Origin of the sequence: Bradyrhizobium sp. 2TAF24, from assembly GCF_052115025.1 — a bacterium.
Lineage (GTDB): Bacteria > Pseudomonadota > Alphaproteobacteria > Rhizobiales > Xanthobacteraceae > Bradyrhizobium_A.
Genome location: NZ_JBFRFW010000023.1, coordinates 1 through 86,259, shown reverse-complemented (window position 1 = coordinate 86,259; position 86,259 = coordinate 1). Strand labels below are relative to the sequence as shown.

Below are 86,259 nucleotides of genomic sequence, written 5' to 3'. Positions count from 1 at the left end.
CAGATGTCCGGCGTGAAGCTGACGTTGAGCTGCGCGGTGTGCAGCGTGTAGCGGGTCTGCGGCGTCACTTCCGGGTCGACCGTGCCGTTGGCGGACTGCTGCAGGTCGGACGGGGTGTAGTTGGCGCCGATCTGCGGGAAGAACAGGCCACGCTGCGCCAGCGCATTGAACTGGGCGACGCGGATCGCCGCTTCCGACGCCTGCAGCGACGGATTGTGCTCGATCGACAGGCGGATCAGGTCGTTGAGCGGTTTTGAGCGGAACGCCGCCCACCAGCGGGTCGGGATGTCGGCGCCATTGGTGAAGCGCTGGCCGGCGACGCGCGGCGCGCCGGGTGCGGCGCGCGGCGAGGCCAGCGGCTCCGGGGTGTACCCGGCGACGTCGGGCGTCGGCGGCGAGGAGAAGTTGGGCCCGACCGCGCAGCCCGCCAGCATCAGGCCGGCGGCGCAGGCGGCAAGGCCGGACACCACGCCGGGCATCCGGCGCAGCCGGCGGCGGATCGTTCGTGCGGAGGGAAGAGCGCTGGCTCCGAGGTTACGCATCGATCAATCCCCCCGTCAGTGAGCCGCTTCCGGCGGCGAGGCGACCGCATCGCTGTGCGGTGCCGCTTCGCGCGACAGGAAGATCTTACGCAGCGCCGGCGCCACCACCAAGAGCAGCAGCGGGCCGATGAACATGCCGCCGACCACCACGGTCGCCAGCGGCCGCTGCACCTGGCTGCCGATGCCGTGGGACAGCGCCGCCGGGAACAGGCCGACGCCGGCCGACAGCGCCGTCATCAGCATCGGCCGCATGCGCTGCTCGGAGCCGTTGAATACCGCCTCTGCGATGCTCATGCCGGAGGCGCGCAGCTCGCGGAAGTAGGTGATGTTGAGAATGCCGTCCATCACCGCGACGCCGAACAGCGAGATGAAGCCGATCGCCGCCGAGATGCTGAAGTCGAGGCCGGCAAAGTACAGCGCGATCAGGCCGCCGCCGATCGCGAAGGGGATGCCGGCGAGCGCCAGCAGGCTGTCGCGCAGCGAATTGAACAGGCCGTACAGCAGGACGAAGATCAAGAGCAGCGTGATCGGCACCACAATCACGAGGCGCGCCTTGGCCGCCTGCAGGTTGTCGAACTCGCCCGACCACACCAGGCGATAGCCCGCCGGCAGCTGCACCGCCTGGGTGACGCGCTGCTGCGCCTCCGCCACCGTGCTGCCGAGGTCGCGGCCGCGCACGCTGAATTTGATCGGGATGTAGCGCTGGCTGCGTTCGCGGTAGATGAACGAGGCGCCGGTGTCCAGCGAGATGGTGGCGAGCTCGCTCAATGGAATGTAGGCGTTGGTCCCCGCCGGCGTCTGGTAGGCGACCTTGATGTCGCGCACCGTGTCGATGCTCTGGCGGAATTTCGGATCGAGCCGCACCACCACGCCGAACGAGCGGTCGGCTTCCAGCACGGTGGTGGCGTTGGTGCCGGCGAGCGCCGCCTGCACCACGGTGTTGACGTCGCCGGTGTTGAGGCCGTAGCGCGCCGTCTTGTCGCGGTCGATCCTGATGTTGAGGTTGGGCTGGCCGAGCAGGCGGAAGATGCCGAGGTCGGCGACGCCGTTGACCTTGGCCATCTCGGCCTTGACCTGGGTGGCGAGCTGCTCCAGCACCTCGAGGTTGGGGCCGATGATCTTGACCGAGTTGGCGCCCTTCACGCCGGACAGCGCTTCCTCGACGTTGTCCTGGATGTACTGCGAGAAGTTGAAGTCGATCCCGGGCAGCTCGGCGGCGAATTCCTGCTGCAGCTCCTCGGTGAGCTTCTCCTTGGTGAGGCCGGGCGGCCATTCGTCGAACGGCTTGATCGGGGCGAACAGCTCGACATTGGAGAATGCGGAGGCGTCGCTGCCGTTGTCGGGGCGGCCGTGCTGCGACACCACGGTGATGACCTCGGGGTGGCGCAGCAGGATCTCGCGCATCTTGGCGACGTAGGGCTTGCCGGCCTCCAGCGACAGGGTCGGCGGCATCGCCGCGCGGATCCAGAAATTGCCTTCCTCCAGCGCGGGGAGGAATTCGCTGCCGAGGCGGCTGGCGGCAAGGCCGCTGAGCGCGAGGAAGATCGCGCCCGCCGCCACCGCGACCTTGACGTGGTCGAGCGACCAGCGCAGCACCGGGGTGTAGAACGCGCGCAGCTTGCGCACGATGAAGGTCTCGACCTCCTCGATATCGTGCTTCATCAGCAGCGACGCCAGCACCGGCGTCACCGCGAAGGTGGCGAGCAGCGCGCCGGCCAGCGCATAACCGTAGGTGCGGGCCATCGGGCCGAAGATCTGGCCTTCGACGCCCTGCATGGTGAACAGCGGCACGAACGCGGTGACGGTGATGGCGGCGGTGAAGAACACCGCCTTGTCGACCTGCAGCGCGCTGACATAGATCATCCGCAGCCGGTCGGTCCAGGTCGGTGCCGAGCCGTCGCCGCCGGTCTTGGTGGTCGGGTCGGGGCCCCAGTAGCCGTCGACGAGATGCTTGAGGATGCGCAGCCGGTTCTCCGGCGGCGACTGGAAGTTGCGGAAGATGTTTTCCATCATGATCACGGCGGAATCGACGATGATGCCGAAGTCCACCGCGCCGAGCGACAAGAGGTTGGCGTCCTCGCCCTGAAGCACCAGGATGATGATGGCGAAGAACAGCGCGAACGGGATGTTGGCGCTGACGATCAGCGCGCTGCGCAGGTCGCCGAGGAACACCCACTGGATCAGGAACACCAGGATGCAGCCGAAGATCAGGTTGTGCAGCACGGTGTGGGTTGTGACGCCGACCAGCGAGGAGCGGTCGTAGTAGGAGACGATCTTGACGCCGGGCGGCAGGCTGCCGTCGCTGTTGAGCTTGGCTACCTCGTCCTCGACCTTGGGAATGATCTCGTTGGTGTGCTGGGTGCGGCCCATCACCACGATCGCGGCCGCGACGTCGTCGTCCTTGTCGCGGCCGGCGATGCCGAGCCGCGGGACGTAGCCGATCGAAACCTTGGCGACGTCCTTGATCTGGATCGGCAGCCCGGCGGACTGGGTCAGCACCACGTTCTCGATGTCGCGGATGCGGTAGCCCTTGGTGACGTCGTCGGCGCCGCCGGAATCGATCAGGCCGATGCCGCGAATGTTGACCGACTGCTGGCCGATCGAGATCTCGCGGCCGCCGACATTGATGTTGGCGTTGCCGAGCGCCTGCACCAGCTGCGGCACGGTGATGTTGTAGGCCTCGAGCTTCTGCAGGTCGGCCTCGACGCTGAACTGCTTGGTGGTGCCGCCCCAGGCATTGATCTGCACCACGCCGGGAATGGTCATCAGCCGCCGCGCCACGACATAGTCCTGCAGCGTGCGCAGGTTGGTCAGGCCGAAGTTCGGCGGGCCGACCAGCTCATAGCGGTAGATCTCGCCGACGAGGCTCGACTGCTGGATGGTCGGGACGAGGTTGTTGGGCAGCGTGATGTTCTGCTGGATCGAGTTCGCCGCCTGGGTCAGCGCGAAGTAGTAGTCGACGCCGTACTTGAAGGTGACGCGCACGAACGACAGGCCGTAGAACGAGGTCGAGCGGATGTTGACGACGCCCGGCGTCGGGTAGAGGCCGACCTCCATCGGGATGGTGTAATACTTCTCCATCTCCTCGGCGGACAGGCCCGGCGCCTGGGCCGTGATCTCCAGGATCACCGGCGCCGGGTTCGGGTAGGCCTCGATGTTGAGCTTGGTGAACGCCACGAGGCCCGCGGCGCAGAACACGGCGAGGCCCAGCACGATGATGGCGCTGCGGGTCAGACCGAACTCGATAAGGCTCTTGATCAAGGCACGTACTCTCAAAAGGCGGCGGCTGAACGGCGGCACAGGCGGTCTTTGCAAACCGTGCGCCGCCGACGGAACCGGGAGGGCCTCTCAAGAGGTGACCCGGGCTGCGGGCATGCTCGCCGGGCGGTGCGCCGGGACCCCGGCGATCCGCCCTGCGTCGTTAGCCGGTGACGGCCGTGGCGAACTTGTTGCTGAGAAAGACCGCCCCCGTGGTGGCCACCAGGTCTCCCGGCTTCAGTCCGTCGAGAATCTGGCGCCAGCCGTCCTGCTCCAGGCCGATCTTCACCTGGCGCCGCTCGAAGCGACGGCGGTCGGAGGTGACCCACACCGTCATGGTGCCGTCGCCCTCGCGCACGATCGCGCTGAGTGGCAGCGCCACCGACTGCTTGGGCGCCTCGACCTCGATGGTGAAGGTCGCGAGCATGCCGGCGCGCAACAGGCGCTGCGGATCGTCGATCACCGAGCGCACCAGCTGGCGGTGCGAAGTCGGGTCGATGTTGAGGCCGAGCGTCGAGACGCGGCCGCGGAACACGGCGTCGGGATAGGCCGGGACGCGGACCTCGACCGGCTGGCCCAGCTTGTAGGCCGGCGCATCGGTCTCGATGACGTTGGCGATCATCCACATGGTGGAGATGTCGGCGAGGGTGAACGGCGCCGGCGCGTTGCCGGGCTGGACATAGAGCCCCGGCGCGGCGTTGCGGCTGATGATGCGGCCCGAAATCGGGCTCGGCACGATCAGGATGGAATCGACCTTGCGGTCGTTGAGGATGCGGTCGATCTCCGCTTCCGACTTGCCGAAGATGCGCACCGCGTCGCGCGCGGCCTTGAAGTTGCCCTCGGCGGTCTGCTGGTCCGAGGTCGCCTGGTCGACGTCCTTCTGGGCGCCGCCGCCGGCTTTCAACAGCTGCTTGACGCGATTGAGGGTGCGGATCTGCAGCTCGAGCACGCCGGCGGTGGCCAGCAGGTTGGATTCGGCGTTGAGCAGGTCCGGGCTGTCGATGGTGAACAGCGGCTCGCCCTTCTTCACCTCGTCGCCGACATTGTAATAGGTGTCGACGATGCGGCCGGGGTTCGGGGTGAACGCCTGCACCAGCATGTTCTGATTGAAGTCGATGTTGCCGACGGCGTTCTTCAGCACCCTGAATTCACGGGTGCCGGCCGGTCCCACGGCGAAGCTGGCGGCCTGCTGCTCGGTGACGTCGACGGTCTGCTTGGCGATGTCGACGGTGCCGGCCGTGCTGCTGTCCTGCTGCGCCTTGGCGACAGGCGCATCGCCGCCGCGGAAGATGAACCAGGCCCCGGTCAGCATAAGGGCCGCGACCACTGCCGCGCCGACGCCGATCGTGGGCTTTAGACGAAACGGCATGAAAGCGATCTCCCGAAGTGACCCTCGCCGGATAAAAATCCGTGCAAAACCATTGAGATAAGCAGGCCGCCCCGCGAGCGGCCGTCCGTCGGGAACTCGTTAGCAAGGTGACCTTACACCCACCTTACAGTCGCTGTCCCCAGCCGGATTCGACCTGCGCCAAATCCGCTCATGCCCGCTCGCGCCGCGAACCGCAAGGCCCGTGGCGCGAACCTCCTGGGGGGATGGCTAGGCTGTCCGGTGGTGTGACCTTGCGGTCACGCCCGGGCCGGATCCTAGGGGGTGACCGGCCAGCGCGGCTCCTTGGGGCCGCCATAGTAGCGCAGCTGGTCGTTGCCGATGGATTGCGGGCCGGTGTCGCTGATGCAGCCGGACAGCAGGCCAGCGAGGGTGGCCGCGGCCAGGAGCAGGCCGATGCGGTGATATGACGATTTCATGACAGTTGCTCCTCCGCTCAGTAGCGCGCGATCACCGGGCCGCCGAACTTGTAGGCGAGGCCGACAGTGACCGTGGAAGCGGTGCTGGTGACGCGGTAGGGCAGCTGACCATTGGGTGTCAGCGCGGCGCCGCCGCGGCTGAAGCTGCCGAAGTCGTAGTAGCGATAGTCGAACGTGCCGATCAGCTCCGGCGTGAAGGCGTAGTCGAGGCCGCCGCCGGCGGTCCAGCCGCTGCGGCCGGTGGTGAATCTGTCGCGGCCGAGCACCGGATCGGTGTCGGTGTGACGCAGGCTGCCATAGGCCCAGCCGCCGGTGAAGAACACCAGGAAGCGGTCGATGGCGTAGCCGGCACGGGCGCGCACGGAGGTGGTCCAGCGCAGCGCGGTGGCGTCGTTGGGGCCGAGCGCGAAGGCGTCGTCGCTTTTGATGCCGGCCCAGCTGCCATCGGCCTCAATGCCGAGCACGGTGGTGCCGAACTGCCAGTTGGCGCCGATCGCGCCACCGGCGACGCCGCCGCTGCCGCCATAGTTGGCAGTGCCGCCGATGTTGCTGATGTCATGGTTGGAGACGCCGCCGCCGCCGAACACGCCGACATAGTAGCCGGACCAGTCATAGGCGGGGGAGAGCGGCGGCGCCTTGGTGAAGGGCGCGACCGCGAGGTCCGCGGCGGAGGCTGCCGAACTCGCCAGGAGGGCGAGCATGGTGGAGCTCACAAGAGCAGTCTTCAGGGTGTTCATGATGTCCTCTCGTCACGCACGGGAGGCGCGCCGTTCGGCGCGCGCTCCCGGCGCGCTCGTCAGAAGTGAATGATGGCGTCCATCGAGCCGATCAGCGCGAAGCTCTTGGTCGGGGCGATGCCGGCGTTGCTGTTGCCGTTGAACGCGGGTGCGTCGAGCGAGCGGTAGTAGCTGACCTCGGGGCGCAGTTCGATCTGCGGCGAGAACCAGTGCTGCAGGCCGATGCCGAACTCCAGATAGCGGGTCTTGACGCCGGTACGCTGGCCTTCCTCGTCGTCGTAGAACTCGCCGCGGAACGACAGGTTGTCGAGCGGCGCGAACTTGTAGTTGAGGTAGGCGAGCGCGGCGAAGGCCCGCGCCGTGCAGGTCACCACGGCGGGGTTGCTGCACACCGCAAGGCTCGGCGCGTTGAACGGCATCTGCTGTGGCGAGAACGGGAAGCCGTTGTTGGCGACAATGCCGAGCGGATCGGTGATGTTGAGCACGTTGCGCTGGAACAGCTCGTAGGCTTCGAACGAGAGGTGCCACTGGTCGTTGAACTTGTGATAGTAGGTGAAGCCGTACCACTGAAGGTTGTTGTAGCCCCACGTGCCGGAGTTGATGCCGTCGGCGACGATGTTGATGTTGTCGTTGCCGCTGTCGCTGGTCAGACGGATGCCGCCGGTGAAGGATGGAATGGCGCCCGGATCCTTCTTCATCGTCGTGCCCGGGAACACCGGGTTCGGGAACGGGTTCGGAATGTTGGCGCCGACATGCCAGGGCATCGCCTCGGTGCCGACCGTGACGCCGAACTGCAGGATGACGTTCTTGTTGACCGCCAGCGTCGCCTGCACGCCGGTGTTGGTGTAGTTGTCGAACGTGTACGTCATCGAGTGCGAGTACATGTAGTTGTTCGGCGCCAGCTGCGCCTCGATGTCCGGAATCGAGATGAAGCGGCCGACGCGGACGTTGAGGCCCTGCATCACCTGCGGGATGAACACCTCGCCATAGATCATCGGCATGTCGAAGCCGTTCACCGCGTTGCTCTTCAGCAACTGGTTGCTGAACAGGCCGTAGGCGGTGGTGTAGCGGTAGTTCTCGCCATAGATCGCCGAGACGCGAAAACCCCAGTCGATGTGGTCGCTCTGCACGGTGTCGGGCAGGCGCTCGAGATAGAGCACCGCCTGGTCGAGCTGCACCGTGTTCGGCGTGTAGCTGTAGGCCGCCGGGGCGTTGCCGCCGGGCTTGACCGAGTTGCTGGAGAGATTGCCGCCGACGTCGACCCAGCCATAGAGCTGGATGTGCGCGTCGCTCATCGCCTGGCCCAGCGGCGTGTTGGCGATCGCCGTCATCAACGGGCTGTCGACCGAGTTCGGCCGCGTCACGCCGAGATTGGTCGAGCCGCCATAGGGCCATTCGGTGAACGGCATCGGCGGCGTGCTCTGCGGCGTCGCCGGCCAGTCGGCGCGGCGGCCGGCCGGTGCCTTCGGATCCTGCGGCGCGCCGTCGTGTCCCCACTCCAGCCGGTAGTAGTTCAGAAAGCGGCTGGCGACGTCGTCGCCGAGATAGGCATCGAGGCAGGAATAGTTTTTGTACGGATCGCAACCTGCCGGCGCTTTCGTGACAAGACTGTAGTCTGCCGCCCGGGCGCCATCGATCAATCCGATCGCGGCCAGCGACACACCCGCAAGAAGAATTCGTTTCATGACACGACCAACCCCGTTTGTGCAGCGTCCCCAATTTTGCGCTGCTCCGATTCCTAAAAAATCGGTAACGGGAGTTTTCCGGAGCGCGTCGCAAAAAATCGATACGCGTCGCTTCGGCGAAACATTAAGATAAAATAGCGCGGCGTCTTCACGCACGCGCGATTGCACATCAATCGATCGATTGCCTGGTGACTTTGCCTGTTTTTCGTGCGAATGATGATGCGTCGTCGTTACGACATTCTTCGCATTTGCACACCGAACGCGGCGCGCGCCCGTGCATGAAGCCGGCGCGGGTTAAAAAGATATTTTTTTTCTACTGTTTCAGTCGATAATCTTCATCGAAACCCACTCCCGACACTCACTATCCTGTTTCTCGCCGGGCTATCGAGACGATCGTGTGCCGCGAGACAGATCCATGCCTATGAAAGCGAACGCCGACTCCTGCGCGCTGAACGAACCGCGCGGCATTGTCGGTGCTGTGTCCTTCGACTTCATTCCTGACGCGTTGCGCGCGCAATGCCGCAACCTCGTGACCACCTATCACGCCATGCACGGCTATGCGTGCCTGCCCGATATGCTCTGGAAGTCGGGCCTGCGCGACTTCATCGATGGCCATCGCAACCTGCGCGAGGCGCTGCGCAAGGCCTCGACCGCGCGCAGCGCGCGCGCCGCCAACCTGCTGTTCGCGTCGATCGCGACAGAGATCCTCTCGCTCGAGGTTTTGGCGCGTGAGTATGCCAACTGGAGCGCGATCCTCCCCGCAGCGAAGCTGCTGGCAACCGAGTTGCTGGAGCGCGGCGCGCCGGCGTCGCGTACCTGGCTGATGGCCCACTATCTCTATCCACCGCGCTTCGACAGCCCGGCCGCGACGATCACGCTGTCCCGTCCGCCGGCGCCGCCGGACGAGACCGCCTCGTGCGCCGTGCGTGATGTCGTTGTGGATCTGCCGGTGGAGACGATGTCGTTCCGCGACATCGTCATGGCGTGCCGGGCCGAGGATCTGGCGCGGCAGTCCCGGCCGTCGCTGGTTCTCGCCGGGCGCGACGTCGCCGAGCATTGAGACCTGTCCGCCGTCCGGCGGACGTTGCGGGCCGTCCACAGCGGGCGGCGATCGCGTGGGCAGGGCATCCTTATGCGTTCTTTATTTTTCTACGGTGGATTCCGTATGGATTTCCTCCGCCATTCGGGGCGAGCGTTGCCGCCGCCGGGGCAGTTCGAGGCATCGTCAGGACTGGATTCGGGCTCACGCCGCATGGTCGCGGTCGCAATGATCGCGGCGCTCGGGCGGCTGGGGCTCCGGGTCTTGTCGACCGCATCGCCTGCACATTCTCTGATCACCGATGCCGACGTGGTCCCTCGCCGGGACCCGCCGGGTGTGCGTCGGCGGGCCCTGTGCGAGATCCGATTGCTGAGCTTTGAAGTCATTGTCCGAAGCCGCGCGGGCGGGAATGCTCCCGCCGCCGCTTCCCCGTCCGCCGCGCCGCGCCGGCTGCGCGTGCGCGTTCCGGCCGCGCTCGTCGCTGTGCTGCTCACCGTCGTCGCCACCGTCGGGCTGCTGCTGCTCGACGCCGCGCTGTCGCTGGAGCTGAGCCCGATCGTCTACATGATTCCGGTGTTGATCGCGGCGACGCGCTGGGGCTTCTGGCCGGCGATGGCGGCGGCGATCACCGGCACGCTGGCGGCCGACTTCTTCTTCCTGACGCCGTATTACAGCCTGCGCGTCGACGATCCGCAGGAAGCGATCAACCTCGCGCTGTTCCTGCTGGTCGCGATGGTCTGCAGCAATCTCGCGGCGCGGCTGCGGCAGGAGGCCGAGGCGTTGCGCCAGAGCGAGCAGTCGCTGCAGGGCCTTTACGAGTTCTCGCGCCAGCTCGCGCTGTGCTTCACGGTGCGCGACCTCGTGCTGGCGATCCAGGCCTATGTCTCCGCGACGCTCGGCCGCCGCGCGGCCTTTGTGGCGTCGTCGGACGACGACGACATCGCCGCACCCGACGGCTCGGCCGTGCCGGCCGATATCCGCCGCGAGGCGCTGGCGATGATCGTGCGCGGCGACGTCGTGCCCCGCACCGCGTTCGACGGCGTATCGCAGACCTTCTGGATTCTCAAGGCGGTGTCGTCCGAGGCGGCCCATCACGGCGTGATCGTGGTCGATATCGGCGGCCGCAGCGAGGCCGTGATCGACCGGGACCTGCGCCGGCTCGAGGCGGTGATCGACGAGGCTGCCGTGACGCTGGCGCGCATCGATGTCGGCACGGCGATGGGCGAGGCGCGGCTGCGCCTGCGCGACGAACTGCTGAAGGATGCGCTGCACGGCGTGATCTCGCACGAGCTGCGCACGCCGCTGACCTCGATCCTCGGCGCCGCCAGCGTGCTGGAGGCGACGCCCGCGATCCGAACGGATGCCACCGTCCGCGGGCTGGTCGACGGCATCCATGACGAGGCGGTCCAGCTCGACGGCTTCCTGCGCAACCTCGTGGACGCTTCGCGCGTCACCAGCCGCGGGGTGCGGCCGCGGGTCGAATGGGCCGATCCCTGCGACATCATGAATGCCGCGATCGAGCGCAAGACGCGCCGGCTGGCGCGGCACCGCGTGCGGGTCGAGTTCGACGAACAGCTGCCGCTGGTCAAGGTTGACGCCGTGCTGATCGCCGAGGCCTGCGGCCAGCTGCTCGACAATGCCGCGAAATATTCCCCGGCGGGCAGCCTCGTCGTCATCCGCGTCCGTGCTGACGCCGGGCACATCGCCTTTATGGTGCTGGATGAAGGGGTGGGGCTGACATCCGACGAGCAGCGCCAGCTCGGCCGCAAGACCTTTCGCGGCGCGCGCCATCTCGCCGCCGTGCCGGGCTTCGGCCTCGGGCTGTGGATCGCCTCGGCGTTCGTCAAGGCCAATGGCGGCGTGCTCGCGCTGGCGAGCCGCGGCGCGAGCGGCGGCACGGTCGCCACGATCACGCTGCCGGTGGCGTGCGACGCCGCGCCGGAGCTGACGGTAGCAGCGCCATGAGCGAGCCGGTGAATACGGTCCTGGTGATCGACGACGAGCCGAAGATCCGCCGCTTCCTGCGCGCCGGCTTCGAGCTGCACGGCTATGCGGTGGTGGAGGCGGAGACCGGCGAGGCCGGCCTCAGGGCGGCGATGTTCGATACGCCGGACCTGATCATTCTCGATCTCGGGCTGCCTGACATCACCGGCGACGAGGTGCTGGAGCGGCTGCGCGGCTGGTCCAACACGCCGGTGATCATGCTGTCGATCGAGTCCGACGAGGCCGAAAAGGTTCGCCTGCTCAAGCGCGGCGCCGACGACTATGTCGTCAAGCCGTTCGGCATCGCCGAGCTGCTGGCGCGCGGCGAGGCGGCGTTGCGGCGCTACTTCAAGTCCAGGACCGAGAATCCGGTGGTGATGGCGGGGGCCTTGAGCGTCGATCTCGTCGCCCGCAGCGTCACCGTCGGGACGGCGCGCATCAAGCTGACGCGCAAGGAGTATCGCCTGCTGCATGTGCTCGCGACCCATGTCGGCCTCGTGGTCACCCACGACCAGCTGCTGCGCGAGGTGTGGAGCGGGCGCCAGCGCGACAACGTGCAGTACCTGCGCATCCTCGTGCGCAAGCTGCGCCAGAAGATCGAGGCCGATCCCGACCGGCCGCGGCTGCTGGTCACCGAATCCGGCGTCGGCTACCGCCTGCAGGCCGACCCGGCGCCGCCGCCGCTGGTGGCCGAGGTGCCGAGCACGATGGAATCGTGAGGCGCAAACGAAACGGGCGGCCCGAAGGCCGCCCGTGATCGCGTCGAGGTCGCCGGCGCTACTTCGACGGTTCGAACGACAGCGGCGCCTGCTCGATGACCGGAATCTCGATCTTCACCTTGGAGGTGTCGATCACCGTCTTGTCGAGCCAGTAGGTCACGGATTCGGGCCAGCCGATCACGATCACCACCAGGATGATCTGCATGAACACCCAGGGGATCGCGCCCCAGTAGATGTCCGAGCTCTTCACTTCCGGCGGCGCGATGCCGCGCAGGTAGAACAGCGCGAAGCCGAACGGCGGGTGCATGAACGAGGTCTGCATGTTGACGCACAGCAGCACGCCGAACCACACGAGGTCGATGCCGAGCTTGCTGGCGACGGGCGCCAGCAGCGGGATGATGATGAAGGCGATCTCGAAGAAGTCGAGGAAGAACGCCAGGAAGAACACGAAGATGTTGACGAAGATCAGGAAGCCGATCGCGCCGCCGGGCAGGCCGGTCAGCATGTGCTCGATCCAGCGCGCGCCGTCCATGCCCTGGAACACGAGGCTGAAGCAGGTCGAGCCGATCAGGATGTAGACCACCATCGAGGTCAGGCGCATGGTCGAGGTCATGCCCTGCTCGAGCAGCGTCCAGCTCAAGCGGCCGTGCAGCGCGGCGAGCAGCATGGCGCCGACCGCGCCCATCGCGCCGGCTTCCGTCGGCGTGGCGAGGCCGAGGCCGATGGTGCCGAGCACCAGGAAGATCAGCACGATCGAGGGGATCATGCCCCACAGCACGCGGCGCACCAGTTTCCAGCTCATCGGCTCGCGCGCATCCTCGGGGATCGGCGGCATCGCCTTGGGGCGCACGATTGACAGGATGACGATGTAGGCGATGAAAATCGCGACCTGCAGGATCGAGGGGCCGATGGCGCCGAGATACATGTCGCCGACGGAACGTCCGAGCTGGTCGGCGAGCACGATCAGCACCAGCGATGGCGGGATCAGCTGGGTGATGGTGCCGGACGCCGCGATGACGCCGGTCGCGAGCTTCATGTCGTAGCCGTAGCGCATCATCACCGGCAGCGAGATCACGCCCATGGCGATCACGGACGCCGCGACCGTGCCGGTGATGGCGCCGAGCACGGCGCCGACGATGATCACCGCATAGGCGATGCCGCCGGGAACCTTGCCGAACAGCTGCCCGGTGCCTTCCAGCAGGTCCTCGGCGAGGCCGCAGCGCTCCAGGATCGCGCCCATGAAGGTGAAGAACGGGATCGACAGCAACAGGTCGTTGGAGATGATGCCGTAGAAACGGAACGGCAGCGCCTGCAGGAAGGCCGGATCGAAATGTCCGGTGGCGATGCCGATGGCCCCGAAGAACAGACCGACGGCGGCGAGCGAGAAGGCCACCGGAAACCCGTACAGCATGAACAAGACCATGGTCCCGAACATGAGCGGGGGCATGATGCCGTGTGAAAACATGGAGCGTTATCCCGTCCCGAAAGGAATGTGGCGCCTTACTGCAGCGGCGCTTCGTAATGGGTGTCGATCTTGACCGCGCCGGTGAGGCCGGCGATGCGCTTGACGAGCTCGGCGGCGCCCTGCAGCCACAGCAGCACGAAGCCGGCGGGCAGCAGCAGCTTGGCGGGCCACAGGATCAGGCCGCCGGCGTTCGAGGAGTATTCCTGCGAAACGTACGACTTGAGGAAGAACGGCCAGGTCAGGCTGATCAGGTAGGCGGTGACCGGCAGCAGGAAAAAGATGAAGCCGACGACGTCGATCCACAGCCGCGTGCGCTCGGAGACCGAGGAGTACAGCAGGTCGACGCGGACATGCTCGTTGAGGCGCAGCGTCTGCGCCGCGCCGAGCAGCACGATGCCGCCGAACATGTACCACTGGATCTCGAGCCAGCTGTTCGACGAGTAGCTGAACAGGTAGCGGATCCCGGCGTTGCCGGCGCTGACGAGACACGCCAGCAGCACGAGCCACTTGGCGATGAAACCGGCGACGTCGCCGATGGCGTCGATGACGCGGGTCAGTTTGAGCAGCTGTTGCACGAGGCTGTCCTTGGGTCTGGCGATCGAAGGCACCGGTTGGGCGGTTCTTGTTGCTTGGCGCTTCACGCCGCCGCCGCGGACATTGCGAACGCTGGCCGAGCGGTGCAACCCACCTCGTCGACAGCCGTCCGGAACGCGCGAAACTGTGGCCTGAAGTCGCGAAAACGTCCGTAAACGGGTCGGACATGGCACAATTTTGACGCAAAAACAACACTGCGGGCCGCCGCGCGGGACCCTGGAGACGCTACGAAAGTCTCATGCCGTCAGCTGGTTGCGCGGGTGCGGTGCAACGAATGGATGGCCGTGGCCCTGCAGGGTTTGCATTTGTTGCGAAGCGAGGCGGCTTTTTGGCTGATCGTTACCCGGGCGCTTGCGGGCCGCCGCTGGAACCAGCGACGCCGCCGCGAAAGAATCCGGCCGGGCCGGCCGCATATCTTGATCCAGATCATGGCCCGCCGTGACAGTTGGTTAAAAGTGGCGGATGGATCCCGCCCGCCGGTCGCGTGTCGCGGATCATGCAGGTCCATCGATCAACCCATTTGCCATCATGTGCGGCGCTCATGTGGAACGAAACCCTATTGCACTCGGTGCTCGACAGCCTCGACGTGGCCGTCGTGGTCACCAGCGACGGTGATGATCACATTCATTTCGCCAACCGTGCGTTCCTGCGCCTCGTCGGCTGTCCGGCGAGCAAGCTCGGGCACGACGGCGTGTCGATCCGCGATCTGCTCGATCCGACTGATCGCGCTCGCGAGGCGCCGCAGCGCGCGCTGCTGACGCAGGGCAAGATCGACAGCTACAGCATCCGCGAGCGCTTTCTGCGTCCTGACGGGACGCGGATCTGGGCCGATGTCACGCTGCGGGCGCTGCCGCACGCGGCCGGACAGCCGGAGCAGGTGGTTCGCACCATCGAGACGGTGACGCACGATGACATGGTCCGGCCGAACTGCCTGTCGCCGATCTCCACCATCACGGTCGCGGCCGTGCCGGAAGGCGATCTCGCGCCGCTGGCCGCGATGCGCGACGACACCGACGTGCCGATGCCGATTCGCGCGGCGGTTCGCCTCATCCTCGACAATTCCGGCGGCCGGCTCGGCCTGACGGAAGTAGCGCGCCGCTCCGGCACCAGCGTGCGCTCGCTGCAGCGGCATTTCGCGCGGCACGGCCTCAGCGCCGCGCGCGTGCTCAAGCTGATCCGGCTGCGGCGGGCCAACAACCTGCTGCACGAGGCCGACACCGCGACCTCGGTGACGGCGGTGGCGTTCGCCTGCGGCTTCACCAACCTCGGTCATTTCGCCCGCGACTATCGCGGCGCGTTCGGCGAGCTGCCGTCGGCGACGCTCGGCCGGTCACGGACGATGAGCGGCGCTGTCGCCTGATGGGCGGCAGTGACGTGAAACGGGCAAATCGCAAATTAAGTGCGGGGTCTTAAGCTGACGGAATCGTTGCAGGCTGGGGGCAGCGCCATGGCGGAAGCGGGAATCGCGCAAAGGCTCGAGTTCAGCATCATCGACGCGGCGATGCTCGTAGCGCTGCGCGAGGCAAAACCGTTCATTCTCGCCGAGATGCCGGCGATCCTCGATGCGTTCTACGATCATGTCGAGAAGTTCCGCGAGACTGCGGCGTTCTTCCGCAACCGCGAGCACATGATGCACGCCAAGGCGATGCAGCTGCGGCACTGGGCCATCATCCTCGACGGCCGCTTCGACGACGCCTATCAGGCTTCCGTGACCAAGATCGGCGAGGTGCACAACAAGCTCGGCCTCGGGCCGCGCTGGTACATCGGCGGCTACAGCATCCTGGTGTCGGGCCTGCTGCGGGCGATCGCGGCGCGCAAGGGCCTGGACCGCAGCGCTTCGGCCCGCAAGACTTCGGGCCTGTTCAGCCGCGGCGACGGCGAGCATCACACGGCGGTGCTGCAGCAGGCCATCGTCAAGGCGGCGCTGCTCGACATGGATATCGCCATCGACGTCTACATCGAGGCGGGCCGGCGCGATCGGCGCCGGACGCTGGAGAACATCGCGGTCGATTTCGAGAAGACCATCGGCGGCGTCGTCAACATCGTCGCGTCCGCCGCGACGCAGCTGCAGTCGTCGGCGCAATCGATGAGCCGCCTCGCGCAGCAGGCCAATTCCCAGGCGTCCGTCGCCGACGGCGCGGCGAGGACCGCCAGCGCCAATGTCGAGAGCGTCGCGGTCGCCGCCGAGGAGCTGTCGAGCTCGATCCGCGAGATCTCGCGGCAGGTCAACGAATCCGCCCGGGTGTCGACCGAAGCGGCGCGGGAGGCCGACCAGGCCGCCGACAAGATGCAGCGGCTGTCGGGGGGCGCCGACCGCATCGGCGCCATCATCGAGCTGATCAACAACATCGCCTCGCAGACCCATCTGCTGGCGCTCAACGCCACCATCGAGGCGGCGCGCGCCGGCGAGGCCGGGCGTGGCTTTGCGGTGGTGGCGCAGGAGGTCAAGTCGCTCGCCGACCAGACCGCGAAGGCGACCTCCGACATCCGCGCGCAGATCGGCGGCATGCAGGGCGCCACCACGGATTCGGTCAGCGCGATCGCCTCGATCACCGCGGTCATCAAGTCGATGAGCGACGTTTCCGCGGCGATCGCCGCCGCGGTCGAGGAGCAGGGCGCGGCGACGGGCGAAATCTCGCGCAGCGTGCAGCTCGCGGCCAGCGGCGCCGACGAGGTGTCGCACAACATCTCCGGCATCTCGGTGTCGGCGGGCGAGAGCGGCGCGGCCGCAAATCAGGTGCTGGCGGCGGCGTCGGAGCTGTCGGCCCAGTCCGAACAGCTGCGGCTGGAGGTCGACAAGTTTCTCGCCACCGTGCGCGCGGCCTGAGACGTCTTCAGGCGATCGCGACGCGTCGCGTGCGCGCGGCGCGCGCGGGACGCTGCCATTCGCAGTCCCTGTCTGGAAAAGCGGGCGGCGACGGTGCATAGGCGTTGGCCTCAAGGCCAGGGAGTGCGCCATGACCGACACCGTCACCCGCCATTACGACTCGCTGCTCGCCGAGCATTACACATGGATGTTCGGGCTTCCGTTCGCCGCCAAGGTGGCGGAGCAGCGCGACACGCTCGCGGCCCTCGGGGTGGGAGCGGGCGCACACGGGACGGCGATCGATCTCGGCTGCGGCCCCGGGTTTCAGTCCCTGGCGCTTGCGGACCTCGGCTTTCAGCGCGTCATCGCCGTCGATACCAGCCAGGCATTGCTGCATGAGCTCGACGCCCACAAGGGCGATCGGCCGGTCGAGACGGTGCTGGCGGACCTGCGTGATGTCGACCGGCTCGCCGCGCCGGGCAGCGTGGAGACGATCGTCTGCATGGGCGACACGCTCACCCATCTCGCAAGCCGGGCGGAGGTCTCCGGCGTCCTCGGCAAGGTGCGCGATCTGCTGCAGCCCGGCGGCCTGCTGGTGCTGACCTTCCGCGACCTGTCGGCCGAGCTGACCGGTCTCGATCGCTTCCTGCCCGTCCGGGCCGATGCCGACCGCATCATGGTGTGCGTGCTGGACTATGAGCCGGAGACGGTCGTCGTCAGCGACCTCGTGCATGTGCGCACGGACGAAGGCTGGACGCTGCGCAAGAGCAGCTACCGCAAGCTGCGCCTCGGCCCGGCCGCGCTCGCCGACGAACTGACCGGCCTCGGTCTTGCCGTCAGGCGCAACGAACCTGCGGGCCGCATGCACGCGATCGTCGCGGCACGATGACGCCGATGCGCCGATGACGCGTCGGCCGCCGGCGCGCGCTCAGACCGCGCGGATCGCCGTGGCATCCTGCGGTGCGACGATGCGGCGGTAGAGGTGCCAGGTGGCGTGGCCGAGCACCGGCAGCGTCACCAGCAGGCCGAGGAAGGTCGGCAGCACCGAGACGACCAGCACCACCACCACCAGCACCGCCCAGCCGAGCAGCGGCAGCGGGCTCGTGGTCACCGCGCGCACGCTGGTGATCATGGCGGTGACGCAGTCGACGTCACGGTCGAGCAGCAGTGGAAACGACACCACGCTCAGCGAGAACAGCATCAGCGACAGCACGAGGCCGTCGAGATGGCCGATCAGCAGGAACAGCAGTCCCTCGCGCGTGCCCAGCACCACGGCGACGAACTCGTTGAAGCTGGTGAAGGAGGCGTTGAGGCCGAGGAACAGCGCGATCAGGAGGCGGACCTGGTACATCCAGATCACGAACACGAACAGCGTGACGAACGCCATCCAGCCGATCTCGCCGCGGCTTTTCACGGTCTGCCAGACCGCGCCGAACGACAGCGGCCGGCCCTGCTCGAGGCGGCGGCTGACCTCGTAGAGCCCGGCGGCGACGAACGGGCCGATCAGCGCAAAGCCCGCCGCCAGCGGATAGGCGAGGTAGCTGAGGCCGAGCGCGGTGACGCAGGCGATGATGGCGATGCCGCCGCAGGCATAGATCGCGCCGAAGGCGAGGCCGTAGCGCGGCGCCGCCCTGAAGTCGCGAAAGCCCGCGGCGAGCGCGTCGGCGATGTCGGCGGCGCCGATCCTGCGCACCACCGGGTCGGTCCTGCCGGATATCGAGGTCATGGGGTCGCCTCCTGCCGTTGCCGCCATTCCGGCGCACAACCGCGAGCCGCGCTTTGATCGAGGTCAAACAGCGGCAGTTTGCGCCCCCGTGGCGTCTTGTCCGCAACACCGGCCCGCGATAGAGCGGAACCGCTCCGACTCGGAGCTGGGGGAAGAGGAGAAGACCATGCATCGTCGTTCCATACTGAAAGCGTTCGCGGGACTGGCGCTGTGCCCGCTGTGCGCCACCGCCGGCGTCGCCGCCGAGGGCGCGCACTGGAGCTATGAGGGCGCCGAAGGCCCTGCCCACTGGGGCGATGTCGACGCCGCCAGCAAGGTGTGCTCGGTCGGCAGCCAGCAGTCGCCGATCGACATCACCTCGTCGGTGCGTGCCGAGCTGCCGCCGCTCGCCATCGACTGGAAGGGGGGCGTCGACACCATCGTCAACAACGGCCACACCATCCAGGTCAACGCCGCCGACGGCAGCACGCTCAAGGTCGCCGGCGCCAGCTACAAGCTGGTGCAGTTTCATTTCCACCGGCCGAGCGAGCATCTGATCGACGGCAAGAGCTTCCCCATGGAGGTGCATTTCGTGCATCGCAACGACGCCGGCGCGCTCGCGGTGGTCGGCGTGCTGATGACCACGGGGCAGGCCAATGCGGCGTTCAAGGCGGTGACCGCGGCGATGCCGCAGGCGGCGGGCCCGGCGGTGAAGGCGCCGGCGGCGATCGATCCGGCGGGCTTCCTGCCGGCCGGCCGCAACTACTACCGCTATGCCGGCTCGCTCACCACGCCGCCCTGCGCCGAGACCGTGGAGTGGCTGCTGCTGACGACGCCGGTCGAGGTGGCGGAGGCGGACGTGGCGAGCTTTGCCAAGCTCTACGCCATGAACGCGCGCCCGGTGCAAAAGGTGAACCGCCGCGACGTGCTGCGCTCGGGTTGAGTTGAAGCACGCGGATTGTCGGCTTTTCTCCGTCATGGCCGGGCTTGTCCCGGCCATCCACGTCTTCCTTGTTGAAACGCTGCAAAAACGTGGATGCGTAGCAACTCGGCTCTGCCGAGTTGCGTTCTTCTAAAGACCGCAAGTCGGATAAATCCGACTTGCGGGACAAGCCCGGGCTTGACGAGTTCAACAACAAACGCCGTGCTTCATTGGCTTCTTTTTTGCCCCCACAAGACGCCGCTCCCTTTTCAATCCCTGCGGCCATCGCTCTCGTAAAACGCCTTGGCGTCGGCGGTGAACGCGGCGCGTGAGGCGGGGATGGTGTAGAGCATGTGGCCGCCGCGATAGAGCCGGAGGGCGGTGCGGCCGTTCGCGAGCTCGCGCGGCAGGTGGTCGAGCACGTAGCGGCTGACGCCATAGGGCGTGATCAGGTCGCTGTAGCCATGGGCGACCAGCAGGCGGAACGAGGGATCGAGCGACAACAGCTCGCGAATGTCGTCGGCGGCGTTGGCCTGGCGGCGCGACCCCTCGCTTTCGCCCCACTTCCACTTGTTGTTCACCTCGGTGCTGAGCAGCTGGTAGGTCATGTCGGTCTTGAAGCCGAGGGTGTCGCGGGCGTAGGCCGCGAACGCGCCGCCATAGGCGCGGGTGAAGCCTTCGAGCACCGGGTCGGGGCCGCGGCCGTCGCTGTCGGGATAGGGATCGGGCGCGGCCAGCGCGGCGTCATAGATGCTCACCACCGCCTGGTCGCGCTCGCGCAGGTGCTTGAGGAAGGCGTCGCGCACGAAGCCGCGGGTGCGCGTCACGAGGTCGGGCGACAGCCCGGTCAGCGCCGCGACACGATCATAGAACGCGCGCGCGGCGTCGCCCGCGGGCGCGGCGCCGGCGAGGGTGGTGAGATAGTCGGTCATGGCGAAACGCTCGGCCTCGGTGAGCGCCTGCGGCGTGAACGCGCCGCGGCGCTCCAGCTCGGTCGCCGCCAGCGACGGCAGCTGCAGCGCCGCGCCGAGCGCGTAGCGGTTGGAGCCGAAGATCAGCGAGCCGTCGATCAGCGGCGACAGCATGATCACGCCGGCGACGATCAGGCCCTGCGACTGGCGCAGCGCCTGCGCGGTCTTGGCGGCGCGGAAGCCGCCATAGCTCTCGCCGAGCAGATATTTCGGCGCGCCGCTGCGGCCGTTGCGGGCCAGATACAGCGCGATCACCTTGGCCATCACCTGGGCGTCGGCCTGCACCCCGAAGAAGCCGGCGTCGTCGGCCTTCACGGTGCGGCTCCAGCCGGTGCCGACGGGATCGATGATGACAAGGTCGGTGAAGGCGAGCCAGCTCTGCGGGTTGTCGATCAGCGCGGCATGGGCGCCGTCGCGGCCGCTCGGACCGAAGTCGAGGATCTTCGGCCCGACGAGGCCGAGATGCAGGTACGCCGACGCCGCGCCGGGCCCGCCGTTGAACACGAAGGTGATCGGGCGGTTGGCGGGCGCGTCCTTCGCGACATAGGCGGTGTAGAACACCGCCGCGGTGCGCTCGCCGTTTTGGCCATAGAGCGGCACGGTGCCGGCGGTCGCGGTGTAGGCGAGGGGGCGGTCGCCGAGCGGCAGCGTGTGGTGGGTGACGGCGTCGGCCGGCAGCAGCGCCAGCACGCCCGGTGCGCCGGCACGGCTGTCACCGGCCCTGGCTTCGCCGGCCTTGCTGTCGGCGGCTTTCGCCTCGGCCGCCGTCGCCTCCTGTGCGTGCGCGGCGCGCGGCATGGCGAGCAGCGATGCGGCGCCGAGGACGAGCGCCAGCGCGCCGGCCAGCCGCCACTCCCGCTTCGTCCGACGAGGTCCGTTCCGGCGCGTCCTGGTCATGTCAGTCCCCGGCATTGCCCCAGCGGCGCTGGGCGTGGCGCGTATGCGCCGGCACGGCCACCGTGGCCGGCGATTGCGGCGGATATGGTGGCGCGGGCGGGCATTCGGCAAGGTGCGGAGACGACACCGCCGCATGACGGTTTCGCGACAGCATGGCAGCCCGTGCACGCGCCCGACATTCAGGGATTGTTAAGTGATTTCAACCGGTGTGCGGGTTCCATCGCGGCGTTCGAAACTGCGACGCTGTGGCGCAGCGGGCACAGCGCGCCGGCCCTGTTTGGCGTACTCTTTCGGCACAGTCGCTCGAGCGACCTGCCTGCCATTGGGGGACCGTCCATGAAATTCGTTTCGTCCACCCGGATCCTCGGATCCGTGCTCGCACTGGCAGGCACTGCGCTCGCCGCGGGATCGGCCTCCGCCGCCGACCTGCCCGCGAAGGTCTACCGCAAGGCGCCGCCGATGGTGGTGCAGGCGTATAACTGGACCGGTTTCTATGTGGGTGTGAACGCCGGCGTCGGCTTCGGCCGCTCCAAGACCACGGCTGCGGTCGGCGCGCCGGCGGTCGGCTTCCCGGCCTCGCGCCTCGGCGGTCTCGGTGGCCTCGGCGGCGGCCAGATCGGCTACAACTGGCAGTACGGCAACCTGCTCGGGCTCGGCAACATTGTGCTCGGCGTCGAGGCCGACATCCAGGGCGCGGGCCTCAAGGACAGCCGCACCTGCGAAATCACCTGCATCGCCGGCACCGGCCTTGCGTTCAACCAGAAGCTCGACTGGTTCGGCACCGCGCGCGGCCGCATCGGCCTCGCGACCGGCCCGGTGCTCAGCTACGTTACCGGCGGTTTCGCCTACGGCAACGTCAAGACCACCGTCACCGACCTGTCCAACCCGGCGCTCGCCACCACCTTCGGCAGCACCCGCACCGGCTGGACCATCGGCTCGGGCGTCGAGGCGGCGCTCGGCGGCAACTGGACCGGCAAGATCGAATATCTCTATGTCGATCTCGGCACCCAGAACGGCGCAGCGCTGCTGCCGAACCCCTACACCTACACCTCGCAGGTGCGTGAGCACATCTTCCGCGCCGGCCTGAACTACCGCATCGGCGGTGCCGGCCTGTACGCGCCGGAGCCGCTCGCCAACTGGTCGGGTGTCTATCTCGGCGGCAATGTCGGCGGCGCCACCGCGCTCAACCGCAGCACGCTGGCGGCGGCGGGCCTTGCCAACGAGAAGTTCAACATCGCGCCCGACGGCTACATCGGCGGCGCGCAGATCGGCTACAACTGGCAGGCCGCCAACTGGGTGTACGGCCTGGAGACCGACTTCCAGGGCTCGAGCCAGAAGGACAACAAGGCCTGCGAGCTCGGCTGCTTCCCCGGCACCCCGCAGTTCGCCGCCTTCAATCAGAAGATGCAGTGGTTCGGCACGGTGCGCGGCCGCGTCGGCTATGCCATCGGCTCCTCGCTGTTCTACGCCACCGGCGGTTTCGCCTACGGCAACGTCAAGACCGATGTCGCCGGCGTGTTCCTCGGCACCGCCTTCAACCAGTCGATCTCCCGCACCCGCACCGGCTATGCGGTGGGCGGCGGCATCGAATCGCCGTTCGACCTGTTCGGCCTGTTCGGCAAGAACTGGACCTCCAAGACCGAATACCTCTACGTCGATCTCGGCCGCTCCACCGATGCCATCACCGGCACCGGCCTGACGTTCTCGACCAAGGCGCAGGAGCACATCTTCCGCACCGGCCTGAACTACCACTTCAACAGCCCGGTCGTGGCGCGCTACTGAGCCGCCGGATCCCTGACATTCCCTGCGAAAACCCCGGCCACCGGCCGGGGTTTTTCGTTGTCCAGGGGCGGGGATACGGCGCCGCGGCGACTTTAATTGTCGGCTGTGTCTCCCTGACCACAGACAGCATGGCCTGCGCACGATAGGACTGCAGTCAGATTCTCATGTCTGTCGTCCATTCGGGGGCTGTTTTGAAATCCTATGCCTTTGCCGCGGCGCTCGCCGCTGCCGCCGTTACCTCCGCCGCTTCGTCCTCCCTCGCCGCCGATCTTCCGGCCCGCACTTCCACCAAGGCGCCCCCGCTGGTCGTCCAGGCCTACAACTGGACCGGCCTCTATGTCGGCGTGAACGCCGGCGTCGGTTTCGGCCGCAGCAAGACCGATCTCAATGGCGGCATCGTCGATCCGCGCTCGCGCATCGGCGGACTCGGCGGCGTCGGCGGTGGCCAGATCGGCTACAACTGGCAGTACGGCAACCTGTTCGGCCTTGGTCTCGGCAATGTCGTGCTCGGCCTCGAGGCCGACATCCAGGGCGCCGGCCTCAATGACAACCGCACCTGCACGCTGCTGTGCGCGGCCGGGTTCGGCGTCAACGTCAACCAGAAGCTCGACTGGTTCGGCACCGCGCGCGGCCGCGTCGGTATCGCCACCGGCCCGGTCCTCAGCTATTTCACCGGCGGTTTCGCCTACGGCAACGTCAAGTCGCGCGTGTCTGATTTCACCGGCGTGATCAACGACAGCTTCAGCAGCACCCGCACCGGCTGGACCATCGGCTCCGGCGTCGAGGCGGCGCTCGCGGGCAACTGGACCGGCAAGATCGAGTATCTCTACGTCGACCTCGGCACCCAGAGAGGCCTCAGCAGCCTCGGCACCTTTACTTTCAACTCGCAGGTGCGCGAGCACATCTTCCGCGCCGGCCTGAACTACCGCATCGGCGGCGCGTCCTACGCGCCGGCGCCGGTCGCGAACTGGTCGGGCTGGTATGTCGGCGGCAACGGCGGCAGCGGCACCGCGCTCAACAAGAGCAGCATCCGGAGCGCCAACCTCGGCGAGCGCTTCAACCTCAGCCCCGATGGCTACTTCGGCGGCGTCCAGGCCGGTTACAACTGGCAGGCCGGCGCGATCGTGTACGGCCTCGAGGCCGACATCCAGGGCGGCTTGCTCAAGGACAACTATGCCTGCGGCATGACCTGCAGCGCGAATGCCTTTGTGAGCTATAACCAGAAGATGCAGTGGTTCGGCACGGTGCGTGGCCGCGTCGGCTATTCGGTCGGCTCGACCCTGTTCTACGCCACCGGCGGTTTCGCCTATGGCGGCGTCAAGACCGACCTGAACTTCGCCAACGTCGCCGTCGCCTCGGTCTCCAGGACCCGCACCGGCTACGCGGTGGGCGGCGGCATCGAATCGCCGTTCGACCTGTTCGGCCTGTTCGGCAAGAACTGGACCTCGAAGACCGAGTACCTGTTCATCGACCTCGGCAAGTCGACCGACACCGTCGCGGTGGGCACCACCTTCACCACCCGCGCCCAGGAGCACACGCTCCGCACCGGCCTGAACTATCACTTCAACACCCCGGTGGTGGCGAAGTACTGAGACCATCCGGCCGCTGCCGCGGCTGTTCAAGACCCCGGCCTCGCGGCCGGGGTTTTTTGTTGCCCTGCACCGGGCGACCGGTCGTGGACAACGGGCGCATGTGTCATCTTTATTGCGGCTGTGGCTTTGCTGGCACAGACAAAGCGCCGGGGCGCGGCTAGGACTCTCGTCATATTTCCGCCGTCGCCCCTGGAGGCCGTTTTGAACAAGCTCGTTATTGCCGCGGCGTTCGCCGCTGTCGCATCCACCACCGCCCAGGCTGCCGATCTTCCGGCCCGCACCTACACCAAGGCGCCGCCGCTGGTCGCGCAGGCCTACGACTGGACCGGCTTCTATCTCGGCGTCAACGCCGGCCTCGGCTTTGGCCGTGACAAGACCACCACCACCAGCGCCGTCGGGATCGGCGAGACCACCCGCCTCAGCCCGTTCGGGGCGCTCGGCGGCGGCCAGGTCGGCTACAACTGGCAGGGCGGCAATTTCGGGCTCGGCAACATCGTGCTCGGCGTCGAGGCCGACATCCAGGGCACCGGCTTCAAGGACGATCGCACCTGCGGCCTCGCGATCGCGGCCTGCACCCAGGCCGGCGGCCTGCAGTACAGCCAGAAGCTCGACTGGTTTGGCACCGCGCGCGGCCGCGTCGGCTTCGCCACCGGCCCGGTGCTGAGCTATTTCACCGGCGGTTTTGCCTACGGCAACGTCAAGACCGGCTACAGCAACGCGCTGCTCGGCAGCTCCAGCTTCAGTCAGACCCGCTCCGGCTGGACGGTGGGCTCCGGCGTCGAGGCGGCGCTCGGCGGCAACTGGACCGGCAAGATCGAGTACCTCTATGTCGATCTCGGCAGCGTCAACAATCCCGGCATCCTGCCCGGGGCGGCCGGCTTTGCATCGTCGTCGAACATCCGCGAGCATATCTTCCGCGTCGGCCTGAACTACCGTCTCGGCGGCAGTGGCCTCGTCGCGCCGCAGCCCGTGGCCAACTGGGGCGGCTGGTATGTCGGCGGCAACGCCGGCGGCGCGACCGCGCGCAACCCGACCTCCATCGGCGGCATCCAGAACGGTGCCGCGTTGCCCGGGCCGGGCAAGCTCTTCCTCAGCCCCGATGGCTATCTCGGCGGCGCGCAGATCGGCTACAACTGGCAGGCGGCCAACTGGGTCTATGGCCTGGAGGCCGACATCCAGGGCTCGTCGCAGCGTGACGACAAGCCGTGCATCCTGTGCAGCGCGCTCGTCCAGACCGTGACGCAGAACCAGAAGATGCAGTGGGTCGGCACCGTGCGCGGCAGGGTCGGCTACGGCATCGGCTCGTCGCTGTTCTATGTCACCGGCGGTCTCGCCTATGGCGGCGTCAAGACCGCCGTGTCGCTGGTCAATGTCGGCACCGCCACGCTGTCGGAGACCCGCACCGGCTGGACGGTGGGCGGCGGCGTCGAAACGCCGTTCGAATTCTTCGGCCTGTTCGGCAAGAACTGGACCTCCAAGACCGAGTACCTCTACGTCGATCTCGGCAAGTCCAGCGTCAACCTGCCGATCAATGCCACCAGCTCGCTGTTCGTCAACAGCCACGCCCAGGAGCACATCTTCCGCACCGGCCTGAACTATCACTTCAACACCCCGGTGGTGGCGAAGTACTGAGCCGCGTGACACCCTTGCTCAAGACCCCGGCCGCGAGGCCGGGGTTTTTTATTGATGGATGCGGCGCGGCCGGGACGGATTTGGCCCTGCCGGCACGGCTGTTGTCGCTGCCGTCGTCTGAAGCAGGCGCACTCGCAGGCCCTGTCCAGCGCGCGTCATTTCGCTTTGACGCGTTGTCTCGACGCGCGCCGCTCCGCATCAGGTTCATGGCCGGCTTCGCTGGACAACGAGAGATATGATGAGTATCACGCCACCTCTCACTGTAGAGGGCTAGGGGAAACCATGTTCGCACGTAATGCTCTGATGTCCGGCGTCGCCGTCGGCTTTCTTGTCGCTTCGCTTCCCGCGGTCGCGGCCGACCGCAACGTCGATGTGATCAACAACACCAAGAAGACGATCAAGGAATTCTACGCTTCGCGCACCAAGCTCAGCAGCTGGCAGGAAAACATCATCAAGGGCGATCCGATCGAGCCCGGTGAGACCCAGCCGGTCGACATCGACGACGGCAGCGGCGGCTGCAAGTTCGACTTCAAGGCCGTGTTCTCGGACGGCGATGAAGCCATCAACGAAAACGTCGACGTCTGCAGCGTCAGCTCGGTCACCTACCGCTAAGTCCGAGCAAGCCGGGCCGGCGCCGTCTCAACCTCGGGTGGGCGCCGTTCCGAGCATCGCGACGCAGCGCTGCGCACCACACCCCGGCCGCGAGGCCGGGTTTTTTATTGCCGCGACAGCCGCCACGGCGGCAGCGGCGCGAAGCTTTCGGCGATCCAGTCGACAAAAGCCCGCGTCTTGGCGGGCAGGAGCTGGTTGGATGGCACGACAGCATAGACCGCCCCGGCGTCCTGCGTGGTCCAGGCGTCCAGGACCGGCAGCAGCTCGCCGCGTGCCAGCTCCCGGCCCACCAGCCAGTCGGTGCACATCATGATGCCGGCGTCGCGCACCGCGGCCTGCACCAGCGCCTCGCTGTCGTCGCAAACCAGCGCGCTGGTGGTGCGCACCGTCACGCTGCGCCCTTCGGACGGATGGACGAGGTGCCAATGGGGATGGCTGGCGAATCCGGTGAAGCCAAGGCAGGCGTGGTGCGCGAGATCGGCCGGCTCCTGCGGCATGCCATGGCGCTCGAGATAGGCGGGTGATGCGCAGAGAACCCGACGATGACCGGCGATCCGCCGCGCGACGAGGCGCGAGTCCGGTAGCGCGCCGATGCGCACGGCCGCATCGAAGCCCCCGGCGATGAGATCGACATAGGTGTTGGCAAGGCTCGCCTCGATCCGGACGTCCGGATAGCGGGCGAGGAATGCCGGCAGGATCGGGGCAATCCACATCCGCGCGAAACTCGCCGGCAGGGCGAGACGCAGGGTGCCGCGGGGACCGCCGCGGGCGTCCGACGACGCCATGGCCTCGGCTTCGGACAGGGCGCCGAGACCGGCCCGGACGCGGGCAAGGAATGACGTCCCAGCTTCGGTCAGCGCGAGCCTGCGCGTCGTCCGCTCCAGGAGGCGCACGCCAAGCCGCTGTTCCAGAGCGGTGACGCGACGCGACAGGATGGAGGCATCGCGCTCGAGGATCAGCGCGGCCTTGGCGAACGAGCCTTGCTCCGCGACCACCGCGAAGGCGATGGCTTCCTCCACCTGGCTGCCATTCAACCATTGCTGTGCCATTTGCACGAATATCCTGCGTTAGCGCCAGATTATCCAAAAAAATTGCACGACTAGGATGGATGTCAAGGCCGACTGAGCGGCCTGTTCCCTAGGAGACTGCCATGCGCGCCATCGAATTGACCGCCGCCTCGCTCGACGCCCTGACGTGCGTTACCCTGGCCGATCCCGTCCCGGGACCGGGTGAAGTGCTGGTGCGGCTGCGCGCCGCCAGCCTGAACTTCGTCGATCTCGCGGTGGCGGGCGGGCATTTTCCGGTCCCGAAATTTCCGCTCGTCCCGGTTGCCGACGGGGCCGGGGAGGTCGCGGCCATCGGCAGGGATGTGACGGGCGTGAAGGTCGGCGATCGCGTCGTCCCTCATTTCATGCCGGGATGGCGTGGCGGGCGGATCGCGCCGGCCAATGTCTCCGGGATGCGCGGTGTATCCCTTCCGGGATCGCTGGCGGACTATGCCGTCGTCGATGAGCGCGGCCTGGTGCGCCTGCCCGATCACCTCAGCTTTGCCGAAGCGGCGACCCTGCCCATCGCCGGTACGACCGCGTGGCGCGCACTGCGCGCGGCGAATATCGGGCCAGGATCGGTCGTTGCGCTGCTTGGCACTGGTGGCGTCAGCCTATTCGCCCTGCAGCTCGCGAAGGCCTTTGGCGCCACGGCGATCGTGACCTCGTCATCCGATGAAAAGCTGGAGCGTGTCCGCAAGCTGGGCGCCGACCACACCGTCAACTACCGGGCAACCCCGGAGTGGGAGAGCGAGATCCTCAAGCTCACCGAGGGGCGCGGTGTCGATCTTGTGATCGAGACTGTGGGAGGCGACAGCTTCGCACGATCGCTGACAGCGGCGGCCCAAGGTGGCGTGGTCTTCACCATTGGCTTCGTCGCCGGCACCAGCGCTGCGATCGACCTCATGCCGATCATCGCCAAGGGCGTCACTGTCCAGGGCAACAACACCGGGCCGGTGGAGGACCTCGCCGCCGCCGTCCGCGCGGTCGCAGCCCACCGCATTACCCCGGTCGTCGACAAGGCGTTTGGCATCGACGATGCCGCGGCAGCCTATGCCCGGCTGGGCGGCGGGCGGAGCTTCGGCAAGGTCGCGATCATCCATTGAGTCCGGCGTCGGGCCGGTATCGCCTGCACCCCGGCCGCGAGGCCGGGGTTTTTTTGTTGGTGCGCGGCCCAGGCGGCGCGCTGGCGCGTTTTCTGCTGCCGGTGCATGGATTCACGTGTATTTTAAAAGTGGCGCAATCTGGCGTCGTATCGCTGTCATCGCCGCGGCGTTGAGTGAACGCGGCAGCCGGTGGCACGATGGTGAGGGGGTGGGACATGCGAACTCCGGTGATCCTGGTCGTGGCGCTGGTGGCGGCGCTGATGATGCCGTCGGCGCGTGCGCAGCAGGTCAAGGCGCAGGACGAGGCGGCGCGCAAGGCCGAGATGGTCGCCGCCTGGCAGGCCGCCGAGAAGGCCGGCACCGTCGGTCCCGCCGACGTGCCGCTGATCGACCAGGCCAGCCTGAAGCTGCCGAAAGGCGATTTCTTCGTGCCGAGGACCGAGGCCGCGCGCATGCTGCGCGCGCTCGGCAACCTCGTCAACGACACGAGCCTCGTCGGCATCGTGGTCGGCACGCGGGCGAGCGACCGCTGGATCGTGGTGATCCGCTACGTCAAGGAAGGCTATATCAAGGACGATGACGCCAGGACCTGGAATGCCGACGACCTGCTGAAGAGCCTCAAGGATGGCACCGAGGAGGCCAACAAGGATCGCGTCGCCCGCGGCTTTCCCGAGATGCAGATCATCGGCTGGCAGCAGCCGCCGGCCTACGACGCCACCAGCCATCGCCTGGTGTGGTCGCTGCTCGCCAAGGACAAGGGGGAGGCCGACGATGCGCCGAAGAACATCAACTACAATACCTACGCGCTCGGGCGGGACGGCTATTTCAGCCTCAACCTCCTGACCAGCTCGGACAGCATCGCCACCGACAAGGCGGCGGCGCACGAACTGCTGGCCGACCTCTCCTACAACACCGGCAAACGCTACGAGGACTTCAGCGCCTCCACCGACCGCGTCGCCGAGTACGGCCTGATCGCGCTGGTCGGCGGCGTCGCGGCGAAGAAGCTCGGCTTGTTCGCGCTGCTCGCGGCGTCGCTGCTCAAGTTCGGCAAGATCATCCTGGTCGGTGCGGCCGTCGCCGGCGGCACCATCCTGAAACTGTTCCACCGCAAGCCGCGGCAGGACACGCCCGATGGCGCCGCATGAAGGCGCTGCTGCTGCTGGCGCTGTCCGGCCTGAAGTGGGGCAAGCTCGCCGCCACCGCCGGCAGCATGGTGCTGTCGCTCGCGCTCTATGCCACGGTCTGGGGCTGGCGCTATGCCGCCGGGTTCATCGCGCTGCTGTTCGCCCACGAGATGGGGCACTATATCGCCGCGCGCCAGCGCGGCCTGAACGTCGGCGCGCCGACCTTCATCCCGTTTCTGGGCGCCTGGATCGAGCTCAGGGACCAGCCGATGGATGTCGAGACCGAGGCCTATGTCGCGATCGCGGGGCCGGTGGTCGGCAGCATTGCCGCGCTCGCGGTGTACCAGTGGGCGCGCGCCGACGACAGCGCGCTGCTGCTCGCGATCTCCTATGCCGGGCTGTTCCTTAACCTGTTCAACCTGCTGCCGCTGTCGCCGCTCGACGGCGGACGCATCACCGCGGTGCTGGGCCCGCGCATCTGGTTCGCCGGCGTGCCGGTGCTGGTGGCGCTGCTGCTGTACCGGCCGAGCCCGGTGCTGCTTCTGGTCGCCATCATGGCGGTGCCGCAGCTGATCAAGGCGTGGCACTACGATCCGCAGGCGCCGGAGAACATCGCCTATTATGGCGTGCCGCTGCAGACCAAGCTGGAATACGGGGGGATGTATCTGGCGCTCGCGGCGCTGCTCGCGGTGATGACCTACGACGTTCATGAAATGATCGGTCAGGTCGCGCGATCGACGGGGTGAGGGCGCCGGTTACTCTCTGACGGGGGCGCGGCGCAAGCTCCACGCGATGGGCCTGCGCGGAGTCGCGGCCTTGCAGCCCATGATCAGCAGCGTCATCATCAGGATGTCCGCCGACTTCGTCGACAGCGCATTGTTGCTGAGCGACAGAGTGAAGAAGATCACGGTGCCGGCGATCACGTTCCAGGGCGCGCCCGTGAGCAGTGCCCGGAAAAGGTTGGCCAGCAGCACGGCGAAGAGAATGGCGCCGACGAGGCCGAACTGCACGGTGAAGATCACCACCGAACTTTCGATGAAAGGCAGTCCGAACACGTCGAGCGCGATGCGCTGGATGCGTGTGATGTCGCCGCCGAACAGGAATTCGTTCCAGGTCAGGTAGTCGAATACGCCGTAGATGTTGACACGGGCGAGGGCGCTCTGGTCGACGACGCCGCTGTCGAAACGACTGAGCGCGCCGGCGGCGAACATCACGGCAATCAGCGCCATCACCGCCAGCAGGCCGGCGAGCGCCAGCATGATCTTGCGCTGGAGTCCGTCGAGGGGCGTCGGCGCCGCCATCCGGACCGTGATCAGGAACACCAGGCATGACAGGCCAGCGAACAGCGTGGCGAAGCGCGCGCCGGACGCCAGTACGCCGATCAGCAGGACGGCGACGGCGGCGATCTTGAACGGCATGCGCCAGCGTGTCGCGCTCGCGAGGCAGATGCCGACCGCGCACCACTGGCCGAGCTCCAGCGGATGGTCGGACAGTCCGGTGGGGCGAAACACCTCTTCGCCGCCGGGGTAGGGCAGCAGGCGCGTCTTCAGCGCGAACTCGGCGGTGCCGACCAGCGCACTCAGCATCAGGAACGCGAGCAGCAACTCGGCGATCAGCGGTCGCCACGGGCGCGGCAGCGTGGTCATGATGAAGATGGCCATGCAGGCCACGATGTAGCTGTCGAGGATGTAGCCGAACGCAGCGTTGCGGCCGCCGACGACCAGCATGGTGGTCAACAGCACGATGCCGACGAGGAATGTCGCGATTGCCCGCAGCAACGATAGATCGACGGCATTGAGCTCGATGCGATAGCTGGCGAGCACCGTCGCCATGATCAGCACGATGCCGTAGAACGCGGGATGGATCTTCTGGATCGTCGATCCCTCGAGCGTGGTGTAGTCCATGAACTGGTTGAGGATCAGCGAGTTCAGGCCGACGCGCAGCAGCACGAAAAACGCGAAGGCCGCGTACAGCAGCCGCAGCATCAGCAGGCCGTCGTCCGATGCAGTGGCGTACGCGGGGCGGGTCATGGGCGGCTGGTGCTATTGCTCGGGGGCTTCAGCCTTAGCAGGGCAGTCTTAAGGTTTTGCTAACCTTGTTGCCACCGGCGGAACCGGCGATAGGCATGGAGCGTGCGGTATGAGTTTCATGCTTCACTAACCCCCGCCATGTCAGGGTCGGTGACAGGCGGCGCTGCCGCCGTCAGGTCACCACCCAGCAACATGCCGGCATCGGCCGCGTTGCCATGCGCCAGCAGAGATCGAGCCGTGACGGTCGCGAAATCCCGAGGAGGTGCCGAGAGCCTGTCGCGGGCGAGCTTCACCTATCTGCCGGCGCTCGACGGCATGCGCGCGGTTGCGATCCTCCTGGTCGTGCTGTCGCATTTCGGCCTGAACGTCGTGCTGCCCGGCGGCTTTGGCGTCACGCTGTTCTTCTTCATCAGCGGCTTCCTGATCACCCGTCTGCTGATCGCCGAGGTCAATGGCAATGGTGAGGTGGCGATCGGCGCTTTCTACGTGCGGCGCTTCATCCGTCTCGGTCCGGCGCTGCTGGTCAACATCGGCCTCGTGACGGTGCTCTACCTGCTGCTTGGCGAGCCGACCAGCAAATGGGAAGTGCTGGCCGGCCTGTTCTATGTCATGAACTACTATTACGTGCTCGGCGGCGCGATGCCGCTGCCGCTCGGCACGCTGTGGTCGCTCGCCGTCGAGGAGCACTATTACGCGGTCTATCCCTGGCTGTTCGCCCTCGGCTGGCGTCGGCCACTGCGCTTCCTCGCCGGGCTTGCGATCGCTTCGGTGGTGGTGCTCGGGTTGCGTCTCGTTCTCGCCGCGCTGTGGCCCGACACGATCTGGCAGCACTATTATCGCACCGATACGCGGATCGACTCGATCCTGTACGGCGCGATGTTCGCCTGCCTGCTCGAACTCGTGCGGTTCGATCGCTTCATTCGTGCGATCGGCGGCACCACAGGTTTCGTCGCCGGCATCGTGCTGCTGCTGTTCACCTTCGTCTATCGCGATCCGGTGTTCCGCGAGACCGTGCGCTACTCCGTGCAGGGCGTGGCGCTGATTCCCGTGCTCTACGCCGTGCTGTTCAACCCGCGCTTTGCGCCGTTGCGGCGGCTGCTCGAGCTGCCGCCGATGGTGCTGCTCGGACGACTCAGCTATTCGCTCTATCTGTGGCACGAGGTGGTGCTGTCGGTGATGCCGAAAGTCCTGCCGGATACGCTCTGGAGCCTCTATCTCGTCCAGTTGCCGCTGTGCTTTGTCATCGCCGCTGCGTCATACTATGGCGTCGAGCGTCCCTTCCTGTCGCTGCGCAAGGCGTTTCGCCGTGAACGTCCGGCGCCGCCACCGCAGGCCGTGACCACCGCGGCGTAGTCCGCCGATGCGCCCGTGGCAACATGCCGCGCGCGCTGTGGGCATCGGGGGCTTGCCGGCTTCAGCTCCGTATTGACCGCTATCGTCTCAACCCTTCTCACCATCAGGAAGAGGCGAAACATGGTCGATGTCAGTGCTTCGAGCTGGACGCAGCTCACGACGACAGGCAGCGGCGGCACCGCGGCCCCCCCGCCCACCAGGACACTCAATCTCAATGACAAGCTGGCGCTGGCGGAGCTGAATTTCGGCGACTTCCAGGGCCCGGATTTTCGCGGCGAGTGCAGCGCCATGCTGCAGGCCTTTCTCGACTACGCCGGCAGCTACGCGCTCGCGCTCAAGGAGCGGGGCCTCGACGATCAGAACCCGCGCAGCTACGTCCGCGCCAAGCTTCCACGCAGCTACGCGTCGGTGGCCAACCAGATCGTCGTGCCTGAATGGGTCGATCTCGACATGGAGGGCACGCTCATTCCCGCGCCTGGAGGTTCGCTTGCCGCGAACCCGTTCCTGCCCATGATCGTCTATTCGGCGAACGCCAGTGCAAGCCGCGTTAATCTCTATTGTGTGTTTGACGACGTCGTTCCGCGCACGGGGGCGGGCGTCTGCTTCGGCAAGAGCTGGAGCATCGCCAGTGTCGCGCTGGTGACGGCCGGCAGCGGCTATCAAGTCGGCGACGTCGTCTTTCTGCCGCAGCCTTCTTATGCGCCTTACCAGCCTGCAACCGTCAAGGTGACTGCGGTCAATGCCAGTGGTGCGATCACCGGGTTTGTCTTGACGTCCGGCGGCTACTACAGCTGCAGGCCGCCAACCGGGCCGACTGTGTCGGCCGCAGCGATTGCGAGCGTGGCGCCCAACGTGGTGCCGCTTGTGCAGCCGTCGGTCTTTCCGCAGGACTCGACGTTCCACGCGAACGGCAGTCCCGGGGCGGGCACCGGCGCGAGCTTCTCCCCGACCTGGGGTGCGGACTTTGGTGGATCAGACGCGGATTTTGGCGTCTGGAACTATAATCCCGGCGACAATCTGCTCACTGATATGGTGATCGGGCAGGTGCGGGTGATGGGAGTTGGCACTGAATTCGATCCGGTCTACGGCGGCAAGTTCGGCGTGATGCTGAACACTTTCAATGCGGTTGCGGACAGCCTTGTCGTGGGTGGTGGCTACTACGGCATTCTCTGCCGCGCCGGCGACACGCGCATCAACTCTCTGAACGCCGTCCAATCGATGGTGGGTTTGATGTTCGCGGGCGGCAGTTCTGTCGAGTGTTCCAACGTTGTCATCGACACCAGCTTTGTTGCGGCGATTCAGATCGACACGGGATGCACCGATATCGAATTGCGCGGCATCTGCTTCTTTCCGGAAGGCAACAGCTGGATGAATGGCTCGTTGGGGCCGTCGAACTCCGGGTATGCCATCATCGTCGGACAAAAGGGCGCTGGGGCGATCGCCGATCACATCAATCTCGATCTCACGATCCACAACTGCGGAGCCCAGGCGCAAAACGGTGGCTCTGGTGCGCTGTTTCTCGGCAATGTGAAGAACTCAAGCTTCAATATCCGGACCTCAAATCAGCAAGGCAGCGAGGGTGAGACGCACGTCATTGCTCTGCACACCGCGTACTCCGGTAATGTCGATGCCGCCTCCGTGCTCGTTTCAGGAACGGTGAACGGCATTTCGACTGCACCGGTTACCGCTGGTGCTGGAATCGCGGATGTCACCATTGTGTCGGGTGGCAGTGGTTACACGGTGGGGAGCATCGTTATGGTGAACGTGCCCGGTCGCATTCTCAATGCGTCCCTGCTGGTCACCGGGGTGTCTGGGGGAGCGGTCACCGCCATCAAGGCGCTGGGGCCGGGCCTCTATCCCACAGCGCCATCGACCACGGCCACCTTGTCGACGACCACGACCCATGGCAGTGGCAGCGGCTTAACCGTACGAGCAAAAGATATCCTTCCGGTCGGCTCTGTGGCAGGCGGTCTCTCGCTCCGCGATGGTAGTCTTCCGGGCTGGATACGCGACTATGGCATTTGCGAAGTCTATGGATCGGGAGCGCCGACCGGCGTGACGGGCGCAAACAAGGCCCGTCCGGGCAGTCGGTACACCGATACGAGCTCCGGAAACGTTTACGTCAACAAGGGTACCATGGCGGCGCCATCGTGGCGCGCGATCACCACCAACTGACGGGGCGTCGCAGCGGTCGAGGGAGAGAGCAGGGTGAGTACCGAGACCGGAGTGCTGGACAGGAGCGCGGGCGTGCAGCCCGCGCGAGCGACGTCTGCTCGCGAGATGCGCATCGAGGTCACGTCCGACCTCGATGTCGCGGCCCGGCTTTACCAGGAACTGGAAGCGGGCGGCGTTGTATCTGCATTTCAGACGCGGCTGTGGATCGAATGCTGGGCGGAGCAACTGGCTCGGCCGCGTGGCGCGGAGATGCTGTTCTGTTCCGTGCGCAGTGGTGATGGCCAGCCTGTCATGCTCCTGCCGCTCTGCCGGCGTGTCGATGGACGGCTGCAGGTCATCGAGGGGGCGGATCTCGGCGTCTCCGATTACGTCGCTCCGGTCATGGCGCGAGGTTTCAAACCGACGCCGACGGAATGGGGCGTCCTCTGGCCGCGGATCGTCGCCGCTCTGCCCCCGCATGATCTTCTCCGGTTGACCAAGATTCCGCTCGCGATCGGAGGCGATGCCAACCCGTTGGCGTGGATTCCTGGCTGCCTCACGCTTGAGCTGCAGGCGCACGGCGTCGCCGTCTCGGCGCCATGGGACGCGTGCACCAAACGGATATTCAGCGGCAACCGGCGCGAGAAGCTCAAGAAGGGCTGGCGCGGATTGGCAGGGCTCGGAAGTGTCCGCTTCCGCGTCGTGGAAGAGGCCGCCGAGATGACGGAGCTGTTCGAGCAGCTCGCCGCCCAGCGGCTGCGGCGGTTCGCGGCCCTGCAGCGCAACGATCCGCTGCGCGATCCCGATTTCGCCAACTTCTACCGTGCCGTCATCGCGCGCGGAGCGGCATCGGGCTTTGCGCGCCTGGCGCTGCTCGAGGTCGACGGCCGCCTGGTCGCGATGCTGTTCGGCGTCTGCCATGCCGGCGCTTTCCATCTGCTGATCCCGACCTTCTTCGACGGTCCGTGGGCGCAGCTGGCGCCGGGCATGCTGTTGTCGGCCCGGATGATGCAGTGGGCCGCGGAGAGCGGCCTGACCTACTATGACTTCACGATCGGGAACGAGGACTACAAGGGCCGCCTCGGCGCCACCGCGCACGATCTCGTCGAGGTCGTGTCCGCCGGCTCATGGCGCGGGCTGCCGACGGTGGCCGCGGTCCGTCTCAAGGCCTGGATCAAGCGCCAGCCATGGCTGCTCGCCGCCGTCCGGAAGGCCCGGGGCATCACCGGCAGGTAGGCTCACAAGGCAGGCGCACAGAGCAGCCACGGCCGCCGTCATCGCGCCTCAGGTCCGGTGCGGCAGTGGTCATGGACCATCCGGCGACGGGCGGGTGACGATCCAGATCCCGACATCGTGGGTGATGCCGCCGTCCGTGCTGCTGCTGCCGACCATTCCGATCGCGGCGCCGGTCAGGTCCAGCAGCTTCTGTTTGACCAGGCGGCTGATCTCGGCATTCGGCAGGCGCTTGACGCCGTTCAATTCCATCGCGGTGGTGAAGGCGCGCCGCTGCTGCCGGCTGAGCTGGCCGACCTCCGCGGTGCGCCAGGCGGTACCGGCCTCCTTCAACGCGGTGTTGGTCGCGGCGACCTCCTTGATGGCGCCGCCCGCGCCCACCAGCCCGACCCCGTCGAGGATGTAGATCGCGGTCTTGTACGAGACGCTGGCGTCCAGCGCCTGGTTGATGTCGTCACGGCCGCGCACCACATTGCCGAAGCGGTAGAACGACACCCCGCATTGCGCCGCCGAGGCGGTGGCGCCGCCCCACAGCAGCGCGGCCGCGGGCAGCGACAGCCCACCGGTCTCCGGCGCGGCGCCGACCGCACCGGCGACACCGACGCCGGCCACCACCGCGCCGGTGCAACTGACCCCCATGCCCCACAGCTCGGTCCAGAAATGGCCGTTGGTGTCGGCGAAGGCGCTGGTGGTCGCGGTGGGATTGCGGTGATCCGGAATTTGGAACACGACATCGGCGGTTGCGCCGCGCAGCGGCGCGCGAAGGCGCTGGCCCTGGCCGTCGGCGACCAGGACGACGCCCATGCCTGCCGTCTGCGGCACCGCATCCACGATCCGCAGCAGCCCCGTCGTGTCGTCCATCGTCGCCTCGCTCAGCCTGTTGCGGACAAGGACAAAGATCAGTTGCCGAACACGTTGCCGCTCTGCACCCGGCAGTTCTCGCCGCCGGCCTTGGCCGAATAGATCTCGACCGGCATGCGGGTGATGAGGCTGCGCGCGACCATGCGATCGGCGCCCGGGGTCTTGCCGACAATGACGCGGGCCGTGCAGCTCTGGAAACCACTGTCGAAATTGACCACGACCTGGGTGGCGCCGCCTTGTCCGCGCGGCATGCCGACGTTGAGCGTGGTGCCGCTGAAATTGAAGTGCCGGGCCTTGTTCTCGCCGGACACCTGATCCCTGCTACCGGACTTGAGCCGGCCGCGCGCATTGGGCACGGTGAAGCGCATGCGGCTGAAGTTGCGGCCCTGCTCGCTGACATAGAGATCGAGCTCGCCGGCCGCACCCACCGCCCGGATTTCGCTTTCGCCGAGCGGCTTCTGCTGCCGCTCCTCCGTCCAGGTGATGATCACGGACTTGCCATAGAGCTGCTGCGGCGCCGCATGTACGGTACCGGACAGACACAGTGTGAAGGCTGAAAAGGTCAGGGAAATCGAAAGCTTGGCGCGGTCCCTCATGAGGATACGACTCCGCCTTGAAAAAGAAGGATGAAAATTGAAATGGCATCGACAATGCCGCGATGATGGCACGAACGGTGCGCGCGATCCAGCGACCGCCGTATGACAGCGCGTCGCTGCAGACCGGCCGTGGCGGCCCGCGGCGGAGCAAATGCCGTTTGCGAGCGGACGGACGCGACGTTATGGTTCGCGACACGGATCGGCGTCGCGTGGCGATCGATCGCTGTCAGGCTTGCAGATACTGGTTTGCAGATACTGACTTTTAGATACTGACTTGCAGATTTTCAGTTTTCGGGTTTCGGATTTTCAGTAGGTGATGTCGGCCCGGAATTTGTTCCGGCAGGCTCGATCGTCGCAGGGTGGTCCGTCAGGGAATTGTCGCCGGACCGTCGTATTGTTTGCAGCGCGCCATATCGCAGCCTGAGTCTGCTTGTGAGGGGCGGGGATGTCCGGACGCTGGTTCTGGAACGTGGGCCTTGCGCTTGTGCTGTGGCTGGCGATGGCGGCGGCCGCGCAGGCCGACAAGCGCGTCGCGCTGGTGATCGGCATGTCGAAGTACAGCCATGTCGAGCAGCTCGCCAATCCCGAGAACGATGCCAATGCGGTCGCCGGCCTGTTGCGCAAGGCGGGCTTCGACACGGTCGACGCACGGCGCGACCTCACCATCGCCGAGATGCGCCGCGCCGTGCGCGAGTTCGCCGAGACGGCGCGCGATGCCGACATCGCCGTGATCTATTATGCCGGACACGGCATCGAGGTCGACGGCGCCAACTATCTCATTCCCATCGACGCCAGGCTGGTCAGTGATTTCGACGTCGAGGACGAGACAGTGTCGCTCGACCGCCTTCTGAAGGCGCTCGAGCCGGCGCGCCGCCTGCGGCTCGTGATCCTCGATGCCTGCCGCGTCAATCCGTTCGCCAGCACCATGCGGCGCAAGGCCGGCGCCACCCGCGCGATCGGCCGCGGCCTTGCGCGGGTCGAGCCCACCACCTCCGACACGCTGGTGGCGTTCGCCGCCAAGGCCGGCGCGATCACCAGCGACGGTGCCGGCGGCACCGCCACCAACAGCCCGTTCACCACGGCGCTGGTGAAATATCTCGCCGCGCCGGGGCTCGACCTGCGTCTCGCCTTCGGCCGCGTGCGCGACGAGGTGCTCAAGGTCACCGGCAACCAGCAGGAGCCTTTCGTCTATGGCTCGCTCGGCGGCGAGACCGTGGCGCTGGTGCCCGCGCCGGTCGATCCCAACGCCGGGGCGCGCCGGGACTATGAGCTGGCGGCGCAGATCGGCACGCGCGAGGCGTGGGCGACCTTCCTCGCCAGGTATCCCGACGGCTTCTATGCCGGGCTCGCCCGCGCCCAGGACGGCAAGCTGGCGGCCGCCGAGCAGGCGAGGGCCAGTGCCGACGAGGCGCGGCGCAAGGCCGAGGATCAGGCGCGGCAGAAGGCCGACGACTTCCGGCGCCAGCTCGAGGAGCAGAGCGCGCGGCAGACCGAGGATGCGCGCAAGAAGATGTCGGAGCAGGCCAAGCGCGATCTCGAGGCCGCGCGGCAGCAGGCGGCCGAGCAGGCGCTGCGCGAGCGCGACAGCGCGCTGCAGCAGCTCGATGAGGCCAAACGCCAGGCCGATGCGGCTCGCCGCCAGGTCGAGCAGGCCAGGCAGCAGGCCGTCGCGGACGCGCAGCGCGAGGTCGAGCGAGCGCGCGCCGAGGCCGCGCGCGCCAATGCCGGCCTCGAGAAGAGCCGCATGGCGATGGCCCCGGCCAACGACACCCCGACACCCGCGCCGCCGCCCGCGGGGCCGACGATGGATCCGGCGGACATCGCGCGGCTGCTGCAGGCCCATCTCAAGCGCGTCGGCTGCGATCCCGGCGCGCTCGACGGCAGCTGGAACGACGGCTCGATCAAGGCGCTGGAGCGCTTCAACAAGCGCGCCGGCACCAGCTTCAACTTCAAGGTGGCGAGCCTGGAGACGCTGGATGCGGTGCGGGCGAAGAGCGAACGGGTCTGTCCGCTCGAATGCGCACGGGGCCAGCGGGCGGAGGGCGACCGCTGTGTCGTGATCGGCTGCGACAGCGGCTTCGTGCTCGGCGCCGACGGCACCTGCAAGCGGCGTCCGGAGCCGCCGCCGCGCAAGCAGGTCGTCCGGCATGAGCCCCGGCACATCGCGCCGTCGGCGCCCGCGGGCGGCGGCGGCGGTGGTGGCGCCAAGTGCTTCTCGTTCAACGGCAAGCGCTATTGCGAGTGAAGGAGGCGCTTGCTGAACGTGCGTGACGCTACTGCGCGCTGCAGCGCGTGCTCAGGATGCGCGGCTTGGAGCAGAAGTAGAACTGGCCGCCGTCGAACAGGGTGTACTGCCGGCTGCCGCGGTTGAGGGCGGTGTCGATGCGGATTGCGCAGGAGCTGCCCTGTGCGGTCAGGTCGACATTGAAGCTGTTGTTCGGCAGTTGCCAGATCGCACGCAGGCGGCTCGCGCTGATGACGCGCAATTGCATCGTCCCGCCTGGCGCCGTGGTGGGGGCGCCGCCGAGATTGGTATCGAAGTGCAGGCGGTTGGTCGACGTCGCGCGGATGCTCATGTCCAGCGACGTGCGGCGGTTCTGCTGCAGTGACGCAGTGCCTTCGCCATGGATGGGGAAGTCCCGCACATGTCGCGGCTGATCGCAGTCGACGCGGCCCTCGAAGGCGAAGCGGACCGACAACGTGCCCGCCGGCTGCGCCTGCGCTGTGCTGGCGATAACGGCAAGGCTGCAGACGACAAGGCTAAAGACGTCAAGGTGGTGCAGGCTGGTCTTGAGGCGGTGCAAGCGCCGCGGTCGCGGGACACTGTTGATCACGAAACACCTGTATTTCTCGGGAAACACTTGTCGTTCGAAAATGATCTTGAAAAAAGAACGATGCTGCGCCGCAATGGCGATCGGCGCGCCTGCCATCATATCAGCGCTCGCTGCGATGTTCCATCACGTTGCCCGCGACGGAATGATCCTGAAGCGCCTCAGGCGACGGCAGCTTCCCGCGCGCCGTCGCTGGACGCGATGCCGCGGTTGGCGGCGAGCAGGGCGCGGATTTCGCTGGAGGGGCGCGCGGCGCTGAACAGGAAGCCCTGCATCTCGGTGCAGCCGAGGGTGCGCAAGAGCTCGCGCTGGCGTTCGGTCTCGACGCCCTCGGCGACGGTGGTCATGTTGCGGGCCGCGGCGATGTCGACCACCGCGCGCACGATCGAGGACGAGGAGTCGACGTCCGTCATCTCGCGCACGAAGGCGCGGTCGATCTTGATCTTGTCGAACGGGAAGCGCTGCAGGTAGCTCAGCGACGAGTAGCCGGTGCCGAAATCGTCAAGCGCGATGCGCACGCCGATGGCGCGCAGATGATGCAGGATCGACAGCGCGACGTCGTCGTCGCGGATCAGCACGGCTTCGGTGATCTCGAGCTCGAGCCGGCTCGCCGACAGCCCGGAGGTGGCGAGCGCGGTCGCGACATTGAGCGCCAGCGTGTGGCTGCGGAATTGAATGGGCGAGACGTTGACGGCGAGGCGGATGCCGGCGGGCCAGTGCGCCGCCTCGCGGCAGGCGGTCGCCAGCACCCATTCGCCGAGCGCGACGATCAGGCCGGTTTCTTCCGCCACCGGGATGAACTCGGCTGGCGAGATCGGGCCGCGCTGCGGATGGTTCCAGCGCAGCAGCGCCTCGCAGCCGGTCACGGTGTCGCTGCGCAGGTCAAGCAGCGGCTGATAATGGATTTCGAAGCCGCCTTCGGCGAAGGCGCGGGCGCCGACGATCTGGCGCAGGTCCTGCTCCATGAACAGTCGCGCCTTGGCGCGGTCGTCCATCTTCGGCTCGAAGAAGCGCCAGGTGCGGCGGCCGTCGGCCTTGGCGGCGTACATCGCCAGATCAGCGTGCTTGAGCAACTGGTCGAGATCGCTGCCGTCCTGCGGCGCGAGCGCGATGCCGATCGAGGCGTCGGTGTCGACGCGATGGCCGTGGCAGTCGCAGGGATGGCGGATGGCGTCCTGGATGCGCATGGCGAGCTCGATGGCGTCGCGCTGGGTGCGCACCGCGCTCTGCACCACCGCGAACTCGTCGCCGCCGAGGCGGGCGATGAAGTCACGTTCGCCGATGCAGCCGCGCAGCCGCGTCGCGATCTCCTTGAGCAGCTCGTCGCCGACCGGATGGCCCAGCGAGTCGTTGATGCTCTTGAACTCGTCGATGTCGAGATAGAACACCGCGAACTGGTGGCCGTCGGCGGTGCGCGCCAGCTCCTGCTCCAGCCGCTCGCGGAACAGGACGCGGTTCGGCAGGTCGGTCAGCGCGTCGTAGTGGGCGAGGTGGGCGATCTTCTGCTCGGCGCAGCGGCGCTCGGTGATGTCTTCCATGGTGGCGACCCAGCCGCCTTCCACCAGCGGCTGGAACTGGAACAGGATGACGCGGCCGTCCTCGGTGTCGAGCTGCGACTGCACCATGCTGCCATGGGAAATCGACTCGAGGAATTCGCGGCAATAACTGTCGACCTCGCCGGTGAACGATCCCAGGTCTTTGCGGTGCGTGATCAGCTCATGCAGGGTGCAGCCGGGCTTCACGACGTCGCGCGACAGCCCGAACATGTCGATATAGCGCTGGTTGCAGACGATCAGCCGCTGGCTGCGGTCGAACAGCACGAGGCCGTGCTGCATGTTGTTGACGGCGGTGTCGAGCCGGCGCTTCTGCAGCGTCAGGCGGCGCTGCACCGCCTGATGCTGCCTGTGCATCTGGCGCACGATCATGGTCACCATGACGGCGATGATCAGGGCGGCGAGCCCGGCGGCGATGATCAGGAAGCGGGTCTGCTCGCGCCAGTCGGCGAGCGCGACGTCGACCGTGGTGGTGGCGATCACCACCAGCGGCACGTTGCTCAGCGTGCGCACCGCGCCGATCCGCTCCTGGTGATCGACCGGGCTTTCGAACCGCAGCGTGCCGGAGCCGCCATTGCGCTCGGCGAGCGTCAGCAGCGGGCCGCCCTTGAAGTTCTGGCCGATGATCGATTCCATGTGCGGATAGCGCGCCATCAGGGCGCCGTCGCGGTGGAACAGCGAGATCGCGGATTTTTCGGCGAGCGACACCGAGCTGAAGAACTGCTCAATGGTCGCGGGCGCGAGGCCGCGCGACAGCATGCCGAGGAATTCGCCGTTCGGGCCTTCCACCCGGCGCGCCAGCACGATCGCCCAGCTGCCCGACAGGCGGCTCTGGACCAGGCCGATCAGGGTCGGGCTGGTGGCGGCGCCGCTCTTGAAGGCCTGGAAGTAGTGGCGGTCGACGATGTTGACTGGACGCACCGGCCACACCACCGAGGAGTTGATCAGCGTGCCGTCGGCGTCGAACAGGTTGATCCCCGCGACATCGAGATTGCCGCTGACCTTGGCCCTGAGCATGTCATGCATCGCGGCGCCGGACATCACGGTGCGGAAGGCGTCGGGGGACATCAGCGCGGCGGGCGGCACATGCGCCACCACGTCGGCCTGCACGTTCTGCATGTCCTCGAATTGCTGGTCGAAATGCCGCGCCAGCAGCAGGATGGTGTTGTCGAGCTCGCGGGCGCTGTTGACGAGGGCGCGGTCACGGAAGTGGCCGACCACCATGGTGGTGCCGATGGCGATGCCCGCGATCAGCAGGATGCCGCAGCCGACCAGCCAGTGGATCGGGCTGCGCCAGGCGGCGACAGGTGCGTCCGCCGCCTCGCCAGCACTGGCGGCGTTCTGCCTGCGTCCGATGTTCTCCTTGCCGCGTCCTGCGCGCCGTTCCCACATAGCCCCACCTTCTTGGTACGTAGATACGCGGCAGGAATGGAGGTCCCGTTAGCAAGGTGGGTTACTCAAAGGTTTAGGCAGCCGCGCGAACTGGTTCAAAATGCGACAGCGGGCCGCGCGGTCTCCGTGAATTCCGTAAAGCGAAAAAATGCCGCGGCTGGCCGTCAGTCGGCGGCCTTGAGGTGGTCGATCAGCGCGCGCAGGCCCGCCGGCATGTGCCGCCGGCTGGGATAGTACAGGTAGAGGCTGTCGTCCGCGGGACACCAGTCATCGAGGCAGCGTACCAGGCGGCCGGCGGCGAGGGCGGCCGCGGCCTGATGCTCGGCGACCATGGCAAGGCCGCAGCCGTCGAGCGCGGCCTCGACCATCAGCGGCTGGTCGTCGAGGGTCAGCGGGCCGTCGACCTCGACCTGCAGCGTCTCGTCGCCGCGCGCGAATTCCCAGCTGAAGATCGCGCCGCTCGGGAAGCGATAGCGGATGCACGCATGGTGGCGCAGGTCGGCGGGCGTCGTCGGCGGCGTGTGCGTGCTGAAATAGGCCGGCGAGCCGACGATCGCAAAGCGCACCCGCGCCTTGAGGCGCACCGCGACCATGCCCTCGCTGAGCCGTTCGCCGAAGCGGATGCCGGCATCGAAGCCGTCCTCGACGATGTCGAGCAGGCGGTCGGTGGCGACGATGTCGAGACGCAGCCCCGGATTCTGCCGCAGCAGCGGCCCCATGACGTCGCGCATCACCACGGCGGCGAGCGAGCGCGGCAGCGTCAGGCGCACCGTGCCGAAGGGCGTGTCGCGGAAGGCGTTGAGGTCCTCCATCGCCTGGCCGATCTGGCCGAACGCCGGGGTGAGGCCGGCGAGCAGGCGCTCGCCCGCCTCGGTCAGCGATACGCTGCGGGTGGTGCGGTGGAGCAGTCGCACGCCGACGCGCGTCTCCAGGCTGCGGATGGCGTGGCTGATCGCCGACGGCGCGACGTTGCGGTCGATCGCCGCCTTGCGGAAGCTGCGGTGACGCGCCACGGCGAGGAAGGTGGCGAGTTCGGCGAGCTCGGTTCCCTGCATGCAGGCGTCCATGATTGGTATTTTATATTCACTACTATTGTCAGAATTGATTGTCTAATCTTATCTATCTCCCGCCCCACATGCCGTTTGCGGGCCTGCGCGCCGCAGGCGCGGTCCGCGCCGGCGTCACGGCCCTGACGGCAATGGGAGAACCGATGATGACGGCAACACAGGTAAGGCATCTTGGGCGCGGCGGGCTTGCGGTCTCGGCGCTCGGGCTCGGCTGCATGGGCATGAGCTGGGCCTATGGCCCGGCCGGCGACCGCAGCGAGATGATCGCGCTGATCCGCGAGGCGGTGGCGCGCGGCGTCACCCTGTTCGACACCGCCGAGGTCTATGGCCCGAAGATCAACGAGGAACTGGTGGGCGAGGCGCTGGCGCCGCTGCGCGACGAGGTGGTGATCGCCACCAAGTTCGGATTCAAGCTCGATCCCGCCGGCGGTCCGTGGCCGATCGGCATCGACAGCCGTCCCGCGCACATCAAGGAGGTCGCGGACGCGTCGCTGAAGCGGCTGCGCACCGATCGCATCGACCTGTTCTACCAGCACCGTGTCGATCCGGCGGTGCCGATCGAGGATGTCGCCGGCGCGGTGGCCGATCTCGTCCAGGCCGGCAAGGTCAAGCATTTCGGCCTGTCGGAGGCGAGCGCGGCGACCATCCGGCGTGCCCATGCGGTGCTGCCGGTGGCGGCGCTGCAGAGCGAGTATTCGCTGTGGTCGCGCGAGCCCGAGCAAGAGGTGCTGCCGCTGCTGGAAGAGCTCGGCATCGGCTTCGTGGCATATAGTCCGCTTGGCCGCGGCTTCCTCGCCGGTACATTCGATGGCGGCGCAGCGTTCGCGGCCGACGACTTTCGCGGCTCGCTGCCGCGCTTCCAGGCGCAGGCGCTGCAGACCAATCAGAGCGCGCTCGACCAGCTCAAGGCGATCGCCGTCGAGCACGATGCGACGCCGGCCCAGCTCGCGCTGGCGTGGCTGCTGGCGAAAAAGCCGTGGATCGTGCCGATCCCGGGCACGCGCCGCCGCACGCGCCTGATCGAGAACCTCGGCACGCTGGCGCTCGCGCTGACGCCGCAGACGCTGGCGGCGATCGAGGCGGCGGTGACGCCGGAGGGCATCGAAGGCCAGCGCTATGGCGAGCGCGAGCTCAGCCTGGTCAATCTCTGACAGGCCGGCGACTGCACGCGAGGCATGAGCGGTGACACGGTGCGGCGGCGCAGGGCCTGCGCCGCCGCGTCCCGTCAGGCGCCGGCCGTCTGCGGCACGGTCATCACCTCGATCTTGTTGCCGTCGAGGTCGCGGATGAAGGCGGCGTAGTAGGTCACCATGGCGGCCTCGCGCGGCCCGGGCGCGCCGTCGTCGCGTCCGCCCTGGGCGAGGGCGCGGGCATGGAATTCGTCCACCGCCTCGGGACTGCGGGCGCGCAGGCAGATGTGCACGCCGGTGTCGTCGGCGATCGGGGACATCGCCGGGCGGGCGTTGAGCCAGAACTCCGGATACTTGATGCCGAAGCCGACCGTGGTCGGCCGCGCGATGAGGCGCGTGAAGCCGAGCGGCTCCAGCACTGCCTGGTAGAACCGAGCGCTCGCGACAAGGTCGCGCACCGCGATCGAGATATGGTCGATCATGACACCCCCGGGGACTGCATGCCGCGGCATGGCCCATCCGGCCGGGATGGACGGGGCATGATAACGTCGCGCCGACGCGCCGTCAGCCGGGCATGACCTTCAACGCCGTTTTGCGCCGCCGGACGATCCCGATCGGGACGATCTGTCATCCGCACGCGGCTTGCGCCACAATCGTCGCGATCGGCTGTCGTCTAGCGCCCGCTGCCGGCCTCGGCCTCTGCTGCCTCCTTCAATTTCTGCTTGGCTTCGGCCGCCGCCTTGGTCCATTCCGCGGTGAGGAAGTCGATGAACTTCTCCCAGGCGTCCCAGCCGATCACGGTGCCGAAGGCGAGCTTGACGAAGTCCTGCAGCAGTTCCTGCGCGTCGGGCCGCGTCGCCTCCTTCAGCAGCTTCTGGGCATGGTGGATGCGCACCGTGTCCTCGTCCTTGATCGCGACCATCAGGCGGTGCAGTGATTCCGAGGTGTAGAGCTTGAACTCGATATCGGTCAGCTCCTTGCCCTTCCAGGCGATGCCTGCCAGCGAGGCGCTGGTCTTGGCCGCGCTGAGCAGGCCCTTGGCGAGCGGCGCGAACACCTCCTTGGCCTCGTTCTGCGCCACCTTCAGCGCATCGGCCTCGAGCTGCTCGCTGACGCCGGCGATCTGCTTTTCCAGCGTCTTGAGCTTGGCCGCATTGCCGTTGACCAGGGACAGTTCGCCCTCCAGCTTCTTGAGCTCGCGCAGCTTGTCGCGCCAGAAGAAGGAGTCGTTCTTGTCGAAGCGGACATTGATGCGGGCGTCCGGATACTTGTCCTGGAACTTGATCTCCCAGGCCTTCATGACCTGCTCCTTGCGGTCGAAATGCTTGGTGCCGCCGGTGTCCGGGCTGGTCGAATAGTTGTCCATGCCGGTCAATTCGATCGCGGTGATCTTCCTGCCCGTCTTGGTGTAGCGCACGAACATCAGATCGACATTGCGCTGGGCGTTGACGCTTTCGCTGCCGACGATGATGGGATCGCCGGCGGCGCTGGTGCCGATCGGCTGCGCGATCCAGATCTCGGTGCCCTTGCTGGTCTTGAAGCCGTGCTGGGCGATCTCCTCGCCGAGCCCGGTGGTCTGCATCTCCTTGGCGGCGCCGAGCGCGCTCAGCTTCTGCCACATCTCGACCTGGAACTGGTCGACGGTGACGCCGGCCTTGGTCGCCAGGTGCTTCTGCGCCAGCGCATCCACTTCCATCATGGTCTCGAAGGCTTTCTCGGTGGCATTATCGCCCATGGCCAGCTCCTGTCGGGATCGGCTTGATTGCCTGCAGCGGGTGATGGATCGCGATCCAGTTTTCCCTGACGACGTGTCCGGCCGCGTCGAGGGTGGTTTCCACCATCCAGACGGCGCGGTCGGGGGGCGCAAAATTCTGCTGCGCGTCGAGATAGACAGTCTGTGTGGTCTCGCGTGGCATGACCGGCCTCACAACAGTTTCATGATCTCCTCGAGCTTCTTCTTCACCGCGTCGTCGAGCGGCTCCTTGTCGTAGTAGAGCTCGAAGCACACGGCGAAACCCTCGCCGGCGGTGTGGCCGGCATAGTCGTTCGGCATCTTGCCGCCCTTGGCCGTCGGGGTGCTGTTCGGCTTGTCGCCGGTGCTGCCGTTCCAGAACTCGTCCCACAGCTCCTTGCCGGTCTTGTGGTCGTCGTTCTTCCTGGCCGGGTCGTCGAGCAGCCGCCGCACGCGGTGACCCATCTCGTGCTTGAGCAGCAGCTTGAGCTGCGGCATCGCGAACAGGTCACCCTTGTGGTTCCAGTCATAGATGGTGATGATGTCGCGCTTGTCGCCGCCGTCATCTTCATAGACGTAGGTGCCGCCGAGCTTCTTGTTCGGCTCAAAGGCCGGCGGTCGCGGGGCTTCCTTGGGGTCGAGAATGATCAGGGTGCCTTCGGTCGCCGTCTTGCCGAGACCGATCAGGATCATCAGCGCGCGATACTGGTTGATGGTGAGGTCGTCGTCGGGATCGACCTGCACCTCGATGCCGTTGCCGAGCGGCCAGCGATGGGTGCGCGGGCCGTCGCAGTGCTTCTTCACCGCCTCGCGTGCCTTGTTGAAGGCGTCGTGCTTTTCCCGGGCGTCAGCGCTGGCGGTCTCGATGCTGTCCGGATCATGCGACGCTTCGGCGTCGGCGAGGGCCTTGTAGGCTTTCTTCAGCGCCATGAGGCCGTTGATCCAGGCGAGGCCCGCCTCCTCGCAGGGGTCTTTCGCGTTGTCGCCGCCCATCGCAGTCCTCGCAACTTGCTGGCGTTGCCAAATGTCCTGTTTGGCTCATGTCTTTTCTTTGGCCCATGTCTTTGGCTCATGTCCGGCGCTGCTGGCGATAAGCAGGCGGGCGCGGCCCGCGACGCGCCGGCCACGCGCGTCACCGCGCCGTCTCGAAATGCCTTTCGATCGTGAGCAGGGAGGCGATCCGCCTCCGGCAATCCATTCCGACTGAAACCACAGATTTGAAATCAGGAAGCCTTGAAATCAGGAAGTCTTGAAATCAGGAAGAGCTTGAAATCTGGAACGCTTGAAATCTGGAAACGTGCCGACAAAAAATCCGGTCCACGGGCCGACATCATCGCACGCGCGCATCCTACCACATTCCGCTCACAGCTGCATGAGTTCTTTGCACGCGACGCTGCGAAATCGCGGCGCGTGGATGTGTCATGTGTTTCACGGCGTTTTCGCGAGGCCCTTCAAGGCCTGCAGTGTTTCACGCAGGCCGCGATGCAGCGGCCGGTCGCGGCGCACGACGACGGCGAGCGTGCGCTGCAGGCGCGGCGACAGCGGCCGGATCACCAGCGATCGCGTCGCGGCGCTGCGCGCACCGCCGTCGCGGCGCAGCGCCATGCCGGGCAGCACCGCGCAGCCGAGGCCGGCGGCGACCAGTTCCTTGATCGCCTCGACGCTCGCGAGCTGCATCACCGGGCGCAGGCTGACGCCGCTCGCCGCGAACCAGCCTTCCACCAGCCGCCGCGTGTTGCCGCCGGGCAGCAGCACCGGCAGCGCGGCGAGCATCGCCGGCGTCACGCGGGCGGGGAGCTGCGTCTTCGGCGGAGCGATCACCAGGAACGGATCGTCGAGCACCGGCGTCACTTCGAGCGCGCGGCCGGAGGCGGGCAGGGTGACGAGGCCGATGTCGATGCTGCTGTCCTCGACCGCCTTGGTGACGTCGAGCGCGTCGCCGGTGGTCACGGAGATGTCGAGGCCGGGCAGGCGGCGGCGCAGCTCGCGCAGCAGCGGCGGCAGCACGAAGATGCAGGCGGTGGCGCCGGTGCCGAGCCGCACTCGCCCGAGCGTGCCGGTGGCGTGGCGCGCCATCGCCGCGCAGGCGGCCTCGACCTCGGCCTCGATCCGCGCCGCATGGGTCAGCAGCTCGGCGCCCGCCGCGGTCGGCATCGCGCGCCGGCCGACACGCTCGATCAGTGTGACGCCGAGGTGGCGCTCCAGCGCCCGCACCTTGAGGCTGATCGCCGGCTGCGACAGCTCGGCGCGCTCGGCGGCGGCGGAGAAGCTGCCGAGCGCGATGACGTCGCGGAAGCTGCGCAGCTGGTCGAGGTTGAGGTCGGTGGGCGGGGCCGGCGAGCGGCGAAGCGTGCTCATGGATAAGAATTTCTCATGCAACGTATAATCTGGCAAAGCTTCTTTTATGGCCGCCACCGGGCCAGACTGCGGCCATGACTTCAGATCGATCCCCGCTCTCCACCGACGTCTCCCCTGCCGCGCCCGCGCCGTTGCGCATCCGCGACGCCACGGCCGCCGACATCGCGGCGATCGCCGGGATCTACGCGTTTCACGTGAGACACAGCCTGTCGACCTTCGAGGAGGTGCCGCCGGTCCCTGAGGAGATGGCGGCACGGTTCGCCGCCGTGCGGGCGCTCGCGCTGCCCTATCTTGTCGCCGAGCGCGCGGGCCGCGTGCTCGGCTACGCCTATGCCTCGGCCTACCGGCCGCGCCCCGCCTACCGCTTCACGGTCGAGAACTCGGTCTATCTCGCAGACGGGCTCGGCGGGCAGGGCATCGGCTCGGCGCTGCTCGCGGCGCTGATCGCGCGCTGCGAGCAGGGGCCGTGGCGGCAGATGATCGCGGTCATCGGCAACAGCGGCAACGCCGCCTCGCTGGCGCTGCACCGCCGGCACGGCTTTCGCCCGGTGGGAACGTTGACCTCGGTGGGCTTCAAGCTCGGCCGCTGGGTCGACACGGTGCTGATGGCGCGCCCGCTCGGGGCGGGCGACGGCACGCTGCCGCAGGGCGCGGCGGGAGACGCGCTCCGGTGATCCCGCGTTCGACCGTCGTCTGCCTCGGCCTTGCGCAGCTGATCTCCTGGGGCACGTCCTATTACCTGATCGGCGGCTTCGGCGAGGCGATCGCAGCCGATCTCGGGCTGTCGCGCGGCCTCGCCTATGGTGGCTTCTCGCTGGCGCTGCTGGTGATGGGCCTGAGTTCGCCGCTGATCGGCGGCCTGATCGACCGTCACGGCGGCCGGATGGTGATGAACGCCGGCGCGCTGCTGAGCGCCACAGGTTGCGTGCTGCTGGCGCTGAGCCACGGCGTGGTGCTGTATTTCACTGCCTGGATCTGTCTCGGCCTCGCCATGCGGCTGACGCTCTATGATGCGGCGTTCGCGGCGCTGGCGCGGCTCGGCGGCATCGCGGCGCGGCGGGCGATGTCGCAGATCACGCTGCCCGGCGGGCTCGCCTCCACGGTGTTCTGGCCGCTCGGCCATGTCATCGCCGAGCATGCCGGTTGGCGCGGCGCGGTGCTGGCCTATGCCGGCTTTGCGCTGCTCACGATTCCGCTGCATCTGTCGCTGCCGTCCGGCCGTCATGAGGCGCAGGCGACGTCGGCCGCGCCGCCGCCGCGGCCGCTGGCGCGGACCGGGCGCCAGCGCGCGCTGGCCGGCGCGCTCTATGCGGCGATCGTGATGGGCACCAACGTCCTCAACGCGGCGATGTCGGCGCACATGATCGCGATCCTCGCCGGCCTTGGCGTTGCCGCGGCGACCGCGGTGTGGGTGGCGACGCTGCGCGGCATCGGCCAGTCGTCGGCGCGGCTGCTCGAGGTGCTGTTCGGCGGCAGGCTGCATCCGCTCGCGCTCAATCTTCTCGCCTGTGCGACGCTGCCGTTCGCCTTCGTCGCCGGGCTGTTCAGCGGCGAGGCCGGCGCAGCGGCGCTGGCGTTCGCCTTCGTCTATGGCGCAGCCAACGGCATCGTCACCATCACCCGCGGCACGCTGCCCCTGATGCTGTTCGACCCGCGCAGCTACGGCGCGCTGGTCGGGCGGCTATTGGTGCCGGGCTTCATTGTGTCGGCCGCGGCGCCGCTCGCCTACGCCGCGGTGATCGGCCGCTTCGGCGAAGCCGGCGCGCTCGTGCTGTCGTTCATCACCGCCGCGCTGGTCGCCGTCGCCGCGGCTTGGCTCGCCGTGGCATTTCGGCCGCAGCGCGCGGACCGTGACCGCTGAAGGCCCTCGCCGGGCTGGAGAGGACTCAACTTTTGCGCTAGCTTGCCGGCTGTCACAATTGGAGCCGGGGTGGACATGTCCGTCGCGAAGCTGACCAGGGCGGGCGGCTTGCCGGCCAACCAATGGCTGTGGGCCGCGTGCGGCGGCCTGGCGCTGCTGGTGATGCTGCCGGGCATCGCATGGCCGCCGGCGGCCCGTGCGGCCGACATGGGCGACTGCCAGCAGCTCCTGACCGACAGGACCGAGGCGGCCTGCAGCGCGATCATCGACGATGCGACGCGGCCGGCGAGCGATCGCGCCCAGGCCTTCGTCACGCGCTCACGCGTCAAGGGCCAGCGCCGGAACTACGATGCGGCGATGGCCGACGCCGACGCGGCGATGCAGATCGACGACAAGTCGGTGTCGGTGCTGTTGAACCACAGCTTCGTCAATCTGCTCAAGGGCAACCTCGATCCGGCGCTCGCCGACATCGAGCGCGCGTTCGCGATCGATCCGCAATCGCCGGCGGCGTACATGGCGCGCGGCGACGTGCGGCTGGCGCAGAAGGACGTGGCGAAGGCGCTGGCCGACTTCGACCAGGGCGTGGCGCTGCGTCCCGACTTCGCCGACCTGCGGGTGCAGCGCAGCCGCGCCTATCTCGTCCTGGGGCAATTCGACAAGGCCATGGCCGATGTCGAGGCCGCCATCGCGATCGCGCCGAACACACAGGGCGCGTACTTCATGCGCGGCGATATCTATCGCCACAAGGGCGACATCGACCATGCGATGGAAGACTTCAGCCGCGCCATCGTGCTGAGCCGGCAGACGAACGTCGGCGCGTACTTCAACCGCGGCAACCTCTATCTCAGCCGCGGCGACTACGCGCGCGCGATTGCCGATTTCGACGCCGCGCTGAAGGTGCAGCCGGGCGGCCGGCAGATCCAGGACGCGCGCCAGCAGGCGGTGGCGATGCAGGCCGAGCTGTCGCGGGCGACCGCGCCGGCCGCGCCCCCCGCGGCGACGCGGTCGGCGACTGCCGCGCCGCCGCCCGTGGTGCTCCCCGCTTTGCCGCCCGGCCCGGCCGCGGGCACGGCGCAGACGCTGACACGGGAGGCCAAGTCGCTGATCCAGCTGCGCCGCGCCCAGGAGGCGCTGCCGCTGCTCGACCGCGCGCTGAGCCTCGATCCGAATTATGCCGAGGCGCGGCTGCTGCGCGTCACCGCCTACCTGTCGCTGGCGCGTGCGGCGCAGGCGCTCACCGATCTCGACGAGCTGCTGCGCCAGCGTCCCAACGACGTGCCGCTCTTGGTGCTGCACGCCAACGTGCTCCGCGAGATGCGCCAGACCGACCGCGCCGTGAGCGAGCTGACACGGGCGCTGGCGATCGATCCCAGGAGCGCGGTTGCCCATGACGGCCTGGGCTACACGTACCTGAGCATTGGCAAGCTTGCCCACGCACTCACGAGCTTCGACCGCGCGGTCGAGTTCAACCCGAAGGACGGCAGCGCGTTCGCCGGCCGCGGCGAGACTTACGTGTTCCTTGGCAACGTGCCCAAGGCGCTGGTCGATCTCGACCAGGCGTTGGTGCTGACGCCGCTCAACGACGAGGCGCGTGCTGCGCGCGCCCTCGCATTGCTGATGAAGGGCAATTCTGCGGAAGCCGTTCCCGAGATCGACCGCGTGCTGGAGCGCAATCCGCGCCACGCATTGGCGCTGCTGGCGCGTGGCGTCGCGATGCTGGGGTCGTCGCAATACGACCGGGCCATCGTCGTGCTCGATCCGCTGGTCGGCAATTCACGCTACGACCTCTACGCCCGCGTGCTGCGTGGCCGCGCCTATCTCGGTCGCGGCGAACCGGCAAAGGCGCTCGATGATGTCAACGGCGTCATCCTGCTGCGCCCCAATGCGCTCGATGCTTTCCTGGTGCGCGGCATGGCGCGCTCGGCGTTGAAGGACTACGACGCCGCGCTCGGCGACCTCGACACGGTGCTCAAGGATCAGGAGACCATCGAGGCCTACTGGGCGCGGGCGCGTGTCTATGAGGCGACCAACCGTCCCGATCGTGCGTCTGCCGATCTGCGCCGCGCTACCGAGCTCGCCCCGCGCAGCCCGTTCGACACCGTGGCGCAGCTGGCCGCGAAAATGAAGATCGAGAAGCTGTCCAAGCAGACGCCCTGTCCAAGCGGCGGCTCATCCGGCGACGGTTCCTGCCTCTGAAAACCTCATCTGTTCGCCGCCGCGGTCGCTCAGCGCAGGCTGGCGGTGAAAAAGTCGAGCGCCAGCTGGATCGTCTCGGTGTGAACGGCATTGCGGTCGATGCCGTCTGGATCGCGGCACACCGTGCGGAGGGCCATGCGCCCGACCGCGGTGCAGGTCCCGAAAAAGACGAAGTGGCCGGCATCCGCAAACCGCTTCAGCGTGGCCTGCGGGATGACCTTGCCGAGCGCCTCGGCGCCCGAGGCGGGCGGCGCGACCGCGTCGGCGCTGCCCGTCGCGAGCGCGACCGGGATCGCGATCCGGCCGAGGCTCTCCGGCGTGAAGATCGGCCCCGGTCCCGGTGCCAGGGCAAACACGGCGCGAATGCGGGCGTCGCGATAGGACGCGGCGGCCCGGCCATAGCGCTGCCGGAAATCGGCATCGGATGCGAGGCGCGCCATGCTCTGCTGGCGCAGGGCTGAAACATCCGGCGCCGGGGCGCACAATGCATCCGCGTCCGGCGAACGGCAGAAGGCCCGAAGCCGCTCCGGATCGGTGATGCCGCCGGCGAGCGCGATGACGGTGTAGCCGCCGAACGAATGGCCGGCGGCGCCGATGCGCGCCGGATCGATCCTGCGACCGAAGGTGTTGTCGTCGCGCAGGGCGTCGATGACCGTGCTGAGATCGACGGCGCGCAGCCACGACAGCGCCGCCCCCTCGACCGTGCTGCCATCATCGCCATTGTTGCCGGGATGATTGATCGCAGCCGCGATGAAGCCGTGCGCGGCGAGCGCCACGCCGAGCCAGGCGAGATCGGACGCCGTGCCGCCGAAACCGTGGGACAGGAGAATGAGCGGATGCCGCCCCGCGGCCGGCTCGGCATCGCGTGCGGCGCGCCCGGCGCTGACGAACGGGATAAGGCGCGGCCCGATCCATTGCGCGTCCTCGCGCGCGCCGGCCGTGGCCGGGTACCAGATCGTCGTGCGCAGCGCATGGGTGCTGGCGCCGCGCCAGTCATAAGGCTCGGCCGGAACGAGGTCGCGCGTGGTGACGCCGACCTTGAAGACGGCGTCGTCGGCGTGCGCGGCGTTGAGCGCCGCAAGGAGGATGAGCCACAGCGCTGGAAACCTCATCCGGATGCCTCGTCACGGCGTGCCGAACACGGAGGGCGGTAACGCCGCCGGTCTCGGCCGTCGTTCATGTCGCCTCAGCGGCGTGGGACGCTAGCATGTGCCGGTGCGAAAGTTTCGACACAATTGTCCGATCTGTTCCGGATCGCCGAACGAAAGGGGCTGCATTGTCGCAGAGGACGTTCTGGGCTTCCTGCAGCCGCCATCCGGCGCTTCCGTGCCGGGGCGCGCTGGCGCTCGACCTCTCCGCAGCGTATAGTTTTTCCGAACACCGGCTGGTTCCGCGGATGCCCACCAGGTAAACATGTCTTCAGCTAAATCAGGCTCTTCGCGCAAATCTCGTCTTGCGATCGTCGTTGCGGCGCTGTGCTCGGGCGCGCCGCTGGCCCATGCCCAGACCGCTCCTGTGCGCTACTGGATTCCGGGTTGGCCGATCGGCTTCGGCAGCAGCCTTGCGCCCGGTGACGGGGCGAAGGCTTATGGCGACTTTCCGAGCTTCGATTTCGGCAGTGCCGGCAGCGGCCTGTCCTACAGCCGCGTGAACTTCCCGACCGGCTTCTTCGCCGCCAGCGAACGCGGCGCGATGGGCTGGACCACCAGCGGCGCCGACCGCGGGCTGCTGCTCGGGCCCTTCACCTCGTTCACCCATGACGCCGCGCTGGTCGGCTACGATTTCCAGGCCGAGCGCGGCTTGCCGCTGCAGATCTATGCCGGCATCAGCACCTCGCGCTTCCAGACCGGCGCGGGCGGCCCGTTCGCGGCGTTCGATCCGCTGTCCGCCACGCTGCCGGTCTACACCGCGCGGGCGGGCGTCGCCTACCAGCCGATGCCGAACCTCAACCTGTCGGTCGAGGTCGGCTACACCCAGCAGGGCCGTGTCGAGAGCGACGGCAGCGCGCTGTCGCTGCTCGGCATGTCGCCGTCGGCTTTCGGACCTCGCCACTGACGGGCCAGGCCCGACCTTGCAGCAATTTGGATGAGCGTTCGACGCTTCCGGCAGGTCAGGTCGCCTTTGCCCACAGCCAGCGCGCGGGTGGAATCGCCAGGATGGCGCCGATGAGCTGGGCGACGATGAAGGCTGCGACACCATGCGGAGCGATGCCGGCAAATGTGTCGGACAAGGAGCGCGCAACGGTGACGGCCGGGTTGGCGAACGACGTCGATGCGGTGAACCAGTAGGCCGCGGTGATATAGAGCCCGACGGCGTAGGGAAGGGCGGATGGCGTGCGGGCTGCGACGCCGAAGATCGTCAGCAGCAGGCCGAAGGTGGCCACGGCTTCGGCGAGCCACTGCCCGGTCCCGGTACGCTCCGTCAAGGATAACTGCCAGACCTGCAAGTCGAACATCAGGTGTGCGACCCAGACGCCGACGATGGCACCGGCGAGTTGTGCGATGACATAGATCGCTGCATCTCGCGAGGTGGCGTCGCCGCGGATCGCGAAGGCCAGCGTGACCGCCGGATTGAAATGCGCCCCGGAGATCGGGCCGAACATCAGGATCAGGACAGCGAGGATGGCGCCGGTCGGGATCGTGTTGCACAACAGCGCCAGCGCCAGATTCCCGCCGGCCAGCTTTTGGGCCATGATGCCGGAGCCGACGACGGTGGCGAGAAGGAAGGCAGCCCCGAGCCACTCAGCGAAAGCGCGTTTCGCAAGGCCAGGCATCAGCCGCTGCGCCTCAATGAAACACGCTCGCCGTCTTCCTTGACGAACTCTCCCTGCTGCTCCGGCAGGAGCTGGAGGACGAGCTCCGAAGGACGGCAGAGCTTGACGCCCAGAGGCGTCACGACGATCGGCCGGTTGATCAGGATCGGGTGCGCCATCATGGCGTCGACAAGCTTTTCGTCGGACAATGCCGGATCGTCGAGCCCGAGTTCGGCGTAGGGCGTTCCCTTTTCCCGGAGAAGCTCCCGCACCGATATGCCCATGCGCGCGATGAGCTGCTGCAGCAGCACGCGCGAGGGCGGTGTCTTGAGGTATTCGATGACATGCGGCTCCAGGCCGGCATTTCGGATCATTGCCAGTGTGTTGCGCGACGTGCCGCACTCAGGATTGTGATAGATGATGACGTCCGTCATGGCGATCACCTCAGCAGCAGGCAGAGGATGGTTTCGGCTCTGGACGCGGCGCGCAGCAGGCCGATGGCTCGTCATCGGCGGAAGGCCTGTCATCGGCAAAAGGCTTGTCATCGGCAGAAGGCTTGTCATCGGCAGGAGACTTGTCATGGGCAAGGCGCGCCTGGTTCTCACCGGTCCCATCGCCATAGATCGTGCTTTCGCCGACGGTATGGAAGGTTTCCCAGGCGATGCCGGCCGGGTCATCGATCCATGATTTTTCCGATCTGGCGTAGCAGCATGTCGTCTGTCCCTGTTCGAGCACCGTGCCGCCGGCGCTGCGCAGACGGGCATAGATGTCGTGCAGTTCGTCGCTGCTTTCCGCCTGAATGCCGAGATGGTCGAGGCCGGGCTTCCGCCCGCGCGTCGAGATCGCAAAGTTCACGCGCGGGTCCTCGAGCATCCACTTCGCATAGTCGGATTTGATGACTGCGGGCTCGGCGGCAAACAGCGCCGAATAGAACCCGATCGATCGGGGAATATCGTCGACGGAAACATGGACGTGCAGGCGTTTCATGGCGCCTCCTTTCAGGCTGGCACGCTGGCGCGCCGCCGCGTGGGTTGGCAGGCTGGAGCGGGGGGGCACGGCGTTCCGCCGCAGCAGTTTTCGGTCAGGAAACCGAGCAGTTCGTTCATGGTCTCGAACTGTGCCGTATAGATTTTCGAACGACCGTCACGTCTCACGGCTGCGAGGCCGGCCACGCGCAGCCGGTCGAAGTGGAATGTCAGCGTATTGGGCGGCAGGTCCAGGGCCTCGGCGATGGCGCCGGCGGTCATGCCGGCGGGGCCGGCCTGGACCAGCAGGCGGAAGACATCGAGGCGGTTGTCCTGGGCGAGCGCGGCAAGCGCGGCAACGGCGTTCGTCTTTTCCATATTTCAACGATTATCGAAATAATGGCGGCTGGTCAACCTCGATCGACGGTGCATGGTCGCGTGTGGTTCTGCCGTGCTGTGGAAAGCTGATGCGAAAGGCGCGCGCATCACGCCGCGCGAAAGCCGCGGCCGGTGATGCCGCCGCGACCGGGCAGGCCGTCCTACCAGATGACGATCATCATCACGATCGCCAGCGGCAGCACCGCGAGGCCGAGATAGACCCAGGTCCGGTAGCCCTCCGCATCCTTCGGCAGGATGAACATGTGGACCACGAACCAGGCGCACACCACGATGCCGATCAGCAGGCGGATGAGATCCGCCGGCGTATCGTACACCGACAGGAGCGTCTCGTTCTGGGGACTGGCGACCCGCGCCGTGGCGACGACGAGCACCGCGATCACCAGGGTGCGGAACACGAGTCCCGCGACCCGGATGGCGACCGGCGGCTTGGCGCCGGCGGCGGTCTTGACCGGAGTGGTGTCCGGCTTGGTATTGACTTGCATGGCATCGCTTCCGCTTCAGCCTGAGAGTCAAGTGTCGAGACCCGCTGCCGTCGAACCTTGATCGCGAATCTCAACGCCGACAATACAAGCAACTGCTGAAAAAGTTACTGCGCGTTCGCCGGGCCGGCAATGTCAGTTTCGCGTCATCTTTTGCCGGAAAGGGCAGCACTGCTGCTTCATTTGACGGCAGGGCACAGGCGCAGCCTGGCCGCCACCCGGCGTCGGGACGCTCCGGACCTCGTCAGTCATCCTGGCCGGAGCGGGTCGGCGGCGCCGCTGGCGCCGGGCCGGACGGCCTGTAGAGTCAGCTATGTTCGCTATCGGACATTGGCAAGGCGCGCCGGGGCCGCGGGAGCGGACCGCCGTGGCGCGCCATCCGTTGTCGTGTGTCGAGCGGCTCGTCGGCCGCGTGGGCTGGAATTGCTCCAGGCCGCGGCGCGCCGGCCGCGCTTCAGTGGTCGCGCCGCGCCAGCGCCTTGGCAAGATCGAGCACCCGCCGGCGGTCGTCGGCCGATGCGATCCTGATGAATGCCTGCACGAGTTCGAGACTCTCCTCCGTGATCGGCCGTTCCCCCTCGGGCTGTTCGCCCGATCCGCCGTCGATCACCGTCCATATTGCCTTTCTTGTTTCATCACCCATTACGTCCATTCCATCGCTGATCGAGTGCCCAGATACCGATCGCAACCGTTCCCGGAAATGCATGACCGATGCCGCGCCGGTGTGCATCCTCAGGGCCGATTCATCCCGATCGGTTCCCACCGACGATCGCTCCGCAATCTTGCAGTAAACTGACCGATTTCAAGCCCCAATCGGCACTTGCAGCACGTGGACAGCCTGCCGAAGGGAAAAGGGCGGGTCGGGACACAAGGTCGCGCAGGCCGGGCCGGTTTCAATGTGTCCGGTTGTTGACATAAGTTTTTATCGGCAGATCATGGATCATTAACCGTAGCAGGCGCGTTCGCCCTCAAAACAGCGGCGGAACTGCGGGTCTCCGCTTCCGGGCCGATTGCGCGCCTATGAACGGTTTCGGGCCGACATCGGATTGTCGCCACTCTAGATTGACAGGTCCCACACTCGCGCACCGCAGCTGCGCGTCTCATCAGTTTCCGGGTGAAAGGCCCGCTCGATCGGACGAGGATCGACGTGAATTCGGCATCGCTGAGCCCGGTTGACAACAGTTTGCTGGCTTCGCTCCCCCGGGCGGACTTAAGCCTTATTCAGCCGCATCTCAGCCTGCTGGCGCTGGACCAGGGGGTGCGCCTGCTCGACGCCGGCGAGGAGGTCGATGCGGTGTACTTCCCCCTCAACGGCATGCTGTCGCTGCTGGTGGTGATGCAGGACGGCCGCGCCATCGAGACCGCGACCGTCGGCCGGGAGGGCGCCGTCGGCGCCATGGCCGGGCTCGGGCTCTATGTGTCGCGGGTGAAAGTTGTCGTCCAATTGCCGACAGTGATCGCGCGCATCCCGGCGGCGCAGTTCCGCAAGGCGGTGGCCGGCAGCCCGGCGCTGCGCGACCTCTGTGTTCATTTCAACGAGACGCTGCTGACCCAGGCGCGCATCACCGCGGCCTGCAACGCGCTGCATCAGGTCGACGCGCGGTTCTGTCGTTGGCTGCTGCAGACGGTGGACCGCGCCGAGAGCGACATCCTGGCGCTGACCCAGGAGCTGCTGTCGCAGATGCTCGGCGTGCGCCGCACCTCGGTCACCGAGGTCGCCGGCCGGTTCCAGGCCGAGGGGCTGATCAGCTACTCGCGTGGCGTCATCCGCATCCTCGACCGGCCGGCGCTCGAGGCGCGCACCTGCGAGTGCTACGAGACGCTCAAGAGCGAGCTGAAACCGCGGCGCCGCGGCTGAGTTTCGCGCGTCGCTCGCCGCCGCTCGCGCCGGTTTCACGACCGAGACGCTGAAAATCCGCGGCCGATACATCATTACACCGGCGCAGGCCGGCGGCCCCGATCGTCGCGGTCGCGCCGCACGTTCCCTCGCGCGACCAGATGGATAGGTCACGGTGGCAGCGGCGGTGAAACGTTTCCGTCGCCGTTGCCCGGCGGTTGCCGCAACGCCCCCAGAGCAGATCAGATACAGACTCAGAGGCAGATACAGATACAGAGCAGACACCGCGCGCGGTGATCACGAGGCAGGGGCAGTGTTTTTTTAACCGCTGCACGCCATGCATTGCTGCCGTGCCGGGGTGGCGCGGCTCGGGCCCATATCGCGGATGTGGTTCGGATCGCAGCCTATTTTGCGGCGGGAACCCGCCCTGCGCGCTGCGGTCGCGGGGCGGCCGGCTCACGATCCTGTGACGCTTGCTTGCATTCGCGGCGAACGTGCCGATGTCAGCCCCATCACTTCCTCGAGCGCCCGCCGGATCGTTCGACAACAACAAGGACGTCGCATCATGTCTCGCCGAACCGCCGCGACCGCGCGCGCTGCCACGCTGTCCACCTCGCATCACCGCCTGCTGCTGGCGTTCGCCGCCGCGCTCGCGCTGATCGCCGCCATTCCCTCGTTCGCCCACGCCGCGCCCGCCAGCACGGCGTCAGGCAGGGCGGCGCCCGCGAAGAGCGTCATCACGCGGCACGCCTACGCGCAGGCCACCGCGACCGAGTTCAGCAGCGCCGCGCGCCGCCATCATCATCAGCGTTATGTCGTGCGCGAGCGCGACAGCTTCCGCGGCGCCTATGGCTATGTCCCGGCCCCGGTGGTCACTGCGCCGTCCTATGGCTACGGCGGTTATGGCTACGGTTACGGCGACAACTCGCGCAACCAGACCTGGTAGGCCGCAGGCGTTCGACATGCGTGTGAGTAGCGTTCGTGTGTGAGTCGCGTTCCTGCGTTGCGTTCAACAGTTGAGTTCCTGAGTTCAGTTCAAGCGTTCGGCGGCTGCGCCTTTCTTCTCGTTCCTCCCGAGACTCCCTGACGGGCGTGGCCGCCACCCTCCTTCGTTTCGCGTTACAGTCCTCCTCTCCATGTCGCCTTTCGCCGCCGGCCTTTGTGCCGGCGGTTTTTTGTGTGCGCCTGGCCGGCGTTGTCTCCCTTGCGGTTTTGATCCAAGCTGCCGCGAGAATCTGACAACGTCTGCCGGGAGAACGCTCATGTGTGTCGCCTGCAATCCCGGCCTGGCCGCGGTCCTGGAGTTCATGGCCTCGCGGCGCACGGTGCTGCAGACCAGCGCGGGGTTGACGGCGTCGGCGTGGCTGCCATCGGTGCCGGCGCGGGCGCAGGGGGCCCACGCCGAGCTGCTGTTTCGCAACGGCACGGTGATGACCATGGATCCGGCGAAGCCGCGGGCGCAGGCCGTGGCGGTCAGCGGCGGCAGGATCGTGGCGGTCGGCTCCGACAGCGATCTCGACGGCTTGCGCAATGCCGACACCAAGGTGATCGATCTCGCCGGTGGCACGCTGCTGCCGGGCCTGATCGATCCGCACATGCACAGCGCGTTCGTCACCTTCGAGAGCTGGCTCGATGTCGGCCCGTTCGCGATGCGGAATATGGACGACGTGGTCAGCGCGTTGCGGACGGCGGCGGCACAAGCCGCGCCCGGCGCGTGGGTCAAGGCGTGGCAGTTCGATGCGACGATCACGCCGGGCACGACGGTGATCGACCTCGCGCTGCTCGACCGCATCGCGCCGGACCATCCGCTGTTCCTCTACGAGTCCAACGGCCACATCGCCCATGTCAACACCGCCGCGCTGAAGGCCGCCGGCGTCACCCGCGACACGCCGGATCCGCCGCAGGGACACTACGGCCGCGACGCCAATGGCGAGCTGACGGGCCGTGTCGATGAAACGCCGGCGCTGATGCCGTTCATGGCGAAGATCGGCATGCCGTCGGCCGACGAACTCGCCGCCGCGCTCGGACGCCTGTTCAGGACGGCCGCGAGCCGCGGCTGCACCGGCCTGTTCGACTGCGCGCTCGGCTTCCAGGGCCTCGGCGACCTCAAGCTGATCCAGAGCGTGATGGCGAACAACCCGCCGGTCCGCTATGGCGGCACGCTGGTGTCGAGCCGCATGAAGGCCTGGCAGGATGCAGGCCTCAAGCCGGGCTTCGGCAACGACCGCTTCCGCGTCAGCGCGATCAAGGCGTGGGCCGACGGCTCCAACCAGGGCCGCAGCGGCTACCAGCGCCAGCCCTACCTCAATTCGGACAGCCGCGGCCTGCTGAATTACACCGCCGAGCAGCTGACGCAGGCCATCCGCATCGCCCATGACGACGGCTGGCAGGTGTGCGTGCATGCCAATGGCGATGCCGCCATCGACACCACGATCGATGCCTATGACGCGGTGCTCAGGACGAAGCCGCGCGACGACCATCGCCATCGTCTCGAGCACTGCTCGATCCTGCATGACGAGCAGATCGCGCGCATGAAGGCGCTGGGATTGTCGCCGTCGTTCCTCATCGGCCATGTCCACTACTGGGGCCGCGCCTTCCGCGACGACATCCTCGGACCCGAGCGGGCGAACCGCCTCGACCCCTGCGCCTCGGCGCTCAGGGGCGGCCTGCGCCCGACGCTGCACTCCGACTGGAGCGTCACCGAGATCGGCCCGCTGCGCATGGTGGAGAACGCGGTGACGCGGATCATGCGCGACGGCGGCGAGGTGCTCAATCCGGCGGAGCGCGTCCCCATCGACGCGGCGCTGCGCATGGTGACGGCGGACGCGGCGTGGCAGTGCCGCTGGGATTTCACCGGCGTGCTGGCGGCGGGCAAGGCGGCCGACCTCGTCATCCTCGACAAGGATCCGACCACGGTCGACCCGACGACGCTGCGCGGCGTCCCGGTGCGCGAGACCTGGCTCGACGGCGAGCGCCGCTTCCAGGCGTGACGGGAGGCGCCCGATCCGTGCCGCCGGCCGTTCGTGCCGGCGGCTTTGTTTTTTTGAGGTCGATGTTTATTCGTGCTGCGCGCTGTGATGCTCTTGTCATTTGCCGCGCGCAGGATTTGGATAAAGGCCCCGGCGTCGCGCGTGTTTTTTTGACGGCCGGTCTGTTTCGAAAACAATCTGTTTCATTCATTCGGTAGTGGAGGCATTTGATGTCCAAGACGTTTGGAGCAGGTATCTATACGGCTTATCGCCAGAACGGCGTCCTGCATGTCAGGGCTATCGGCTGGAAGCCGACCATGCAGACCAAGGTGTATCTGGATGAGCTGCCGTTCCTGATCTTTCCGCCGCAGGTGGCGCTGTTCTTCGAGAGCGAGGGCATCACCAGCCCGCTCGAGATGCCGTTCGAGACCGAGAAGGCATTCCCCGGCTATCCGCGATCGGCCAAATTCGTGACGGTGGTCGACCGCAACGGTGATCACGCGATCCACATCGAGGAGCGAGCCGCCGCGGCAGCGCCGCTCAGGATCGGCGATCCGGCGGAGCCGCGCTTTGTCGTGTATCGCCAGATCGGCGTGGACCGGTATCTGATTGCTCCCGCGGACGCGCTGGTGCTGGCGATCTATGTCAGGGTGTTCGGCCCCGACACCTACGCACGCTGCCAGGCCTATGTGGCGGCGCATAGCGCGCCGACGCCGGTGATCGATCTGGTGCCGGGCTCGCTGCATGCCTGGATCGACGTGATGCCCGGTGGACCGAGCAGGCTGATCGTCACCGTCGACGCCTTCATCGAGGTCGACTGGACCGTGACGCTGGTCAGCGCCGAGCCGCAGGGCATCAACCAGCTGGTGAAGCTGCTCAAGCTCGACGTGCGGCTGCCGCAAGGACCGGTGCACAGCCACGCCATCGCGCTGCGCACCCTGCGCTACGAGGAACTGCAGCCGCTCGCCTATACCGACGTCACCATCGAGAATGGCGTGCTGACGATGTCGGCAAAGGTGACGACGGCGCACTGACGGCGAGGGCCGGGGTTGCGCCGGGGCTGTTCATCCTTCGCGGCGCGCAACAGCGCGCACCTCAGAATAACGGGGTGAGCACAGCGCCGCTCCATTCTCTACGTCATCACCGGGCCGGCGCGCAGCGCCGTGACCCGGTGATCCAGCTTCAGCGATTCATCACCGTGTGGTGAGCAAGCTGGATAGCCGGGGCGAGCCCGGCCATGACGCGGTGGGAGTGGTGCGTGCTGAAGACCAGACGCTCCGCTGTTTTTCCCCTCACGCCTTCAGCTGTGCCCGCACGGGCACCGGCTGCAGCGCGGCCGCTCTTGCGAGCCGCGCCTGTCGCGCGCGCTCGAAGCCATGCATGCCGCTGTGCCACTGCAGCGCGACGATGGCGCCCTTGGTCGGCTGCAGCAGCGCTAGCGACGAGAACAGCGTCAGCGGCAGCCAGATCAAAAAGTGCAGCCAGTAGGGCGGGGTGTAGGCGACCTCGACGGCGAGGATTGCCGGCACGATGAGATGGCCGACCACCACGATGACGAGATAGGCCGGAAAGTCGTCGGCGCGCTGGTGGGTGTAGTCTTCGCCGCAGGCGCTGCAGTGATCGACGACCTTGAGGAAGCGGCCGAACAGCCGGCCCTTGCCGCAGCACGGACACTTCATCGCGAAGCCGCGCAGCGTTGCCGTGGTCAGGGACACATTGGGGTCCGTCATGGCGAAACCTCTTCTCACTCTTTTCAATTGCTGATCCATACAATATGGTTTGAGCGCCCAACAATCAAAGACAATGCGCGAGATTGCATGGATTGGATCCCTACAATATTCGAAGGCCAGGGGCCGCTGTACCTGCGGATCGTCGCGGCCATCGCCGACGATGTCGCCAGCGGCCGCCTGGTGCGCGGCCAGCAATTGCCGACCCATCGCGCGCTGGCGCGCACGCTCGGCATCGACCTCACCACGGTGACGCGGGCCTATGGCGAGGCGCGCAAGCGCGGCCTGATCGACGCCCAGGTCGGCCGCGGCAGCTTCGTGTCGGAGACGACGACACGCACTGCCGACGGGCCGCCGCGCGTCACCATCGACCTGTCCATGAACATCCCGCCGCAGCCGGTGGAGGCGAACCTCGACCTGCGCATCGCGCAGGGGCTCGCCGCGGTGCGCGGCGATGCCGGCTTCAGCGCGTTCCTGAGCTATGCGCGGCCCGGCGGCAGCGACGAGGAGCGGCAGGCCGGCGCGGCGTGGCTGCATCCGCGCATTCCTTCGGCGCGCGCCGATCGTCTGGTCGTCTATCCCGGCGCGCAGGCGATCGTGTTCAATGTCCTGCTGACACGCACCTCGCCGGGGGATGTCGTGCTGACGGAAGCGGCGACGTATCCCGGCCTCAAGGCCGCCGCAGCGCGGCTTGGCGTGCGCCTTGTCGGCGTCGCCATGGACGAGGAGGGCGTGCTGCCGGACGCGCTGGCGCGCGCCTGCGCGGCGCACAAGCCGAAAGCGGTGTACCTCGTGCCGACCCAGCACAACCCGACCACGGCGACGCTCGGGCCGGCGCGGCGCCAGGCGGTGGCCGACATCATCGATCGCAGCGGCACCGTGCTGATCGAGGACGACGCCTATGGCGCGCTCGAGCCGCAGGTCGCGCCGATCGCGAGCCTCATTCCCGCGCGCACGTATTACGCCGCGAGCCTGTCCAAGGTGATCGCGCCGGCGCTGCGCGTCGCCTACCTGCTGGCGCCTGACGACGGCACCGAGCAGGCGATGCGCAGCGCGTTGCAGGCGACCGCGCAGATGTCGGCGTCGCTGATGGTGGCGCTGGTGACGCAGTGGATGGCGAGCGGCGTCGCCGAGCAGATCATCCGCGCCATCCGTCATGAAGCGGCGGGCCGCCAGCAGCTCGCCGCGCGCTATCTCACGGGCACGCGCGTCGCGGCGCGGCCGCACGGCCATCACCTGTGGGTGCCGCTGCCGCCGCAGTGGACGCGCGAGGATCTCATTGTGCACCTGCTGCGCCATGGCCTCGCGGTGGTCGGCGGCGACGCCTTCGCCGTGTCCGACGACGCGCCGAACGGCATCCGCGTGTCGCTGGGCGCCGCCCGCAACCGCGCCGACCTCGCCCAGGCCCTGCAGGTGCTGGCCTTCGCGCTCAAGGGGCCGGGCAGTGGTGCGCAGATCGTGTGAGGGCGACGTGAAGACAGCAGCGTTTCCTGGCCCTCTGCGTCATCACCGGGCTTGACCCGGTGATCCAGCTTCACGGCGCGCCTGATGTGTGGCGAGCAGGCTGGATGGCCGGGTCGAGCCCGGCCTTCGATCGAGGCCGACAATCGAGAAGATCCGGTCTTGGATTTGGGGGGGCGCCTGATTTGGCGGCCAGCGCGATCAGTCCAGGATGAGCCCAGATCACCTCGCAGCACATCCGATGTGCGATGCGGACTCATAGCGTTTCTGGTAGCAGGCCCGTGGCATGCTTCTGCGGCGGGCGCGGTGCATTTGCCGACAATTGCTCCAATGTAGCTATCAACGGATTTCCGATTGTGCGTCGCAATCGAGTTGGCCCACGGAGTTCGCCCTGGCATTTCGAGCAAATACGACCGACGACCGGAGTAAAGGCTTGCTCGCCAGAGCTGAATTCCATTCTGTCACAATGATTGCATTTCAGGGGGACGACACGCGCTTCGAGATGAGGCAATGAGTTTTGCGCCATCAGTGTACGGACCATGGCGGGGTCCAATCTCACTCCATCTATTTCCACAGCCGAGAAGGTGTCGTCAGGGTCGGCTATTTCGTCGTCCGCTTTGTAGGCATGCACATGAATGCCTTCCTCCTCCGCCTTCTCTGAGGACCAAATGATCGCGGGGTTCGAACCCCAGAGTTGTATGCCACCAGCATAATCGCTCTGCTGGAGCGAGAGGACCTTTCCAGCTTGAACAGGCTTTCGCGGGAGCAGCCCCAAGGTCTCTTGTGTTGCACGAATAGGATTTCCGATCCCAACAACGGAATCTCGAAAATTTTTGCCGCAACCTGCGCACAGATGGCGACGGTGCGGGTGGATGCTGAACCAGTCTTTATCGAGATGCGAATATCCACAATGGGTGCATCGGACGTCTCGCACATCGAATCCAAATACGCTGCTGACCATGTAGTACACGGCATCGATTTCAGAAATCAGCAGGCCTTCCGTCGGAAGCTGATGGCCATTCAGCCTGACTGCCCGATAGGTAGCGTCTATGTCCTTGTCCCCGTCGGAATCCCTCCGCGCGTGAACATGGATTCCAAAATCCAGGGGAAGGCGGGTCGTATCATAGACGGGTGGAACAGCACCCCATAGGCCCACTCCGCCGGGATATTGGTCGAGATCGAGGTCGAGAATCTCATGAGGCAAAATCGGTCGAAGATGTGCCGCACGGCATGCCATTGCAGGGCGACCGTACTTGGCGGTGGCATCGGCTCTGTGCGTAAGGCACCAGTATCTCGTGCCGCCATCGCGCCGTTTTCCGACAGGCCTAATATCGCAACCAATCGCCTGCTTTGATGCCGCCTTTTCAGGCTGGCTGAACATATCAAGCCGTCTCATGGCCGCACCTTCCTTCGAAAGTCTTTAAGCCGCTTTGGTCACTTTCTTCAGCGAGAGCAGCCATTCACGCAGCTTAATGACTTGGTCTTCAGTTAGCTTTGAGCCGTAATGGCCGACGATCTCAAAGGGGGATCCGCCGTCCTTCTTGAAGATTTCCCGAAGCACATCGAGCGTTTGCTCGCGGCCGAGCGCAATCTCCGCTGGATCGACCAAGGAAATGCAATCGGTGCCCACGATATAATTGGGGGTGCGCTTGGCAAATGTCGCCGGATCATGAGTGTCGAGTTTGTGCTGTGCGCCGCTCACATCGACGATAACGTTTCCGGTCAATTGACCGTCGTCACGCATTCGAAGGCGCTGATCAGGAAACTGCTCGTACGCTTGTACGGCGTCGATTTTTTGCGCAACTTCGAAGCCGCCCATCACGAATTGGCGCACGTTGGGAAGCTTGCCGGATATCACGAACAAATGGTCCCCCTTTTTAACTTGGCGCCTGACATCAGGGCGACAAGCTCCGAGGCTCGCATTGGGTCCGAGGTAAGGGTCTTTTACATGCTTCCCAAGCTGCGGATCGTAGCCGCTGCTAGTTATGAAGATTTTTCCAATCATCAATGCCTCCAAGTCTGGTCGTCATCCTCAGTAAGCTGCCAATCGAGCTTTTGCTTGAGGGCATTTCCTTGATGACGCGCCAATAGGCGCTCATGCTGCAATCGGCCGACAACGATACCTGGGCCGATTCCGATCGCTTCCGCAAAGTCGTGAATGTCTTCGTTTGTAAAGCTCTTCTTCCGCACGAACTCGCCCAGAGCGGCAGGTGGAATCAGTGTGTCTCCGGCAAACTGATTTGCCTCGCTCTCATACTGTTGCATTTCAGGATCAACGATCTGATCCGAAAGATTGTCGGCCGCGTTATCTAGGACGAACGATCGCTTCCTTCTATGAAGGAGCACGTGGCCTACTTCGTGAAAGAACGTAAACCACATCTGATCGTCAGTTTTGTACCGAAGCGTTAGAGCAATGAGAGCCTTCCTGTCGGAGAGCCATCGCGCACAGCCGCTAATCGCACAGTGAGGCAGTTCTGGAACCCAGACAACAGCAACCCCTGCTGCCGCGCAAATCTTCTGAATTGGTTCCATGACCTCATTGGCCCGTGTTCTGGTCAGGCGCCTCAATTCTTCGATCGACGCACGGAATAAGTGCTCATTGAAATCCGCCGTCTGAAGTTCTGCTGCCACAAGCTCCGTTTCTCGGACCCACGCGGAGATTGCTTCGACGCTGGTCGTGAATTTGCGGGTTTGTCGGTACGCCACACGCGAAGCGCTCCATACAGCATCCCAGCTTTCAGGAGATGAGACGCCGAGGAAGTGAAGCAAGGCATCTACTTCCGACTGTCCCGGCTTCAAAAAGCGGAGCTTCCGCATCTCCTTCAGAGGGAATTTGCGAGCCCAGTCCGACCATTGAGCGGACTGCGCGAGCTCGAAGTGTCTCGCCTCAGCTTCGTCGAATTGACGCTGAAGGTTGAGCCAAAAATGCGCCGGGCGCTGAAGTACCTTCTCCAAAGCAAGTGCCGTCGGGGCCGTAACCGGCGCCTTTCCATTACAGATCTCGCTGATGGTCTTTGGCGTGAGTCCTGTACGCCGCGCCAGATCACGTTGCGCCCACCCATGAAATTCAAGATAGTCCGCCACGACCTCGCCAGGATGCGGGACAGCCGTTGGCTGGAGCAGAGTAGCTTGCTGATCGCTATCCATGGGTATCCTCAATTGCTACGATTTCGATCTTCGTTATCGATGCCCACCGCTTTTGTTCATCGGAGCGGTCCTTCGGGGCATTCTCCTCGATTGGCACGAATAACAGTCGATAGGGCTGTTTCAGATCGATCGAAAAGGTGCCCGCAAGTTCTCCTTTCAATTCATGGCAACGTTCAGGCCCAGACATCGGCGGCCAAAAGTCCGCCAGTGACACGGCGGCACGGAGCTCACTCAGGCGCAGCATGATTTTCTTCATCATGTCACGGCCATATTGCTTCTGACATGCTGCTTCGCTTTCGAGCGCCGCCTTGAGCTTACCTTTGGCTCCAATTTCCATTTGGTACCTATTTAGTAATCAATGCATCGGCGCTTTTGTTACCTATCTGGTAATATTAATAGCTGACGCGGAAGACCGCGTCAAGGGTGTTCTCGTTTCGTATCGGGTACGTAGGGAGCCGTTCGGATTTTGGAACCCGTGGTCGCAGCCTCCCCAATGCCTGACTGCCTCGTGCAGAGTATCGCGTACGAAGAAGCAGCCGACTGTCCTCGGTGTGTCCGACCGCCAATGCGGCGCATCTATCCGCCGCTGCTCGGCAGCGTGGTCGTGACCCTGGTGTGCGCGCTGATCCTGATCGCGGCCGGGCGCGCGATGCTGCCTATGTCGTCGCGGAGCTCGCGGCGCAGGCGATCTGCCCGCGCTCGCGATGGCTGGCGATCGCGAGCGTGGTGGACATCACTCCGGCAATCGGCCTGCGCCGCGCGCTATAGTTCGATGGGGCGTGTCTGCTGTGATTCGGCGCCGGCATGGTGCTGAGCTGCCGCTCCCTGCGCTTTGCGCCATCGCTGCAGGTGGTCTGCGTCGATTTTCCAGCAGCCTCTACATTAGCGCTATCCGCTGCCCCTCGCGGTCTTCTTCATGACTTATCAGAGCGCGCCGCCGTCGACACTGATGCTCGCGGCGACCGCTGTGGTGGTCGTGCTCTCGATCGTGCCTCGCATCCGGCTCGAGGGTATGGCCGGCCGTGCAACGGAGAGTCTGCCGCGCGCAGGCGCGCCGAGGCTTCCGCGTCTCCCTCGGCGCCGCCCGCAACCGCGCCGACCTCGCCCAGGCCCTGCAGGTGCTGGCCTTCGCGCTCAAGGGGCCGGGCAGCGGTGCACAGATCGTGTAGGGGGGAGGGAGCTGCGAAGACACGCAGCGCCTTCGCACACTCGGCGTCATCACCGGGCTCGACCCGGTGATCCAGCTTCAACAAGCGCGCGTATCGCTGTGAGCAAGCTGGATGGCCGGGTCAAGCCCGGCCACGATGGCGTGTGTGGCGCCTGTCATTCGTCACTCTTGTAGCAGCGGGCCTCGCCGATCTTCGCCCGGCAATGACGCAGTGGGTGTGGCCAACCCGACGGCGCGCGCTCGGTCACGTCCCACCGGAGTACCGGTCATCTGTCCCTGCTGCCCAGGATTGGGACGCGGGCGTTCGGTCAAAGCTGTTTCTGAATGCGACAGGTCGTGTTGCGCTGGGCCGTGACGGCCCTGTGAGCACGCGACGGCGCGTCCAGCCCGCGCGATCGTGGCGCCGTCAGCGCAAATGTCCCCCGAAATGATCTGGCATCGGGCTTGCTTACACACGTCATCGGTTCGTCAGCAGGCAGGGGCATTGCATGGATCACGCGCTCACCTACAAGCCGTTCGGGGCGTTTCGGCTGCTGCTGGCGGCCTGCGTGGTGCTGCAGCATATTCATCCCGTCCTGCCCTCCGGCATCGTTGCGCGGGAGGAGCATCTCGAGCTCGGCTCGCTCGCGGTCGACGTGTTCTTCCTGGCGTCCGGCTACATCATCACGGAGGCCGTGGCGCGCGTTTACCTCGATCGTCCCTTCGCGTTCCTGGCCAATCGCGCCGTGCGCCTGCTGCCGGCGGTGGTGCTGGTGATCACGCTGACGGCCGTCATGTGGGCGGCCTTCATTGCGCAGGGTGACCATATCGTCCCGCGGATGGCCAAGTTGATTGCGGCGTCGGTGCTGCATCTGTTTCCGTTCACCAAGGGCGTGACGTCGGAGTACGAAATTCTTGGCGTGATGTGGGCGCTGCGGGTCGAGTTCACGTTCTACCTCGTCTGCTTCGCCGCGCTGTTCGCCATGCCCTATCTGACGACGGCGCGGCGCCAGGGCGCGGTGCTGGTGGTCGGGGCCATCGCGCTGGGAGTGGTGTTCGCGGTCGACAGCACCCGTACAACCCCGACGATGCTGCGCTTCATTCCGTATTTCGTGCTCGGCGCCGGGCTCTACCTCGCGTCATCGCTGCCGTCGCGCACGCTGGCGCGGATCGTCGGCGTGATCGCGGCGGTCGCATGTGTCGGCGTCGTGGTCGACCAGTGCAACCGGCCGGCCTTCCATGAGGCCGCGGGCTTCGCCCGCGACCGGCTGGCGCAGACCCTGATCATGATGCTGCTGATCGCGCTGTTTGCGGCGCTGTCGGTCATGCGGGTCGGCGGGCGGCTGGCGCGCATCGACCGTGCGCTCGGCGACCTGTCGTTTCCGCTCTACGTGGTGCACGAGCCGGTCATCGTGGTGGCCGCGCTGTGTTTCGCGCCTGCCGTCCCCGTCGCGATCGGCACGGCGCTGACCGCGCTCGCCGCGGCCTGGGTGCTCTATGCGGGGCTGGAGAAGCCGCTGATGGCGCTGCGGACCCGCATCAGGAAGGCTGATATCGCCTTCGCCGACGCGGCGGCCGCGCCGGCCCCGGCCGCGGCGCCGCTGGCGGCGGACGGGCTACCCCACGTTCGCACCGCTCCGGCCATGGCCCCGCTCGGCGTCTTGAGCCGCGTCCGCGACGGAGCTGCCTGACGGCAGCCCCGCCACGCTTACAGCCTACTCCGCCGCCTGCGTCGCCGCGCGGCGCGTGCAGAGCGGGCGGCGCAGCAGTTGCGCGCAGGCGACACCGGCGAGGGTGATGCCGCCGCCGATCAGGTGATAGGCGCGGATCGGCTCGTGCAGCATCGCCACGGCAATCACGGCGGTCAGCACCGGCAGCAGGTTCATGAAGATCGCGCAGCGGCTCGGGCCGAGCTGCTCGACGCCGCGGATCCAGAAGAACGGCAGCACCACCGAGGCGAGGCCGCCGGCATAGGCGATCAGCGGCAGCGTCGTGGCGTCGAGCTGGCGCATCGGCGCGGGCGTCGCGAGCAGCGCCGGGAACATGATGGCGAGCGCGCACAGCGCCTGCAGGTAGGTCGACTGCCAGCCCGGCAGCGGCAGCGCCCAGCGCTTCAAGAGCACGCCATAGAGCGCGTAGACGAGGGCGGCGACGAACATCAGCGCATCGCCGAGATGCACGCCCTGCGCCGCGAGCGCCAAGGGATCGCCGCCGCTCACCAGCCAGATCAGCCCCGCGAACGACATCACGCCGCCGACCACCATGCCGAGCGTCGGTGCTTCGCCGAGYAGCGCGATGCTCAGCAGCACTGTGAGCAGCGGCGTCAGCGCGGTGAACACCGCCATGTTGGTCGCCGTGGTGCTTTCGGCGGCGAGATACGACAGGCTCTGGAACAGGCACATCGCGAGAAAGCCGAGGATCGCGAGCTTGCCGATCAGCGGCCAGATGGTGGCGCGGTTGCGCCACGCCGGCACCAGCACGAACGTGCTCATCAGCGCCACCGCGAGCACCAGGCGATAGAAGGTGATCGCCTGCGGCCCGATGACATGGGCCGACAGCCGCGAGGCGATGACATTGCCCGCCCACAGCACGATGGCGATCAGCGGATAGAGAAACGACAGGGCTTGCATGGTGACCTCTTGAGGGAAAGAGGCCGTTGCGTAGCGGCGGGCGCCGTGGTTTGTCTCTCGCACAAGATACGGGAATTATCGCGTTTGGGACATTCCGGTGCTGGACCGGTCGGAAGGGCCTCGCCGCAGCGGTGGCGGTCTCCGCCGATCGACCACGGGCGGGGACCGGAGCCGACGCGTCCAACGAAGGAAAGCCGAGCGATGGAGCAGGTGCCGACCGATGCGGCGATCGTCCGCAAGCATCTCGCCTATCACGCCACCGAGCGGCCGATCGCCGCGATGGAGGTCGACTACCGCCATGGCATGACCACGGGGCGGCACGCCCATCCGCGCGCGCAACTGCTCTATGCCATCGCCGGCGTGATGATCGTGCAGTCGGAGCTGGGAACGTGGGTGGTGCCGCCGAACCGCGCGGTGTGGCTCGCCGCCGGCGCCGAGCATGAGGTGCGGATGTGCGGCGAGGTCAAGATCCGCACGCTGTTCGTCGATCCGGCGGTGGCGCCGGGCTTGCCCCGAGAGAACTGCGTCATCGGCGTGTCGCCGCTGGTGCGCGAGCTCCTGGTCGCCGCCGTGCGCATTCCCCGCGACTATGCCGCGGGATCGCGCGACGAGCGGCTGCTGCACGTGCTGCTGGACGAACTCACGGTGCGCGACGTGCTGCCGCTCTATCTGCCGATGCCGGCCCATGCCGCCCTGCGGCGGGTGTGCGAGGCGCTGATGGCGTCGCCCGACGACGACGCCACCGCCGCGCAATGGGGTCGCCGTCTTGGCGTCACGGCGAAGACCGTGCATCGCCTGTTCGCCAGGGAGACGGGGCTGACGTTCGCGGAGTGGCGCCGCCAGGCGCGCCTCCTCGCCGCGCTGGAGCGCCTCGCCGCCGGCGCGCGCATCATCGACGTCGCCCTCGATGCGGGCTACGCCAGCCAGAGCGCCTTCACAGCCATGTTCCGAAAACACTTCGGCATGCCGCCGAGCGCGTTTTATGCGGGGGAGTAAGGGCGGCGTGAGCGGTGGCTGCGGTGTGATGGAGGTGTTACCCATGTCTCCGAACACCCGTCAGCCATGTCTCTGAACGGGTGTCGGCGATGTCCGCGAACAGAACCGCGAATTGATTTTCGACATACCTGCTCGGTTTGAGGTGAAATTCGATGCCCGCAGCCGGTTTTCGACCGCTGCGCGCAGGGCGGCGGTTGCGCTGCCGAGTTCGGGCCAAGCAGGTTTATGTATCATTTATTTTGCTAAGTATTACTTTGCGAATCAGTGCATTTTCAAACTTGCTCAAGGTTTGATATTTCGCTATTTTACTCAGCATGACTGAGTATTTTGGCGGAAAATTAAACCGACTGGAGCGGACCCTGCCGGCGGGGCTGCTGGTCGACGCCGCCTGGATGACGCGGAACGGCTATTCGACCAGCCTGCGTACGCAATACGTCGCGGCGGGATGGCTGGTGCAGCCGACCCGCGGCACATTCAAGCGGCCGCTCGGCACCCTGACCTGGCAGAATGCCGTCGTCTCGCTGCAGACCTTGCTCGGATATCCCCTGACGGTCGGCGGACGCACGGCGCTCGAGCTGCAGGGCTTCGCGCACTACCTGCGGGCCGATGGATCGACCGTCGTGCATCTTCATGGCGTCGACGCGCCGCCCGGCTGGCTGTTCAAGCTGCCGCTCGCGGAGCGGTTCGTCTTTCACAACAGCGGCGTGCTGTTCACGTCAGATCCCGTCACGTCCGATCCCGTCACGGCCGATGGCGGACAGCGCCTGCGCGAACACGGTGGTGTCACGGCCGACCTCCTGAAGGCGGGGGCATTCAAATCGCTGCGGGAAGGCGAGTGGTCACTGGTTGTGTCGTCCCCCGAGCGCGCGCTGCTGGAACTGCTCGACGAGCTGCCGAACGATGAGAGCTTCCATCAGGTCGACATGCTGGTCGAAGGCCTGCGCAATCTCTCTCCCGGGCGGCTGCAGAGGCTGCTGGAAGACTGCAGGAGCGTGAAGGTCAAGCGGCTGCTGTTCTGGTTCGCGGAGCGTCACAACCACGCCTGGCTCGCCCGGTTGGATCGCAGCAGGGTCGATCTGGGCAAGGGCAAGCGCATGCTGGTGAAAGGCGGTAAGCTCGATCGCACGTACCTGATCACCGTGCCGGAGGACCTGAGTGCCCCTGTCTGAGCGGTTTCAGCGGCAGGTGACGCTGCTCATCGCGGCGATGCCGTTCGTCGCGGCGGAGCGGGACTTCGCCCTCAAGGGCGGCACCGCGATCAACCTGTTCGTGCGCGACATGCCGCGGCTGTCGGTCGATATCGATCTGACCTATCTGCCGGTCGCTCCGCGCGCAGCATCGCTGGCGGCCATCGATGCCGGGATGAAGCGCATGGCGGCATCCATCCGGTCGGGATTGCGCAGTGTCCGCGTCAATGAGGTCGTCAACCGGATGGAGGGCATCGTCACCAAGCTGACGGTGCAAGGCCACGACGCGCAGATCAAGATCGAGGTCACGCCGGTGCTGCGCGGGTGTGTCTTCGATCCCGAGATCAGATCGGTCTCTTCCGCGGTGGAAGACTCGTTTGGCTTCGCCGAAATGCAGGTCGTGTCATTCGCCGATCTCTACGCGGGCAAGATCGTGGCAGCGCTCGACCGCCAGCATCCGCGCGACCTGTTCGACGTCCGCGACCTGCTCGCGAACGAGGGCGTCGACAATGACCTGCGGCGCGCCTTCGTCGTCTATCTGATCAGCCATGACCGTCCGGTCGCGGAGGTCATCGCGCCGAGGCGCAAGGATATCCGTGGCGAGTTCGAGCGCGGCTTCGATGGCATGGCCGCCGATCCCGTCTCGCTCGAGGAACTGGTGGCAGCGCGCGAAGCGCTCATCGCCGAGGTGGCGGGCAGGATGCCCGAAGCGCATCGCGTGTTTCTGCTCGGCTTCAAGCGCGGTGAGCCGGACTGGGATCTTCTCGGCGTCGCCCGCGCGGCCGATCTGCCGGCCGTGAAATGGAAGCAGCTCAATCTCGACAAGCTGGATGCGCCGGCGAGGGCGCAGCTCGTCGCGCGGCTGGAAGAGGTATTCTCCCAATAGCGTTGCAAGCCGCCGCGCGCTCAGCGCGTCAGCACGATATGCGTCGCCAGCTCCGTCGGGACCACTTCCGTCACCCGGTAGCCGAGGCCCGGCAGGTCGATGCCCGCGAACAGCGCTTCACCGCGCCCCAGCACGATGGGCGACTGGACGAGATGCAGTTCGTCGATCGCGCCGGCGAGCAGGTACTGGCGGACCGTGGCGACGCCGCCGCCGATCTTAACGTCGCGGTCGCCCGCAGCGGCCTTGGCCTGCGCGAGCGCCGCGTCGATGCCGTCGGTGACGAAATGGAAGGTCGTGCCGCCCTCCATCACGATCGGTGCGCGGGGGTGGTGGGTGAGGATGAAGGTCGGCGCGTGATACGGCGGATTGTCGCCCCACCAGCCCTTCCAGTCGGGGCCGCCCCAGTTGTCGCCCGCCGGGCCGAACATGTTGCGGCCGAGGATGTAGGCGCCGAAGCCTGCCATGGCCGCGCGGGCGAAGCGATCGTCGGTGCCGCCGTCCTGCCCGATCATCGATCGGAAGGCCTTCGTCGGGTAGAACCAGTTGTGCAGCTCCCGGCCCCCTTTGCCGAGCGGATGCTCCAGGCCCTGGTCGGGGCCGGCTCCGAAGCCGTCGATCGACACTGCAAATCCCGCGACACGCACCTTGCCCATGACGATTCCATCTGCTTGTAAATTGCAACCAGTCGAGTGTGACTCAACTGATTTTGGTTTGCAACTGGTCAGGAGCGCGGCCCATCATTTTGGCAGCGTCGAACGCCTGCCCGCATGGCGCGGGCCGAGCAGGCCGAATTGTCCGGCGCCGCGTCGATCAAATCGATGCAGGCGGCAGCGGAGGCGATGGGCTGCCGGTTCGTCTACGCCATCATGCCGGAGGGCCGCATCCAGGATGTCATCATGGCTCAAGCCAGAAAGAAGGCCGCGGCCCTGGTCAGGACGGCGAGCACACACATGGCGCTGGAAAACCAGAACCTTTCCGACGCCAAAATCGCAGCGGAGATCGACAGGATCGCCGAGGACCTCGCCCGCGAGATGCCGTCCGATTTCTGGAGCGACTGATGCCGGGATTGATGGAGTATCCGGAGGGCGCGACGCCGCTCGATCCCAACGAACTCGGCGGCCTGAAGTTCAGGCATGTCACGACCCGAGAGGAGCTCGACGAGCTCGAGCAGGGGATGAAATGATGGTGGCGTTCCGTCGCCGCCGTACACGTGGTGCGGGGGGGAGCGAGCCTGTGTGGCAGGGCTACAGATAGTCAGCGGCCTGGCCGTCCTGCAGGTACCCGAATACACGAAAGCCCTCCGGCGTTTCCTCGCCGGGGACGTGGATATGCTGCAGGACTCGTCGCACTGTCTCGCGGTGGGCGGCATTCTCCACGAGGATGTCGACATGGATGATGTCGGCATAACCGCCAATACTGAAGTGATAGTACCATTCGCGATCAGGCCGCGATTTGTAGCCATTCGTGGAGAGTGTGCTCCAGGCCGGTGTTTGCGCGAGCCCGTACATTCCCAGCCGAAGCTCGTTCCACTTCGTATTGTTCATCACCGGATTCAACACGTGGAGCATCCTTCAGCCGCTCGATCGCTGCAGGATAGTCGATTGGCCGCAAGAGGCACATAGGCCGATCGACGCAGGACCGTCGCAAGCTGCTAGCGCCTCGGCCTCATGGTTCGAGACGGCGCTGGCGCGCCTCCTCACCATGAGGAGTGAGGGTGAGTGCAATGTTGCTGCTGACGGTGCGGCTGGGCGTGGTGCATTGGCGGCTTCACGTGTGAGGTGCGGCGTGCGTGGTCGGGTTTGTGTACGAGGCATCTCATCGCCACCGCGTCATTGCCGGGCTTGACCCGGCAATCCAGCTTGCTCACCACGTCACGGGAGCTTTTGAAGCTGGATCACCGGGTCACGGCGCTTACGCGCCGGCCCGGTGATGACGCAGAGAATGATCGATGCGCCGGTTGGCTTCTCGGCCGCACGCAGGTCGAGTAGGCCCTCATCTCGCGCCCCGCTTCCCCATCTCCGCGCCGGCCTTGGTCTTCGCCAGCCGGCGCTCCACCTCGCGCGCTTCGGCCTGCAGCAGCGGCACGAGTTCGCGCTGGCGTTCGGGCGTCATGCGGTGCTCGATGGCGGCGATGGAGAGGGCGCCGATGGGGCGCTGGCGCGCATCGCGGATGGCGACGCCGATCGCCCACGAGCCGGCCAGCATCATGCCGGGGTTGAGGGCGTAGCCGCTCGCGCGCGTCTGCCGCACGAGGTCGCGCAGCCGCGCCGCCGAATAGTTCGGATGGGGTTTCAGCGAGCCGTCGGCGATGTTGGCGGCGATGATGGTCTCGACCTCGGCGTCGGTCATTGCCGCGAGCATGGCGAGGCTGCCGGCGCCGACGCCGAGGGGATGGCGGTCGCCGGCCTCCAGCGCCTGCACGCGGATGGGGTAGCCGCCGTCCTCGCGGTGCAGGCAGATGGCATAGACGTCGCGCGGCACCGACAGGAATGCAGTGTCGCCGGAATGCTCGCTGAGCCGCACCAGCGAGCGCAGCGCCGCGCCATGGATGCCGAAGCGCGTGCTCGCCAGCGTGCCCAGCGCATAGATCTCCGGGCCGATGTGATAGGCGCGCGTCGTCATGTCCTGATCGAGCAGGCCGGCGCGCACCAGCGCCAGCAGCATGCGCCGCACGGTGGGCTTGGCGAGCGCCGATTGCGCCACGAGATCGGACAGCCGCGCGCCCGCGACGCCGGCGCGGCCGACCAGCAGCAACAGCGTCGCAGCGCGGTCGATGCTCTGCGCCCCGCCTTCGGAGGCGCGGGTCGAACTCTGCACCACCTTGCGGGCGGCGATCAGGCGCTGGTGATCCACCATATGGACCTCGTGATATCGTCCTGCCCCGATTTTGCCCGGATTCATGGGGTTTTCACAATGGGGTTGACGGGTGCACACCAGCCTTTCCAATGCGGCCGCGATCAAGACAAAACAAGGTCCATTTGATGGACCGATTGGAAACGCTGACTGCAATGCCGGGAGAGCAATTCATGACACTGTCGCGCCGCACCTTCCTGTCGGGGGTGTCCACCGCCGTCGCCGCGGGCACGCTGGGAGCGCCGTTCGTCGCGCGCGCCGCGCCAGCCGATTTCACCTACAAGTACGCCAACAACCTGCCTGATACGCACCCCATGAACATCCGCGCCCGCGAGATGGCGGCGGCGATCCGCGCCGAGACCGACGGGCGTTTCGACCTGCAGGTGTTTCCCAACAACCAGCTGGGTTCCGACACCGACACGCTGAGCCAGCTGCGCTCCGGCGGCGTCGAGTTCTTCACCCTGTCGGGCCTCATTCTCTCGACGCTGGTGCCGGCGGCGGCGATCAACGGCGTCGGCTTCGCCTTCCCCAACACCGACGCGGTGTGGAAGGCGATGGACGGCGCGCTCGGCGCCTTCGTGCGCGAGGAGATCGCGAAAGCCAATCTCGTCGCCATGGACAAGATCTGGGACAATGGCTTCCGCCAGATCACGTCGTCGACCAAGCCGATCGTCGGCCCGGAGGATCTCAAGGGTTTCAAGATCCGCGTGCCGGTGTCGCCGCTGTGGACCTCGATGTTCAGGGCGTTCGAGGCCGCGCCGGCGTCGATCAACTTCAACGAGGTCTACTCCTCGCTGCAGACCAAGGTGGTGGAAGGCCAGGAGAACCCGCTGGCGCTGATCTCGACCGCAAAACTCTATGAGGTGCAGGTCTACTGCTCCGTCACCAATCACATGTGGGACGGCTTCTGGTTCCTCGCCAACCGCCGCGCCTGGGAGAAGATCCCGGCCGACATGCGCGCCGTCGTCGCCAAGCACATCAACGCCGCCGCCGAGAACGAACGCGCCGACGTTGCTGCGCTCAACGCGGGCGTCGAGAAGGAACTGGCCGCGCGCGGCCTCAAGTTCAACCAGCCCGATCCGGCGCCGTTCCGCGACAAGCTGCGCAAGGCCGGCTTCTACAGCGAGTGGAAGGGCAAGTTCGGCGACAAGGGATGGTCGACGCTCGAGGCCGCGGTGGGCCAGCTGTCGTGAGCGTGATGGCCCACAGCCCGGGCCATGACGGCGTGCATGCCGGCGGCGCAGCCGTCGGCATCCGCGCCGTGCTCGCCCGGCTCGACGGCGGCCTCGGCCGCCTGGTCGAGCTCGCCGCCGCGGCGCTGGTGCTCGCCGAGGTGATCATCCTGTTCGCCGGCGTGGTCGCGCGCTATGGCCTGCAGCGGCCGCTGATCTGGTCGGACGAGCTGGCCTCGATGTTGTTCCTGTGGCTCGCCATGCTGGGCTCGGCGATCGCGCTGCGCCGCGGCGAGCACATGCGCATGACCGCGCTGGTCGCGCGGCTGTCGCCGCCGGCGCGTGCCTTTCTCGATGTCGTTGCCATCGGCGCGGCGCTCGCGTTCCTCGCCTTCATCGCCTGGCCGGCGTTCGAGTACGCCCAGGAAGAAACCTTCATCACCACGCCGGCGCTGGAGATCTCCAATGCATGGCGCGCCGCGGCGCTGCCCGTCGGCATCGGCGTCATGGTGATGTTCGCGCTGCTGCGCCTCGCCCGCGAGGCAAGTCTGATGCGCGTATTTGGTGCGCTGGCGACGCTGGCCGCGATCGGCGCCGCGTTCTGGCTCGCCGAGCCGCTGTTCCGCGGCCTCGGCAACTTCAATCTCGTGATCTTCTTTGTCGGCGTCGTCGCGGTCGCGGTGTTCACCGGCGTGCCCATCGCCTTCGCGTTCGGCCTTGCGGTCTATGGCTATCTCGCGCTCACCACCCGCACGCCGATGATGGTGCTGGTCGGCCGCATGGACGAGGGCATGAGCCATCTCATACTGCTGGCGGTGCCGCTGTTCGTGTTTCTGGGCCTGCTCATCGAGATGACCGGCATGGCGCGCGCCATGGTCGCCTGCCTTGCGAGCCTGCTCGGCCACGTCCGCGGCGGTCTTCAGTATGTCCTGATCGGCGCGATGTATCTGGTGTCCGGCATCTCCGGCGCCAAGGCCGCCGACATGGCCGCGGTGGCGCCGGTGCTGTTTCCGGAAATGATCAAGCGCGGGGCGAAGCCCGGCGATCTCGTCGCGCTGCTCGCCACCACCGGCGCGCAGACCGAGACCGTGCCGCCGAGCCTCGTGCTGATCACCATCGGCTCGGTCACCGGCGTGTCGATCGCCGCGCTGTTCACCGGCGGGCTTCTGCCCGGCGTGGTGCTGGCGCTGGCGCTCGGCCTCGTGGTGTGGTGGCGCGCCCGCCGCGCGGAGGTGACGCTGCCGCCGCGCGCCAGCGGACGGCAGATCGGCCGCGCGCTGCTGGTGGCGCTGCCGGCGCTGGCGCTGCCGTTCGTCATCCGCGCCGCGGTGGTCGAGGGCGTTGCGACCGCGACCGAAGTGTCGACCATCGGCATCGTCTATGCGGTGCTCGCGGGCCTTCTCATCTACCGCCAGTTCGACTGGTCGCGTCTCCTGCCGATGCTCGTCGACACCGCGTGTCTGTCCGGTGCGATCCTCCTGATCATCGGCACCGCCACCGGCATGGCATGGGGGCTGACGCAATCCGGCTTCTCGCGCGCGCTGGCCGCGGCGATGACCGGCCTGCCGGGCGGCGCCGCCACCTTCATGGTGGTGTCGATCGCCGCCTTCGTGGTGCTGGGCTCGGTGCTGGAGGGCATTCCCGCCATCGTGCTGTTCGGGCCGCTGCTGTTCCCGATCGCCCGCGCGGTCGGCATCCACGAGGTGCACTATGCCATGGTGGTGATCCTCGCCATGGGCATCGGCCTGTTCGCGCCGCCGTTCGGCGTCGGCTACTACGCCGCCTGCGCCATCGCCCGCGTCGCACCCCATGAAGGCATGAAGCCGATCTGGGGCTACATGCTGGCGCTGCTGATCGGCACGGCGGTGATCGCCGCGGTGCCGTGGATCTCCATCGGCTTCCTGCCATGACGTTTTCACTTTCGTAACGGAGAGACCTGATGACCCGCGCTTCCATCGTCGGCTGGGCCCATTCGCCCTTCGGCAAGCTCGACGATCCCGATGTCGAAAGCCTGCTCGGCCGCGTCTCGACGACGGCCCTGGAGCATGCCGGCGTCGACGCCCACGAGGTCGACGGCGTCTATGTCGGCGTCATGAACAGCGGCTTCTCCAAGCAGGGCTTCGAGGGCGCGCAGGTCGCCTTGAGCGTGCCGGAGCTGGCCCATGTGCCGGCGACCCATCTGGAGAACGCCTGTGCCACGGGATCGGCGGCGCTCTATGCCGCCCTCGACTTCGTCGACAGCGGCCGCGGCCGCATTGCCCTCGTCGTCGGCGCCGAGAAGATGACGGCGAAACCGACCGCCGAGACCGGCGATATTCTCCTGAGCGCGTCCTATCGCAAGGAGGAGGGCGACATCCCCGGCGGCTTCGCCGGCGTGTTCGGCCGCATCGCCCAGAACTACTTTCAGCGCTACGGCGACCGCAGCGCCGAGCTTGCCCACATCGCCGCCAAGAACCATCGCAACGGCGTGGTCAATCCGTTCGCCCAGATGCGCCGCGACTTCGGCTTCGAGTTCTGCAACACCGTCAGCGACAAGAATCCCTATGTCGCAGCACCGCTGCGCCGCACCGACTGCTCGCTGATCTCCGACGGCGCTGCCGCCATCGTCGTCGCCGACGCCGAGACCGCGGCGACGCTGCAGCGCGCGGTGGGCTTCCGCGCCCGCCAGCATGTCAACGACATCCTGCCGCTGTCGCGCCGCGACCCCACCGCGTTTGCCGGCGGCCGCCTCGCCTGGGACAAGGCGCGCGCCGAGGCCGGCGTCACCCTCGACGATCTCAGCCTGGTCGAGACCCACGACTGCTTCACCATCGCGGAGCTGATCGAATACGAGGCGATGGGCCTCGCCGCGCCGGGCGAGGGCTATCGCGTGGTGCGTGACGGCATCGCCGAGAAGGGCGGCCGCCTGCCGATCAATCCGTCGGGCGGGCTCAAGTCCAAGGGGCATCCGGTCGGCGCCACCGGCGTGTCGATGCATGTCATGGCCTGTCTTCAGTTAATGGGTGAGGCCGGCGACATGCAGATCGACGGCGCGAAGCTCGCCGGCGTGTTCAATATGGGCGGCGCCGCGGTCGCCAACTACGTCTCGATCCTGGAGCGGCAGAAGTGAGCGGCAGCCTCGATCATTCGCCGAAGGGGGGCCTCGCGCCGGTGTCGCAGCGGGTGATGAACCTGGCGCATTTCGCGCGCCAGGCCGCCCGCCGCCACGGCGCCGACATCGCCTTCGTCTGGGGCGAGCAGCAGTGGACATGGGCAGCGTTCGATCGCCGCGTCGATGCGATGGCTGCGGCGCTCGCCGCGCGCGGCATCGGCAAGGGCGACCGGGTGCTGGTGCAGTCGAAGAACTGCAACCAGATGTTCGAATCGATGTTCGTCTGCTTCCGCATCGGCGCGGTGTGGGTGCCGACCAACTTCCGCCAGACGTCGGATGACGTCGCCTATCTCGGGGCAGCGAGCGGCGCGGTGGCGATGATCTGCCATAGCGAATGCCCCGACCACGCCGCCGTGGCGCGCGCCGCGGCGCCGGCGATCCGCGTTCTGATCGAGATCGGTGGGGCGACCTTCGGCGAGGACTACGACGCCCTGGTGCGCGCCCATGACGGCGCGACCGTGACGGAAGCCGACGTCGTGCGCGACGATCCCTGCTGGTTCTTCTTCACCTCCGGCACCACCGGCCGGCCGAAGGCGGCGGTGCTGACCCACGGCCAGATGGCGTTCGTCATCACCAATCACCTCTGCGACCTGATGCCGGGCACGACGTCCACAGATGCCTCGCTGGTGGTGGCGCCGCTGTCCCACGGCGCCGGCATCCATGCGCTGGTGCAGACCGCGCGCGCGGTCAAGACCGTGCTGCCGGCGTCCGACCGTTTCGATGTCGACGAAGCGTGGCGGCTGGTCGAGCGCTGGCGCATCACCAACCTGTTCACCGTGCCGACCATTTTGAAGATGCTCGCGGAGCATCCGTCCGTCGACGCGCACGATCATTCCTCGCTGCGCTATGTCATCTATGCCGGCGCGCCGATGTACCGCGAGGACCAGAAGCGCGCGCTCGGCAAGCTCGGCAAGGTGCTGGTGCAGTATTTCGGCCTCGGCGAAGTCACGGGCAATATCACCGTGCTGCCGCCGGCGCTGCACGATGCGGAGGATCATCCGACCGCGCGCATCGGCACCTGCGGCTTCGCCCGCACCGGCATGCAGATTTCGATCCAGGACGACGAGGGGCACGAACGCGCGCCCGGCGAGACCGGCGAGATCTGCGTCTGCGGCCCCGCGGTGTTCGCCGGCTACTACGACAATCCCGAAGCCAACGCGAAGGCGTTCCGCGACGGCTGGTTCCGCACCGGCGATCTCGGCCATGTCGATGCGGAAGGCTTCCTCTACATCACCGGCCGCGCCTCGGACATGTACATTTCGGGTGGGTCCAACATCTATCCCCGCGAGATCGAGGAGAAGCTCCTGACCCATCCGGCGCTCGCCGAGGTCGCCGTGGTTGGCGTGCCCGATCCGACCTGGGGCGAGGTCGGCGTCGCCGTGTGCGTGCTCGCCGAGGGGGCGCAGCTCAACGAGCCGGAGCTGCTCGCCTGGGCCGACGGCAAGGTCGCGCGCTACAAGCTGCCCAAGCGCGTGGTGTTCTGGGACGCGCTGCCGAAGTCGGCCTATGGCAAGATCACCAAGAAAGCCGTCCGCGACGAACTCGCCGCCCGCGGCCTGCTGCCGCTCGACAAGCCGGCCGCGGCGGCGGGGTAGCTTATTTCGTCATGGCCGGGACGAGCCCGGGCATGACGGAGAAGGTGGAACTGCCCTCTCCGCGGCTGCGCCTCTCTCCCCTCATGGTGAGGAGCGCGGCACGCGCGTCTCGAACCATGAGGCCGCTGAGTTGCGGGCCTCATCCTTCGAGACGGCGCGATGCGCCTCCTCAGGATGAGGAGTGAGGCCTGGACAGAGAATGGATCGGATGTTCGCACGTGTTACTCCCTGCCGCGCGTACCTCTCTCCTCATGGTGAGGAGCGCGGCACGCGCGTCTCGAACCATGAGGCCGCTGAGTTGCGGGCCTCATCCTTCGAGACGGCGCGATGCGCCTCCTCAGGATGAGGAGTGAGGCATGGACAGAGAATGGATCGGATGTTCGCACGTGTTACCCCCCGCCGCGCGCACCTCTCTCCTCATGGTGAGGAGCGCGGCACGCGCGTCTCGAACCATGAGGCAGCTGCGTCACGGGCCTCATCCTTCGAGACGGCGCGATGCGCCTCCTCAGGATGAGGAGTGAGGCCTGGACAGAGAA

At 66.9% G+C, this 86,259-nt stretch carries 78 protein-coding genes; 40 read left to right on the top strand and 38 right to left on the bottom strand.

All coding sequences use genetic code 11. The features are described from left to right. From AB4Z37_RS28445 to AB4Z37_RS28420, 6 genes are all read right to left on the bottom strand, one after another. Positions 1–542: TolC family protein (locus AB4Z37_RS28445; protein WP_441520078.1), on the bottom strand; the 542-nt coding region annotated here is incomplete at its 3' end. A gap of 15 nt (positions 543–557) precedes the next feature. Next, positions 558–3,803: an efflux RND transporter permease subunit gene (locus AB4Z37_RS28440; RefSeq protein WP_441520077.1), complete on the bottom strand. Its 3,246-nt coding sequence runs from the start codon at positions 3,801–3,803 to the stop codon at positions 558–560. 160 nt (positions 3,804–3,963) lie between these two features. Next, positions 3,964–5,169 (bottom strand): efflux RND transporter periplasmic adaptor subunit, encoded by a 1,206-nt coding sequence (locus AB4Z37_RS28435; RefSeq protein ID WP_441520076.1) that lies wholly within the window; start codon positions 5,167–5,169, stop codon positions 3,964–3,966. Between the two features lie 275 nt (positions 5,170–5,444). Beyond that, positions 5,445–5,606: a hypothetical protein gene (locus AB4Z37_RS28430; RefSeq protein WP_441520075.1), complete on the bottom strand. Its 162-nt coding sequence runs from the start codon at positions 5,604–5,606 to the stop codon at positions 5,445–5,447. A gap of 17 nt (positions 5,607–5,623) precedes the next feature. Then, positions 5,624–6,343, bottom strand: a complete 720-nt coding sequence (locus AB4Z37_RS28425; RefSeq protein WP_441520074.1) for an outer membrane protein — start codon at positions 6,341–6,343, stop codon at positions 5,624–5,626. 59 nt (positions 6,344–6,402) lie between these two features. Next, complete coding sequence (locus AB4Z37_RS28420; protein WP_441520073.1) at positions 6,403–8,028, bottom strand: outer membrane beta-barrel protein; 1,626 nt, start codon at positions 8,026–8,028, stop codon at positions 6,403–6,405. A gap of 415 nt (positions 8,029–8,443) precedes the next feature. Between AB4Z37_RS28420 and AB4Z37_RS28415 the strand changes: the two genes are divergently transcribed. The 3 genes from AB4Z37_RS28415 to AB4Z37_RS28405 all read left to right on the top strand — a co-directional run bounded on the left by AB4Z37_RS28415 (position 8,444) and on the right by AB4Z37_RS28405 (position 11,769). Further along, the gene (locus AB4Z37_RS28415) at positions 8,444–9,088 is read left to right on the top strand and encodes a hypothetical protein (RefSeq protein ID WP_441520072.1); all 645 of its coding nucleotides are present in this window, start codon (positions 8,444–8,446) and stop codon (positions 9,086–9,088) included. A gap of 435 nt (positions 9,089–9,523) precedes the next feature. Beyond that, complete coding sequence (locus AB4Z37_RS28410) at positions 9,524–11,032, top strand: sensor histidine kinase (protein WP_441520071.1); 1,509 nt, start codon at positions 9,524–9,526, stop codon at positions 11,030–11,032. Then, complete coding sequence (locus AB4Z37_RS28405) at positions 11,029–11,769, top strand: response regulator (RefSeq protein ID WP_441520070.1); 741 nt, start codon at positions 11,029–11,031, stop codon at positions 11,767–11,769. The genes AB4Z37_RS28410 and AB4Z37_RS28405 overlap by 4 nt, the downstream gene beginning before the upstream one ends. Before the next feature lie 58 nt (positions 11,770–11,827). On the opposite strand, the gene AB4Z37_RS28400 is transcribed toward AB4Z37_RS28405, so the two are convergent. Next, on the bottom strand, positions 11,828–13,234 hold the full coding sequence (locus tag AB4Z37_RS28400; RefSeq protein ID WP_441520069.1) for a TRAP transporter large permease: 1,407 nt from the start codon (positions 13,232–13,234) through the stop codon (positions 11,828–11,830). A gap of 35 nt (positions 13,235–13,269) precedes the next feature. Further along, positions 13,270–13,809, bottom strand: coding sequence for a TRAP transporter small permease subunit (locus AB4Z37_RS28395; RefSeq protein ID WP_441520068.1), 540 nt, complete (start codon positions 13,807–13,809; stop codon positions 13,270–13,272). Between the two features lie 560 nt (positions 13,810–14,369). On the opposite strand from AB4Z37_RS28395, the gene AB4Z37_RS28390 reads away from it, so the two are divergent. From AB4Z37_RS28390 to AB4Z37_RS28380, 3 genes are all read left to right on the top strand, one after another. Next, complete coding sequence (locus AB4Z37_RS28390) at positions 14,370–15,188, top strand: helix-turn-helix domain-containing protein (RefSeq protein WP_441520067.1); 819 nt, start codon at positions 14,370–14,372, stop codon at positions 15,186–15,188. 87 nt (positions 15,189–15,275) lie between these two features. Continuing rightward, the gene (locus AB4Z37_RS28385; RefSeq protein WP_441520066.1) at positions 15,276–16,655 is read left to right on the top strand and encodes a protoglobin domain-containing protein; all 1,380 of its coding nucleotides are present in this window, start codon (positions 15,276–15,278) and stop codon (positions 16,653–16,655) included. 130 nt (positions 16,656–16,785) lie between these two features. Then, positions 16,786–17,523, top strand: coding sequence for a class I SAM-dependent methyltransferase (locus AB4Z37_RS28380; RefSeq protein ID WP_441520065.1), 738 nt, complete (start codon positions 16,786–16,788; stop codon positions 17,521–17,523). A gap of 39 nt (positions 17,524–17,562) precedes the next feature. Here the strand turns inward: AB4Z37_RS28380 and AB4Z37_RS28375 are convergent, their stop codons facing one another. After that, positions 17,563–18,360, bottom strand: coding sequence for a DUF2189 domain-containing protein (locus AB4Z37_RS28375; protein ID WP_441520064.1), 798 nt, complete (start codon positions 18,358–18,360; stop codon positions 17,563–17,565). 166 nt (positions 18,361–18,526) lie between these two features. Here AB4Z37_RS28375 and AB4Z37_RS28370 point away from each other — a divergent pair, with 166 nt between their 5' ends. After that, the gene (locus AB4Z37_RS28370) at positions 18,527–19,282 is read left to right on the top strand and encodes a carbonic anhydrase (RefSeq protein WP_441520063.1); all 756 of its coding nucleotides are present in this window, start codon (positions 18,527–18,529) and stop codon (positions 19,280–19,282) included. A gap of 248 nt (positions 19,283–19,530) precedes the next feature. On the opposite strand, the gene AB4Z37_RS28365 is transcribed toward AB4Z37_RS28370, so the two are convergent. Continuing rightward, the gene (locus AB4Z37_RS28365) at positions 19,531–21,030 is read right to left on the bottom strand and encodes a S10 family peptidase (RefSeq protein WP_441520079.1); all 1,500 of its coding nucleotides are present in this window, start codon (positions 21,028–21,030) and stop codon (positions 19,531–19,533) included. A gap of 435 nt (positions 21,031–21,465) precedes the next feature. Here AB4Z37_RS28365 and AB4Z37_RS28360 point away from each other — a divergent pair, with 435 nt between their 5' ends. The 4 genes from AB4Z37_RS28360 (at position 21,466) to AB4Z37_RS28345 (ending at position 26,747) form a co-directional block, all read left to right on the top strand. Continuing rightward, the gene (locus tag AB4Z37_RS28360; RefSeq protein WP_441520062.1) at positions 21,466–22,911 is read left to right on the top strand and encodes an outer membrane protein; all 1,446 of its coding nucleotides are present in this window, start codon (positions 21,466–21,468) and stop codon (positions 22,909–22,911) included. Between the two features lie 164 nt (positions 22,912–23,075). Beyond that, positions 23,076–24,503, top strand: coding sequence for an outer membrane protein (locus AB4Z37_RS28355; protein WP_441520061.1), 1,428 nt, complete (start codon positions 23,076–23,078; stop codon positions 24,501–24,503). Between the two features lie 201 nt (positions 24,504–24,704). After that, positions 24,705–26,135: an outer membrane protein gene (locus AB4Z37_RS28350; RefSeq protein WP_441520060.1), complete on the top strand. Its 1,431-nt coding sequence runs from the start codon at positions 24,705–24,707 to the stop codon at positions 26,133–26,135. 282 nt (positions 26,136–26,417) lie between these two features. After that, the gene (locus tag AB4Z37_RS28345; protein WP_441520059.1) at positions 26,418–26,747 is read left to right on the top strand and encodes a hypothetical protein; all 330 of its coding nucleotides are present in this window, start codon (positions 26,418–26,420) and stop codon (positions 26,745–26,747) included. A 104-nt stretch (positions 26,748–26,851) separates the two neighbouring features. Here the strand turns inward: AB4Z37_RS28345 and AB4Z37_RS28340 are convergent, their stop codons facing one another. Continuing rightward, positions 26,852–27,796: a LysR substrate-binding domain-containing protein gene (locus AB4Z37_RS28340; protein WP_441520058.1), complete on the bottom strand. Its 945-nt coding sequence runs from the start codon at positions 27,794–27,796 to the stop codon at positions 26,852–26,854. 101 nt (positions 27,797–27,897) lie between these two features. Between AB4Z37_RS28340 and AB4Z37_RS28335 the strand changes: the two genes are divergently transcribed. From AB4Z37_RS28335 to AB4Z37_RS28325, 3 genes are all read left to right on the top strand, one after another. Then, the gene (locus tag AB4Z37_RS28335) at positions 27,898–28,899 is read left to right on the top strand and encodes a zinc-dependent alcohol dehydrogenase family protein (RefSeq protein ID WP_441520057.1); all 1,002 of its coding nucleotides are present in this window, start codon (positions 27,898–27,900) and stop codon (positions 28,897–28,899) included. 215 nt (positions 28,900–29,114) lie between these two features. After that, entirely contained in the window at positions 29,115–30,044 is a 930-nt protein-coding gene (locus AB4Z37_RS28330; protein ID WP_441520056.1) for a DUF2167 domain-containing protein, read from the top strand. Continuing rightward, a complete protein-coding gene (locus tag AB4Z37_RS28325) occupies positions 30,041–30,769 on the top strand; it encodes a site-2 protease family protein (RefSeq protein WP_441520055.1) in 729 nt (242 codons plus the stop codon). Before AB4Z37_RS28330 ends, AB4Z37_RS28325 begins: the two co-directional genes overlap by 4 nt. A gap of 9 nt (positions 30,770–30,778) precedes the next feature. Here the strand turns inward: AB4Z37_RS28325 and AB4Z37_RS28320 are convergent, their stop codons facing one another. After that, entirely contained in the window at positions 30,779–32,053 is a 1,275-nt protein-coding gene (locus tag AB4Z37_RS28320) for a VpsF family polysaccharide biosynthesis protein (RefSeq protein ID WP_441520054.1), read from the bottom strand. Positions 32,054–32,290: 237 nt separating this feature from the next. On the opposite strand from AB4Z37_RS28320, the gene AB4Z37_RS28315 reads away from it, so the two are divergent. The 3 genes from AB4Z37_RS28315 (at position 32,291) to AB4Z37_RS28305 (ending at position 36,796) form a co-directional block, all read left to right on the top strand. After that, positions 32,291–33,406 (top strand): acyltransferase family protein, encoded by a 1,116-nt coding sequence (locus AB4Z37_RS28315; protein WP_441520053.1) that lies wholly within the window; start codon positions 32,291–32,293, stop codon positions 33,404–33,406. A gap of 120 nt (positions 33,407–33,526) precedes the next feature. Further along, positions 33,527–35,581 carry a hypothetical protein gene (locus AB4Z37_RS28310; protein ID WP_441520052.1) on the top strand — a complete coding sequence of 685 codons (2,055 nt, stop codon included), beginning with the start codon at positions 33,527–33,529 and terminating at the stop codon, positions 35,579–35,581. A gap of 33 nt (positions 35,582–35,614) precedes the next feature. Next, complete coding sequence (locus AB4Z37_RS28305; RefSeq protein WP_441520051.1) at positions 35,615–36,796, top strand: GNAT family N-acetyltransferase; 1,182 nt, start codon at positions 35,615–35,617, stop codon at positions 36,794–36,796. Between the two features lie 69 nt (positions 36,797–36,865). On the opposite strand, the gene AB4Z37_RS28300 is transcribed toward AB4Z37_RS28305, so the two are convergent. After that, on the bottom strand, positions 36,866–37,654 hold the full coding sequence (locus AB4Z37_RS28300) for a hypothetical protein (protein ID WP_441520050.1): 789 nt from the start codon (positions 37,652–37,654) through the stop codon (positions 36,866–36,868). 38 nt (positions 37,655–37,692) lie between these two features. Continuing rightward, positions 37,693–38,250: a hypothetical protein gene (locus tag AB4Z37_RS28295; RefSeq protein WP_441520049.1), complete on the bottom strand. Its 558-nt coding sequence runs from the start codon at positions 38,248–38,250 to the stop codon at positions 37,693–37,695. A gap of 445 nt (positions 38,251–38,695) precedes the next feature. Between AB4Z37_RS28295 and AB4Z37_RS28290 the strand changes: the two genes are divergently transcribed. Continuing rightward, entirely contained in the window at positions 38,696–40,495 is a 1,800-nt protein-coding gene (locus tag AB4Z37_RS28290; protein ID WP_441520048.1) for a caspase family protein, read from the top strand. Between the two features lie 28 nt (positions 40,496–40,523). Here AB4Z37_RS28290 and AB4Z37_RS28285 read toward each other — a convergent pair whose 3' ends face one another. The 3 genes from AB4Z37_RS28285 to AB4Z37_RS28275 form a co-directional block, all read right to left on the bottom strand. Then, positions 40,524–41,054: a hypothetical protein gene (locus AB4Z37_RS28285; RefSeq protein WP_441520047.1), complete on the bottom strand. Its 531-nt coding sequence runs from the start codon at positions 41,052–41,054 to the stop codon at positions 40,524–40,526. Positions 41,055–41,242: 188 nt separating this feature from the next. Then, positions 41,243–44,026, bottom strand: a complete 2,784-nt coding sequence (locus tag AB4Z37_RS28280; RefSeq protein ID WP_441520046.1) for a bifunctional diguanylate cyclase/phosphodiesterase — start codon at positions 44,024–44,026, stop codon at positions 41,243–41,245. A gap of 164 nt (positions 44,027–44,190) precedes the next feature. After that, positions 44,191–45,081 (bottom strand): LysR family transcriptional regulator, encoded by an 891-nt coding sequence (locus tag AB4Z37_RS28275; RefSeq protein WP_441520045.1) that lies wholly within the window; start codon positions 45,079–45,081, stop codon positions 44,191–44,193. Between the two features lie 155 nt (positions 45,082–45,236). Between AB4Z37_RS28275 and AB4Z37_RS28270 the strand changes: the two genes are divergently transcribed. After that, on the top strand, positions 45,237–46,244 hold the full coding sequence (locus AB4Z37_RS28270; protein WP_441520044.1) for an aldo/keto reductase: 1,008 nt from the start codon (positions 45,237–45,239) through the stop codon (positions 46,242–46,244). 74 nt (positions 46,245–46,318) lie between these two features. Here the strand turns inward: AB4Z37_RS28270 and AB4Z37_RS28265 are convergent, their stop codons facing one another. From AB4Z37_RS28265 to AB4Z37_RS28245, 5 genes are all read right to left on the bottom strand, one after another. Then, a complete protein-coding gene (locus tag AB4Z37_RS28265) occupies positions 46,319–46,705 on the bottom strand; it encodes a VOC family protein (protein WP_441520043.1) in 387 nt (128 codons plus the stop codon). Between the two features lie 191 nt (positions 46,706–46,896). Beyond that, entirely contained in the window at positions 46,897–47,958 is a 1,062-nt protein-coding gene (locus tag AB4Z37_RS28260) for a hypothetical protein (protein WP_441520042.1), read from the bottom strand. Then, a complete protein-coding gene (locus tag AB4Z37_RS28255; protein ID WP_441520041.1) occupies positions 47,948–48,139 on the bottom strand; it encodes a hypothetical protein in 192 nt (63 codons plus the stop codon). Before AB4Z37_RS28255 ends, AB4Z37_RS28260 begins: the two co-directional genes overlap by 11 nt. An 8-nt stretch (positions 48,140–48,147) precedes the next feature. Then, complete coding sequence (locus tag AB4Z37_RS28250) at positions 48,148–48,948, bottom strand: hypothetical protein (RefSeq protein WP_441520040.1); 801 nt, start codon at positions 48,946–48,948, stop codon at positions 48,148–48,150. Between the two features lie 435 nt (positions 48,949–49,383). Further along, positions 49,384–50,313, bottom strand: coding sequence for a LysR family transcriptional regulator (locus AB4Z37_RS28245; RefSeq protein ID WP_441520039.1), 930 nt, complete (start codon positions 50,311–50,313; stop codon positions 49,384–49,386). A 74-nt stretch (positions 50,314–50,387) separates the two neighbouring features. On the opposite strand from AB4Z37_RS28245, the gene AB4Z37_RS28240 reads away from it, so the two are divergent. From AB4Z37_RS28240 to AB4Z37_RS28230, 3 genes are all read left to right on the top strand, one after another. Beyond that, on the top strand, positions 50,388–50,987 hold the full coding sequence (locus AB4Z37_RS28240; RefSeq protein ID WP_441520038.1) for a GNAT family N-acetyltransferase: 600 nt from the start codon (positions 50,388–50,390) through the stop codon (positions 50,985–50,987). Beyond that, positions 50,984–52,174, top strand: coding sequence for an MFS transporter (locus AB4Z37_RS28235; RefSeq protein ID WP_441520037.1), 1,191 nt, complete (start codon positions 50,984–50,986; stop codon positions 52,172–52,174). Before AB4Z37_RS28240 ends, AB4Z37_RS28235 begins: the two co-directional genes overlap by 4 nt. A 75-nt stretch (positions 52,175–52,249) precedes the next feature. Continuing rightward, positions 52,250–54,370: a tetratricopeptide repeat protein gene (locus tag AB4Z37_RS28230; protein WP_441520036.1), complete on the top strand. Its 2,121-nt coding sequence runs from the start codon at positions 52,250–52,252 to the stop codon at positions 54,368–54,370. Between the two features lie 29 nt (positions 54,371–54,399). On the opposite strand, the gene AB4Z37_RS28225 is transcribed toward AB4Z37_RS28230, so the two are convergent. Then, positions 54,400–55,482, bottom strand: coding sequence for an alpha/beta hydrolase family protein (locus AB4Z37_RS28225; RefSeq protein WP_441520035.1), 1,083 nt, complete (start codon positions 55,480–55,482; stop codon positions 54,400–54,402). Between the two features lie 301 nt (positions 55,483–55,783). Here AB4Z37_RS28225 and AB4Z37_RS28220 point away from each other — a divergent pair, with 301 nt between their 5' ends. Then, positions 55,784–56,425, top strand: a complete 642-nt coding sequence (locus AB4Z37_RS28220; protein ID WP_441520034.1) for a hypothetical protein — start codon at positions 55,784–55,786, stop codon at positions 56,423–56,425. 55 nt (positions 56,426–56,480) lie between these two features. Here AB4Z37_RS28220 and AB4Z37_RS28215 read toward each other — a convergent pair whose 3' ends face one another. From AB4Z37_RS28215 to AB4Z37_RS28190, 6 genes are all read right to left on the bottom strand, one after another. Beyond that, positions 56,481–57,143: an aquaporin gene (locus AB4Z37_RS28215; protein ID WP_441520033.1), complete on the bottom strand. Its 663-nt coding sequence runs from the start codon at positions 57,141–57,143 to the stop codon at positions 56,481–56,483. After that, entirely contained in the window at positions 57,143–57,556 is a 414-nt protein-coding gene (arsC, locus tag AB4Z37_RS28210) for an arsenate reductase (glutaredoxin) (RefSeq protein WP_441520032.1), read from the bottom strand. Before arsC ends, AB4Z37_RS28215 begins: the two co-directional genes overlap by 1 nt. 10 nt (positions 57,557–57,566) lie before the next feature. Next, entirely contained in the window at positions 57,567–58,109 is a 543-nt protein-coding gene (locus tag AB4Z37_RS28205; protein ID WP_441520031.1) for an ArsI/CadI family heavy metal resistance metalloenzyme, read from the bottom strand. A gap of 11 nt (positions 58,110–58,120) precedes the next feature. After that, positions 58,121–58,465 (bottom strand): ArsR/SmtB family transcription factor, encoded by a 345-nt coding sequence (locus tag AB4Z37_RS28200; RefSeq protein WP_441520030.1) that lies wholly within the window; start codon positions 58,463–58,465, stop codon positions 58,121–58,123. 161 nt (positions 58,466–58,626) lie between these two features. Then, positions 58,627–58,968, bottom strand: a complete 342-nt coding sequence (locus AB4Z37_RS28195) for a hypothetical protein (protein ID WP_441520029.1) — start codon at positions 58,966–58,968, stop codon at positions 58,627–58,629. A gap of 451 nt (positions 58,969–59,419) precedes the next feature. Next, positions 59,420–59,728, bottom strand: coding sequence for a hypothetical protein (locus AB4Z37_RS28190; RefSeq protein WP_441520028.1), 309 nt, complete (start codon positions 59,726–59,728; stop codon positions 59,420–59,422). 384 nt (positions 59,729–60,112) lie between these two features. Here AB4Z37_RS28190 and AB4Z37_RS28185 point away from each other — a divergent pair, with 384 nt between their 5' ends. The 4 genes from AB4Z37_RS28185 (at position 60,113) to AB4Z37_RS28170 (ending at position 64,805) form a co-directional block, all read left to right on the top strand. Next, the gene (locus tag AB4Z37_RS28185) at positions 60,113–60,823 is read left to right on the top strand and encodes a Crp/Fnr family transcriptional regulator (protein WP_441520027.1); all 711 of its coding nucleotides are present in this window, start codon (positions 60,113–60,115) and stop codon (positions 60,821–60,823) included. A gap of 544 nt (positions 60,824–61,367) precedes the next feature. Then, positions 61,368–61,748 carry a hypothetical protein gene (locus tag AB4Z37_RS28180; RefSeq protein WP_441520026.1) on the top strand — a complete coding sequence of 127 codons (381 nt, stop codon included), beginning with the start codon at positions 61,368–61,370 and terminating at the stop codon, positions 61,746–61,748. Positions 61,749–62,064: 316 nt separating this feature from the next. After that, positions 62,065–63,792, top strand: coding sequence for an amidohydrolase (locus tag AB4Z37_RS28175; protein ID WP_441520025.1), 1,728 nt, complete (start codon positions 62,065–62,067; stop codon positions 63,790–63,792). Positions 63,793–64,001: 209 nt separating this feature from the next. Beyond that, entirely contained in the window at positions 64,002–64,805 is an 804-nt protein-coding gene (locus AB4Z37_RS28170) for a hypothetical protein (protein ID WP_441520024.1), read from the top strand. Between the two features lie 258 nt (positions 64,806–65,063). Here AB4Z37_RS28170 and AB4Z37_RS28165 read toward each other — a convergent pair whose 3' ends face one another. Beyond that, the gene (locus AB4Z37_RS28165; protein ID WP_441520023.1) at positions 65,064–65,540 is read right to left on the bottom strand and encodes a DUF983 domain-containing protein; all 477 of its coding nucleotides are present in this window, start codon (positions 65,538–65,540) and stop codon (positions 65,064–65,066) included. A 48-nt stretch (positions 65,541–65,588) separates the two neighbouring features. Here AB4Z37_RS28165 and AB4Z37_RS28160 point away from each other — a divergent pair, with 48 nt between their 5' ends. Beyond that, positions 65,589–66,962 (top strand): aminotransferase-like domain-containing protein, encoded by a 1,374-nt coding sequence (locus AB4Z37_RS28160; RefSeq protein ID WP_441520022.1) that lies wholly within the window; start codon positions 65,589–65,591, stop codon positions 66,960–66,962. 253 nt (positions 66,963–67,215) lie between these two features. On the opposite strand, the gene AB4Z37_RS28155 is transcribed toward AB4Z37_RS28160, so the two are convergent. From AB4Z37_RS28155 to AB4Z37_RS28140, 4 genes are read right to left on the bottom strand one after another with little or no spacing between them, the layout of a single operon-like run. After that, the gene (locus AB4Z37_RS28155) at positions 67,216–68,355 is read right to left on the bottom strand and encodes a hypothetical protein (protein ID WP_441520021.1); all 1,140 of its coding nucleotides are present in this window, start codon (positions 68,353–68,355) and stop codon (positions 67,216–67,218) included. Between the two features lie 24 nt (positions 68,356–68,379). Next, on the bottom strand, positions 68,380–68,964 hold the full coding sequence (locus tag AB4Z37_RS28150; protein WP_441520020.1) for a hypothetical protein: 585 nt from the start codon (positions 68,962–68,964) through the stop codon (positions 68,380–68,382). Continuing rightward, positions 68,964–70,106 (bottom strand): HigA family addiction module antitoxin, encoded by a 1,143-nt coding sequence (locus AB4Z37_RS28145; RefSeq protein ID WP_441520019.1) that lies wholly within the window; start codon positions 70,104–70,106, stop codon positions 68,964–68,966. Before AB4Z37_RS28145 ends, AB4Z37_RS28150 begins: the two co-directional genes overlap by 1 nt. Beyond that, positions 70,099–70,443: a type II toxin-antitoxin system RelE/ParE family toxin gene (locus AB4Z37_RS28140; protein ID WP_441520018.1), complete on the bottom strand. Its 345-nt coding sequence runs from the start codon at positions 70,441–70,443 to the stop codon at positions 70,099–70,101. The genes AB4Z37_RS28145 and AB4Z37_RS28140 overlap by 8 nt, the downstream gene beginning before the upstream one ends. Before the next feature lie 278 nt (positions 70,444–70,721). On the opposite strand from AB4Z37_RS28140, the gene AB4Z37_RS28135 reads away from it, so the two are divergent. The 3 genes from AB4Z37_RS28135 to AB4Z37_RS28125 all read left to right on the top strand — a co-directional run bounded on the left by AB4Z37_RS28135 (position 70,722) and on the right by AB4Z37_RS28125 (position 72,944). After that, complete coding sequence (locus AB4Z37_RS28135; RefSeq protein WP_441520017.1) at positions 70,722–70,874, top strand: hypothetical protein; 153 nt, start codon at positions 70,722–70,724, stop codon at positions 70,872–70,874. Between the two features lie 254 nt (positions 70,875–71,128). Continuing rightward, a complete protein-coding gene (locus tag AB4Z37_RS28130) occupies positions 71,129–71,275 on the top strand; it encodes a hypothetical protein (RefSeq protein ID WP_441520016.1) in 147 nt (48 codons plus the stop codon). Positions 71,276–71,762: 487 nt separating this feature from the next. Continuing rightward, positions 71,763–72,944, top strand: coding sequence for an acyltransferase family protein (locus tag AB4Z37_RS28125; RefSeq protein WP_441520015.1), 1,182 nt, complete (start codon positions 71,763–71,765; stop codon positions 72,942–72,944). Between the two features lie 24 nt (positions 72,945–72,968). Here the strand turns inward: AB4Z37_RS28125 and AB4Z37_RS28120 are convergent, their stop codons facing one another. Beyond that, positions 72,969–73,883, bottom strand: a complete 915-nt coding sequence (locus AB4Z37_RS28120) for a DMT family transporter (RefSeq protein ID WP_441520014.1) — start codon at positions 73,881–73,883, stop codon at positions 72,969–72,971. Between the two features lie 201 nt (positions 73,884–74,084). Here AB4Z37_RS28120 and AB4Z37_RS28115 point away from each other — a divergent pair, with 201 nt between their 5' ends. The 3 genes from AB4Z37_RS28115 (at position 74,085) to AB4Z37_RS28105 (ending at position 76,952) form a co-directional block, all read left to right on the top strand. Then, complete coding sequence (locus tag AB4Z37_RS28115; protein WP_441520013.1) at positions 74,085–74,879, top strand: AraC family transcriptional regulator; 795 nt, start codon at positions 74,085–74,087, stop codon at positions 74,877–74,879. A 314-nt stretch (positions 74,880–75,193) separates the two neighbouring features. Next, on the top strand, positions 75,194–76,048 hold the full coding sequence (locus AB4Z37_RS28110) for a type IV toxin-antitoxin system AbiEi family antitoxin domain-containing protein (RefSeq protein ID WP_441520012.1): 855 nt from the start codon (positions 75,194–75,196) through the stop codon (positions 76,046–76,048). Beyond that, entirely contained in the window at positions 76,035–76,952 is a 918-nt protein-coding gene (locus tag AB4Z37_RS28105; protein ID WP_441520011.1) for a nucleotidyl transferase AbiEii/AbiGii toxin family protein, read from the top strand. The genes AB4Z37_RS28110 and AB4Z37_RS28105 overlap by 14 nt, the downstream gene beginning before the upstream one ends. Before the next feature lie 20 nt (positions 76,953–76,972). On the opposite strand, the gene AB4Z37_RS28100 is transcribed toward AB4Z37_RS28105, so the two are convergent. Further along, entirely contained in the window at positions 76,973–77,605 is a 633-nt protein-coding gene (locus AB4Z37_RS28100; protein WP_441520010.1) for a dihydrofolate reductase family protein, read from the bottom strand. A gap of 114 nt (positions 77,606–77,719) precedes the next feature. Here AB4Z37_RS28100 and AB4Z37_RS28095 point away from each other — a divergent pair, with 114 nt between their 5' ends. Beyond that, positions 77,720–78,010, top strand: a complete 291-nt coding sequence (locus AB4Z37_RS28095; protein ID WP_441520009.1) for a hypothetical protein — start codon at positions 77,720–77,722, stop codon at positions 78,008–78,010. After that, complete coding sequence (locus tag AB4Z37_RS28090; protein ID WP_441520008.1) at positions 78,010–78,135, top strand: hypothetical protein; 126 nt, start codon at positions 78,010–78,012, stop codon at positions 78,133–78,135. Before AB4Z37_RS28095 ends, AB4Z37_RS28090 begins: the two co-directional genes overlap by 1 nt. 61 nt (positions 78,136–78,196) lie before the next feature. On the opposite strand, the gene AB4Z37_RS28085 is transcribed toward AB4Z37_RS28090, so the two are convergent. Together AB4Z37_RS28085 and AB4Z37_RS28080 are read right to left on the bottom strand one after the other, a co-directional pair. Further along, the gene (locus AB4Z37_RS28085) at positions 78,197–78,520 is read right to left on the bottom strand and encodes a DUF6678 family protein (RefSeq protein WP_441520007.1); all 324 of its coding nucleotides are present in this window, start codon (positions 78,518–78,520) and stop codon (positions 78,197–78,199) included. 424 nt (positions 78,521–78,944) lie between these two features. Further along, positions 78,945–79,808, bottom strand: a complete 864-nt coding sequence (locus AB4Z37_RS28080; protein WP_441520006.1) for an IclR family transcriptional regulator — start codon at positions 79,806–79,808, stop codon at positions 78,945–78,947. A gap of 170 nt (positions 79,809–79,978) precedes the next feature. Here AB4Z37_RS28080 and AB4Z37_RS28075 point away from each other — a divergent pair, with 170 nt between their 5' ends. Genes AB4Z37_RS28075 through AB4Z37_RS28060 form a run of 4 tightly spaced genes read left to right on the top strand, consistent with a single transcriptional unit; the run spans position 79,979 to position 85,723 of the window. Beyond that, the gene (locus AB4Z37_RS28075) at positions 79,979–80,998 is read left to right on the top strand and encodes a TRAP transporter substrate-binding protein (RefSeq protein WP_441520005.1); all 1,020 of its coding nucleotides are present in this window, start codon (positions 79,979–79,981) and stop codon (positions 80,996–80,998) included. Positions 80,999–81,003: 5 nt separating this feature from the next. After that, the gene (locus tag AB4Z37_RS28070) at positions 81,004–82,887 is read left to right on the top strand and encodes a TRAP transporter large permease (RefSeq protein WP_441520004.1); all 1,884 of its coding nucleotides are present in this window, start codon (positions 81,004–81,006) and stop codon (positions 82,885–82,887) included. Between the two features lie 29 nt (positions 82,888–82,916). After that, positions 82,917–84,086, top strand: coding sequence for an acetyl-CoA acetyltransferase (locus tag AB4Z37_RS28065; RefSeq protein ID WP_441520003.1), 1,170 nt, complete (start codon positions 82,917–82,919; stop codon positions 84,084–84,086). After that, on the top strand, positions 84,083–85,723 hold the full coding sequence (locus AB4Z37_RS28060; protein ID WP_441520002.1) for an acyl-CoA synthetase: 1,641 nt from the start codon (positions 84,083–84,085) through the stop codon (positions 85,721–85,723). The genes AB4Z37_RS28065 and AB4Z37_RS28060 overlap by 4 nt, the downstream gene beginning before the upstream one ends. Positions 85,724–86,259 lie beyond the last annotated feature (536 nt).

Excerpts from the sequence above, each read along its gene's own strand:
- AB4Z37_RS28420 (WP_441520073.1), bottom strand. The coding sequence starts at position 8,028 with ATGAAACGAATTCTTCTTGCGGGTGTGTCGCTGGCCGCGATCGGATTG.
- AB4Z37_RS28145 (WP_441520019.1), bottom strand. The coding sequence starts at position 70,106 with ATGGATAGCGATCAGCAAGCTACTCTGCTCCAGCCAACGGCTGTCCCG.
- AB4Z37_RS28405 (WP_441520070.1), top strand. The coding sequence starts at position 11,029 with ATGAGCGAGCCGGTGAATACGGTCCTGGTGATCGACGACGAGCCGAAG.
- AB4Z37_RS28320 (WP_441520054.1), bottom strand. The coding sequence starts at position 32,053 with ATGACCCGCCCCGCGTACGCCACTGCATCGGACGACGGCCTGCTGATG.
- AB4Z37_RS28170 (WP_441520024.1), top strand. The coding sequence starts at position 64,002 with ATGTCCAAGACGTTTGGAGCAGGTATCTATACGGCTTATCGCCAGAAC.
- AB4Z37_RS28245 (WP_441520039.1), bottom strand. The coding sequence starts at position 50,313 with ATGAGCACGCTTCGCCGCTCGCCGGCCCCGCCCACCGACCTCAACCTC.
- AB4Z37_RS28250 (WP_441520040.1), bottom strand. The coding sequence starts at position 48,948 with ATGGGCGGCGACAACGCGAAAGACCCCTGCGAGGAGGCGGGCCTCGCC.
- AB4Z37_RS28240 (WP_441520038.1), top strand. The coding sequence starts at position 50,388 with ATGACTTCAGATCGATCCCCGCTCTCCACCGACGTCTCCCCTGCCGCG.
- AB4Z37_RS28290 (WP_441520048.1), top strand. The coding sequence starts at position 38,696 with ATGTCCGGACGCTGGTTCTGGAACGTGGGCCTTGCGCTTGTGCTGTGG.
- AB4Z37_RS28260 (WP_441520042.1), bottom strand. The coding sequence starts at position 47,958 with ATGGGCGATAATGCCACCGAGAAAGCCTTCGAGACCATGATGGAAGTG.
- AB4Z37_RS28370 (WP_441520063.1), top strand. The coding sequence starts at position 18,527 with ATGCATCGTCGTTCCATACTGAAAGCGTTCGCGGGACTGGCGCTGTGC.
- AB4Z37_RS28415 (WP_441520072.1), top strand. The coding sequence starts at position 8,444 with ATGCCTATGAAAGCGAACGCCGACTCCTGCGCGCTGAACGAACCGCGC.
- AB4Z37_RS28070 (WP_441520004.1), top strand. The coding sequence starts at position 81,004 with ATGGCCCACAGCCCGGGCCATGACGGCGTGCATGCCGGCGGCGCAGCC.
- AB4Z37_RS28430 (WP_441520075.1), bottom strand. The coding sequence starts at position 5,606 with ATGAAATCGTCATATCACCGCATCGGCCTGCTCCTGGCCGCGGCCACC.
- AB4Z37_RS28140 (WP_441520018.1), bottom strand. The coding sequence starts at position 70,443 with ATGGAAATTGGAGCCAAAGGTAAGCTCAAGGCGGCGCTCGAAAGCGAA.
- AB4Z37_RS28230 (WP_441520036.1), top strand. The coding sequence starts at position 52,250 with ATGTCCGTCGCGAAGCTGACCAGGGCGGGCGGCTTGCCGGCCAACCAA.
- AB4Z37_RS28280 (WP_441520046.1), bottom strand. The coding sequence starts at position 44,026 with ATGTGGGAACGGCGCGCAGGACGCGGCAAGGAGAACATCGGACGCAGG.
- AB4Z37_RS28295 (WP_441520049.1), bottom strand. The coding sequence starts at position 38,250 with ATGAGGGACCGCGCCAAGCTTTCGATTTCCCTGACCTTTTCAGCCTTC.
- AB4Z37_RS28165 (WP_441520023.1), bottom strand. The coding sequence starts at position 65,540 with ATGGATCAGCAATTGAAAAGAGTGAGAAGAGGTTTCGCCATGACGGAC.
- AB4Z37_RS28400 (WP_441520069.1), bottom strand. The coding sequence starts at position 13,234 with ATGTTTTCACACGGCATCATGCCCCCGCTCATGTTCGGGACCATGGTC.
- AB4Z37_RS28365 (WP_441520079.1), bottom strand. The coding sequence starts at position 21,030 with ATGCCGCGCGCCGCGCACGCACAGGAGGCGACGGCGGCCGAGGCGAAA.
- AB4Z37_RS28265 (WP_441520043.1), bottom strand. The coding sequence starts at position 46,705 with ATGATCGACCATATCTCGATCGCGGTGCGCGACCTTGTCGCGAGCGCT.
- AB4Z37_RS28195 (WP_441520029.1), bottom strand. The coding sequence starts at position 58,968 with ATGCAAGTCAATACCAAGCCGGACACCACTCCGGTCAAGACCGCCGCC.
- AB4Z37_RS28160 (WP_441520022.1), top strand. The coding sequence starts at position 65,589 with ATGGATTGGATCCCTACAATATTCGAAGGCCAGGGGCCGCTGTACCTG.
- AB4Z37_RS28225 (WP_441520035.1), bottom strand. The coding sequence starts at position 55,482 with ATGAGGTTTCCAGCGCTGTGGCTCATCCTCCTTGCGGCGCTCAACGCC.
- AB4Z37_RS28175 (WP_441520025.1), top strand. The coding sequence starts at position 62,065 with ATGTGTGTCGCCTGCAATCCCGGCCTGGCCGCGGTCCTGGAGTTCATG.
- AB4Z37_RS28090 (WP_441520008.1), top strand. The coding sequence starts at position 78,010 with ATGCCGGGATTGATGGAGTATCCGGAGGGCGCGACGCCGCTCGATCCC.
- AB4Z37_RS28150 (WP_441520020.1), bottom strand. The coding sequence starts at position 68,964 with ATGATTGGAAAAATCTTCATAACTAGCAGCGGCTACGATCCGCAGCTT.
- AB4Z37_RS28355 (WP_441520061.1), top strand. The coding sequence starts at position 23,076 with ATGTCTGTCGTCCATTCGGGGGCTGTTTTGAAATCCTATGCCTTTGCC.
- AB4Z37_RS28340 (WP_441520058.1), bottom strand. The coding sequence starts at position 27,796 with ATGGCACAGCAATGGTTGAATGGCAGCCAGGTGGAGGAAGCCATCGCC.
- AB4Z37_RS28110 (WP_441520012.1), top strand. The coding sequence starts at position 75,194 with ATGACTGAGTATTTTGGCGGAAAATTAAACCGACTGGAGCGGACCCTG.
- AB4Z37_RS28345 (WP_441520059.1), top strand. The coding sequence starts at position 26,418 with ATGTTCGCACGTAATGCTCTGATGTCCGGCGTCGCCGTCGGCTTTCTT.
- AB4Z37_RS28435 (WP_441520076.1), bottom strand. The coding sequence starts at position 5,169 with ATGCCGTTTCGTCTAAAGCCCACGATCGGCGTCGGCGCGGCAGTGGTC.
- AB4Z37_RS28425 (WP_441520074.1), bottom strand. The coding sequence starts at position 6,343 with ATGAACACCCTGAAGACTGCTCTTGTGAGCTCCACCATGCTCGCCCTC.
- AB4Z37_RS28080 (WP_441520006.1), bottom strand. The coding sequence starts at position 79,808 with ATGGTGGATCACCAGCGCCTGATCGCCGCCCGCAAGGTGGTGCAGAGT.
- AB4Z37_RS28100 (WP_441520010.1), bottom strand. The coding sequence starts at position 77,605 with ATGGGCAAGGTGCGTGTCGCGGGATTTGCAGTGTCGATCGACGGCTTC.
- AB4Z37_RS28275 (WP_441520045.1), bottom strand. The coding sequence starts at position 45,081 with ATGCAGGGAACCGAGCTCGCCGAACTCGCCACCTTCCTCGCCGTGGCG.
- AB4Z37_RS28215 (WP_441520033.1), bottom strand. The coding sequence starts at position 57,143 with ATGCCTGGCCTTGCGAAACGCGCTTTCGCTGAGTGGCTCGGGGCTGCC.
- arsC (WP_441520032.1), bottom strand. The coding sequence starts at position 57,556 with ATGACGGACGTCATCATCTATCACAATCCTGAGTGCGGCACGTCGCGC.
- AB4Z37_RS28270 (WP_441520044.1), top strand. The coding sequence starts at position 45,237 with ATGATGACGGCAACACAGGTAAGGCATCTTGGGCGCGGCGGGCTTGCG.
- AB4Z37_RS28255 (WP_441520041.1), bottom strand. The coding sequence starts at position 48,139 with ATGCCACGCGAGACCACACAGACTGTCTATCTCGACGCGCAGCAGAAT.
- AB4Z37_RS28360 (WP_441520062.1), top strand. The coding sequence starts at position 21,466 with ATGAAATTCGTTTCGTCCACCCGGATCCTCGGATCCGTGCTCGCACTG.
- AB4Z37_RS28375 (WP_441520064.1), bottom strand. The coding sequence starts at position 18,360 with ATGACCTCGATATCCGGCAGGACCGACCCGGTGGTGCGCAGGATCGGC.
- AB4Z37_RS28125 (WP_441520015.1), top strand. The coding sequence starts at position 71,763 with ATGGATCACGCGCTCACCTACAAGCCGTTCGGGGCGTTTCGGCTGCTG.
- AB4Z37_RS28200 (WP_441520030.1), bottom strand. The coding sequence starts at position 58,465 with ATGGAAAAGACGAACGCCGTTGCCGCGCTTGCCGCGCTCGCCCAGGAC.
- AB4Z37_RS28325 (WP_441520055.1), top strand. The coding sequence starts at position 30,041 with ATGAAGGCGCTGCTGCTGCTGGCGCTGTCCGGCCTGAAGTGGGGCAAG.
- AB4Z37_RS28385 (WP_441520066.1), top strand. The coding sequence starts at position 15,276 with ATGGCGGAAGCGGGAATCGCGCAAAGGCTCGAGTTCAGCATCATCGAC.
- AB4Z37_RS28085 (WP_441520007.1), bottom strand. The coding sequence starts at position 78,520 with ATGCTCCACGTGTTGAATCCGGTGATGAACAATACGAAGTGGAACGAG.
- AB4Z37_RS28300 (WP_441520050.1), bottom strand. The coding sequence starts at position 37,654 with ATGGACGACACGACGGGGCTGCTGCGGATCGTGGATGCGGTGCCGCAG.
- AB4Z37_RS28220 (WP_441520034.1), top strand. The coding sequence starts at position 55,784 with ATGTCTTCAGCTAAATCAGGCTCTTCGCGCAAATCTCGTCTTGCGATC.
- AB4Z37_RS28075 (WP_441520005.1), top strand. The coding sequence starts at position 79,979 with ATGACACTGTCGCGCCGCACCTTCCTGTCGGGGGTGTCCACCGCCGTC.
- AB4Z37_RS28330 (WP_441520056.1), top strand. The coding sequence starts at position 29,115 with ATGCGAACTCCGGTGATCCTGGTCGTGGCGCTGGTGGCGGCGCTGATG.
- AB4Z37_RS28335 (WP_441520057.1), top strand. The coding sequence starts at position 27,898 with ATGCGCGCCATCGAATTGACCGCCGCCTCGCTCGACGCCCTGACGTGC.
- AB4Z37_RS28380 (WP_441520065.1), top strand. The coding sequence starts at position 16,786 with ATGACCGACACCGTCACCCGCCATTACGACTCGCTGCTCGCCGAGCAT.
- AB4Z37_RS28155 (WP_441520021.1), bottom strand. The coding sequence starts at position 68,355 with ATGAGACGGCTTGATATGTTCAGCCAGCCTGAAAAGGCGGCATCAAAG.
- AB4Z37_RS28310 (WP_441520052.1), top strand. The coding sequence starts at position 33,527 with ATGGTCGATGTCAGTGCTTCGAGCTGGACGCAGCTCACGACGACAGGC.
- AB4Z37_RS28115 (WP_441520013.1), top strand. The coding sequence starts at position 74,085 with ATGGAGCAGGTGCCGACCGATGCGGCGATCGTCCGCAAGCATCTCGCC.
- AB4Z37_RS28205 (WP_441520031.1), bottom strand. The coding sequence starts at position 58,109 with ATGAAACGCCTGCACGTCCATGTTTCCGTCGACGATATTCCCCGATCG.
- AB4Z37_RS28180 (WP_441520026.1), top strand. The coding sequence starts at position 61,368 with ATGTCTCGCCGAACCGCCGCGACCGCGCGCGCTGCCACGCTGTCCACC.
- AB4Z37_RS28095 (WP_441520009.1), top strand. The coding sequence starts at position 77,720 with ATGGCGCGGGCCGAGCAGGCCGAATTGTCCGGCGCCGCGTCGATCAAA.
- AB4Z37_RS28390 (WP_441520067.1), top strand. The coding sequence starts at position 14,370 with ATGTGGAACGAAACCCTATTGCACTCGGTGCTCGACAGCCTCGACGTG.
- AB4Z37_RS28065 (WP_441520003.1), top strand. The coding sequence starts at position 82,917 with ATGACCCGCGCTTCCATCGTCGGCTGGGCCCATTCGCCCTTCGGCAAG.